This is a genomic window from Anaerofustis stercorihominis DSM 17244 (assembly GCF_000154825.1).
GTDB lineage: Bacteria > Bacillota > Clostridia > Eubacteriales > Anaerofustaceae > Anaerofustis > Anaerofustis stercorihominis.
This window is the reverse complement of record NZ_DS560015.1, coordinates 255,737-370,158: the sequence shown is the minus strand read 5'-3', so window position 1 is coordinate 370,158 and position 114,422 is coordinate 255,737. Positions and strand designations below refer to the sequence as shown.

Genomic DNA, 114,422 nt, shown 5'->3' with positions numbered 1-114,422 from the left:
CAATAATTTTACTTTCTTCGGGAACTATTTTTGCCGTTACTATTATTGGGCTGTTATTTTTATCTACCAATCCTGTATCAATAATAAAATTATTACTGTCATATCTTGCTCCCGAATTATCTATATACCTATACACATCTTTAGGATTATCCATACTGTCAATAACATCTATCAATCCCTTTTTACCTAATCCATGATAATGGTATCTTTGATTAACTGGAAAACCTATTTGTTTTGCTTGTTGCTTTGTCAAAATTGTTGTAAATATATGCTTCCTTCCCATATACATAGGATAATTGGGCATACCTGCTTCAACTAGAATTCTAGGTGTGAAATCTCTGGCTTTTATTAATGATTTTTTTTCTTTTGATAGATTGTTAATTATTGTTTCAATATCACTTTCAAAATTCCTGCTCACATGATACTTCACATGTTCCTCAATATCGGTATCCACTCCGTTTTTGACAACATTATCATATATCCTTTTATACATCTGTTCGGCTTTTATTATCCTGTTTTGAACTTTTCCCGCCGTTCTTGCTTCTCTGCTGCCTTTGTATTTAACAAATGTATTTTTAAGCATTTTAAAGAAGTCTCTTATCCTTGTAAATAAAGAAGTTTCTTCTCTCGCAAGCTTTATTACCATATCGTTTTCTTTATCCGTAAATAAATACTCGCTTACAAAGTCCGATAGCACTTCTTCCTTAGCGTCTTCCCTGCTGAAGCCTTCCACTTCTTTCATGTATAAGTCTATCCTGCTTTCAAGTGCTTCTCTCGCTTCGGTATTTGAATATATGCTCCTCAGTACAAATTTCTCAAGCCTTTCATATTCTCCCTTGCTTCCGTTTTTCAAATAGTGAGTAAGCTCATGTTTGAATATGGTGTTGATTTTTATCTTGCTTTCGGGGTCAAGATATATAACTCCGTTTTTATACATCCCCTCTATTACATTCCCCGTATCCTTAGCCTGTAAACGTCTGAACCTGACTTCTACACCGACCTTCTTTGAGATTTCGTTGATGCTGTCGATATAATCTATCGGCACTTTGTACTTCTCTGCGTTTTCCTCGTTAAACTCCTGCCCTTTTTCGCTGAACAGTTCTTCGTCATATCCCTTTTGCTGTCTGATTTCTTTGTTGTTTTCATCAAAAAACCTTTCAGCTTCGGTCGTGTCGTTTATTAAATTTTTATTCTTTTTGGTATCAAGTTCGCCGTTTTGTGATATAATATTATTAACAGGAGAAGCATTCTTCTTATTGCGGTTAGGGAATTGACCCCTTTCCCCTTTAGGTAAGTTTGTTTCTCCTTTTTTAGTTAGTTTAGTAAACTCTCCACTTTTAAGTCTATTTTCTATATAATTATTAAATCCGCTTACACCAAATGCTGTATTTACATTATTGGATTTTATATCTATACCAAGATATCTACCGTTTTTATTTATTGTCATTGCAATCATTATTGGTCTGTTTTTGCTATCTTTTTTATCAACAAAAAAAGCAAAATGATTTTCTCCATATTTTGTATATGTTCCGTCTTCTTTTTTTATCTTATGATATTGGTATACTTCGCTTGTTTTATTTAGATCGTCCAAACTTTCCAATAAGGTTTCTACAGTTATCCTATGCTCATTATGTCCAACTTCTTTTAATCCGCTATCTTCACAATTCTTAATTATGCTTTGAGGAATGAGCACAGGTAAATCATCAACATTATTATCTAAAAGTATATCAGGTGTATGCTTAAAGACCCTTAACATATCACTGCTTGGATATTTTTTATGAAGCACTTTTTTTACATTGTTTATAAAATTTTTAGATAAGTTCAAAAATTTATTATTAATATTATTATCTTCTAAATTTTGTTCTTCTTTTTCATAATTTTTATCCAGCTTTCTATTCAGATCCTCTATCTGTTTCTGCTGTGCTTTTATAACCTTCAAAAGCTCTTTATTATCCACGTCCCCCTGTTTTTCCAAGGTCTCTATGCTTTCTTCTGCAGTTAAGTTTTCCCTTTCCAAAACGGGTTTCGTTTCTCTTACTTCCTTTGATAAGTTTACTACGCTAAGCCCCTTGCTTCCCGCAGTGTTATCCGGTATAACTTCCGCGGTATATATGCTGTCGCCTACGGTTTTCTTTATCACCAAAGGAGTAACTCCGTAAGAAGGATTATCCCCTCTTTCTATACTGTCATAATCGTTTAATATATAATTCAGCTTCGCTATATCCGAGTTTTCTATCCCGTTGTCCGCATTCACTATTTCTTTAAGAAAGCTCGGTCTCATTGTAAATTCCGCATTCTGAGTGTCTATCCCCGTAAGGCTGTTTATATCTCTTCTTGTCTCTTCACTGCTCGGGGAAACTCTGTATGAAGCATTCTCCACCCTTCCGTTCATTACTTCCGAGATATAATTATTGAAATTTACATCCGCCGAGTTTTCGTACCGGATAAGCCTTTTTGTTGTCTCTTCTCTCGTATGCTCCGATACGTCTCTTTTTACGATGCTGTTCGTATCACTGCTTATACCTTCATTATTTATTTTCCCCTCTTTATAAGCCCTCACGTCCCTTATGGCCTGCCTGTATTCGGATATCTTGTTCTTTGCCTTTTCGGGTGCTGAAATATCCTTTATACTGTCTGTTTCGCTCATATACTCGCTTGCGTTTTCTTTCCCGAATATATTACTGAGCTCCGTCTTTGAATAAAGCTCCCTAAAAGTCCCTTCTTTTGCTCCGATACTCTCTTCTATCCCGCTTAATTTTATATTGTCCGCAAGCTCCTTGGCATTGGTTATGCCTTCTATGATATTTGAATTCCGTGACATGTTTACAAGGTTATTTACATTCGACTCTACGCTGTTTCTGGTCTTTATTACTCTCGTACTGCCTACAGTCCCGAATATACCCCCTACCACGGAACCCAGCAAAGCACTTTCCAAGGCTTCGGGAGAAAGTAAATCTATCTTTGCGTTCTTATCTCCGAGAGTAAACCTGTCGTTTAAAGGACTCAATACTCCCGCTTGTATCCATTCTTCCATCCCTTCATCTATAGTCCCTTTTATAAGCTCTCTTATGACCTTGTTTTCTGCAAGATTACTCGATACTTTACCGAGACCTTTAAGTATATGTTTGGAAAAACTTCCTCCTGCGTTACCTACAATGGGAAGACCGCCGAGAAATTTCTCAGTAAGGACTTCCGATAATGCGTCTCTCGTTGCATACTTATCCGCTGTGTCTACGTCCACACCGTTCCCGATCTGGTCTTTATAGCTGTTGCCGTAAGCGGAAGTAAACATAGTCCCGAGACCTATCGTTCCTCCTCCTGCCATACCCATGGCAATAGTCGGAACCATAGAACCTATGTTTTCCGCCGCAGCATAAGCGAAAGCCCCTACTTTGTTCTTGTTCTTCTCTAATTCTTCTTTACCCTTCTCAGTCAGATTTCCCTTTTCATCGGTATCGTATTTTATGACGTTACCGTTTTTATCTACAAACCCATTAAGATACTGATTATACAAATTAGATTCCATTACGCTTGCTCCGCTGTCAAGGATATTGTCGTTTCCTCCCATTTTGGAAGCCATTTGTGCCGTTCCTTCCATAGCTCTGTTAAATCCGCCCTTGACTGCTTTGAGAGCATAGTCGAGTACATTTGGATTGCTTTCCTGGAATTGCTTATAATCTTGTCCCGCTTTTTCAAATACCGCCGTAGAACGGTAATTTTCAAGATATTTTGCCGCTGCGTCTCTTCCTTGCGTCGCAAGCACTGCATAAGCCATGTTCTTTTCGTCTTCGCTCATAGCATTAAAAGCCTGAGACTGATTACCTCCGCTTTTAAGTATCGCCGTTACGGGATTTTTATCGTAGTATGCTCCCGCATTGCTTCCGTCGGTTTTTATCGCTTTACCTTTTGCCGCTATCTTTGCCAGTTCTTTGGAATATGCCTTGCTGTATTCCTTCTGCATCAATGCTTGTGCATCTTTTTCTTTTCCCGATCTATATAGGTTTAATACCTTTTCACTCGGCTCATAATTTACTTTTATGCCTGTTTTGTTTATCTGAGATTGTACCTCTTTTTGCTTCTCTTCACTGCTTTTGAATACAAGTGCGTCTGCTCTCGCTTCTCTTGCTTTTACTGCTTCTTTGGTATTTTTTATCCCCGCCTTGCTAACTTCGTTTATCGTTCCTTTTGTGTTTGCTGTCGCAGAATAATCATAAGGATTTAAAATATCTTTAGGTCTTTTATTTTCTTCTCTTATTTGTTTTACTGCCTTATTTATGGGAGCTTTTGGACCTTTATTTACATTGCTCGTTATCTTCTTGTTTTCTTCTATATTCGCTGTGTTGCCGGTGGTGTTTTCTTTTGTAAACTTCCCGTAAGGGTTCTTTACATTTTTCATCACCTTATCTATTGTTTCACTCTTTACAGTGTTATTTTCATTTTTATTTTTATCAACTTCTTCTTCATTCTTAACTACATTTACCCTGTAATTATTAGTAGTATTTTCTTTTGTGAATTTCCCGTAAGGATTTATATTTATATCCTTCGTATTTATATTACTATGTGTCGGATTTACTTTGTTTTTAAATTTATCCGTCACATGAGAAGTATATACTTTGTTTTTCTCTGCATTCCTCTTGTTGCTTCCCGTGGTCGCCGCTCTTGCCGCCGTGGACCCGCTGCTTACGCTTGACGGCGGAGAATAAGGGTTTATCCCCGTGTTTTTATATGCACTCTTTACCTTTTCTCCCGACTTGCTTTTATTACTATTTGCTTTAGCCTTTCCTTCTTTTGTAAGGCTCCTTTGATTTTGACTGAGATTGTTTGAACTTCCGTATCCCGCTTGATTTAATTTTTCAGACCACGATTTCTCTTTTCTCTTTCTAGCCATGATATCCACTCCCAAATAAAAAGAAGAGCATACGCTCTTCTTCGTTTATATATATTTTTTTATTTGCTCCAAACCTTCTGAATTATATCTGAATACATCTACTTCTTTACTGCTGTTTTTTCCCTTATCGTGATACCATTTACCAAACCTAGATGTCTTCAGTTTATGCTCGTTTGCTATCCTTCCTATTCTGTTAGCCGATATACCCAGCATATCTCCTAACTGCGTTGCTGTATAATATGTTTCCCGAACTTCAGGAAGCGGGATTACCGCAGAGCCTGCCAAAGCCTCGCTCGCATAGGAAGAACATATTTGCCTGTAATCCTCGGACTTAATATTCTGACCGATTTTAAGCCATATGGAAGCTTCCCTCGCCCTCGCATTCCTAAGCTTTGCCTCCGCAAGCATTTCCTTTATCGGTTCCGTTGTCTTATACTCTCCTGTCTTTCTTATGCTGGGCAGTACCTCGCTCGTTACCCAGCGTTTGAATTTCTTTGCTGACGGTAACTTACTAGAAAGAATAAGACTGTAAAGACCAGATTCGTTAATGAAGATTGTTTCTTGTGTTCTTCCCATGCTGTCAATGAGTCCCTGTTTCAGGGAGTCATATTCATCAATATGATTAGCAAGTGCATTAAGCGGTTTTGCATACCCCAATATCTCCGCTACATCTTTTCCCACAAAATAAGGCTCGTTATCTATCATTAAACTTCTTACTCTTCCAAACTCACTGTTTTCAAATATCTTTATTTCGTTCATATTAGCATTCCTTCCATAAATCCGTTGCATATTTAAAACCCATTACAAAGCCTAACATCTCAGCATTTGCAGCCAGGCTTCCCGCACATTCGTCAACATCACTAAAGCTTTTACTTTTCATTATCTTGTCAAATTCCGGATCTATATACTTTTCATATAATTTATGATAATCTTTCTTATCTAGTGACTTATAGTATAGTTCCATTATATTTTTATATTCTTTCATTAAAAAATACCTCCTAAATTTATTGATTGAGGTATCCGTATCTGATATAATATATTTATCAGTAGGGTAACCTCTGGTTCATAAGAGATTAGGTGCGGTCGCCAAACTACAGCCTTTTCTCTTATTTTTTTATATCGGCTTCCAACTTTTTTATCCCATTTCTTATTGCTTGCCCTTTATTAACGTTTTCCTGTTTACAATATTCATTTAAAATATCAGAACTTTTTTTATCTAACCTTACAGTCAAACGTTCTTTATCTTTAGGATTATCAGTTGGTCTACCTATTTTAGTAGACAATATACATTTACCTCCTTCCTTATGTCTGACTTAATTATATACTAAAGTCTGCCAAAAGTCAAGAGATATTCTAATATTTTTTACGCCCCTGCCGGCTTATTATTTTATTTCTTTTTTATTGCTTTTAGCTTTTCCGGTACTCTTCTTTGAAGAAGCTTTATTCCCCGAACCGCTTCTCTTAGAGCCCGAACTGCTTGATTTTCTCGAAGAACTGCCCGCAGAGGCGTTATCTTTTTTTGCCTGTTTCATATTGAAAGCTAATTCTTTTTTCGCTAAATCCAACTGCCCTTTGTTTATGGAATGATTGCTCACTCCTGAGGCAATATTTACCCTGTTACCAAGCAAATTGTTAAGGTTGTTGCTCCTTGTCGTCATTGTATTGTAAGCAAGCTCCGCCATCTGTGCATTTTTTGCATTCCTTGCCTGTGCTATCTGATTGTCATAATTCATCTTTGCTTCTTCAGCCGTGCTCCTTGCCTGTGACACTCTGTTTTGCATGGAGTTATAATTTGCAGTCTTACTGCTTTCGCTGTATCCGCTTCCCAGAAGTCCTCCGCTTGCCTGTGCTTCCGCCGAAGCCCCGTAAGGATTTATGCTTTTCAAATAATCCGCGTTTGCCGCTCTGCCTTCCAAGGTAGCTCCTTGATCCGCTTTCACTTTCTGCTGGTTAAATTCTTTTATGGTTTGTTCGGTAGACGCATTCATATTGTTCTTTGCCGAATTATAATACTTATCTACCGCTGCATTACTGCTTTTATATTGACTGTTAGCAAGTTTACTTAACCCGCTGTATGGATTTGCCATTTTCTCTCCTTTCTAAACTTTATTTATCCCGCTTGGTTTTATATATACGCTTTTTACCTTTATGATACTGCTTGTATCGGTCTTTATGTATATACTTTTTATTTTACTTATCGAACTCGTACCCGTCTTTATGTATATCTTAGGTATGACCTCCTGAGTCACTTCTCCCGTCTTGCTTAACGTATTGCTTTTGCCTACATACGTAGAACCGCTGTAAGTCTGCAAATAGCAAGTGAAAGTAACGCTTTTCCCTGTTCCTATAACTTTTTTTATGCTTTCCTTTTCACTTGAAGAAAACGATACGAGACTTCCGGATTTATACCCCTTTACCGTCTTTGTAAAACTCCCGCACTTTATTACCAGATTATCGGTAAATTTTGTATTATATTTAGTATATGAAGCTTTTATCCCGTTGTACTCTCCGCTTATTGATATACTGTTTAATTTAGAAATCCTTTTTATTTGTGTAATATTAAAACTTTTACCGGATATCGTCGCAGTCCCAAGCTTTACACCGCTGTAATGCTTCGCCGAAACTTTAAAACTCCCGCTTCCATCACTGTTATGCTTTACGGTAAAATCACCTTGCATTAATTTACACGGATTTTTATTTGTATCGAAAGAAGTGGAGGTATTCGTCTTTTTATTCCCATCTACTATTATAAACTTTGTATTACTGTTAAAATTCCAGTGTCTGTAGCTGTCTTTTCCTCTAAGCCATAACTCGCAGTGAATAACACTTTTGTTCGCTTCCTTATCCTGACTCTTTAATTCCCATTCAAGAGATATATATACATCACTGTTATTGCTGTATTTTCCCGTTATCCTTCCGCTTGCAGCCATAACTTTCTCCTAATATACGAATACAACGGAACCTACGGGAAGCTTGGAACCGTAATTCGTGCTCGCAGTAGTCGGAACGGTCTTTGAAAATACTATCTTCGGAGTCGTATTTACGCTTGAACCCGACTCCGAAGTAAATACTTTCAAAACAGATGTATTCACTGTATTCAAAGTATTATTCATATTCGTTATGCTTGTGTTTATGGAAGAAATACTGCTTGTATTGCTGTTCACGTCTTTTATGATCTCATCGTTCACTTTTGATACAAGGGAATTATTTATATATTCTTTTATATCCGCTCCCGCCTTGTCAAACGTCTTTCTAAGCTCCAATCCCGATATTTTGGGCGTATCACCGAGAGGCTCTATATTTATTACGTCTTCATTGAATTCTGTTATATTTTCTATAGCCATATGTATCACCTACCTTTTTATATAGCTTCCTTCAAATGCTTCGAAGGTCAATGAGAAAAATCCGAAAGGCTTATCTTCTTTCCCGTCTTCACTCTCTCCTTTTATCATCACCTGAAGCTCATTGAATTTCTTTTGTTTGCTTTTGACTACCTGATAATTATTATCCTGATTAAGTAAGAAACTGACATTACCGAAATTAAATCCTTGGAATGAAAACCCTTCGTTTCTGTAGCTTGATACCAAGCCGAATTCCTTGGTTTTGTTCGTCCTTACATATATGTTCGCACCGCTGTTTCCCATGACTTTGAATTTTGCTATACCGCCTCGTTTGGATGTCGTCTTCAAATGATTGATATTGCCGAAATTATCCGATTTGAGAGTTATATAATTTTTAAGTCCTTCACCGTTATCCTTATACATATCCTCATCAAACACACATACTTCTCCTCCCGAAGTACCAAAGAATAACCGATTATCGAATGATTTTAAATAAACACCGTTATTTATTTTATCTCCTTTGATTACCCTTAAATCGCTGAAATAATACCATTCATACTCATACCCGTTATTTGAGCTGTAAGTACACCTACTGTCGGCCAAATACATACTCCCGTCTATCAGCAAACATAAATATCCTTTATATATATCGACACTCGCTTTAAGAAGATTCTTCTCGCTTACCAGTCTCGGATTGATAAGCCTTGAACGAGAACAAACGAAATCCATTGAGTAAATATCGCTGTTTAGATCCGAATACTGAAGTCCGAACATACCTTCTTTTGAAAGAAAGCAAATATCATCTAAAAAGTTTATCCCGCACCCGAAAGTACCGCTGCTGCACTTACCCTGTTTTGAAGGATAAGTTTTTGTTATTTTGGTTTCCGTCTTTCCCGCAAAAGTCGTTACAGTCAAGTTTTGATTTGTCGGTATATGATAAAATAGATTGTTGCCTCCTTCTCTTCCGTCTTTGAACACCCAAAGGACACTTCCTCCGACTACAATTGAAGTAATAGCTTCATTATCAGTTCCGTCCTGATAATATCCAAGGTCGGATATATATTCGGGGTCATTAAGTTCGCTGTGAAATAGTCCGTTTTTATATGTACCATTACCGCTGAAAAAAGCCCTGTTATCAAATACGGTATTCATAGTACATTCGTTTATCCTGTCCTTATAACCTTCTATCTTTTTATAGAACATTATCACAACATTGTCCTGTCCTATAGTCGCAGGTTTAGACGGAGCATTATTAAAAGTCACAGTCCCGGTCTTTTTATTTACACTTACGACTTTATAATTACTTTCACTGTCTATATATTCATCATTTATCCATACTTTTATATAATCAATGCTGTCGGTAGTCAAATCGGTAGTATCCAATGAGTATTCTTTTGCGGTCCCGTCGCCCAAAAAAGAATTTTTTCTCCAAGGCGTAAGCAAATTTACATTTTGATATGTATCTCCGCCGCCGCCGGGTATCCTCGCTATGGTGGTCGTTGGGATATAAGGTATATCCAAACCGCTCTCTCTTACATCTTTATTTATACTTAGGACCTGTTCATCTATCCTCGCTATATTCGTTATATCGATAAGTTCTTTACCGTTATATTTATAATAAGTTACCCCGTCATTTAAATATAAGTTATCATTATACATGAAACTGCTTGACCTGACAGTTCCCATTCCTTCCGCTATAGGGACCAAACCCTCGGTTTGTAAATTGCTTGGGAATTCTTTCCATAGATAGAGCTTATTTCCCGCATGCAATAAGGCCTTACTGCTTCCCGAAGTAGTATAAACATGTATACCGTACACTTCTTTATCCGAGGTCTCGCCTTCTATTAAGTCCGATACATCCGCTACTAACCTGTACCCTTCTCTTGTAACTATACACTGACTGTCATCATTGTAATCCTTCCACATGTTGACCATATCCGGGGAACGGTTTTCCTTTACGTTCCTTGCTTCTCTTGAGAAGTCCACACCTCTTATTTCTCCGTAAGTCTTCGTTATGATGTTTGCCATTACAGACCTCCACCAAATCCCATAGGTCTTACTACTCCGATTATATCGCTCTTACTTATATCCAATGCTCCGATATACTGCTGTGCTTTTGTATCGAAAGCACTGTAATTCGCACTTACGTCGGTCTTTAATATATCTCCCGCAACCAAATAACATAACGCCATTACCGTGTCCTGACTCAAATCAAGCTCCGTATCATTTATATCCTTTTCGTCTATCTCGGTTAGATCCTCGGCATATATCCTGTATTCCGCTTCTATCACTCCGTAAAAGTCATTTCTTATATAAAGCCTCTTATTTAAATAATAATATTCTATCTCGTTCGTCTTTGAATCTATTACCCTGACACCAAGAAGCTTTGAACATGAACTACCGAGAGAATAAGGCGTATATTCCTTCTCATTCGAGGTATTGTCAGCTACGTTTATTACCTTTTTTCTTTTTAATCCTTCCTGATTTGCAAGGTATATATACTGCATATGTATAAGCGGAAGCAGTTTCTTGTTTATATCCTCATCATCGGAAGTATACATATTCGTCGTTGAATATTCTTCCACCAAGGCAAGTATATATTTTTTTATCTCTTTTATACTTTGTATACTCATTATTTTTTCTCCCATAAAAAGAAAAAGGGGCGTAAAGCCCCTTATATTTAAGGAAGTGCGATAGCACCTATTGACACTGTCCCGTCCGTGGTTATCTTAACTTTCCCTTTGTTCTCTTTTACATCCATATACATACCGCTTTCCAGTACCAGAGTATTAGTATCTCCGCTTTGCATATCAAATTCAAAAGTCGCTTCATCTGTTCCCTGCACTCCGTTTCCTCCGTGTACCGTAACTTTTGAAGCCGCCCCCGCACTCAATATTATAAGTATCTTTTGGTCCGCTTCTCTGTAGTCTATCAAAGCCCCGTTAGTTTCATCTATAGCCTGTAATTCGGGATATCCGCCCGCTTCGTTCCTCTTTATCTTTACACATTCAATATTTGTTGCTGCCATCTTTCTTCTCCTCCTTTTTTACGCTTCGTGAGCTTTTATTACTCCGAGCTCTTTCGGTCTTACAGTCTTTGTTCCGTATACCATAAGCCCTTTTACCGCTTCCGCAAATCTCTTTTCGGGTCTGTAAGGTTCCACTTTATCTATCTGTTTTGCCGCCGCAATAGCTCTGTCAGTTCTAAGCATTAAATAATCGTCTTTTCCGTCGTTATATAAGTTGTTGCTCATTTTTACATAAGCATTTTTGTACTGCCCCAAGATACCTTGTTTTATCAGTTTATCGTTTTGAGTTTTTAGTTCTATGATTTTATTTTCAAATACATCATAAGCCCATGGAGTAAGCTCGATGACCACTCTTTGTGTCAAAGGCACTCCGTTATTTCTGAGCCATACAAGCTTTTTATCTATCAAATTTTTAAGTTCGTCGGCAGTAGCGATTGCACTGGAATTTGTCTTGCTTCCCGCATTTACCGCTTCGCTTGCAATGCTATAGTCGTATATCTCAGCAAGTCCGGCTGTAGCTTCCGCTCTGAGAGAGCTCATAAGTCCTTTCTTTGTCTGTGCTTTATCGATATCGTCAATGGCAAAGTTGAAGTACTTGGCCTTATCGATATTCATGTAAATACTTGTATCAGGTGGATTTTCGGGACCGTCTATATCCGTCCCGTCATAATCTTTGATCGTCGGTCTAGTAACACCCAATATCTTTACTTTTCCGCCTTCTTTGACTTCTCCGTCGAAGTCATGACAACAGTCTTTATCAAGTACCGTCATCTTCTCTAAATCCCTTAAAATATTCTTACTCCATATAAGTGGTTTAAAATTGTTATAACTCATTTTTTCTTTTCCTCTCTTTCATTAAAAAAATACCCTCACAGGTATCTTATATTTTTATTTCCATTTTTCCATCGAACGATTTACTATATCGAGTAGTTCCGGATATTTATCGAAATCCTCATCCGTAAGCTCGTCCACTTCATCCGGTGTATAAAAATCTTTTATTCCCTTATTGTCTTTCTTATTGTCTTTTACGCTTCCCGCAGGTTTGTATCCTTTTTTCTCAGCCTCTTCTTCTCTGCCGAAAAATCTCTCATAATCGTTATATATATCCAAAATACTTATGTCGTTCCTGTATCTGCCGGCAAAATCCATGAAGTCTTTATCTCTTAGTATCTTAGGGTCCTTACCGCTTTTTGAAAGCTCTATCTCCGCTCCCTTTATGGCAAGTTCCCCTTCGAGCTTATTAAATACTATCTGTTCTCGGTAATTAAGGTCCCCTCTGTTCCTAAGCCTGTTATATTCTTCGAGGAGTTCATCGTTCCCCGCCTCTATTATATCCCTCGCTTCCGCTTCGGCAAGTATCTCCGCGTCTCTTTTGTTTTCTCTCGGCTTATAATCTGAAATCGACTGACCGTTTTCTTCATAAAAAGATTTCAGCTTTTCGTTTATCTCGCTTACGCTCATATCTCCCTCTATTCCGTACGCTTCTTTTATCGTATGCAACAAAGGTTCGTATTCCGCCAGCTTCTTTTCGTTTTTGCTTCTCTCTCTTGCTATCCTTCTGTCGATTATCCTCTGAAAATCATTTGAACTCTCATTCTCGTTGTTCTCGTTATCCTCTTCGCTGTCTTCTTCTTCCTCTTCAAAAATATCTTCGTCTTCAGAGTCTTCATCTTCCGTCTCTTCTTCAAAAACGTCTTCACTTTCCTCGTCTTCAGATATCTCTTCTTCCAAATCTTCGTTTAATTCTTCTTTATTAAATTCATCATCATAAAACATATTTACTTCTCCCTTTTTAAAGTCTTGTCTGACTGTTTATACCGTTCTAAGTTCGGTGACTGTCCCGCTTATCGTCCGTCGACACTCCCGTTTTACGCCCGTCGGCAATAAAAAAATACCTTATCGGTACTTTAATCTAATTATAAAATTCTCCCTCATTCTGCACTTGTCCCGTCATACCGTTACCCATAGCGTTCATGGCTTCTTCTTCCATCGGCACTGCGGCTAAATTACTGTCTATCTCCGCTTTCTTCTCTTCCGCTGCCATCTCTATCTGATTTATCTTCGCTTCCTCTTCTTTTCTCTTCTTTAAGATGTTTGTAAGTATATCCTTCGGCATTACAGAGTCGGAAGGTAAATTTTCGGCGTACTCTTCAAATGTTATCAGCTGATTTGTCATAAGGTTTTGAAGTGCCGTCTCTCTCGCGTATTTATCAAAAGGAGAGTTCGGTGATACATCTATCTTGATATTTACCTTGAGCTTTTCTATAAGCTCTTTCGGTATAACTTTTCTTATGTATACTTCCTTATCTTCGATATCCTTATCGTTTTCTTCTACACTTGATACCACTTCTCCGTGTCCTACCTTGCTTGATATCAGCTTACTGTCGAAATCCTCCCCTTCTCCCGCTTCTTCCGCTGAATAAGGATTGATATTTTCCATATTTATCTGAGGTCCCATATTTTCCTTAAGTCCCTGTACGGACTGTTTGGTTATTATGGCTTTCCCTTCATCGGGAGTATATACCTGCCACATCTCAAACATTATGCTCGCCACATCTTCAAGAAAATCCTTGAACCTTATAAGATAATCCGTCAGGTTCTGCTGGCTCGCCTGCTGTACCGCAAGTATCGCCTGTCCGCTTGCCTGTTCGGGGTTTACATCCCCCGTAACACTGTCTCCCGCTCCCGCTAAGTCCTTAGTGTTGTTTATAAGGTCGTTTTGCAGGCTTACACTGTCCGAACTCATGCTTGCGGGATTTAAATATCCCACGACTTTCCTTACATCGTCCACCGTCTGCCCTTTTGTAAATATAGCATTCCCAACCTTCGTTATGCTGTCAGGATTACTTATCCTGTCTCCGTCCACCACCAATTTGGGATATGCTCCCATCATCACCGCCAAAGACCTTCTCGTAGCCGTCTTGTTTATCTCTATCTGGTTCGGTATAAGGTTTAAGACTTCTCCCGTGCCTCTGGCACTTCCTTTCACCTCTTCCCATACAAAGTGAGCTATAGGGTATTTACTAAGCCCCAAATCCCTCTCATCCTCTATGACCGCATTCTCCGTCGACTTCTTGAACCATATGTGACCGTCTTTCTTAAAGAACTTGCTTACCACAAGGACCATGTTATTAAGCTCTTCTTTTGCATAATCCCCGGACTGTTCCTTTGTGTTGTTGTCTCCTCTTATATTATCTATATCGTCTTTATTTAGACTGTTAAGCCCAAACTCCATATTCTTCTTAGCTTCTCTCCTTACCGAAGAAACGCTTCGTCTCGTTGTTATAAGGATATAGTCCTGCTCGTTTATATCAGGGTTGTTTTCATTCTCATAATAAATGTTGGTCTTATTTATGACTTCCGGGTTTACTTCGTTCTCCGTCATATCATAATCGAGATATAATATACCCTCAGAGTTTATACACCCATCCTTTAATATCTCCCTCGCCTTCGCGTCTATCTTCTTGTTCTCCCATAAGATATTGATATATTCGTTCAGCTGCTCGCATAAATCCGTCATTTCTATCTGAAATCTCTCATCTTCAAAGTTGTTGGGAGAAAAGACTATGCTGTATCCGTTCCCGTTTATTACCCCTATCTTATACTTCACTATAGGTTTTATTATGTTATATGTGATAGGCGATATTACTCCGCTTTCCAGCCCCTGCCACTGGTTCCCGTTGAAAAACCTATATACCTTGTCCGTATCACTGTAAATATTCTTCCTGTTTAAAAAGTCTTTCCCCTTTTCATATAAGGTCCATTCGTCGGTCCTACTATACATCTCTTCCATTATCCTATCTTCCTTTGCCCTCTGTTTGTCCCGTCGTAGTTATCTATATTCATAAGTGCGGTGTTTATCAGATCCATCTCTTTCTTCTCTTCCTTACTCATCTTCACTCTCTTTCCTTTGTCTTCTACGATCCTGCTTACTTCCTTTTCCTCTCGTATCTCTCTTCCGTTCCTAAGCCCGAGATTGTAAGAAAAAAGCACCGTCAGAAGACTGACAGTGCCGTATATCAAAATACTAATTATTATTAAGTTTGCGTTCATTACTCCTCCTTATCCCGTTATCATGAGCTTAAAGGCTTCTCTTCCTCTGGGAGTTATAAGAGTTTGTACTCCGCTCCAGTCAGTTTTATTGTTGAAGCTTTCTTTTATCTCAAAATATCCTTTATTTCTGCTTTCATAAGGAAGTATCTTACCCTTTTTGTCTCTGTAAATATATTTTTTATTAATAAGAAAGTTTATAAGTACTTTTCTTTTTATCCCCAGTTCCTTAGCCGTTTCCGTAAAATTCGTCAATGTGTTTCGTTCCACCAGTTCGTCGAAATAATCTGCCTTAGGCTTCATTATTTGATTATCTACCGCCAGCTTACTGTTCAATGCTTTTGCTTCTTTAAGTTGATTAGCAAGCTGGATAAGGAAATCAGGGCTTAACAGAGCTTTCTCAAGCGTCTCATCGGTCATATATGCTCCGTGTTTTCTGATATTTGGTAATATTTCCGATGTTACCCATTTCCTAAACTTTTGTGCATTGGGTTTATCACTTCTTAATATAACAGAATATAAACCACTTTCATTTACAAAATTGGTACTTCCTGATTTACCGCCTAAATCTAACTTAGTCACTTCATCTACATCTAATCTATTGGCAACCATTGTTGTATTGGTAATTGATAGTGCCTCACATACATCTTTAAGACAAAAATATATATCATTATTTATTAATTCAACTCTTACTCTTCCAAATTCACTGTTTTCAAATATCTTTATTTCGTTCATCCTAGCACTCCTTAATCAGCTCCATTGCCGTTTTAAATCCCATTACAAATCCAACCATCTCCGAACTCGCCGATATGCTCCCCGCACATTCGTCAACATCGCTGAAGCTCTCGCTCTTCATTATTTTATCTATTTCAGGTTCCACATACTTTTTATATAATTCATAATGTTCCGGCTTATCCTGTGACTTATAATGTAACTGCATTATATTTTTATATTCTTCCATTAAAAAATACCTCCTAAATTTATTGATTGAGGTATCCGTATCTGATATAATATATTTATCAGTTGGGTAACCTCTGGTGCATAAGAGATTAGGTGCGGTCGGCAAACTACAGCCTTTTCTCTTATTTTTTTATATCGGTTTCCAACTTTTTTATCCCTGCACTTACAGCTTCACTTTTATTAACTTCATATTGTTCACAATATAAATCCAATATTTTTTTATCTTTTTCATTTAATCTAACACCAAGCTTATAAGGCTTCGGATTATTAGTTGGTCGCCCTATTTTTTTAGACAACTTTACACCTCCTAACTTTTGTCTAACATAAGTATATATTATTGTCTAACAAAAGTCAAGAGATATTTATACCTTTATAAAATATTTAAACCACCTTAACCTCACTCCCCAAATCACTTCTCCCCCTCTTCGGCTTCTCTGCCTCAAAGTTATAGTGTCTAGGTCTCTTCTCTTTCGGTATCGTCATTTCCTGCTGTTCTCTTATGTTGTATGCTATGGCAAGCCCCATTACCAAGTCGTCGTGGGCTCCCATTGCCGCTTCCGGTCTGCCTTTCTCATTCCTTACGAATGTAAGCATTTCTTCCAGCGTATCTTTATCCACTATCTTCTCTCCCTCTTCTCTGACTATTTTTATAAGGTTTGCTATTATTATGGGTCTCGTCAAAGAAGTAGTCACAAATCCGAAGGCTTTTACCATCTTCTTTGTGTATGTATCTTCTCTTTCTCTCACATACATTTTAGGATATTTAAGTCTTTCAAGCTCCTTATTGGGATATGTGGAGTAGTTCGCCTCTATCCCTACCAGTGCGTCGTTATAATATTTCCCCAGACAGTATACCTGCCTTGCATATAAGTCCTCATCAAATTTATTTTTCATTGTGCATACTTGCTGCCCCGTTACATTGTTTATTACATGAGCCGTGAAGTTGTCGCTCCCGTCTCCCGCAGTATCTCCTCCGATAACATAAGGATATCTCCCCTTCACATCTTCGTATATATTTATATATCCTCCCGCGTCCTCTATCCACCTTATATTCGTTATATCCTTCCCGTCATAGTCGTATAAGAAATATCCCCTCTTTACGGGTCTTATGTCCTTTGCAAGCTGATTGTTCACTACACCCACATCGAATACACTGTCTCCCAGAACTCCCCACATTCCCAGACAGTACACATTGTAATAATATATATCCGTGTCCTTGTAGCTCTCAAGCTCTCTCTTGTAATCCTCATCAATGAACCTGTTGTCTTTATAAGTGGTATGAAGATATGTAGCCTTGTCTTCGTTTATCAGCTTCAGCTTTATCCAGTGATTTATATCTATGGGGTTAAGGCTCATCACTATCTGCTTCTTGCTCTTTCCCCCTCTTAAACGTACATTCAGCTGCTTGTAGTCGTCCTCTTCTATCTCGCTGGCTTCCTCTATCCATACATCCGTAAGCTCTCCCGTTTCAAATGTCGTGGATTTGATCTTTTCCACGTCGTCAAGCCCTTTGAATATTATCTGATTTTTATTAAGCTTGCATGTTATGCTCATATCGCTTTTGTTAATCAGAAAATACTCTCCCAAGTTCCATTTATAAATGACCTGCTTGAACAGTGCAAAGGTAGAAGTCCTGTTGGTGTTCCCCGTCTTCCTTGCCACAAGTACGTTGCATAGATCACTGTTAAGTATCTTATACACATACCTCTGTACCACGAACACGCTCTTCCCGCTTCCCGCACCGCCGTAAAAAATAAGAAGCCTGTCTTCGTTATCGATATAAGGAAGATAGACCTCATTGAATACTTTCTTTGATATTTCAATATTTATTTCACTTTCATTAATCATCCGTAAGCGTCACCTTTATAGTTTTCTTGCTGCTGTCCAGCTCCACCTTCTCCGTAAACAGTCCATACCTCTTACCGATCAGCTCCGCTGCCTTCAGCTTTTCTTTCTCATCCGGGTTCTTCCTTATCTTCCTCGCACTGGACTCCCCAAGCCCCTCTCCTTCGATAACCACTATCTCCGACTCGCTCTCTCCTCTTACCACCGATGTCAGATACTCCATTATCTCCTCGGCTTCCGCTATCTTCTTTCCCCTTATCTCACTGAGCCTTTCGTCTATATAAGCCTTTATTTCAGGTTTTCTCAAGTTCTCACTCCCGATAGAGTACGCACTCTTCTTCGCATACCCCGCCTTGATAGCCGCCTCGGTGGCATTTAAGCATATTATATATTCATCACAAAAACGCTTCTGCTTCTGTGTCAATTTACCTTCCTTTCCCATTCTTACCCCCCTGTTTACTTAAAAAAACAGAGGGTTCGCCTCTGTTTTATATCTAAAAAGACAGAGTTTTAACTCTGCCTCTAATTCCCTAATAACATAATAACACATTTTTTCTTAAAAAATGTCCCAAGATTGTCCCAAAATTGTCCCAATTTTTAATTTGGATTAATTTTAGCACTCCATAATCAGCTCCATTGCAGTCTTAAATCCCATCACAAATCCCAACATCTCCGAATTTGCCGATATGCTCCCCGCATATTCGTCAACATCGCTGAAGCTCTCACTCTCCATTATTTTGCCAAGCTCAGGTTCCACATACTTTTCATACAACTCATAATAATCTTCTCTATCTTGTGACTTATAATATAATTCCATCATTATTCTATATTCTTCCATTAAAAAAACTCCTTTTCAAATTTTTTTGTATTTGACAGAAGTTTCAATCCATAGTAAAATATTTATAGATAGATACTTCTATCGGTTTTGATGTAAGCTTGTGGCTTTAGTCGGTGGCAGCTTACATCTTTTTTTATTTTATTTTTAATTTTTCCTTTAATAAAGATATTCCCTCTATAACTGCATTTACACGTTTAGTATTCATCGCATCAGCACATTTCTGAATATCCTCAATTTCTTTTTTTGACATTCTAAAACCGATTTTCTCACTTCTGGGATTATTTGTCGGTCTGCCTATTTTCTTTCTATCTATAATAAACACCTCTCAATCTTGCCTTTTCATAACATAAATGTTATCATATATATAGTATCGGACGGTGGCAAGTACCGCCCAATACTTAAACAGTGTTTGAAGCTTTGCTTATTTAAGTAAGGCTTCTATTTTTTTTATTGCTTCTTCTTTGCTGTCACTCGATTTGATTATCTCTATAATCATTTCAAGTACTGTTTTAAATTGTTCATTGGTCATTCCATTTTCCATAATATCCCTTTCTGGCTCTTGCCTCCGTACTCGTTAATGTTTTATTAACTGTAATTATATTATACATTATGGTCGACCATAAGTCAATAGTTATTTAAAATTTCTTTATATTGTCAAGCCTAAAATATAAAAAAGACAACTTTTTGTTGCCTTTATCCTCTACGACAAGAAAATATTTATAAAATACTGCTGACCTCTTCCCGTTACCTTAGGAGTCCTTGATATACTGATGTGTCCGTCACTATGAGTTATAGCTGTTTCCTTTATTTCAAATAAGTGTTTATCCATACTTCTTTGAGTAGGCATATTATAATTACTTCCCTTTCTTCTTATCAAATATCCGTTCTCCCTGAGCCACGAAAAAAGTCTATTCTGACCTATCTCAATTCCATTTTGTTTTAAAAGCTTAGCAAGCTCTCCAATTAATATTGACTGTTTGGAAGATGTGACTGCGTCCGCAAAAATCACTTTCGGTTTATCAGTTTCTAACTTATTTTGAAGTTTCTTCATCTGTCTGTCTGCCATTTTTAAAGCTCTTGCCATTACAAGCTCGGGAGTGTTAAACTGACTTTCGACTTCTATAAAGTACTGTCTAATTTGCTTTCCCTTTTCGCTTCTCTGAAGCATACAAATTTCTTTTGCCATTTCTATTGTAAGCTGGTGGTCTTGTTTATTCTGTCCTCCATGAATTTCCCTTTCCAAATTAGGAAAGCAAGTTAAATAATCTGCATTTTCGGTAAATCCATATTCACACATTCTTCTAAACCAAGTCGTATAATTACTGTTTACTTCCAACATCCTATGTAAATCTCTTCCAAGCACAGTCGGTCTGTCATTTTCATAATTTATTTTAATCAAATCATTCATTTATAATCCTTCCTATCTTTTCAATCAATCCTCTCTTTAGCCTATAATACCCGCTCTTACTTACCCCGCACCTCCTATACACCTCATAATCCCTCATCCCCTCAAAATACTTCCCCTCTACAATAAGTCTTTCAGTATCACCGAGTGTACTCATAGCCGTCTCTATCCGTTTACAAAATAAAGTGTCTTTCTCTATTTTTTTATTCAAGACTTCTTTTGATTGATAAAGCTCTATCGCTTCTTTCTCCGTAGTGTTGCTTATGTTTGAAGTTTCTACCTTTATCCCGTCGTAAACGACTGCCCCAAGCTCCGTCTTTCTAAGCTCCAGCTCTCTTATCTTCAGCCTGTTTATCTCTATCTGCTTCTTCCTTAAAGGATAATCGTACAACATCGCCTCTACATGTTTATACCCCGCCATATCTACCCTCTTTTATTTATCATGATCATTCTCGCTTCTCTAGTCTTTATGTACTCTTCTTCCATATCTTCATACATAGCCAGCTTCAAATATTTATCAAAGTGTTTCTCTCTTCCGCTGCACTTCGCATACGTCCCCTCCATACTCTTTAAATACAAATTCCCACCTACTGTCATCGTCAGCCTGTCCTTTTTCATCCTCTCCTCCTATAATATCAGCAAACACTGCTTAAGCTCATCTTCCTTTATGTTTACTCTTCTTTCGCTCACGCTTCTCGCTCTCTTTTCTTCGCTCCCTTCGCTTATGGTCATAGTTACCTCCATACAGTAAACACCTTTTTCAAATCCCCAAATGCTCACTTCCGTATATGTAGTCTTTGAATTTATGTTCGTCTCTTTCTTAAAGAATGAAAGTAAGTCTTTCCTGTTCGTTCCGGTTACTTTATATCCCTTTAACTCTGCATATTCTTTTAAACCTTGTTTTAAATCATTCATCAGTGCAAGCTAAGCTCCTTCCTCTTGTTTATCTTTTTAAGTAATTCCTTCGGTGCTTCTTTCCTCGTCATCTTTTTGTCACACTCCTCTACGTCGCACCCTCTTCTTTCTCCCGTAAGGACCATATAATCGCAGTACTTTTCTCCGCTTCCCAGCCTGCCTAAGAATACGCAACCTCTACAATTTCTCTTTTTATCCTTTTCGCTCTTTATAAGCCCCATACGAAGTGCCTTCATCCTTACAGTATCCGTGCTCTTGTTAAGCTTCTCGCCTATCTTGCTTGCTATATCTTTTCCCCATCTCTCTTTTAAATACTTCTCTTCCGCTTCAGTCCACTTTTTCATCCTTTATCCCTTCTGCCTTTGATATCTTCACTCCCCCGGATATATCATTAAACTCCCCGCATGAAAAGTCACCCTCTACATAACTTTTCTTCTCATGACAAAATAACCTCTTATCCGAAAACAGCATGCTTTCATTCTGATAAATACAGTTTTTACATATCTTTTCCATTTATCCCTACTCTCCCTCCGACATCATCTTTTCAATATCATCTTCACTGTAGCTTTCATATTCCAAATCGCTCTGCAAAGTCTCCTTACCGCTTTTACCGCTCTTGTTATTTCTCTCCCTCTCTTTTTCGTCCCTTGCCCATTTGAGTATGGTAAGGTAATGACTCTTATAACTCTTTCCCGTACTCCCGATATAATAGCTCAAATCTTCTATACGCTTTTCATAATCCGTATATTTCTTCTTGAGCTTTTCGTACTCTTCATCACTAAGAAGTACATTTCTAAATTCACCGTATATATGTTTACTTTTCTTTACTTTACTTTCCTTTACTTTACTTTGTGAAGAACTGCATACATTTTTGCCTTTTTTGTATACATTTTTTTCCTTTTTGCTTACATCTTGATAATTTGGGCTTACCTTAATAAGGAGGTACCTTGAATCGACTTCTACTGAAGTACGTCTCTTAACTATCTTGAAATACCTTTTTTGTATCCCTCTCGAAGTCAATATCCCGTACTTTTCATAAAGCTCTGCACTAAAAATACCCCGCCTTAGGCACTGTTCGATTATTTCAGACACGACAGAACCACCCGCCAAGCCTACACGCTTGGCAAACAGCTTTGCAACGTCCGAATCCCATTCACAATAATAACCGCCCGAACCGTATATCTTTTGGTATAGTTTAACTATTATCGCAAACCCTTTCAGTCCGAAATCTGCCTCGATAAAATCGAACTCATCATCAAGATGTACATCCAAAGGAAAATACTTTATCCCGTTGTCCATATGTACATCCTTTCACGAAACAATAACGGCACCTCAAATTGAAACACCGATACGACCCCGTATAAATTTAACGAAACGGTATCACCACCCCGAAGAACGGTAATACGACCCCGATTTTTTTTTGAGACTATACTGTAACCCCATTAAGAACGACAGCATAACCTCCCTTGTCCATATAAATATATAAAAAAATGAGGGGATTTATTTTTGAGTCCATAGGAGGATACTCCTCCTTTTTTTATTTTATAATCATGCCCCTCTCCATGTTTATACCTCTACTGTTTTTTATTAAATATCAAGTAAAGGAACTTTCTTTCTGATTTTTTCTATCTCTCTGTCCTTTACTTCTCTTTCTATCTTTAAAGCCTCTATATCATTGTGAAGCTCTATTACATGATCCATCAGCCTTTCCATATCAAAGGCAGTCATCTTGTAATAACTTCCCCTGTTAAGACTGTCTTTCATACCTTCGAATATGTAGCTCACCGCTCCTCTGTAGCTTCCCGTTACAAGAGTGTCATAACATTTGTACTTATCCATATTTACCGCCCTTTAAGACGCTCTGAGCTATGGATATCGTCTCTTTTCCTCTCTCGGCGAATATATATCCGTCCATCAGCAAATCCCTTTCAAATTGCTTTATATCATCATTGGAAAACTTTTCTATAAGGATACCGAACAGCCCTTTATAGTTGACCGTCGTGTCGCTTATTATATCTCCCTTATCTCTATCCATAACCGTAATCTTATAAAGCCTGTTTTCCTCAACTGCTTTATCCGCCAAGGACCTTATCTTATACTTTCCGAGTTCGGCGTTTTCCCTTTCAAGCTTGTCCGTGTATATAAATAACTCCCTTACGTCTACCCGATTAAGAGTTATCCCTTTATCGTTCCGGTAAGCCTTAAGAAATCTTTTGAATATGTAACTCAGCGGATGTGATGACTTTGTCAAATTCCTAAAATCCTGCATACGCTAACCACCTGCCTAAATAACTTCCCAGGGATATTATCACTATCCCTATAAATAACCCCATAAATAATCCGCATAACATGGGATGATCTTCGATATTGACAAATTCCTTAAAAAATGCTAGTATCTTAGTAGATATTTTGATTGAACTGCTTTTTTGCTTGCCGGCATAAGCGGTTCTTTTTTTATTTTCTCTCATTTTCATCCTTCCTTTCCCACATGCGGATATACAAGTTTTCCCTCAAGCCATGCTTCAAGTCTGCTTTCTGGGATAACAAATATATTCTTCTCATATTCATCTTCACACTTCACACAGCTCCCAAATGGCAGCACTCCCTGTATAATCCCCCTTCTTATTGCCCTGGTACTCTTATGTAACCTAACCGCAACTTCCTGTACCGTAAGCATTTTTACTTCTTCCATATCTTCTCCTTTCCTCTTTATATTCAGCCGATAACGGACGAGAGAAGCAGATTATAGACTAAGTTGAATAAATTTAGGGGATGTGTGCGTATTCCTTATTTATTCTTTGGGACTTCTCCCGCCCGGTACCGACTGAATACTTTTATTATTTTTTCTTCTTTATTTCTTTTTATGTAAAGCAAATATATTTTTATCTGCTTTTATTAAAACTTAAACTGTACGCAGGTGCTAAGCAGAAAACTTAATAAATCGGCTCTGTAAAATGGTACACTTGCTACAAAATTCATATATTACATATTTTTAAAAGGAAAAAATTATACTACCTGCGTACAGTTTAGGTCTTAATGTTTATTACTTAGACTTTTTTCTTTCCATACAATAAATATCTATTAGTTTTACTAAATCCGATAATGTCACTTCCCTGCTTCCGAAAGCCAAAGAATATTCCTTACCTTCCTTTTCCAGTTTGTTGATCCTGTCTTCCATTTCTTTAATTTTGTTTTATAAAACATACCCTCTACCTCTTTGCTTAATCATCTCCCTTGCTATGTTACAAATTCCGACATATAATAAATATACAGGTACTGCAATACCGAGTAACATAGAAAGGAGACTAAGATTTTATGCCTAAATCCGATAAAGAATTGGCTGTTGAACTTGCTATAGCCCAAATCAATAATGCTGCTATTACAAAACCCGAAGATTATAAATCAGGAGCATTACCATCGTCTACTATATGTGATATGATCGAACTTTTTTATACAAAACTTTCTTCTTTAGAAACCAATGCAGAATAAAGTTTAATCATTTTATCGGTAATCTTCAAAAGTTCTTCAAAAGAACAATCTTTTGACTTCTCTGCCAATAATTCAAGTTGTTGACAGAGAATTTCCTTAGATTTATCCATTTTTTCCTCCTTAGATTTTTTATCCAAAAATCCCCCAAGGTCTGAGAAGATATAATCCGAGAAGCAAATTGAATACTACCCAGATAAAATACATCCGGAAACTTTCCGGGTTTATTTTTTTATATATAAACAGACAAATAATAGCAGCAAAAAATACTATTATGTATACCAAAGTTCCTCCATCCATTCCCTCTACTCCATTTTTTTATAATTTTTCGCAAAAACCTCTCTTATGTTATATTTTCCGATATATAATGTATATACAGGCACCCCAATTGCCGAGTATAGAAAGGAGATTTTATTTTATGACAGACAATGAAAAACGTGCACATGATATGACAATGCTTTTATTACCAATATTCCAAAAAGATTTATTTGATAAAAGTAAATCAGATAACTATGATGCGGACTGCATAACTGAAGCATATGTACATATATTTAATGATTTTTATACCAGATTTAATAAAATTATTAAAAAATAATGAAAAGGCTCAAAAAGAGTCTTTTTTATAACCTTTCATCTTTCATGCTAATCATAATTTCCTTACTTGTAATTTCAAGTATCTTTACCGCTTCTCTTATAGTTAAATTATGCTTTTGCAACACTTCAAATAATTCAAATCTTATATCCAACAGATCTTTATCCAATCCGTAAAATAATCTATTACCTTTTTCTTCTTTTCTTAATTTCATTCCTCTACCCCACGTCTTTATTTATTTCATCTTCCGTCATAAATAAGTAATCAAATGAACATTTGAAAATTTTACATAATCTCTTTGCTTCATGGATATTAAATTTGCCTGTTTTTTTCTTGCTTTCATATGAAACACGAGATAAATTCAAATTCTTAGCTGTCATTTCATTAGTTAATTTATTTCTAGCTTGTTCTGCATCTAAATTTGGGAACATTATTTTACCTCTCTTTTTATTCGTTTTGTCAACTTTATATGTATAATATATCTTATTTGACGTTTTGTCAATATATTTATAAAATATTTTTGTCAAAATGTCAAGTTTTTATTGACTTTTTCAAAATGACAACTTATAATTACCATAAAAGGAGATATAATGAGTATTTTTAGTGATAATTTAAAAAAATTTAGAAAATTAAAAAATTTCAAACAAAAAGAAATAGCTGAAATGTTAGAGATAGATACCTCAACTTATTCAAATTATGAAAATGGGAAAAGAGAGCCCAATATATTAACAATAAAAAAAATAGCTAAAATATTAAATGTTTCAGGAGATGATTTATTGGGTATCAAATCAAAAGAAAAAAATAAACATTTTTTAAATAATAGAGAAATGTCACATATCAGTAAATATAGAAAACTAAATGAACCGCGTCAAAACAGAGTCGATAAAATAACGGATATGGAACTTGAAGAACAGGAAGAAGAAACGTTAAAATCATCTTCTTCTAAATTTTTAAAAGGATAAGAAAGTTACAAAAATCGACAATTTATATATAATTGATTTTAAAAATAAAGATAAATAGTGGGTAATTTTTTAATATTTTTTATTGAAAGACTTGATTTATACAGGTAATACCTGTATAATATAGTTATAGAAATAAGAAAGGAAAAAAGATATGGAAAAAGTAAAACCAAAGAAAAAAGAACCCACTCCATATGAAATAGCAAGTTTAGGTTTGCAGGGATTAGCACTCTTAATAGCAACCATAACCTTTTTCAAGAAGTAAGTTCATGAGGGGCACTGCCCCTCAATCAAATAATACCATATCTTTAAAAAAAATACTATGAAAAAATTAATAATTTTGCTTATGTTTTTAAACTTAATCATTTTTACAATATTAATAAAATCAAGCTTATCTGTAAGTCTTATTATAGCATTGCTTACAATCTTAAATATTTTTCTCGTAATAATTATAAGTAAAAATGAAAATAACCATAAATAATAAAAGAGGTATATAATGACAAATAAAAAATTTTCCGAAACATCAAAGGGAAAGGCAAATGAACGTTACGATAAAGCAAATACAATAAGAGTAAGTTTAAAATTAAATAAAAATACAGACGAAGATATAATAAATGAAATCAGTACAAATATGCCTAAATCAACACAAATAAAAAAACTTATAAGACTTGGAATTGAATACAAAAAAATTTTAGATAGTAGTAAGTAATAAATATAAGGAACTCTCGAGAAATCCTCGATAGTTTAAAAAATATAATTCGCTAAAAGTGACGTATATTTAAAACTTCAAAAAAAGTATTGACATTTAAGAATTCAGGGAATAATATATATGTATAAAGGCACACGTGTATTTGTGTTACCTTTATATATAAAGTTAATTAATCCCTGGCAGTACGCCTCTTAATCTATACCAAGAGTGCCGAACCTGGGGATTTTTATTGTGAAAGGATAAAATAATGAATAAAACAGCAATTTTAGTAGACGGAGGATTTTATAGAAAAAGAGCAATGTACCTTTGGGGAGATAAATCGCCTAGTGAAAGAGCCCTTGAATTGAGTAGTTATTGCAAAAGACATCTAAATGAAAAAATTGATGGTGTAAAGACTAAAAATGATTTATATAGAATTTTCTACTATGATTGTACACCTATATCTAAAAAGGTATATCATCCTTTACTAGACAGAACAGTTGACTTTTCTAAAACAGATACATATAATTGGACTGTTGACTTTTTAGAATCATTAAAAAAAGAAAGAAAATTTGCACTTAGGCTAGGCAGATTAGCTGAAGAGCAAGCTGAATATAAATTAAAAAAGGAACCCTTAAAAAAACTATTTAAAGGAAGTATAACTCTTCAAGATATAACAGAAAATGATTTTTTCATTGATATAAAACAAAAAGGCGTTGATATGAAAATTGGAGTAGATATTGCTTCTCTTGCTTATAAAAAACAAGTTTCACAAATAATTTTAATTTCCGGTGACAGCGACTTTGTCCCCGCTGCAAAGCTTGCAAGACGTGAAGGTATTGATTTTGTACTAGATCCATTACATTCAAGTATTAAATCAGATTTGTTTGAACATATAGACGGATTAAACACAAGAGAAAACAAACCTCCAAAAGGCGAAACAATTAAATTTAACCTAAAGAAAAAATAAATAAAAAAGCCCCTATCCTCTACCAAAGGATAAGAGCTTACAGAGTGCATTAATTATAATACACCCAACATCAATAGTATTATAGTTCAAAGCACTCTTATTTGTCAAATCAAAAAAACAAATAAAGGAGTGTTATTTTTATACCATGAAAAACCCAAACAAATTCGGGACTTGTTATAAATTGTCGGGAAAAAGGAGAAATCCCTATATAGCAAGAGCCTACACAGGAAAAAACGAATACGGAGAACCTATATATAAAACCATAGGTTACTTCAGAACCAAAACCGAAGGCAACAAAGCCTTAATGGAATATAATTATAATCCCTATGACATTGATAAATCCAAATTGTTATTTAAAGATGTATATGAGCTATGGTTAAAACAGTATAAAGAATATAATCCATCATCTAAAGCAACGGAAAATTATCATAAAGCATTTAAATTACTGTTCCCTATCCATAACGAAACCTTTTCCAAATTAAAGGGATACCATTATCAAAGTATCATAGATGATCTCGGCAAGAAATATACTTTTAATTATCTCAAATACGTGTATAGTCTTTTAAGACAGATATATAAATTTGCAGTGGTAAATGATATAAGTCTTGCTGATTATTCCAAGGGACTCAGAAAAACAGGGAAAAAGAAAAATGAACAGGATTATCTCACACAGATAGAAGTAGGAATGATTTATAAAAATTTAAATATTGTTGAAAATGCTGATGTTATACTGACTTTATGTTTAACCGGAATACGTCCAAGTGAATTATTTAATATTACAAAGTTTAGTGTAGATTTTAAAAATAAAATAATAAGCGGTATCGGGATAAAAACCGAAGCGGGATTTAATAAAAGGATCCCTATTTCCAAATTTTTGGAACCTATACTCATAAACAGATATAATAAAGCGGATACATACCTTTTTGCGAAGCCCAACGGGCTTAAAATGAATTATCAGTACTTTCTAAATCATATTTACAAGCCTTGCCTAAAAGAGCTTGATATCCCTTATAAATCTCCTAAAAGCACACGTCATTTTTTTGCTACATTTACCAATGAATTAAATCTTAATAAAAAAGCAAGAACAAGTATCTTAGGTCATACAAACGTTAATTTTACCGATGAAACTTATACCCACACCGAAGATAATTTCCTTAAAAAGGAATATAACAAAGTCGATACAATGCTTGGTGACCTGTTTAAATCTCAAACAAAAAACTAACAAAACCCTTTATTTAAAGCTATAAAACGGCTTGAATAAAGGGTTTTTGCTTTTTCCAAAAAGCAAACTTAGGTCTTCTTTTTTTGCCCATTTATACCTTGAATTTTATTTAAACTATAAATAGTTTGATTTATTATATAACTTAATTAATACATTAAAGGGGCGCGGAATCTGCCAAAGGCAGGCGTAGTGCCCCGCTTTTTCTGCTATAACCATTAATATTTTCTAAGCAAATTAAAAAATATATAGCTTTATTAATTTCCAATTAGGTAACCATTAAAATCAATAAATTATATAAATTAACTGATATAATAAATTAAACATATACGGAGGGTAATTATGAAAGAAAATTTACAAATCAAGGTTTTAAATAAAAAATTAAAAGAGAGTATCAATAGATTTATTCCTACTTTTATATTTACTATAATAATGTTTTTATGTACATTTGTAACAAATATAGGTTTATTTAAGTACGATATATCTGAATTTACAATGAGTTTAATAACGGGAATAATCGTATCTATACTTGTAAACATATTTTTTGAGTATAAAAAACAAGATAGCAACAAAACAAAAAATAACATTCTATCTATTGTAATTTCATCTTTTGTAACAATAGTATTTTGTATACTTCTTTTATATACGAAAGGTGGTTACAAAGATTTAGTTCATTTAGCTTATTACGGTATTATCATTGCAAGTTTACTCATTATGATATATACAATATATACTTCCGAAAATGAAAAAGCATTATTTATACATTTATTTGCTTCATTTATGCTTACTGGTATTATATCTATAATGATATACTTAGGTCTTTCTATATGCTATTCGGCTTTCGAACTTCTTATTTTTAATTTCAAATACCTAAATATGTTTATGATTATTGCTTCATTTTCTTTTTCAATAATATTTATAAATTTCTTTTTAACATTTATACCAAAGAGAGAAGCAGAAATAAAAACATCTAAAATATATACAAATATTATAAAAAAAGTAATGCTGCCTTTGTACACTATCCTTATAGGTGTATTATATCTTTATATTTTTAAAATCATATTTACAGGTACAATTCCCGTTGGAGAAATGAACCCATACGCGTCGCTTGCACTGCTCGGATATATATTTTTATATCTAAGTATTAATAATATAAATAATAAATTCATACTATACTTTAAAAAATATGGAAGTTTTGTACTGATTCCTATAATAATTACACAATTAATATTTATAGGTATAAGGATAAACGCCTATGGTCTTACCCCTTTAAGACTACTTTCATTGATCCTTATATTTATAGGAATTATATTTTTAATATGTATCATAACTAAAAAGAGTATAAAATATCCGTTTTTGATTGGAGGAATCATACTTTTAATATTTACAGTCTCTCCATTCAATTTATATAGTATATCTAACAAAACACAGGAATTAAGACTTATAAAAGTGCTTGAGAAAAATGATATGTATAAAGAAGGAGTAATAATAAAATCAAATGAATTAAGTGAAGAAGATAAAAATACTATTGAAAGCTGTCATAATTACTTGATTTCATCCTCGGGCGTAAAATCAAGATTGGTAAAATTTATATCCGATAAAAAAGATACGACTTATCTATATGGTTTTGAGTTTAAAGAAAATAATGATGAGTACTCGAATATAGTAGATAATGATAAAATCACTTATTCCTTTGACTATGATATAGACGATAAAGGTTTAAATATAGATGAATATAGTAAAATGTTCCGGATAAAAAGTGACGCCTTAGTTTATAGAGGTAAATATATCAAAAATAAAAACGGAGAAAATGTAAGTTTTGACTTTACTGATTATTTTAATGAATTATATGAAAACAACAAGGAAAATAACAATAAAACTATTAAAATGATATATGAAAAAGATAATGTCAAAGTAGTATTCACTTATTTGGATTTAAAGGTTAAAGATAAAAATATTATAAACTGTTCATACGAAGGCATATTATTTATAAAATAATAAAAGCAGGGAGTTTCCCTGCTTTTTTAGTTCAAAAGTTAAATACACAATTTAGTATTTTATTGATTTTAATTAAAAACACGGGGCACTACGCCTGCCTTCGGCAGATTCCGCGCCCCTAAATCAAATCATTCCAAGCTCCTTTAACCTTTTATCGTCAAGACGTTCATTATTTATAATATCATCTAAAAAATCATCTATCCTATCATTTGATTTGATATTCCTTATATAAATAATCGTCTTAGCAATATCATATAAAACAAGTCCCCTGCCACTTTCTCTGAATATGGTAAGGTCAATATTTATCAAATAATCCGCTATTTTTTCGATAAGCTCGGGATAATGATCTATCCATATGGGAATAGACTGAATACACTGCCTCGCGGTGGAATATTTTTCATCTTTACAACACTGAAGATATCTGTCTAAAACATATAAGAATTTATTATCGTCATACTTCTTTGAGTACTTTGCATTTTCCGCAATCAAGTATACGGCAATATGCTTATGATAGGAATTCTTGCTTGTAAGCATATCTTTAAAAGTATCAAAATAATCATATACATCTTCAAAGTCTCGGCTTTTGGCTCTAAGAAGTAAAAAGGAATTGTATCTTAAATTATTATTTTTTTCTTTCAAATTGGAAATCAAATATTTTATATCTTCTTTGCTTAATGTGACCGAAAGCTCCGGGATTTCTTTTTTATCAAAATTGTCTAAATTCATATCCACTCCATTAAAGTTCTATATCCAGCAGTACCGGACAGTGGTCGGAACCCATTACGTCAGAAAATATTTTCACGTCTTTGATTTTATCCTTTATCCTGTCGCTTACTATAAAGTAGTCTATCCTCCACCCCGCATTATTTTTTCTTGCGTTAAATCTGTATGACCACCATGTATACACCCCTTCGATATCGGGATATAAATATCTGTAGCTGTCTACAAACCCTCTTTTAAGAAGTGAAGTCATCTTATCTCTTTCTTCAATGGTAAACCCTGCATTCTTTTTATTTGTCTTTGGATTTTTAAGGTCTATTTCCCTGTGAGCCACATTTAAATCTCCGCACATTATAACAGGCTTCACTTTATCAAGTTCACATAGATAATCCGCAAAATAATCTTCCCACTCCATACGATAATCAAGACGCTTAAGTTCGTTTTGGGAATTGGGAGTGTACACATTTACCAAATAAAAATTTTCATATTCAGCGGTTATAACTCTTCCTTCCTTTGAAAACTTTTCTTCTTCCAATCCTGTTTTTACACTGATTGGTTTTATCTTTGAAAAAGTAGCTGTCCCTGAATAACCTTTCTTTTCGGCATAATCCCAGTATTCTTCGTATCCGGGAATATCCATTTCTATTTGACCTTTTTGCAGTTTCGTTTCCTGAACACTGAAAATATCACTGTCGACTTCGTTAAAAAAGTCCATAAATCCTTTATTTACACAAGCTCTAAGCCCGTTTACATTCCATGTCACAAGTTTCATATATTACTCCTCATCATAAGTATTTCATTAAATTAATAACGATTATTAATTATTATTACATGTTTTTAAAATACTTTCTAATAAGAAATAATTTTCTTTTTTGTTTTATTCCAATGATATTTTATCAAAAATTTCTATTTCTTCCATTTTTTGAATTTTATTATCAACTTCTTTATTTATAAAGAACCTTCCCTGCTTTCTACGCAGTGTTCACATAAATTCATTAAATACAGTTCATTTTCCGTTTTACTAAATTCTACCTTTAACCTTTTAGGATATTTATTTAAAAGTATATTATCGTTATTTTTTATTCAATCCTATTATATCTATAGGATAAAATTCCATTCCTTCATAAACTGTATGATTTAAAATACCATCCCCGGTTTTCTCATTATTTAATTTATTTTTATCCCACGAATATACCAAATTGCTTCCGTCCTTAAAGGTTATATAAGATAAAATATTCGTATCTCTTTTGCATTTATAACAATTATATTTACATGTTATGAAAACCTTTAACCAAAACAGGATAAAATACTACAAAAAATAAACCCCGCAAAACGCGAGGTCTATAAAATATATCATAATCTGATTTTTAATATAATAAAATCATACCATAAAAGTTTATACCCGATTCTCTCCAGTCTTTTCCGCCTTTTTCGTGAGGAAGAACTTTAAATCCCGTGCTGTCTCCCCATGCCTTTACTCCGTGCTCTTCATATCCATTATTGATAACGGTCTGAATAACGTCTATCCCGCTTCCGTCCATTTGCGGTATTACTTTGTCGGCATGTTTGCAATCCGGAAAAGAACATTCTTCTCCGTATTCATCTCTGCATATTTCACACTTCTTTGCTCCGTATCCGAGACATTTATAATATCCGTGTTTACCGAGCCAATCAAGCATTTTCCTTAGTACATGATTTACGTCATAAGGGTCGAGACACTGTATCAAAAGAGCTTTTTCGTAAGTATCGAGTAAGACCTGCATCTCCTTATACGTAGTTGCAATAGGAGGGCAGCACTGTCTTTTATTATAATTCTTACACCCGTATTTACACTTATTCAGCGTCCAAGGTGCCGTAACTACGCTTTTGGGATCTATCACCTTAGCGGTAGTCGCACCAAGCTCAACAGCTACTTTTGCAAAATCTTCCATTTTACTTTCCCCCAATTACCTACATTTCATCAGGTCTTTTCGTGTAACGTCTTATAATCAAATTATCTATAACCGAATTATTCCTGTTGGATAAAATAAATACTATTATCTCTGCTATTTCTTCAGGCTTGCAGGACATATTTTCAGCTAAATCTCCCCTTGCGATTTTAGCCATAGGAGTTTCAACAGCAGAAGGATATAAATTATGTACTCTTATATCATCATCGAAAAGTTCTATATTTAAAACTTCATTCAATGCTCTTTGTGCATACTTTGTGGAACAGTAAGCGCCCTGATGTATATGAGGATACATTCCCGAAGAAGACACTATGGAAATTATATCTGAACTGTCTGAGTCTTTCAATAACTCATAACATGCCTGAGTCATCGAAAGAGTCGTATATACATTAACTTCATAAAGCTTCATAAACTCTTCTTTGGTTACATCAAGTAAAGGCTTTCTGAGTGCCACGCCAACACTGTTTACCAAAATATCAAGTTTGCCGAAAGTATCCTTGCAGTGTGCTGCGATTTTCCTGCACGTATCCAAATCGCATAAATCACCGCTGTAATACTCTATGTTTTCTCCGATTTCTTTCTTTAAACTTTTTAATGCTTCTTCATTTATATCAGCCATTAAAACTTTAGCACCTTCACTAGCCAAAGCTTTTACGATTTCTCTGCCTATACCTCCGGTCGCTCCCGTTACTATAGCTACCTTATCTTGTAATTTACTACCCATGTTATTTTAATCTCCTAAGTTATGTATTTATTCAAGCCCCATTTTTCTTGCTACCATATCCGCCGCACAGCTTATAAGCTCAGCACAGGTGCTCCCGCCTGCTTTTCTCTGCTCACGAAGTTCATCACAGCGTGAATAATTATTTTCTTTTCTGAATTCTTCAACAAGTTCTTTTATTGTATCATAACTTACTTTTTTGCTTTCCTGATCGGTAGGAACTTTCCATCCGCCTAAAAATCCCGATACGATAGCCATTCCTGAAACAGCTCCGCATACTTCTCCCGCATAGCCTAAACCTCCGCCTAAGTTAGCCGATAGATTTGCAAGAGTATCTCTGTCAACGCCCAATTCTTCTTCGAAAGCCAATACAACAGACTGACAGCAGTTGTATTTTTCATCATGTAATTTTACTGCTTTTTCACCATATTTACCCATATTTTATCTCCTTTTATTTCGAATTTATGTAATAGATCGTTTAATAAAAAAACAATCATAACATAATTATGTTATCATTGTTTTATATATTTGTAAAGTATTTTCATGCTACACACTACAATAAACATTACTATGTTTAATCCAAATATCTTTTCGCTTCCGTAAAATCTTCTATGACCCCATAAACTTCATTTAAACTTTCAAAATAAGGTTTATCCTTTTCATCTGCAATCACTATTACTTTATCAAAACCGCCGTTATATGCCGCCTTTATCCCAGAAATCGCATCTTCAAACACTACTGCGTCTTTTGGATCAACACCTATATTTTTCGCCGCTTTCAAATAAATATCCGGTGCAGGTTTCCCCGGTAAAGTCCCGTTATCGAAAACGACTTTATCGTAATCGAACCACTTAGCCAAATCAAAATTATCAAAGTAAAAATCTATATTTTCTTTATTGGAAGCCGTAGCAATATTTATCTTAATTCCCTTTTCTTTCAAATAATCAAGAAAATCCGTAAGTCCTTTAACCAAGTGAAAATTTTCTTTATCTTCAAGACATAGTCCTCTGTAAACTCTTTCCTTTTCATCGGACATCTTCATTAGTGTTCTTTTATCCATTTTCTTATTCAAAAAATGTTCGATAATAAATGAACTGTTCCTTCCGTGTACACATTCTTTGAATTCCTTATCGCTTATTTTTCTGCCTATCAAATCACCGATATACTTTTCCCATGCCTTTTCATGCTTGTCGGAATCAAAAAAACATGGTCCCGTTGAAATCAAATATTACTGCTTTCATTTTCTCTCCCACTATTTATATTAATATTTATTAATAATTATATCATAAAAGTATATTATTGAGATACATAAAAACTGCAAGGAACTAATCCCTTACAGTTTAAAATCTTTCTTCTTATAAAGTCTTTTTAAGTAAAATATAAAAATCATTATATTTCAAAATGAAAAGTCCTTTTTAATAGTTTTGTTATTTCAACCAACAATAGTGGCAGCAATGAGAATACACCGACTATCTTCCATTCTTCAAATCTTAGCGTAGTAAGGCTGAAAAATTCTCTAAGCTGTGGTATACATATTGTAAGAGCAAGTATCATACCAGAAGCTACCATTGCCAAAAACAAGTATTTGTTGTGTCCGTTCTTTGTGGTAAAAGCAGACTGAGTGTTCGACCTTTGGTTGAGTGCATGAAATAACTGAGATATAGCAAGAACTAAGAAAGCCATCGTCATTCCAACCTCATGAGAATCGATATGTATTCCTATTTGATAAGCGGATATCGTAGCAATCATTATATATAAACCGTGAAGCAATACCCTCACAACCAGTCCTTTTTCAAATAATGAATTTGACTTTATAGGTTTATGCTTCATTATATTTCTTCCCGCAGGATCCACACCCAGAGCAAGTGCGGGAAGAGTATCCGTTGCCAGGTTTATCAAAAGCACATGAACGGCAAGTATGGGTGCGTCCCAATTTAAGACAGTCGCTATAAACAGAGTAAGTATTTCTGCGATATTACCCGCAAGAAGGAATTGAATAACCTTTTGTATGTTCCTATATACTCTTCTTCCCTCTTTTATTGCATATTCAATGGTAGTAAAATTATCGTCCATCAAAATCATATCGGCACTGTCCTTAGCTACGTCGGTACCGCTTTTACCCATTGCAACACCTATATCGGCAGCTTTTAAAGCAGGAGAGTCGTTTACGCCGTCCCCCGTCATTGCAGCCACTTCCCCTACTCTTTTTAGAGATTTTATTATCCTAAGCTTATCTTTTGGAGAAACTCTTGCAAAAACAGCCGCTGTACCTACAAGTTTATCAAGTTCGTCATCATTCATATTATCGAGCTCATCACCTGATATAACGGTGTTCCCGTCTTTATATATATGAAGCTTTTTAGCTATTGCCATAGCGGTTATCTTATGGTCTCCGGTTATCATTATAGTCCTTATGCCCGCTTTATGACAAGTCTCTACCGCGTCTATGACTTCTTCCCTCGGAGGGTCTATCATTCCCACTGCACCGAGAAATATCATATCAAATTCGATATCTTCATCATCTTCTTCGGGGATCTCATCTAAAATCCTCTTGGCAAAACCAAGGACTCTTAGAGCGTCTTCAGACATCTTACGGCAAAGATTAATTATATTAGCTTTGTCTTCTTCGGTTATGTCTCTTACGCCTTGTTCTGTTAATATCTTCGTACAAAGAGGTAACATTTCGTCTACAGCACCCTTTGTGAAAGATGTTATTTCTCCGTCCATTATATGAACGGTACTCATTCTCTTTCTATCTGAATCAAAGGGCTGTTCAAATTCTCTTTCATGTTCATCTTCATAGTCTTCGTGGTCTATACCAAAATCTTTTGCAAGATATATGAGGGCTCCTTCCGTTGGATCTCCCAAAATCTCTCCCTCATTATCCAGGTCAAGGCTTGCATTGTTACAAAGTGCGGCGGCTGAAATCAAATCTTTATATATGTGCTCATACTTTTCTCCCGCAGCTTTTACTTCTGTAGCTTCTCCCTTTTCAAAATCTCCGTTCATGGCTATATGAGTTACGGTCATTTGATTTTTTGTAAGCGTGCCTGTTTTATCGGAGCATATTACAGTCGCACTCCCGAGCGTCTCCACTGCGGGAAGCTTTCTGACAAGTGCATTTTTCTTTGCCATTCTTTGTACACCGAGAGCCATTACTATCGTTGCGGTAGCGGGAAGTCCTTCGGGAATGATTGAAATGGCAAGAGAAATGGCAGTCATAAGAAGAGGTATCAATGGCTTTTGATACATATATCCTAAAATAAACATAAGTACACAAACTACTATACCTACTACGCTGAGTATTTTGCCTACAGAATTCAGCTTCCTCTTTAGAGGTGTATCAAAGTCATCTTCTTTTTCCAGCATTCCCGCAATACTGCCGACTTCTGTATCCATACCCGTAGCGGTCACCACCCCTATACCGTTTCCGTAAGTTACTATGGAAGAAGTATACGCCATATTCGTCCTGTCCCCGAGAGGTATATCTCTTTCAAACACGTCCTCCCAATCTTTTTCGGAGGGAACGGACTCTCCTGTAAGAGAGGCTTCTTCTATCTTTAGGTTTGCGGATTCAATAAGCCTCATATCTGCGGGGACTATACAGCCGTCTTCCAATATCACCACATCGCCTATAACAAGTTCCCTTGCCTTAACGATGCTTTCTTCACCTTCTCTAAGCGCCCTTGCGGTAGGTGCGGACATACTTTTCAATGCCTCCATTGCATCTACGGCTTTTTTCTCCTGAACTATACCTATTACAGCGTCAATTATTACAATCACCATTATCACGATGGCTTCCGTCCATTCGTTCAAAATAACGGACAGCAGCGCAGCCGCTATCAATATAAGGACCATTACATCTGATAATTGTTCCTTAAGCATTTCAAAAATAGATTTTTTAGGTGCTTTCTTCAGTTCATTTGCACCATATTTATTTAATCTATCCAAGGCTTCTTTATCGCTTAACCCTTCAGTTGTAGTATTCAAACTTTTCAGCATATCTTCTACACCAAGGGAGTGATAAAAAACCTTATTTTCATTATTATTACTCATTTTTTGTCTCCTTCATAATGTTGTTTTAATGTATTAAAAAAAGCATAACCAAAACATCCCTACTCCTGTAGTGATTGGCTATACCAACAAAATGAATTAAATCTCACTAAAAAATGAGCATTATATAATTTTATATACCTTTTCAGGTCGTGCAGGTCATCCACCTTTTTATCACCTCTTTCATCCTTATGATTTAATCATATATTATTTTATGTATATGTATCTTTAATGTGATTTATATGAAATTAATATGATATTTATTGCTTTTATTTAAATAAACAAGCCTTTAAGGGCTGTCCGCCCTTAAGAACCCGACCATTTTTGTCCAAAGCAACAAAAATGGATTAAATGCTTCCACTCAATTGCCGTGGAGGCTCTTACGCGGTCGGATTTTGAGAAAGAGCTGCCCGCACTTTCTCCAAACGACCGCTACCCCGACCCCACGTTAAATAAAAATTTCTTTTTCTAAATTTTTGCCTTTATAATAAAAAGATACAATAAAAAAAACTCTAAGAAGAATTGTCTCTTGATATATTATTTGATTTCCTATTCAAGATCATTAAATTCAGATGATGTGAAAAATTCTGCCAAGGTTATATTTAGACCATCACAAATTATTTTTAGAGTAATTATTTTAGGATTTCTGCTTCTATCATATAAAATGCCTTTTAATGTAGAAGGAGCTAAACCACTGTAATTTGCCAATTTATTTATACTAATACTCTCTTCCTCACACAACTGCAAAATCCTTATTTTAATTGCTTCTACCGTATCCATTATAAGAACTCCATATAAAATAGAATATCGCATAAAATTCTATTAGTAAAAAATAAATCTTACTTTATCCTACTTTTATATTGATTTACTGTCCGACATAGACTATAATTATATTGTGTCAGACAAAGGAGGTGTATATATGTCTCCACGAACTGGAAGACCTAAGAACGAAAATTCCATGAATGAAAGAATCACTGTGAGACTTGATAAAGAAACCAGTGAAATCCTAAAAAAATATTGCGAAAAGAACAATATTGAAAGGTCTGAAGCAATTAGACAGGGAATTAGAAAATTAGGTTAAATTAAAAGGAGCCTGCACCCTACTAAAAACACAAGCTCCTTACACTTACCATACCGAAGTATGATAAAAATATTCTATCATACTTCCTATGGTTTTTCAACAACACAAAATAAAACATAGGAGGATTTAAATGAATAATAAAAAGAAAGAAAGCATAACATTAGAACTGACCAAAGAAGAATATTCTAAACTAAATGAATACTGCAAAATAAAAAATGTAGACTACTCAAAAGTAATAAGCGATATAGTAAATGATTATCATAAAGCATTGGCGGAAGAAAAATGAAAAATCGGATATTGGAAGAAATATATGAAAAATATATAAACAGTGATATCAATCAAAGCAGAGACGGATTTGAAGAAATCAATAATGAAAGATTTATTATCATCAAAAAGATAAACGATATCGTAGGAGATGAAGTATTCCGAAAAATAGAGCAGGATATCGGAGATTATGCTTACTTTGCTGAAAAGGAATGTTTTATCAGAGGATATAAGGAAGCGGTAAATAACCTCAGACAAATAATTGAAAGTATATTCTTATTTGTTTCCATATCAGACGAAAATAAATTTAAGAACTATAAGAGGAAAAAAAAGAACCTTATGTAAGGTTCTTTTATTATTTGGTTAAATTATTATAAGATATTATTCTAACAAGTGATATAAAATTGTCGAATATTAATAAAAAGCTCCTTAATAGGAGCTTTTTACATTTTTAAATGAAACGACGCAATGTGAAACCATAGTGACTTTTAGATCCCTTCTGCCGAAGGTTAAGCACCGCGCAGTAAAATAAGTTATACGTCCTATCTCTTTTGAATTAGCACATTTTTTCAACGAAAGTTTTATCTATTATTAAAACTAATAAATCTTTTAGGTGATTTACGATTGACCCACTTCAGTAAGTTTAATATCCCTTTTGGCGAAGCTCTTAGCCACCGCGGCGAGCGGAGATTTTGACTGCTTACCCATTTGAAAAATGGGCTGGATTTTTAATCTAGATGTGCCTTGGCACATTAAGCAACACGATTTCGAAGTTATGCTGTGCAACGGATTTGCGTCAGCAAGATTTGCGAGTTTCCCTAAGTTATTTTTATCTTCGAAAAAATATTGGTCGAGTTATTAAGGGCTGAAAGACCTTATAACCTTTATTTATTAGCACTCACATAAATAGGATAAATATCCTCTTCCGTTAAAGGAATAAGTTTACCAACTTTAGTCCCTTTTACATAGAAACATCTGTTTGTAAGTTCTCTAAGACCGTCTTCATCCTGTATACCTATTCCAAGCTCGCTGAAACATGTAGGCATATTTATTGATTTAAAGAATTCCACTGTAGCTTCGATACCTTTGTCGGCTAATTCTTCATCTGTACCTTCCGTTATCCCCCATACATTTCTAGCGTATCTCGCAAATCTTTCAATGTCTTTATGTTTTACATAATTTGCCCAATGAGGCCACATTGCAGAAAGAGAAGCACCGTGAGCAACATCGAATTTCGCACTCAATGAATGACCCAGTCTATGAGTTGCAAAGTCCATAGGTGCACCAAGACCGGTTAGACCGTTATGAGAAAGAGAACCTGCCCACATTATTTCGCTCATTGCATGGTAGTCTTCTTTATTTTTACAAGCAACTCTTCCGTTTTTTATGACTATTCTAAGCAAACTTTCCGCTATTTCATCTGTTAAATCATTCTGACAATCGGTCAAATCCGTAAAGTATCTGTCCATTGTGTGCATCATGATATCAACTACACCGCAGCCTACCTGATAATCAGGAAGAGTATAAGTAAGTTCGGGATCCATTATCGCAAATTTAGGTCTGTTGAAATCCGTTGAAAGACCTCTCTTCATTCCCGTTTCTTCGTTGGTAAGTACTGCAGAATTACTCATTTCGCTTCCCGCAGCCGAAATAGTAAGTATAACTCCTACGGGAAGAGATTTTTCGACTTTAGCTTTTCCTTCCCAGAAATCCCAAATATCCGTATCGGGATTTGCTACGCCGTGAGCGATACCTTTTGCAGTGTCGATAACGCTGCCTCCGCCAACCGCAAGGATAAAATCCGCACCGAATTCTTTTGCTTCCTTAACTCCTTCTCTTGCAAGAGATAATCTCGGATTAGGCTTTACACCGCCAATCATCTTATATTCGATATTTTCATCTTTCAAAGACTTTTCGACTTTATCCAAAAGCCCGCTTTTCTTAGCACTCTTACCGCCGTAAACGATATATGCTTTTTTTGCTCCGTCTTTCTTCATTTCTTTTCCTACTTTATTTTCCGTACCCTTACCGAAAATTACTTTCGTAGGTGTGTAATAATCAAATTTTTGCATAATCTACCTCCATTGATTTAAAGATTATTATATTTAATTTTATTGTAAACTAATTTTTCCAAGGTCTTTTCTCTTCGGTATAACCTTTTTCTATCCAGTATTCGACGTCGGCTTTATTGAGCCCGCCTCTTTTTTGAGCAAGGCGTATCCCGTAAAAATAAATCCTCGTTTTTAAATTTACTCTTGCCTTACCCTCATGCTTTTTAAGCTTCCTCGCCAAAGTATCCGTCTTCTTTTCTATTTTAGCTCTGACCTTTTCACTTACTTCACTCCATTTGACCGAGTATACTGCTACAGCGAAAAGGTAAGTCTTCGGTATACCCCAAAAATCAAGACTGTCCTTTATATCCTTGCAGGCTTTCTTCATTCCTCCGCCTGCCGCAGTGGAAATACAAACCGCCTGCTTTTTGAACATGACAGCTTCGGGTCTGTGAACAAGCCATCTATAACCGAAATGGTCGAGAAATGCTTTCATGGAACCTGACGAATAAAATACATACGTGGGGGTCGTGAATATTAAAACGTCGCTATCATGAATTATCTTATCAATGGGATGAACCAATTCATAATGAGGACACAGTGTTTCACTTTTCATGAAGCAAGCAGTACACCCCGTACAAAATTCAGGCATGTCTCTTGGAAGGAATACCTCTTTTATATTCTCTTCATCGGTAAGTTTCAAAGCTAAAATCTTACCTATATTATAAGTCGAGCCTTTATGGTTCTGTCCGTTTATTAATGCTACTTTCAATTGTTACCTCTTTCAATGAAATATTCTTTTAAGGCAATACCTAACTATTCTTTATACAAAACTTAGTCTATTACAAACCCTGCCATTTTTGTCAATAAAAAAACAAAAAAATAGGTTTATTAAATTATGTATGACAAAATTTAGATTTATAACACAAGCTATAAATAACAAATTTATCTTAATAAAAATTTGCTTATGTGTATAATAACCACTCGCAAAAGACCATAAATGGCGTTCGCCATACAGTAAACCAAGAAGTCATATTGACCTCTGCTCCGTGATATTGTGACTATTTTAAGATTTCAAAAAAACCTTACCAAGTTTAATTTATTGAGCTTAGACATGTTTTAGCATATTTAATAAAATAAATTCGTAGTTATACCGTGCAACAAATTCCCCTAAGATAATTTGTAAATTTTCTTATCGGTTAAAATATCTAAAATCCTTTTAGCGTTTTCGGTCTGGCAAAAAGAGATACATGCTTTCACGATGTCGCATTGAAGACTCTTAACGTTTCTCAATTTTCGGAAAAATGTTACCCGCATTCTTTAGAAAAGAAGCTACCATAAAAAAGTTTTAAATTTTATTAAAGGCAATAACTTTTTCAGGTAAATAGCGATTGATATTTTTCAGTAAGTTAAAGATCTCTTTTGGCGAAGCCTAAGCACCACGCAGTGGAAGCATTTTATCCAGTATGTTTTGCTTCGGAAAAATACTGGCGGGTCGTAGGGTGGAACCCTACAAGGGTATAAGGCTTCCTTAAAGTCTTTTCCCCACAACACTATACCATTCCCCCATATTATTAACTTCAAGTATTTCAAAATTATTTTCTTTGTAGCTTTCCACTACAGTATCAACGGTTTCTTCGATTATCCCGCTTGAGATAAAGATACCTCCTTTTTTAAGTATCCTGTTCGTATCGGGAGTAAGCCTTTTTATTATATGAGCGAATATATTCGCAACTATTATGTCCGCTTTGATATCTACCTTTTCCGCAAGGTCTCCGATAAACACATCAAATTTATCTTCAACATGGTTTATCTTGGATAGATAAGAAGAAGTCTCAATACACATAGGGTCTATATCAACTCCTGTTACATGTGAGCTACCGAGTTTTACCGCGGCAATGGAAAGTATACCGCTTCCGCAGCCGACGTCGATAACGTCTTCTCCCCCTTTTATATACTTTTCAAGCCCCATTAGACATAGTCTTGTAGTCTCGTGAGTTCCCGTACCGAAGCTTGCCCCCGGGTCTATTTCCAGTATTATCCTGTCTTCATTATTATCATAATCTTCCCATGTAGGCTTGACCACAAGCTTTTCACCTACTTTTGAAGGCTTGAAATATTTCTTCCAGTTATTTGCCCAGTCTTCCTCTTTTATATCGTTAAAACCCAAATCAAGGCTTCCGAGAATATCTTCACTGTCTGCCGCCTTAAGTATATTCAATTTATCTTTTAATTTAGTTATTACTTCATTTTGATTTTCATCTTCCAATATATAAACTTTGACGTTTGTCGGAGTATCCTTTTTCTTCATTAAGTCCTCGTCAACCAAATCCCAAGTCTCTCTGTTATCTGTCAGGAAGTTTTCAAAATCGGCTTTATCTTCGATTAGGAAACTGTCAATTCCGATTTCCGTCAAAGCATTCGTTAGTATATCTATGCCTTCGCTCTTTGTATAAATACTTATTTCGTTGTAATTCATTTGCTCTCCTAAAATTTATTTGTTTAAACTTATATTCCACATTGATTTAAATTGCTAATATAAAATTATAAATACATCTAAATATTTCATTTACAATCATTTCTGATATTATCTTTATTTTCACAAGAAATTTGTAAGAAATTTCATTTCAAATAATTTATTCTCATTTGTTCTTTTGGTAAATCTTTCGTTATTAATTATATATCCAAACAATGATAACTTCAAGAAGAATAATTTTCTCTGTTATATTAAAATTTAATTAATGTTTTGAAAATTTTACGAATATATAGTATAGTATTTATAGATAAAAAGAAGATACGGAGGGAATCATGGCCTTTAAGATAATTACAGACTCAGCAAGTGATGTGCCAAAAAATATAATAGACGAATTTGATCTTCATGTTATACCAACTCCCGTTGTTATAGACGAAAAAGATTATTTCGATGGAGAGACGATTTTTCCAAAGGATTTTTATTCAACACTTGAAGATAAAACAAAAGATATAAAAACATATCATATCAATACTGAAATGTTTAAAAGCAATTTTGAACCATATGCAAAAAGCGGAGACGAAGTACTTTATATGTGCTTCTCAACAGGAGTTGCGGGGACGTTCAACGCAGCTAACCTTGCAAAGGACGAGCTTTTAGAAACATATCCTGATTTTGATATAACGATAATAGATACAAAGTGTGCTTCACTTGGATTTGGTATCCCTGTTTACAAGTTGCTTAAAATGCAGAGAAACGGAGCAGACAAGGAAACGATAATAAGAGCCGCCAAGCACTTCACAGAACACATGGAACATATCGTAACTGTGGAAACATTGGAATATTTATACAAAGGCGGGAGACTTTCCAGATTATCATTCGTAGTGGGCGGAAGCTTAAATATAAAACCTATGATAGATATAGATGAAAACGGAGCATTAAAGGCTTTCGCTAAGGTAAGAGGCAGAAAAAAAGCTATAAATAAAATCATAGAACTTGTGGGTGAAAGAGGAAAAGACCTTGAAGACCAAATAATAGGTGTCGTTCACGGAGACAGAGAAGAAGAAGCAATAGAACTTGCGGAAATTTTAAAAGAAAAATATAAGGTTAAAGAAGTCATAATAAGTTATGTTGGCTGTGCTATAGGAGCACATACGGGTCCGGGTGTTATCGCAGCAGTATTTGAAAACGAAAGCGACGGAGAATTTAAAAAGTATTTGAACTAAATATTTAAACAAAAAAGCTATCAGAAATGATAGCTTTTATATTATTTTTTTAAACCCTCAAAATCAAAAAATTCAATGACAGACATACCAAAGCCTTCGCATATTTTTTTGATTGTGAATATCCTTGGATTACTGCATCGCCCATTTACTATATTATCTATTGTCGATACAGCTACGTTGGACAATTTGGCTAATTTATTTATCGATAAATCTCTTTCACTGCAAAGTTCTATGATCCTGTTCCCGATAACTTCTGATATTGCCGTGATATTTTCCTCAAAGATTACCTAAATAAAATTTATTTCTTTTTTCTATAGTATCTTTTAATACTTTACAAACAGCAGTTTCATGATTTAAATTTTTTGCTTTACAGTATTCATTTAATTTTTTAAGATGTTCTTCATCTATAATTACATCAATATAATCTAAGTTATTCATAAAGATACCTCCGTTTATTTTCTTGCCAAACAGAGGTATGCAGTGTATAATATTTACATACTCCGTTTGGGGTCGGTAGTCCACAAATACCTTTTGCCGGGTCGTGGGCTACCTTTTTTATTTGTTCAATTCTGCATACTTTTCATCTATCCCATTTCTTAGAAATTCGGAACGATTAACATTTTCTTTTTCACAACAAAAGTCTAATCTTGCTAATGTTTCTTTATCAATTCTAATTCTAAGCATAATATTTTTAGGATTTTCTGAAGGTTTTCTGCCTAATCTAGCCATTATGTAATTCTCCACCTCGCTTTCATGTCGCTACTAATAGTATATATTGTAGCGACTAAATTGTCAAGGTAGTATTAAGTAGTATGTGTATAAATAATAAAAAAGCTCCTATAAGGAGCTTTTTAAATTTACGATCTTCATAGCTATTCTTATTTTCCTAACTTCCATAAATAATTATCGTGTAAATTTTAAATTTTCCCCTTTTGCAAATTGATCATGTTATCAAATGTGTTACCACATCTAAGTTTTATAACATAAAATTTAGTAAGCGTTCTAGTCTTACGAGAGACAAAAAAGGACTGGAGTTTAAGGGGCAACGCTCCTTATAGAACTCCTAAATAATTAAGCACATCTTCACCGTCGATTTCGGCTTTTACATTTGAATTAGCTTTTTCTATAATCCCGTTTTCATCTATAACATAAGTCGTTCTGACAACTCCCAAAGTAGGACTGTTTTCATCCAAAACGTCATACGCTTTTAATACTTTTTCAGATGGGTCAGAAAGCAGGATAAAAGGCAAGTCATATTTATTTATAAAGTCTGCATGAGATGTCTCATCATCTCTGCTTATACCTATGACCGCGATATCATTACTTACGAATGTATTGAAATTATCTCTGAAATTGCACGCCTGTTTTGTACATCCCGGAGTATCATCTTTCGGATAAAAATAAACTACTACCTTTTTCCCTTTAAAATCCGATAAGCTCACTTCTTTCCCGTCTTTATCTTTAAGCGTAAAGTCAGGTGCTTTTGTTTTTACTTCTAACATATTTTCCTCCTATATTTTAAGGAATATATATTTGTCCTTACCGGACCTTTCGGAAGAATATTTGTATCCTTCGTACGTAAAATCTTTAAGCTCTTTACTTGATTTTATCTTATTCTTAACTATATACCTGCTCATTTCACCTCTTAAAGTCTTTGCTTCGGTGGGCAAAGTTCTAATTTTACCTTTGTGATTACATTTAAAATCTACGGTTATAAACCTGTCTTTATCTTTAAGATAAGGACTTACCACCTTTGAATACTCTCCCGAGGCAAGGTTTATCACTTCTTCTTTATCTTTAAAAAGTTCTTTATATATATTGTTAGACCAGTATTTATATAAGTTTTTCCCGTTAATATCAAGTTTACACTGCATTTCAAGTCTGTAAGGACATATTCCGTCATATGGTTTTAGTATTCCATAAAGACCGCTTACTATTCTTAAAGTTTCATTTGCAAACTCGGCTTCCTCATCACAGAAATCTTCAGCCTTGATATGAGTATACTGCAGCCCGTTATATGAAAGTATGGCAGGTATCTCATGCTTAAAATCGAAGAAATCATTATAATAAATGAAAGCTTCCATGGCTATCTTTGGATTTACTTTCATGATATGCTCTATCTCCATAGGGTCGAGCTTTCTTATCTTCTTCGCAAGGACCGCTGCTTTTTTATAAAACACGGGCTCGGTTATTTTTTTATTTTCATCATATACGATTTTCATCTTTTTTGCAGGTGAAATTATTACTTTCATAAATACCTCTCTTTTCCTTTTTTAAGAAACAAACAACCTAGGGGCTCTGCCCCTAAAACCCCGGCACTTTTTTAAAGATAAAAAAGTACCAAAAAATCTCCGCTCGAGCCGCGGAGGCTTAAAGCGACTGGATTTTCTGCAAAATGCTGCCCGCATTTTGTGAAACAGTCGCTTTCCCATCCCGACAAATAAAAATTTTATCTTTAATTAAAGCTAATAAATTGTTTAGATGATTTGCGGATGAAAGCGTTAAATAAGTTTAATAACTCTTCCACAAAGGCTTAAGCACCGTGCCTAACGAGGTTCTTTTGTCCATATTGTAACTATTAGTAAATTTTAGATGTGTGAAACACATTTAATAACATGATTTCGAAGTTATGCTGTGCAGTAAATTTGCTTTAGCAAGATTTGCGAACTGGACAAGAAAAACATGATCGAGTTGTAAAAGGCTGACAGCCCTTATAATAATACAGCAAATACATTTGCAAGCACTACGGTTATAATCCCCGAAACGGCGACGGAAAGTCCGCTCATTGCTCCCTCTACTTCTCCAAGTTCCAATGCTTTTGCAGTCCCGACTGCATGAGAAGCAGTTCCGAAAGCAAGTCCAACAGAAACAGGCTCCGTGATTTTGAACATCTTACATACATATTCCCCTATAAGATTTCCGAATATCCCGGTAATGATTATTATCGCAACCGTTAAAGACGGTATACCCCCCAATTCACTGCTTAATGACATACCTATTGCTGTGGTTATGGATTTGGGAAGAAGCGTTATATACTGTTCATGTGTCAGCATAAACATATATGAAAAGGCAAGAATGCTTCCCAGACTGGATAGTACCCCTGCGGTTATTCCTAGTATTACCGCTTTTAGATTATGTTTTAATATCTCAAACTCTTCATAGAGCGGTATCGCAAGACATATGGTAGCGGGAGTCAGTAAAAAGCTTATATACTTTGCCCCTTCATAGTATGTCTTATATTCAACTTTACATAATGTTATTATTACTCCCACGAAGATGATCCCTATAAGTATGGGATTTAATATGCTTAAGTTAAGCTTTTTCCTTAAATAATCCCCTATAAAATATCCGAGAATAGTTATGAGTATTCCGAAATAAAGAGAATTTGTCAGAAATACCATTAAATATCCTCCTTATCTCTTCTTATGATTTTCTGCGATACCAGACCGGTAACGACCATTACGATTATAGTAGTCACTATTGTTATTACTGTCGCAGGGAAAATGAAATCGGTCATAGCAGAATATATTGTTATTATTTCGACTCCTATAGGTACAAACATGATAGGCATGGTATCCAGCAAAAAGCCCCCTACATCTTTAATATATTTAAGTTTCAGTACCCCGCTTTTAAGTAAAACGAGCATTATAACAAGTCCGTAAATACTTGCGGGAATTGTCAGCGGAATCATATAATTTAATAGTTCGCTTATAAACGTTATTAATGCTATTATTAAAAATTGATATAAATATTTCATATTTTGTCCTGTATTGTTTGTTTTTAAATTTTTTTTAATATATAAATAAAATTAATTAAATCTATATATTATTGTCTCCGTAAAAATTATCATATATATCCTGGGCAAGCATATCTTTATTCCTGTTTTCAATTACATATTTTGTAAAGTAAGGGTTGTCCGTCACTATACCGTCAAGCCCGGTCTTTAATAAATTTCTTATATTTTCTTCTCTATTTACCGTCCACGCGTATATTTTCTTTTTATTGAAATGTGCGTCGGAAACGATTATATTATTTATAAAAGTAGCTTCCACGGACAGTTCATCCGCATATTTAAGTTCCCTTACATCTCCGTAAAAAAGTGTGGTTATATAACATGTCCTTATATCCTTATCTATTTCTTTGGATTTTTTAAGTATGTTATAATTCATGGATGATAATATACACTGATTTTCCATTTTATATTTCTTGATAAGCTCAATCGTCTTCTTTTCAAGATCTTTTTCATGCCCCGTGCTTTTAAGTTCTATCATCAAGTCGATCTTTCCTTTTGCGGCTTTCAGCATTTCTTCCAGTGTCGGGTATTTTTCATTACTTAAATCAGAAGAAAAGTAACTTCCCGCGTCATAAGTCTTGACTTCCTTTAAATTTACTTCCCAAACTTTTTTGTCCACACCCGAAATCCTTTTAAAATCGGTATCGTGCATAACTATAAGATTTTTATCCTTGGTCTGCTGAACATCTATCTCGGCACAGTCCGCCTCTGCTTTAATAGCTTCTTTAAGGGCTGACACCGTATTCTCAGGTCCGAAAGAACTTCCCGCTCTGTGAGCTACGATTTGAACGTTATTTATATTCCCGTTTAAATAAAAAGTATCGGAATACACTAAAAGTATCATTATTATAACTATATATTTAACTACAGTTTTTAAAGTACTCTTACAGTCAAATCTTCTCTTATTTTTTAGTATATAATTATCATCTTCCATGACATCATACCCGTAGTATAATACCGACAAAAAGGCAATATTGAATATCAATATAAATATGGATAATAAGACGCTGAAAAAATTATTAAATGAAGTCACGCAAAGCCAATAATAGTTTTCTATATCCGTACCCGTATAGAATAATTTTATTTTTAATATGATGAATAAATAAGCTATTATAACAATAAAGAGTGTCAGTAATAATTGAAATATCATAAACATGATAAAATAAGATACGCTTTTTATAAACTTACCCTTTAATATCTTACTGCTTTTTTTGCAGGCACTTTTAAAATCCGTCTTATTTATCACTATTTCAAATATAGAGAATATATATTTGAAGAGTACTATATAAATAAGAATAAGAATAATAATATATACTATGCTGAGAATTACATTTTCTTTTATAAAGTCCAGTATGAATTCCGGAATACGAACCGAATTCAAATACCCGGAAGTAAGATAAATATTGTTTAAAGGAAACAGAAGTACCATAAAGGCTATAAACATATTCCTGGGCTTAAATATCATAAACGACCTTTTAAAGGCTTCTGTAAAAATCCTTATGAAACTTAGTTTTATCCTATTTTTGGCACTCTCAAAATAAATGATTATCCCAAATATCTCCAGTAAAGTTAAATATACAAATATAAATACAAGAATAATACATATAACTGCCGACAACGGATTTTTAATCATCAAAATCACATTGTCGGGAGTCAAATGAGTTATCCCCGATATCTTTACAGCGTACTTAAATAAATCTTCACAGAAAAGTACCGCAAAAAGGATAAAAGACTTATATATTATCTCAAATAAAATCAAATCGGCAATATTATATTTAATTAATTTAAAACACCGTTTTAATATATCCTTAAAGCCTTTAAAGAACTTCTTCATATTGTCTCTTTACCTTAATTTCCCGACTGAGAACATTTTATTGCATCTATTGCCGCTACGATAAACAGCACATTAAGCTCGTCTTCGTCGTTAAAAACTTTGATTGTATATGTATCCGTAAAACTTATTATCTTCTTTGAAATCTCGGCTATGGTATTTCTTTCATCATAAATGCTGTAATCCCATTCCCAAATATTTCCTTTGACTTTCCAGCCTTTAAATTCTATATTGAATTTCGGTCTTAAAAAGGTAAGTTCCTTTTTGATATGACCAATACATTCATCATTTACTATTATCTTAAAGCTCGGAAGGAGCTTTAAGAGTTCTTCCTTTAAAATTGCTACCTCTTCATCATGTTTATTATATACTTTAAAACAGTGTCCCAAAGAAATACTTCCTTTTATTCTATATATCACATCTCCGTTTTTATCGTAAACATCATAACTATCCAAAAATGACATTATTTTTTCTTTGATTATCAGTTCTTTCATTTTTCCCTCCTATAATTATATATATACTATATACTAAAAAAGACTATTTAACAAAAGTTTTATAGTCTTTTTACATTAATTTTATATTAATTTTCCACGGTTTTACTTCCTATATCCTTGACAAAATTGATCATAAAAGGCAGACACACAAAGAATGTACATAAATCCGCAACAGTCTGCGTCATCTCCACCCCTACAACGCCGAAGATATTTGGAAGTATCAGTATCAAAGGAATAAAGAATATCCCCTGTCTGAGAGAGGAAAGTATAGTCGCGGTAAAAGATTTCCCGATAGACTGAAAGGTCATATTTGCGATTACTCCAAGAGGTACGATAGGTATTATCGCACACTGAAATCTAAAAGCCTCTGTTCCTATTTTTATGACTTTCATATCATCGGCTATAAAAGCTTTTATTAACTGCGGAGCAAATATAAATGCAAAAACGGCAAAGACAGTCATGACTATCATACCCGTTTTCAAAGTAAAAGTGAATGCTTGTTTTACCCTGTCATATCTCTTAGCTCCGTAATTAAATCCGAGAACAGGCTGATATCCCTGACCGAAACCTATCATAATAGAGAATATGAACATGAATATCTTTCCGACGATAGACATTGCCGCAACAGCCGCATCACCGTATCCTGCCGCCGCAACGTTCAGCATTACCGTAGCTATACTGGCAAGCCCCTGTCTCGCTAGAGACGGAAGTCCCGTCTTTATTATCATTGAACAGGTTTCAAACTCTCTGGTAAAGTTTCTTATATGAAGCTTTACTTCGCTTCTCTTTGATAAAAAGTGCGAAAGGAGAATAAAGAAGCTTATAAGCTGAGATAGTATGGTCGCAATAGCGGCTCCCGATATACCAAGGTCGAAAGTAAATATAAATATGGGGTCTAAAATAATATTTAAAATCCCTCCGGTACCTATTCCTATCATTGCGAGGTCTGCTTTTCCTTCGGCTCTTAAAATATTATTCATTACGAAAGAAGCCATCATTATAGGTGCCCCGAATAAGATATATCCCGCATAACCCTTTGCATATGGCAAAATAGTATCAGTTGAACCGAGCACTTTCATCAGAGGGTCTATGAATATAAGACCGAAGACTGCTAATAAGATACCCGCAAGTACAGCGAGGAAAAATCCCGTTGAACCGACTTCGTTTGCCTTTTCATCCCTCTTCGCACCGAGAAGTCTTGATATAAGGCTTCCCGAACCCATTCCGAGAGTGAACCCTATCGCCTGGATTATCGCCATAAGAGAAAATACTATCCCCACGGCACCCGAAGCACTTGTCCCAAGCTTTGAAACGAAGTAAGTATCCGCCATATTGTACACCGAAGTTACCAGCATACTTACTATGGTAGGTACGGCAAGAGAAGTGATGAGCTTTGATATCTTCGTTTCCGTCATCTTTATATATTGTTTGTCTTCATTATTATCATCCTTATTGTCTAATTCATTTTCCAATTCGTTTTCCAACCGTTACGCCCCCTAAAGAAAAAAACATATTTATTTAAAAACCTAAATAAAACATATAAAATGCAATCAAAAGCATTGATATACCCAGGAATATTTTGATAAAAAGCTGTAATTTTCCATACTTTTCGTTATTGGTTATCTTATTTGCAAGTCCCAAACTGGTTCCTACCATAACGGTGAGTATACCGTGGCCTATCGAATAACAAACAAGAAGCAATATTCCCCATAATATATTTCCGCTTCCCGCAACTATCCCAAGTATCACGACAAGTACGGGAGTGGAACAGGGAGAAGAAAATACTCCCGCAAGTATACCCGAAAGAAGTGCTCCGCCGTATCCTCTCTTTTCATTCTTTGAAACCAGATAAGTGGAAGGGATAAAATTGAAAAGCTCAAAAGTCTGAAGAGCCATAAGCACCATTATTACACCAAGAACTATATAAAACCACTGTCCGCTGAGTGTCATTACTTTCCCGAGCATTGAAGCAAGAGTACCGAGGACGGTAAAAGTAAGTGCTGTACCCACCGCAAAGGTCACAGAGAGCTTAAAGAGTTTCTTCGTATCCTCTTTCCCGTTCATGCCCACATATCCGACTATCAAAGGAATTGATGAAAGCGAACACGGAGTAAAGGAAACGAGTATCCCCGCAAAGAATGCAACTATGGGAGCGAGGTATATATTTGATGTAATAATACTTGAAATACTTTCTAAAATATTATTTATCATACTATTTTATTCCCATATCCTTGAATATTTTAAGGAATTCATCTTCAGTAAGCAGTCCTTCTCTGGCAGTATAGATATGTTTGTTATCCGCCTTTGAAGAATATTCTATCATTTGAATATCTATATCCTTACTAGGTTTATAAGGATTGCCTTTTTCATCAAAAAAGAATAAAGTCGGTGTTACCTTTACGGGAAAATCTTCTATCCCCTTAACATCTGCGTCAACGCTTATTGATTTTATGATAACTTTACCTTTGTATTCTTCTTTTAATTTATGAAGAGTGGGCTCCATCTCTCTGCAGGGAGGACACGTAGCACTGGAAAAATCAAGGACTATGGGAAGCTTTTCTTTTTTTAGTTCATTTAAATCAAAAGTTGCCGAACTTGTATCCGAACCGCTGTTTCCCAAAGCATTATCATTATTATTTTTAACTATATAAATCCCTATGACCGATATAACTATCAAAACGGGAATTACTATCCTAAGTATTTTCTTATTCATTATTTTACCTCCGATGTATAATTTTATTTTATAATTCTAACATAAAAAAATAAAACTCGTTATAGTTTAACGAGTTTTATTTTTATTCGTAACTGAATATTAGCCAAGAAAATATAAATTATTTTCAAATGTATTATATCATATTAAATACTGACTTACAAGGGTAAGTACATCCTTTATAAGGGACTCCGTCCCTTAAACCCTGCGAATATTTTTCCGAAGCAAAAAACAACTTAAAGAAACTCGCAAATATTGCTAACGCAAATCTGCTCGTGTTGTTTAATGTGCCAAGGCACATCTGGATTAAAAATCCAGCCCATTTTTCAAATGGGTAAACAGTCAAATGCTTCCACTCAAGCCGTGGTGGCTATTAACGCTTCTCGATTTCCTAAGAAACGCTGCCCCGCGTTTCTTGGAAGAGAAGCTATCCCAACCCTTTACATTAAAAGTTTTTTCTAATTTTAGAGTAAATAACTCTTTTAGGTAATTGGAATATGATAAACCACAATAAGTTTAATATCTCTTCCACGAAGGCTAAGGTACCGCACCCGGCGGGGTCGTTAAATCCAATTTTTAGACAAGTAAAAATTGGCGGGTCGTAGGGCAGAGCCCTACAGAGCGGTTAAAGGGCAAAGCCCTTAACCAAGGTTATACATATGATTAAGCGGACCCGAACCTTTTCCGAGATCCAATCCGTCTTTAAGCGCTCCGGTTATATATTCCTTTGCGTTTTTAATACTTTCTTCTTTCGAATATCCCGCAGCTAAGTTGCATGCAATTGCTGAAGACAAAGTACATCCCGTTCCGTGAGTGTTCTTTGTATCTACCCTCTTACCCTTGAACCAGTGGATATTACCATTATCGTAAAGCAGATCATTTGCGTTATCATCATAGTGACCGCCTTTAATGAGTATGGCTCCGTCTATATTTTCAGATATTATTTCTGCCGCTTTTATCATGTCTTCTTCGCTTTTTATATCAATTCCCGATAATACTTCCGCTTCGGGGATATTTGGAGTTATAACGCTTCCGAGAGGAAGAAGTTCTTTTATCAAAGTTTCCATTGCGTCTTCACTGATAAGCCTGCTTCCGCTCGTCGCTACCATTACGGGGTCAACTACTATATTATCAGCCTTATATTCAATCAGTTTTTCGGCAATGGCTTTTATTATCTCAATATTGGAAACCATACCTATTTTTACTGCGTCGGGTCTTATATCCGTAAAAATACAGTCGATTTGATTTTTAACAAAGTCCGCATCTGCGTCCATGACTCCGTAAACCCCGGTTGTATTCTGTGCTGTAAGTGCGGTTATGGCACTCATTGCATACATCTTGTGAGCGGTTATCGTTTTTATATCAGCTTGGATACCCGCGCCTCCGCTGGAATCAGAACCAGCTATCGTAAGTACTTTCTTCATATTACTTATCTCCTTTTACCATTTCCTTTGAAAGTTTAAGAAGTTCCTTGGTATCATTTACTATATCAGAGCTTGCAAATATAGCAGATACGACCGCAACCCCATCTACATTCGTTCCTTTAAGCTTTAAAATATTATCCTTACTTATACCCCCTATTGCTACTACGGGGATACTGACGTTATCGCATATCTCCTTTAAGGTATCGAAAGAAACTTCATCTGCGTCCAGCTTTGTTGAAGTCGAGAACACAGCCCCTACACCGAGGTAATCGGCTCCCTTTTCTTCCGCAAGCTTTGCTTCCTTTAAATTAGAAGCGGAGACTCCCAGTATTTTATCCTTACCTATCTTCTTTCTTACATCTCCCGCTTCCATATCGCTTTGTCCCACGTGTACTCCGTCTGCGTCGGATTTAACTGCTATATCCACGTTATCGTTTATCACAAATGGAACGTCGTATTCCTTTGCAAGTTCTTTTATCTTTAACGCTTCCTTTAAAAATGTTTCTTCATCAAGTTCCTTTTCTCTCAGCTGTAAAAATGTGATACCGCCTTTTAAGGCTTTTTTGACTTGAGAATATAAATCCTCACTTTCCGTCCAAGCTCTGTCGGTAACCGCATATAAAAGCATATCTTCACTATTTACTTTCATACTTTGCTCCTCTTTCAAGTTCTTCACTTGTTAAGTTAAATATCGTATCTATCAAATAATTTCTGAATGTGGAATTACCTGCTCCTGTTTCAATCATCTTCTTATAAGCGATTTCTCCCGCATATCCCATTAAGCATACGCTTGCAAGACAGGCTTCAAGCATATTATCATTGTTAGCTGTTATGTAAGCGGCAGTCATTGCGGAAAGCATACATCCGGTTCCCGTAATATTTGACATCATTGCATGACCGTTTTTTACTATATAAGCTTTTTTACTGTCGGCTATTATATCTGTTTCTCCTGTAACGATGATTACCGCTCCCGTTTTAGCCGAGAATTCTTTTACAAACTTAACTGCGTCATCTATATTTTCATCTGTCACTTTATCCGCTATATCCGCGTCAACACCTTTTGTGGTACCGCTTCCCACAGCAAGGGTCTTTATTTCCGATATATTGCCTTTTATAACGCTGAAATTGATTTCTTTAAGCAAATCATTTGCAGTAGAAGTCCTAAGAGTCGAAGCTCCCGCTCCTACGGGGTCGAGTATAACAGGATGAGAAAGTTCGTTTGCTTTCTTTCCCGCAAGTATCATTGAAGGTATAGTATTCTTATTGAGCGTACCGATATTTATATTCAGTCCGCCGCAAATAGTTGTAATTTCTTCCGCTTCATTGCTATCGTCCGCCATTATGGGAGACCCGCCGCATGCAAGAAGTATATTCGCACAGTCGTTTACCGTAACATAGTTTGTTATGTTATGAATAAGAGGAGTTTTCTTTCTTACGTTTTCCATCATTTCTTTTAACATTCTTTTTTACCTCCGAACATTTTATTTACTATAATACATAAAATCATTACTATTATCATTACGGGAAGAGTATTGCCGATAGGAGTATCTATCCTCATGAATACTCTGTAGGTTATAAATCCTATAAGCCAAAGTATTATATTTGTTTTATTTACACTTAGTGCACTGTAATCTTTCTTTAAAAAGAAATAGTCCGCTATTTGAACCGCAATCATAGGAGCAAAGACAGAGCCTATCAGATAAAGGAAATTCTCAAACTCTTCTATGGGAGTAAATATCGCAAGTAGAGTACCTATTATACAAACTATTATTGCAACCTTTTTTTCACTCAGTTTCTTACTTATACTTACACTGCTCACTCCTGCGGAATATGCGTCGAGGAATGTAGTAGTCACTGTAGAGAGTATTATTATGATTACCCCTAAGATACCAAGCCCCGCCTGAAGCATTATTACCGCTATGTCACTGCTTTTTGTAAACAAAGCCGCTCCCATTCCAATAACGTACATCCAAGAACTTGATATAAAATAAACACCTACACTTGCGAATGCGGATTTACCCGGTTCTTTTGCTTCTTTTATATAGTCGGATATCAAAGGTAGCCACGAAAGAGGCATTGCAACGCTGAGTTCCACAGCAGAACCGAAACTTAGTCCTCCTGCGGAAGGATTTACTATATTACCTTTAAATATAACAGTGCTCAATACAATGGTAAGCAGGAATAATCCGCCCATAGCAACCGTATTCACTTTTCCCAGATTGGTTATTCCTATAACCACCCATAAAATTATAAGTGCGCCTATAACTATGCACCAAAGAGACTCCAAAGGAGAACCGAGGAATGAATTCGATATAATACTTACCGCTTTTGCTCCTCCGATAATCATTACTGCTGTCCAGCCCACAAGCTGAAGTACATTAAGAGTTGAAAAAAGAAGTGAACCCTTTTCTCCGAAAGACATCTTTACCGTCTCCATAGCACTCCTTTCGGTTCTTCCCCCGATAATTCCCGCAAAATACATAAGTGCACATCCTATCAAATGTCCCAGCAGTATTGCAAAGAGTCCCTTTGTAAATCCGAGGGGTGCTATCAAAGTCCCCGTCATTATTTCCGCAATGGAAACTCCCGCACCGAACCAAATAAGAGAATTGTCAAATACGCTTGTCTTCTTATTTTCCATAAACTTTTCCTTTCCATATAAGCAGAAAAAAAACGAGAAACCAATTCGGATTCCCGTTTAATAATCATCATTAAATGCTTCCTACGTTGGCATTATCCACATCAGGTTAAGGGTCGAAAATTAATTTTTCCTCTCAGCAAAAAGCTCCCCTGCTTATATATTAAATTTGTAATTTTATGCTAGCATAATTGTAGGATTATGTCAATATCTAAAGGGCACATCCCTTTTACCCTTAAAATAATCTTATCAGGACTTCGTCCCAATACCTCGGGAAGTTTCCCAAACCTCTTTTGCGGGGTTTTACCCCGCACCCCAGCACTTTTTAAAAGATTAAAAAGTACCAAAAAAATCTCCGCTCAAGCCGCGGAGGCTTATAGCGACTGGATTTTCTGCAAAATGCTTCCCGCATTTTGCGAAACAGTCGCTACCCTACCCCTCTTATAAATAAAGGTTTTATCTTAAGTTTAAGAAAAAAACTTTATTTATAAGGGTAAAAAAGTAATTTATTATATAGCAGATTTTTCATAAAAATAGGTTGGGATAGCGATCGTTTAAAAAATCTAGGATAGAGATTAAATAAAAAAACTCGCAAATATTGCTAAAGCAAATCCGCTCGTGTAATTCATCAAGCTAAAGCTTGAATAAATTTAACATTTATTAAATTTATCTGTTCTGACGAACAGCGAATAGTCAAATTCGACCGCGTTATAAGCCATCACGGCGTTTGAGTGAAAGATTTTTATCCAATATTTTTATCTTTGGAAAAATATTGGCGGATTGTAGGGCAGAGCCCTGCATAAGGTTTAAGGGGAAGAACCCCTTATTGAAGTGTTTCGTACATTTTGATACTAAAATTTATTCTTCGGTAGAATGTATCTTATCTTTGATTTCCTGCATTTTCATATCGGTATAGGAAATTAGAGTAGCACACTCCTTGAGTTCGTTGATTATCGTATCTGCGTCTACAACGTCTTTTTTATATTTTAACTGATGTTCCAAAGTTGCCCAAAAGTCCATGGCAATAGTCCTTATTTGGATTTCGACTCTCAGAAACTGCTTTTTATCCGAAAAGAATACAGGAATCTCCACTATCATATGATAGCTTCTGTATCCATTTGGCTTAGGTGTCTTGATATAATCCTTTACGGCTATGACATTTATATCGTCCTGCTTTGCAATCATTTTTGCCAGAGCATATATATCGTCAAGGAAAGAACAAACTATCCTTATTCCGGCAATATCGTTTAAATTGTCCATAGCTGACTGAACACTTACTTCAAGCCCCAGATTTTCAAGCTTTGCGGCAATGCTTTCCGGCTTTTTGAGCCTTGACTTTATAAACTCAATCGGACTGTTCGCTCTTTTTACGGCAAGCTCTTCATTCAAAACTTCAAGTTTTGTCTTTACTTCCTTTATGGCACAGCTGTATTTCATCATAGCTTCCTTGTATTCTTCGCTATCTTCCATGAAATATTTCTTTGCGTCACTGGGCAGGTTTACCGTACTGACAAACGTTCTGTTCAAATCTTTTTCCATATTCATATATCAAAATTACCCTCTACTGTTGTTTAAAATATTATTTTATTTCCATTCATATCCGCAGCTTAAGCAGATATAATCAGGTCTTGTTTTATCGTCGGGAGAACAGCCTCCGTAAAACTCTTCTTTTCCTCCGAAAGCTTCACAGGCTTCAAAATACATCATCCCGTACATCATTTCTTCAACATTTTTAATATTACATTTAGGACATACTTTATCTTTCATAGTCTCACCATGTCTTATATTTTATCATATAAATACACTTAATTACATAAATTTAATATTTTCTTAATAAAATTTAATAAAAAACCAATGTACAAATGTACATCGGTTTTAACTTTACTTAACGGGATAACAGCACTCCGTCACTTGTTCTTCCACACTCTTTACTTCTTCCGGACCTTTATGATATATGGAGAACATAGGTCCTATAAATTCCAAGTCGTTTTTCTTTGCATATTCCACCGCCTCGATATTTATATCTCCTATTTGCTCATAGCTTCCATTAAAGATTATACTTAATACATTCATCTTCGGCATATCTTTTACTTTTATTTCCCCTACTTCCTTTACACTGTCTTTTATGCTTACGCCTACTTCTACGTCTACGTTTGTATCTTTGTATTCTTTATCGTGATAAATTGCCATATTGAACTGAGGATCCACCGCATTTGGATAGTTACTGTAAAGACCTTTCATCAGTCTTCCCCATAACATCCCTTCATCAGCGAAAGTCGGTATGATATCTCTTATATATGCTATTTTATATGCGGGTATGATTTTTCTTTCGATATTGTATTTCATAATATTTTCACTCCTACTAAGCCTAAGAATGTTTTTATCGATTAAAGCAAGCTGTTCTTTGACCTTGTTTAATTCTTCTTCCTTGTCATTCTTATACTTTATTAAATAATTTTTTATTTCTTCCTTAGTAGTGTTTTTATCTAAAATTATCTTGATATCGCTTAAACTAAACCCCATTTTCTGAAGCAGTATTATATTGCTTACCTTTATAAGCTGACTCTCGTCATAATACCTGTATCCGCTTTCTTCGTCCACATATGTGGGTTTTAATAAATCAAGCTTATCAAAATGTCTCAGCATTCTCACACTTACTAAAGACAACTTTGAGAAACGTCCTATTTTTATCATGATAAACCTCCGTTTTTTGAGCTCAAATACATTCTATATCCTGACATAGTGTAAGAGTCAATACTTTATTTTTCTTTTTGAGGAAATAAATAATTAAGTAAGACTCTATTACTTATAAGTTATCCTAGTTTTCATTCTATGATAAGCAGCAGGACAAAATACTATAAATGTTATATTAAATAAAAAACCTCCCTATCGATATAGAGAGGTTTTATTTTTATTTATACTTTTATAAAAGTATAAGATATATCAGGAATATAACCAGTAATACCCATGTTATAGGATTGATTTCTTTTGCTTTTCCGCTGAATACTTTAGAAACTACATAGAATACAAAACCTACTGCGATACCGTTTGAGATAGAGTAAGTAAGTACCATTGTAATAACCGTAGTGAATGCAGCAACCGCAACGGAAATATCATCCCATTCTATTTCCTTAAGCTGCTGAGCCATTAAAACACCAACAATGATTAGAGGTGCACTTGTAACAGGTGATAAGAATAATTCTCCTACTTGGATAGAGTTAACTACTGTAAGAAGCGGCATAAATAAAATAGATAAGAAGAATAATACCCCTGTAGTACAAGCAGTAAGACCTGTCCTTCCGCCCGCAGCAACACCTGAACCTGATTCAACGAATGATGTAACGGTTGATGTACCGCATACGGCACCGACACATGTACCTACTGAATCGGCAACAAGTGCTTTTTCAATATTTTCCATTTCTCCGTTATCATTAACCAAACCAATTTTGTTACCTACAGCAACCAAAGTTCCCGCTGTATCGAAAAAGTCGATAAATAGGAATGTAAAGATTACCATGATAAATGATGGTTTTGAGAATAATGAAGATATACCTTCAAAACAAGCACCGAATGTAGGCATAGAAAAATCAAATGATACGATACCCGTTGGAAGTGCAGGCATTCCGCTCACACCAAACATTCCGGCAACAACACCTACAACAGCAGTGATTATCATTCCGTAGAATACTGCCGCATTTACTTTTTTACATAGAAGTGCAACTGTCACTATAAGTCCAAAGCATGCAAGGATAACCGTAGGGTTTGTGAGATTCCCCATAGCTACATATGTAGATGGGTCAGCAACTACGATACCCGCATTTTTAAGACCGATAAATGCGATAAAGAAACCGATACCCGCTCCGATAGCAAGTTTCATGTTTTTTGGAATTGAATTGATTATTGCCTTTCTTACTCCGGTTACGGAAATAATAAGGAAAATAACCCCTGAAATCAATACTGCCGCCAAAGCTTCCTGCCAAGTGTATTTGAAAGTCATGCAAACAGTATAAGTAAAGAATGCGTTAACTCCCATACCAGGAGCTAAACCAACCGGATAATTCGCAAGAAGTCCCATGATTATACTTGCAACACCCGATGCAATGGCAGTTGCCAAGAAAACCGATTGGAAATTCATTCCGGTTGATGCAAGCATTCCCGGATTTACACCTAAAATGTAAGCCATTGTAAGGAATGTAGTAACACCGGCAATGATTTCAGTCTTAACATTGCTGCCTTTGCTTTTCAATTTAAAAAGTTTTTCGAACATTCTGTTCCTCCCTATAAATAATAATAAATCAGACTTCATTATATCATTTTTATGTCATCACGACAATACAATTTTTTCACATAAATTACAAAATACTGCATTTTCTTTTATAAATAAACTACATAGGGGCACTGCCCCTTGCACCCCTTAAAAACCCGACGAAGTTTTTTCCAAAGAAAAAATAAACTTATGGAAACTCTCAAATCTTGCTGACGCAAATCCGCTCGTGTTGTTTAATATGCCAAGGCACATCTGGATTTTAATAAAATCCAGCCCATTTATTAATGGGTAAACAGTCAAATTCTTCCACTGCGTGGTGCTAAAGCCTTCAGCAAAAAGAATATTAAACTTACTGATGTAACTCACCCGCATATTACCTAAAAGAGTTATAACCTTTAATAAAATATAAAACTTTCAATGTAAAGGGGGTGGGGTTAGCGACTGTTCCCAGAAAATCGGGTAGATTTTCTGAGGAAATCCAGTCGCTATAAGCCACCGCGGCTTGAGCGGAGATTTTTTGGCACTTTTTAATCTTTTAAAAAGTGCCGGGGTTTTAGGGACAGCGCCCCTTATAAGGGTTTAAGGGCAAAGCCCTTGATGTAGCTAGCAGGACAAAGTCCTGCAAAAAAGTGGCAAGACTTCGTCTTGCACAAAAAAAGTCCCAGTAATTTTACTGGGACTTTTTTTAATTTAATGGGTATTCCCCCAATTTTATAATTCTTCCAAAGCCAAAAGATAACCTTCAAGCCCTTTTCCGATGATCCTCTTTGTAGCGACATAAGACACATAAGAATGTTTCCTAAACTCTTCCCTCTCGCTTATATCACTTATATGAACTTCAATGATTTTTCCTTTGAACATTTTCAGTGCATCAAGGATACCAACAGAAGTATGCGTATAAGCCGCGGGATTGATGATTATATCATCCGCTTCATCGAGAGACTGCTGTATCTTCGTTATGATACTTCCCTCACTGTTGGACTGATACATCTCCACTTCATAATCAAGTTCATTTGCTTTTTTGTTGATAATATCACACAGATAGGCATAATCTTCTTTTCCGTAAAGATCCTTTTCTCTTCTGCCCAGCATATTGATATTCGGTCCGTTTATAACAAGAACTTTTTTTGACATTTTATTATTGTTCCTTCTTAGCTTCTTTTGCTTCGTTTTCTTCGATATCGCCGTCTATTACGGTTTCTTTTAAAGAAGATAACAAACCTGCCATATTTTGGATTTCGGAAGGAATGATAATTTTTGTAGATTTACCCTTTGAAACTTCAGAGAATGTTTCAAGAGATTTAAGTGCGATATATTCCTGTCCCGCCTTTGCTTCGTTTATCATCCTGATACCTTCGGCATTGGCTTCCTGCATTTTGATTACAGCTTCAGCATTACCTTCGGCTTCTTTTATCTTACTTTGTTTTGATGCTTCGGCTCTAAGGATAGCCGCTTCCTTTTCACCTTCGGCGATGAGTATGGCACTCTTCTTTTCACCTTCGGCTCTAAGGATACTTTCTCTTCTTTCTCTTTCAGCCTTCATCTGTTTTTCCATTGCATCCTGGATTTCTCTAGGAGGAAGGATATTCTTAAGTTCTACTCTGTTTACTTTTATTCCCCATGGGTCTGTAGCTTCATCAAGAATAACTCTAAGCTTTGTATTTACTACATCCCTGCTTGTCAAAGTTTCATCAAGCTCCATATCCCCTATGATATTTCTAAGTGTAGTTGCAGTAAGTACTTCGATAGCCTGTATTGGTCTTTCAACCCCGTAAGTATAAAGTTTAGGGTCTGTTATTTGAAAATACACTACAGTATCAATCTGCATAGTTACGTTATCTTTCGTTATAACCGGCTGAGGCGGGAAGTCGATAACCTGCTCTTTTAAAGATACTTTCTTTGCAACGACTTCAATGAAAGGTATCTTGATGTGAAGTCCCGTTTCCCATGTTGTCCTGTAGGAACCGAGCCTTTCTATTACGTAAGCATATGACTGTGCAACGATTTTAACGTTTAATACAAGCACTGCCATAATAAATACTATAAGAATAATGAATAATAAAATTGCGAACATTTTCTAACCTCTTTCTTTTTCTTTTTTTTGTACGATGACATGTACGCCTTCGATTTTTATGATCTTTACTTCTTCGCCTTCGGGAATTATTTCGTCGATTTCATTAAGAGCCGACCATACCTGTCCCTTGACTTTAACCTGCCCTACAGCTTCCTTATTATTTATCTCCTTTATAACTACCGCATACATCCCTATCAAACTATCCGCATTCAAAGGTACGATTTCACTTTTAACATATTTGTGATACAGCGGATAAGTTATACATAAGAATATTATGGATGTTATAAAAAATACTATTACCTGTATCACGATATTAACATCCAAAAAGCTTAGTATAAGAGATATCAAAGAGCCTCCGGCAAACCAAATGGATACAAGCTGAGTGGTCAAAACTTCTATTACAACAAATAAAACCAGAAGTATCAGCCAAATAAGTATCATGTTTTCACTTGTAAAATTCATTTTGCTTTTCTCCTTTTATGTATTATATCATACATAAAAAATTTACATTATATTTCTAATGAAAATTTAATATTATTTTACCCCAAAATATTTGTTTATTCCTTTAACAAGACAAGTAGTATATTTATCTCTGAATTTGGAATTCTTAAGTTTATTAAGTTCCGATTTATTGGATACAAATCCCGCTTCAAGCATAAAAGAAGGAGCGTTTGTTTCCGAAGTAACTATAAAATCATTTTCAACCAAACCGCCTTCGAAAGGTCGGAGTATCTTAGATGTTTTTATCTCTTTACTTACATAAGATGCGGCTTTTTTCGTGTTAACGGCACTTGCACAGGGAGATTTATCTATAATGTTATATCTAAGTCCCGTTGACGGACTGATTTTCTTTGTCTTCTTACCAAACTTAAAATATATTGTAGGACTTCCCGATTTTGAGTATTTTATTTTGCTTACTTTATAATACTTCCTGCCGCTTCCATATTTCTTTGAATAGATTTTTACGTATAATCCTTTATTATCAAGGTACTTTTTATATGTGGAATAATACACTGCATATCCCTTTGCTTTCTTTGATGTACTCGAATTATGATGAATACTGACGAATAAGTCCGGATTTTTTTTATTGGCGTATTTTGAAAGCTCCCTTAAATTTTTAAATGATAATTTTTTATATGGTTTTCTTGTATATATGACATTATACCCTTCTTTTTTAAGCTTCTTCGCCAAAGCCGAAACAAACTTATCGTTAAGACTAACTTCCCATGTTTTTTTTATCTATCCCCTTTGCTCCATAGTCTCTTCCATATTTTCCTCTGTGTCCCGAATCCAGCATGACGGTTACATAAGACTTTGATACCGCTTTTAAAGATTTCTCGCTATATGTACTATATATATTCTTATCTTTTACTTTTACATATGAAACTACTTTATAATAATAAACTTTATTACCGGTAAGTTTTCTGTGAACAAAAGAATTTCCCGTCTTACTCACCGATGTGAGATAATTATATTCTCCGCTTTTGCTCGTCTTAAAATAAATTTTATATCCGTGTACATCGCTTATTTTATTCCACGATATCTTTATGGATTTGCTTAAGTAATTTTTCAGTTTTACCGTAGGATACTTCGGAACCACTTGAATCGTTACTTTTGTACTTAGCTTTTCGTCCTTGGTTTTTATATCAATAACAGTCTGCCCGTAATTTAACCCTTTTATGACACCCTTTGAACTTACGCTTACGACCTTTGTGTTCTCGCTCTTAAATATAAGCTCGCTTTTTTCTGATCCGTCAGGTAAGAACCTGACATTTAAAGTATAAGACTGACCCTTTGATATCTTTTTATTTTTAAAATCGAGAGAGATAGCTTCGGCTTCCGTTTCTTCTTTTATATCCTTGGTTTTCTTACTTCTTTTTTCTTTTTTTGCTTCTTTATCATTTTCTTATTTTTCGTCAGATTTATCTTTACCTATTTCGTCATTAACTGTTTTATCATTTGTTTGTTTATTTTTATCATCTTTTTCTTTGGTATCATTATCGTTTTCACTTAATTCTTTCGTAATATCGGAGTATTCTTCCTTTATATTATCCGCATTTATGACATTCAAACTTCCGTAAAAATTTGTAAAAATGAAACTAAACACCAAACAAAATACAACAAAACTTTTTAAATACTTTTTCATAACTTCCCTCTTTATAAAAAAATACACCGCTGTATATTGTCAGCGGTGTCAATATTAAAATTATTCTAAATTTGCATGGTTTTTGTACATTTCGGCTCCGTCGGTATCAAGGTCTTCCATGATATCGAGTATTACGGAATCACATACAAGAAGTAACCCCTGTTCAAATAATGTACCCATAGGCTGTATTGAACTTCCGCTGTCGGACTTATCTTTTGTCTGTGCCCCTACCGTAATTACAACGTCTGCAAGTTCCGCTATCCCGTCTTTATCGTTAGAAGATATCAAAGCGATTTTTGCTCCCATTTCTTTGGCTTTTTTAGCCATTGCCACAAGTCCTGAAGTCTTACCGGAACCTGAACCGAGTACAAGCAAATCACCTTCAAGGATTGCCGGAGTAGTAGTTTCTCCTACCACATATGTCTTATATCCCATATGCATAAGTCTCATTGCGAAACCTCTCATCATAAATCCGCTTCTGCCCATTCCAGATGTAAAGATCCTGTTGGCACCTTCCAAAACTTCTTCGAATTTTTCTATTTGTTCATCGCTTACTTTATCCATTAATTCTACTAATTCATTTGCTACTTCTCTTCTTTTATTCATCTGTTCTTCCTAATTCCTTCCATGTTTTTTCCATTCTTTTTCCTACGTTGGAATATTTATCACTTATAAACATTTCCTGCATCATTTCAGCGTCCAGCGCTTCACAGTAAAATTTACATTTGCATAAGAAGAAGTAATATACATTATATTTACTTCCCGACATGACTTCGAAATTCGCCATGCCTTTAGAGATTATTATATCAGCTCTATCCAAAACGTCAATACATTCTTTTGAGCATTTTGGCAGATATGTACCTACTATATCATTACCGTTTGGTACTATATCCGCATAATCGGCTATACCGCTTTCATAAGCTTCTTTAGCTGTTGTATCGCTTGAAATGGGATAAGATGCGGGCACAACCGTTATATGCTTATCGGGATAAACCGTCTTAAGCTTTTTACATAAGAGAGAATCCAAAACAACTTCTCCCACATTATCCAGAAGTATAACGACTTCTTTTGCGTTTTCTAGTTCTTCTATAAATTTCGAATATAATTCTTCGTCGAATTTGATATTCTTTACTCCGTTTATGACTTCTTTAAGTTCCTCCAAAGTAAGGTCCGGTCTTGTAGCAAAGTCTATTACATTCCCGGCTATCGCAAACTTAATGGCATCGTTTATTATATCGTCGCTTTCATCAAGCATTTTTTCGATATCGTCTTTCATAGACAGTATGCACTGCTGATACATTTCTTTTTCTTTCTTATGTATATCATCGCTTTTTACATACTTTCTCGCAATCCTTTCCCAGGTAGATTCAAGTTCCTGATAAGGAGCTTTGACTATCGCTTCTTCCACTTCTTCTAAAAAGTTCGCTATTTTATCTTTATCGATATTGTCATTTGCAAACTTGGTATATCTTTTTCTGTTACATTCAAGACACGCTTCACTAGCAGGCATAATTTCCTCCGTTATAATAATTATTCTTATTATATTTTACTACAAAACAAAATAAAATCCTAGTGGTAAATCGCAAAAAGAGCAAGGGAAAATATCTCCCTCACTCTTTTTATTACTCTTCGCTATCCAAGAAATCAACCATCTGAGAAAACTCATCCGTTACTTCTTTTTTATCATTGGATATAAGGACTTCATCTATTTCATTATCTTTGAAGTCTTGAGTCATATCGCCTTTTGTTTCCTGCTCACGGTTTTCTTCTTCCGTTTTATCGACAGATACTTCTTTATCTTCTAAATCATTCTCCGTATAAGTACCTTCCGAACTTTGTGTTTCAATCCCGCTCTCAATATTGTCAAGGACAGTATCAGTCTTTTTGCTATCACTCTCTTCGTCTATTTCGCTGATTATACTATCGATGTCCTCTTCGCTTAAAGTCTCTTCCGTTTCTTGTGACAATTCATCTTCAATGCTGTTGTCTTCATTATCAGTCAAGTCTTCATTATTTAATGTTTCTTCACTTTTTAAGACTTCGTCGTAAATACCTTCAAAACCGTCCTCATCAGAAGTTTCTTCCGCATTATTAATGTCTTCTGAAATCTCTTCATTATCGGTATTTACATCTTCTTCCGAATATTTATTATCTGAAGCTTCTTCCTCGGATTTAACAGTATCAGTATTTTCAAATACTTCTGCTTTATCATCTTCAGTATCATTAAATGTTTCACTGTTTATTTCTTCATCCTTTGATATGCTTTCATCAACCACTTCATCGGAAACGACTTCATCCGCATCACTCTCATCTGATACAGACACATCATCTATATCATTATCGGATTTATTTAAATCAGCGTCATCATTTCCCGATAATTTATCCTTGGAGTCTTCTTCTAAAACATCATCGGAACTATTAATATCTTCATCTGTGTTATCTGTATTTACCAAACTATTCTCTGCTGTACCTTCGGCTTTAGCCGTTTCGACTTCATCTTCAACGATATTAACCTTATTTTCAGTTTCATCGGTCATATATTCGTTGTTCATGGTGTCGAGTTCGGTATCGTTTAATATATCTTCAAACAACTCATCACCGATTTCTGAATTATCGACTATATCAGCTTGGTCGATATTCACTTCATCCATAGGGATATCCCCATCTGCTTCATCTTCAAAGCTGTAATCAAGGTCTGACACACTGTCGTCATCGATCTCTTTACCGAAGTCAGCCGTATTTATTAAGTCTTCGGGACTTTGATACTCTTCTCTGAAACTCAAATCAAGATTATCATTTTTGTTACCGATATCTTCTTCGCTTATATCTTCGAATACAAAACCCTCGCCGTCATCATCATAAATATTATCATTTTTTACGGATAGCTTATCGCCTTTTTCCCGTCTTCCCGCAAGTTCAAATCCGATTTCTTCTTTCAGTTTATCATCTTCTTCTCTTAATTCGTAGAAGCCTTCGCTCTTACTTACCGGAGTCATCGCCGCAAGCCCGTCACCAACTTCTGCGGATTTACTTTCTTCAAAATTGTTTTCTTTTTCTTCGATTTCTTCCGCAGTGTCTTTTTCTTCTTTTACTTCATTTTCTTTTGATTTTCTGTCTTCATCAGCCTTGATTTTCTTATCAAGGTCTTCCTCTATTTCTTTATAGTCTATTATATTTTTATTTTCCGTTTCCGGAGTTTCTATTTGGTCTTTACCGTCACTGCGAGGTTTTATTTTTATATCTTTAAGACTAGGGTATAGCTTCATTATCTGTTCAACGGTAAATACACTTTCCCCGTCGACTTCGTCGCTTTCGTCCGCTTCCTCTAGGACTATTTCATCATAATATTCGTAGTCTTCATCCTGACTGATAGGCTCTATACCTAAAGCTCTTCTTCTCTTGAGTTCTTTTTCCCTTCTCTTTCTTTCCCTGCGTTCTTCCGCTCTTCTTTCCGCTTTTAAATATAAGCTCATCAAAAGGACATACAAAAGTATACATAGGATACCTATTAGAATAAACGGAGTATAATCAAAATCTTCTAGGTTAACAGTCGAAATCGCCTTATCTATAAAATCATAATCCGTGATATTGGCTTGTTTTAAAGAGTTATCGGTAAATACAAAGTAGTATACTCTGCCCCCGTCTATTGTAAATAATATTAACCCATGACCCGTAGCAGCTTTATTATCCGCACCTGTTATCTTTGTATTATAAAATATCTTAAAAGAATTCCTTCTGTCCATTTTGAAGCTTTCTATGCTTGTCAGCGTCGGAGAAGGTGCGAATTTTTTTATGAGTTTTACCGCATTCTTCTGCATGTAAGCTTCGGACGCATATGTATTTTCAAAGACGTCGCTTTTAAGAGTTAATTTTTCAAGATCTCTCTCGTTATAATTCTCCTGCTCTTTATTTGTAAGAAGCGTAGATACATCTTCAACATTTATTTCAAGTCTTATCTGTTCGCTGTATGGTATCAAAACCGAAGACTGATTGGTCTCCATTATTACGTTCTTTTTATCTTTAGGAATTTTTAGACTATATGAATATTTTCCGTTAAAATATTCTTCATAAGAATTAAACCCAAAAACCGTAGTACTAAGGGTAGTCAAGGCTATTAAAAATATCATTATAAAAGCTAAAATTCTTTTCTTTTTCATATAATTCCTACCTTAAATTCATTCATTTTTATAATACCATAAATTACATAAAAATAAAAGATTTTAGGTTTTTCTTAATAAAAAACAAAGATGTAAGGGACTCCGTCCCTTAGGAACCCTGCCCTTTTTTGTCCGAAGAAACAAAAAAGGGGTAAAAGTTCTTTCACTCATTCGCCGTGAAGGCTCTTTAACGCGGTCGAATTTTGGGAAATTGTTACCCACAATTTCTCCAAACGACCGCTACCCCTATCCCTATAAAACAAAATTCTTACTATTTTTATTTCTCTTAGTTTTCATAACATTTAATAATATCTATATCTATTAATTTATGCTAAATAAAAAACACTTTAATTAAGTGTTTTATTTTTTACTGTTTATTCAAATCCTTAACCAATGATAAAATATTTTCAATTTGTTCATCACTTAAATTTTTTAAATATCCTATTATTTCATTGATTTTTTCAACAATGAAAAGAGGCTTTTTCCTTACTTTTATTTTAGTTAAATATATATAAAATCAATATTTTTTAAGAAGCCTTTTATAAATAATTATCCCTATCACATATAAGAAAATTAAAAGCCCCCCGAGATACAACACTATCAATTTACCCTCTTTTATTATTTCAAGACTGGAAAGGACTGAAAAGACCATCATTGAAAGTGCTATTGCGACAAGAGCGATGACATAAGCATAACGTCCGCTTTTATCTCTAATCTTTTCCTTTAATTCATCGTGCATATCTATTCTTTCATTTTCAAGCATTTCAGCGTATCTTTCCTTGTTCTTCGGACGTGTCCAGTATATATATTTATAAATGATTGCAAACCCCATTCCGGCCATAGCTCCGGTAAGCCCCCAAAGGACACCGCTTAATTTGTTTTCGTTATTTGATATGGCAATTATTAAAAATACACTTCCGAGAACAGCATATAATATTCCGAGCATAAGATTATTCTTTTTCATGTTTATCATCTTTCCTTTCATGTATAAAAACTTCTTCTATCCTTTTATCAAAGAAATCCGCAATTTCAAAAGCCAATTCGAGAGAAGGATTATACTTCCCATTTTCTATGGAACTTATAGTCTGCCTCGACACACTGAGCTGTTTTGCAAAATTCTCCTGATTTAATCCAATCTTCTTCCTTAATTCTTCTACTTTGTTTTCCAAATACAACATCTCCTTTTTGACAAGGTTCCTTTACATTATTATATGCCTTAATATAAGTTTTGTCAATGTTCCTTTACATAATTATTTGAAAATTTTATATATTCAAGTATTATGTTATAATTTAAATATATTACATATAAAAAAGAGGAAATAATCATGAAAAAGAAATTCTTACTCGGTGTATTTACACTACTATCGGCTTTATTATGCTTAGAAAACGTTTATGCAAATTCCTCATGGGGCTGGGTTGATAAAAGACCATTTGATCTATTGCCTTTGGTTATTATTATTACCTTAACTATAGAAGTCCTTATGACAATAAACTGTCTTGACGAAAAGAAATGGATAATAGTGATTACAGTAATTACTTTGGCAAATTTGGTTTCTTTTGCGGCACCATACATTTACATTCAAGGATTTGGTGCTGAAGTAGGTTACACATTTAAGGAATGTCTTGATAACATTCCAACATATAATGTCTGCTTTATATATTTACTAATGACTGTAATAATAGAACTGCCTATCGTTTATGGGATACTTAAAAGTTATACCCAAAATAAAACTAAATTATTTAAAAGAATAATACTTGCAAATACTATAACAACCGTACTCGTCTTCATAATAGAAAGGATATTTTGCAGCGGTTCATATTAAAAAAGAGTGGTTACCCACTCTTTTTCTATTTAAGAAAGTCTGTTATGATTTTTGACGCTTCTTTGGCATTTGATATGACAGCGGGATGTTTTCCTTTTTTAAAAATATGGATATCCCCCGCTCCGATTTCTCCAACGATTTCTTCATATTCTGAGATAAAATCATTTTTTATCATTTCATCTCCAATGCTGACTGTAAGAAGAAGCGGAACGGATCATTCCTTTATAGGTCTATAAAATAAAGGAACATCTTCCGCAGACATTTTTATAAGCACCTCTGTGTCAGAGTCCACTGCATTTTCCCAATCTTTACCATGACACCATTTATAAAAGCATTTAGTAAAAATACTTTTCTTTGCATTTCTTCTTTCTTCTATCAAATCTTCTTTAAAAGTATCGCCTAGTTTTCTTCCGTCAAAGCTGTCTGCAACTACTTTATTTATTAGCTTAGGACAGTAAAGCGCCGCATTTATTGCCGCCCATGCACCTCCGCTGGTTCCCATAAGACTTACTTTATCGTACCCCAGATGCTTTATAAGTTTAGTAACTTGCTTCCCCTGATCTATCCATAAATCAGTATCGAACTTTTCTACCCTATCCGATTTACCACAGCCTAAAAAATCTATAAGAATGACCTTAAAATTATTTTTATACAGAGATAAGATAGGCTTAAACATCTTTGAAGATACCCCATTACCGTGAAGGAACATTACCGGTTTCCCATTACCTATTTCGCAGTAATATACATTCTTGTTTTTATATTTAAAATATGACATATATGCCCCCAATTCATTTTTTTATTTAAATAAATGATTAGCAAGGCAATAAAAAATAAAGCCTCGCTTACTATTCAGTCCAGATACCCATCACTTTTCTCCTTTTATTATTTATTATATCAGTATTATATCATATTCCTTTATAAATCATGGGAGTATATATTATCCCATTTGACATTTGTTCCTTATCGGTATCGGTAAAACCAAGCTTATGGTATACTTCCACAGCATATGGTGAAGAATTTACCGTAATATCATGACTAACAATACTTCTTATATAATCAAATAACTTTCTTCCTATACCTGTTCTATGATATTTGTCATCAACAAAAAATAGAGATATATGACTTTCTCTAATAGCAATTACACCTATAATTTCTTCATCCTTAAAACAAGCGTATATATTTAACTTGGATATTTCTTCACTGCTGTTTAAAAAGCTTTTAAATTCCTCTATTCCCTCATTTGGATAAGAAGGTGCTTCGTATTTCAAGAATACTTTCCATACCAAACCAAGAGCCGAGGAAATCTCCTCTTCTTTTATTTCCCTTATCTTCATAAATATCTTCCTTTATATCTTTTTATTTAAATATAACATAAAGAACAGTTTAATAATATAATTAAAATCCTTAATAATATTGATTTTAGAAATTATAAAAAAGGTGTTGACAAATTATAGAAATAATGGTATCTTATCTTTGTTAGCAATAGCTAACACTCATAATGAATATATATGTATTACATATATTTTGTTAGCAAGGACTAACATAATATTTATCTCTTTTTATATTTAATAGAATGAAAGGTACTGCATACTGTGCACACCCTAAAATAGCCATAACTTCCAAATATTTGTTTTATGCGGTACCATTACCATTCTATCAGAAATGCGAGGTGTATGATTTTGTTTGAGAAATATTTAATTGAGCATTGTTCCCCCACTCTCGGCGGTCTAAAGACTGCAAATTTGTTCAACTATCCATATGATGACGAGACAGCACTCAAAGCCGACGTAAAGAAATGGAACAGAGAATTAAACAAGAAAGGAATAATCCTTGAAATAATCAAACAAAACACTGACACTGCTCTTATATATGTTTACAGAGTAAAGAAACTCAGAGAAGATATAAATAATGAAAATGCAAAAAAATTTTTATATAAGTACGGATATGAAGATTTTAATACATATTACATGATAAAAAGATTAAAAACAAGACTTAGGGAAAGCGAAGAATTTCCCCATGAAATAGGAATGTTTTTAGGATATCCCCTTGAGGATGTCAAAGGATTTATAGAAAATGCCGGACAAAACAGTAAGTGCTCGGGATGCTGGAAAGTGTACTGCAACGAATGTGAAGCGGTTAAGATATTCAATAAATTTAACAAATGCAAAAAAATATATTCTAAGCTTTTTTTAAGCGGCAGTACGATATCAAAGCTTACCGTAAGCATTCAAAATAAAAAATAAACTTTAAGAGGTGAAATATGAAAAAAATAGCAGTTGTATACTGGAGCGGAACAGGTAACACCGAAGCAATGGCTGATATGGTCAAAGCAGGTCTCGAAGAAGCGGGAAGTCAGGCAGATATTTTCATGTCTGCGGATTTCAGCGGTGATATGGTTGAAAACTACGACGGGATCGCCTTCGGATGTCCTTCTATGGGAAGCGAACAGCTGGAAGAAAGTGAATTTGAACCGATGTTCATGGATGTTGAAAGCAAGTTAAGCGGAAAAAATATAGCTTTATTCGGTTCTTACGGCTGGGGCGACGGAGAATGGATGAGAAATTGGGAAGATATGTGTAAAGAAGACGGTGCAAACCTTACATCAGAAAGCGTGATTTGCTGCGGAGCTCCCGATGACAGCATCAATGATGATTTAAAGAATTTGGGTAAATCTCTTGCATAAATAATAATTATTTTGTTTAAGAAGCATAGAAATATGCTTCTTTTTTTATTCCACCAAGCGTAGAGTTCAAAAACATTTATATATGATATAATATCATTCGAGGTAATAAAATGGATAGAGAAAAAAGAAAACAGATGATATATGAGTATAAAAACAGAACTCCCGAAATGGGTATTTTATCATATGAATGTATTAAAACAAATGAAGTATTCCTAGTAACGGCAAATGATATAAAGGCAAAATTAAACAGCAACAAAGTAAAGCTGAACAGCGGTTCATATCCAAATAAATATTTACAGGAATTATGGAATGAATACGGAGCCGATAACTTTGAAATTAAAATATATAAAAGACTTGAGATAAAATCAGAAGAAGATAAAGAAAAAGCATTAAAAAAACTTGATGAGCTTTTGGAAGAATGTTTATCATCAAATGCTAAAGCTAAAAGGATGAAAAAGAAAAGGAATTAAAGAATGAATAATATAAAAATAGGAAACTTGATAAAAACTTTAAGAATAAAAAAGGATATGACTCAAAAAGAGATAGGAGATATGCTAAACGTAAGCGACAAGACAATATCAAAATGGGAAACGGGAAACGGACTTCCGGATATAAGCATTTTAAGCTCTTTGTCCGAAGTACTTGACACTCAAATAGATTATTTACTTACGGGAGAAATAAGTACAAACGATAATAAAGGAGGAAATATGAAAAACACCAAGTTTTATGTCTGCGATAAATGTGACAATATAATAATAAGCACAAATGAAATAAATGCTTCATGCTGTTCTTCCCCGCTGAAAGAACTTAATGTAAGCGATAGTTTGGATAAAGAACTTATCAAAGTAGATTTTATCGATAATGAATTCTATGTTCATATGGACCATGCAATGACCAAAGAAAACTATATATCATTCATTGCATATGTGACCTATGACAAAGTATATCTAAATAAACTATATCCTGAAGGCAATGCAGAAGCAAGGTTCAGATACTCCGGTCGTGGGATATTTTACGCATACTCAAAAACGGAGGGACTATATATGAAGAAGTACTGAAAATTATATACTTTCAGTACTTCTTTTTTTAATTATATAATTTATCATATTTTCTATTTTATCAGGTATTTTATCAATTCTCAATATTTTAAATATTATGATTCTTAAATTATCGATTATAAGTCCGGTTATTAAAATCAAAAATCCACATGCAATGAGTGAAAAAGGTATAACGCTTGTTCGAAAATTACCAATAAAAACAAATCCATTTTTTATTATTTTATTCCAAACCAAAGGCTGAACATGTAATAAATAAACGCCAAAAGAAGCTGGGGCAAAATATTTTATTAAATTGATCTTTATCCTGTCATTGATAATTAAATTTAAAATAAAGTCAAAATATAATAATGTGGAGGATAGAGAGAATAACAAAGTTATACAAAAGGAATATAAGAAATTAGTAAGCATATATTCATTATTTTTTATATTTAAAAGTATTATTTAAACCAATATATTCGATAATCAAAAAATAACGATTAACTGCACAACACACATAAATATTAATAATATAATTTAAGTCTTTGATGCTTTTGATAGAAAATCTTTTATAAGTCTTCTCCTGTTATAGGTATCTAAATAAAAAAGACAACTTTTTTGTTGTCTTTTTTTAATATTTCTTATACTATTCTATTTCTTGTTTATAATAATCTACCATTCTATTTATATCTAAATCACCTTCACCTTTATTATTTACTTTATAATAATCATAGTTACTATATACCTTATTTTTGTTACCGTAATGTACTATTAATGTTTTTCCTTCTTTCTGGATTTTTACCGGATGAAGTTCTCCAAAGTCATAATAATAATCTTCTCTATTACCAAATTTTATTTTATATTCTTTATACACTTTAGAAAAGATACTATTATCACTCTTAATCTGCTTCAATCCTACCAAGAGTTCTTTTCTATATTTTTTTTCTGAATAAATATAATAAAAAAGTGTTACAAAGTTTAACATTAGAAGAAAGCAGCTCAAAACAAGTATTGATAAAATTTTATTATCCATATTAACCCCTTTATAAATTATTAGTAACTTCTTATATTACTAAAATTATAATATTTACCATTACAATGCCATGCAACAAAGTATTTAATATTTTTATTTGTTACTATCTTATTATCATGTACTATAATTCTATTTGTAGAACTTTTTAATCTAGAATCCCTTTGTTTTTGTGTTTTATAAGAATTTTTACTACCTATTGTTCCTACACTTTCACTAAACTGCTGTCCACTTATATGCTTATCTATCCAATTATCATCATGTACATTTCTTAAATCTTTTTCTCCCATTTTATAAAACTTATTATCCGTCCATGAATAAAATCTATTAGTCCATGATCTTACTCTTTTATTTTCATAAGATGAATTTGTCCATACAAGCGGTGAATATCCTTTAGCTTTTCTTCTTTTGTTTACTTCGTTTAATACTATAGACATCTTCCAACCGTTAACGTAGTAATACTTACCGCCGTTTACATATACCGGAACTGTCTTCTTGATTTTTTTGCCTTTAACTTTCGCACGAGTAGTTACGGTTATATTACACATACCATAACCCTTAGCTGTTACTGTTCCTTTTGAATTTACTGTAGCAACTTTCTTATTTGAAGATTTGTAATATACTTTGTTATCCGTAGGCGATGAAGGATTCAATTTAACGCTTATCTTCTTCTTAGAACCGATAAGTCCTTTTTTGAAATTAGAGAAGTTAGTAAATTCAACGTAAGCTGAAGCTGACATTTTCTTTAATTTCACTGTCTTGACCGTTACTTTACATCTCTTCTTGATCTTCTTATTATCTTTTGCATATGCGTAGATATAACATTTTCCGTATCTTTTAGCTTTTACTTTACCGCTTGATGATACTGTAGCTATTTTCTTATTTGAACTTTTCCATTTAATACCTGTATTGCTAGCCCTGTAAGAAGAGTTTTTACCTTTTACACTGGCTTTTAATTTATAGGTCCTACCCTTTTTGGATATTGTAACTTTGCTTTTACTTATCTTTAGACTCTTAACTCTATTCTTAAATGTAGTAACTTTACATCTTGAGTATTTACCGCTTCCGTCTGCTGCCTTTGCATATATATAACAACTTCCGTATCTTCCTGTAGTTTTTACATAACCGCCGGATGTAACTGTGGCGATCTTACTGTTTGATGTAAACCATTTTATACTTTTGTTTTCCGCATAAGAAGGAGAAACGGTTGCTTTTAGCTGTACGTTCTTTTTATAAGAAGTATTAAAACTTGTTCTGTTTAATTTTATACTTGTAACTTTACTTTCTTTTACGGTTACATTACAGCTTGCTGTTTGTCCGTTAGAGTTTGTCGCTGTTATAACCGCACTGCCTACTTTTTTTTGCTGTTACTTTACCTTTAGAATCAACGCTTGCAACTGTCGGATCGTCACTAGACCATGTTACAGTAGTATTGCTTGCGTTCCAAGGCTCGATATTTTCTTTTAATTGGTAAGTCTTTGTTCTTTCTAATGTGATATCGCTTTGTTTTAATGCTATTCCGGTTGTTGGGATATTATCTTCTGCAATAATTTTTATAGTATCTTTAATATTATAATTTTCATCACTTATTGTTTCTACTGTAGTACCTTTTTCATTTCCGATATAAAGATACATCTTACTTCCTATATCTATTGACCTATATTCTTCTCCATCACCTATAAAAGCAATTTTATAATTATCGCCGGAACTTATCATACAGGATCCGGTGCCTTCATATGAATAAATGAGTTCTATTTTTATATTTGGTTTTCCAACTTTGATTGTTTTAACACCGTCTATGATTTCTATATCGTGTTCTTCTCCGTCATATTTGACTTTTTCTATATTTATGGAAGAAACAGCTCTTGCACTTTTGCTTAAAGTTTTCTTAGTTTTAGGTATAGATGATTCTTTACTAGTTTTATTTTCATCTTTATCGGAAGATTCTTTTACTTCCTTTTTTGTTTCTTCTTTTACGGTAGACTTCTCTTCGTTAGATTTAACTTCTTCTTTCTCTCCCCTATCGGAAGAAACTTCTTCTTTTTCTTCTTCGATAACTATTTCTTTATCATCTTCCATACTTTGAGTATTGATGTCATTAAATGTTTTATTTTCAGAAGCAAAAACATTTATCGGAACCGATGTTAAAATCATCAATACTGCCAATAACATTGTTATTATTTTTGTTAGCTTTTTCATTTTCCTTCCCCTTTTTGTTAGTAAAAACATATTAAGTTATTATCCATTATTAAAAATTAAATATTATGTTAAATTTATATTATAAAAACAGATATAAATATTAGTCTCACTTCTCTTTCTTCTCCTCATGACAACTCCCCCTGCTCGGACAGTCATCACAACCGCAGCTGCACTTCCCCCTGTTTTTTATAACTTTTATTAATGCAAATAAAAACAAAATTAAAATTATTCCAAGTATTATATAAGAACTTAAATTCATATCTCTCTCCCACCATGTTTTTTATAATTTTATCATAAAAACATGATATTGATACATTATTAAAACAAATATATATACATTATTTAATATTTATATTGACAAAATAAAATTTATGTTATAATGGATGTAATTATTTTTATGGAGTATATATTATATGAAGACAAAGGAATCACAAGAAAACTATTTAGAAACAATACTTATTTTACAAAAGAGAAAGGGCAATGTTAGGTCTATAGATATAGCAAACGAACTTGATTTTTCCAGACCCAGTGTATCGAGAGCCATAAAACTGATCAAAGAAAAGGGATATATAACAGTTGATGAAAGCGGACTTATAAAACTTACCGAAGAAGGTAAAGAGGTTGCCGGTGCGGTTTACGAAAAGCATGTCACTCTTGGGAAATTTTTAATAACTTTGGGCGTAGAAGAAAAAATTGCAATGGAAGATGCATGCAGAATGGAACATGTGATAAGTACTGACAGTTTTGAAAAAATCAAAGCACATGCCAAGAAATGTATGGAAAAATAAGCAGAGAAATAATTTCTCTGTTTTTTTATTTTTTTTGACAAAAGTTTAATTGAAAGTGAAGAAATATTATGTTAAAATGAATTGGACTTTAAAAGACAAATATACATTTGTGAAGTTTATTAGGAGGTAAATATGATTTATACAACAGAAGTAGAAAACATGTGCGTAGTTAAAAAAGGCGCAAATCATGGCCCTGCACCTATTCCTGAAGAAGGAAAATGGGTACAGTCAAAAGAAATCAAAGATATCAGCGGTCTTACACACGGTGTTGGTTGGTGTGCACCTCAACAAGGAGCTTGTAAACTGACTTTAAACATTAAAGACGGTATAATCGAAGAAGCTTTGGTTGAAACTCTTGGATGTTCGGGAATGACACATTCAGCTGCTATGGCAAGCGAAATCTTAATCGGTAAAACTTTACTTGAAGCTTTAAACACAGACCTTGTCTGTGATGCTATCAACACAGCTATGAGAGAATTATTCTTGCAAATAGTTTACGGCAGATCTCAATCAGCATTCTCTGAAGGCGGTCTTGCAATCGGAGCAGGTCTTGAAGACTTAGGTAAAGGACACAGAAGTCAAACAGGTACTTGCTATGCAACAACTAAAAAAGGACCTAGATACTTAGAATTATCTGAAGGTTACATAACAGAAATCGGTTTGGATAAAAACGATGAAATCATCGGTTACAAATATGTAAACCTAGGTGTTATGATGCAAAACATTAAAAAAGGTGTCGACGCTATGGAAGCTATCGAAAAAGCCAGCGGTAAATATGGCAGATTCGATGAAGCGGTAAAAACTATCGACCCAAGAAACGAGTAGGAGGGAGGAAATAAAATGGCATTATTTGAAAGTTACGAAAGAAGAATTAAACAAATTGAAGAAGCTTTAAATAAAGACGGTATCAAGTCACTTGAAGAAGCAAAACAAATCTGTGATGATAAAGGTATCGACGTTGCAGCTATAGTAAAAGGAATCCAACCTATTTGTTTTGAAAACGCATGTTGGGCTTATATAGTAGGTGCTGCACTTGCTATTAAAAGAGGAGCTACTACAGCTGTAGAAGCTGCAAAAGTTATAGGTGAAGGACTACAAGCATTTTGTATCCCGGGTTCGGTTGCAGATGACAGAAAAGTAGGTTTAGGTCACGGTAACCTTGCAAGTATGTTACTTTCAGAAGAAACAGAATGTTTCGCATTCCTTGCAGGTCACGAATCATTCGCTGCTGCAGAAGGCGCCATCGGTATCGCCAACTCAGCTAACAAAGTTAGAAACAAAGACTTAAGAGTAATTTTAAATGGTCTTGGTAAAGACGCTGCTCAAATTATCTCAAGAATCAATGGCTTCACATATGTACAAACAAAATTTGATTACTATACAGGAGAATTAAACATCGTAAACGAAACAGCTTACTCTGACGGCCCTAGAGCTAAAGTAAGATGTTACGGTGCCGATGATGTTAGAGAAGGCGTTGCCATCATGCATAAAGAAGGAGTTGACGTATCTATCACAGGTAACTCAACAAATCCAACAAGATTCCAACATCCTGTTGCAGGTACATACAAGAAAGAATGCGTACAAGAAGGTAAAAAATACTTCTCGGTAGCAAGCGGTGGTGGTACAGGAAGAACACTTCATCCTGACAACATGGCTGCAGGTCCTGCTTCTTACGGTATGACAGATACAATGGGAAGAATGCATTCAGACGCTCAATTCGCCGGTTCTTCATCAGTTCCTGCTCACGTAGAAATGATGGGACTTATCGGTATGGGTAACAACCCTATGGTTGGTGCTACAGTTTCGGTTTCTGTTGCAATCGAAGAAGCTCATAAATAATTAGTAAATAAAAAAGACACCATAAGGTGTCTTTTTTACACTTTAAGATTTAATAAAAAAATTATGTGTATATTACTTATTATTTTCTATAAACGGAATTAATAATTCAGCAACATTACTTATTGGCATTGTTTGAAGAATAACTTTTCCAGGTCCTTTAACTACAGTATTGAATAAACCTTCTCCGCCAAGTAAAATATTTTTTGCTCCTTTTACCATTTGTACATCCATTGAGCAAGTTTCTTCCATAGCTGCAAGATATCCAGTACTTACAATAAGCTCTTCACCAGGTGCTAAATCATATTCTACACTACCTCCGTCAATTTCTATAAATGCAGTTCCTTGTCCGCTAAGTTTTTGCATTATCAATCCTTCTCCGCCGAATAACCCTTTACCGAGCTTTTTCTGAAAATACATAGAAAGCTCAACACTTTCTTCAGCCGCAAGAAAAGCACTTTTTTGAACAATCATATTCTTTCCAGGAGCGATTTCAAAAGGAATAATTGCACCAGGGAAACTAGAAGAAAATGCAATTTTCCCTTCTGTATTTTGTGCTGTATACTTGTTTTGGAACATAGATTCTCCGGAAGCTAACCTACCAAGCATTTTTTTCATACCTCCACCTGTGGTTGTTTCCATTCTGATATTAGGTGACATCCAACTCATACTTCCGCTTTCGGTAATCATTGTCTCACCTGGAGCAAGATTACATACTACAGTGGGTAAACTACCGCCTAAAATTTCATAATCTTTCATTTTTTTCTCCTTTTTTTTATCATATAACAAAATAAAAATTATGTCAATTAAAATTATTAATATATAAAAAAACACCGTTAAGTTAATTATCGTTATATGATATGACAACAATTAAAAATATTCTTCCGAGAAGTATAATAATACTGGCAAATATTATAACAACAATACTCATATTTATAATATAGAGGATATTTTGCAGCAGTTCATATTAAAAAAGAATGGTTACCCACTCTTTTTCTATCCCTATGATAAAATCCTTTTTTATCATTTCATCTCCAATGCTGACTGTAAGAAGAAGCGGAACGGATCATTCCTTTATAGGTCTATAAAATAAAGGAACATCTTCCGCAGACATTTTTATAAGCACCTCTGTGTCAGAGTCCACTGCATTTTCCCAATCTTTACCATGACACCATTTATAAAAGCATTTAGTAAAAATACTTTTCTTTGCATTTCTTCTTTCTTCTATCAAATCTTCTTTAAAAGTATCGCCTAGTTTTCTTCCGTCAAAGCTGTCTGCAACTACTTTATTTATTAGCTTAGGACAGTAAAGCGCCGCATTTATTGCCGCCCATGCACCTCCGCTGGTTCCCATAAGACTTACTTTATCGTACCCCAGATGCTTTATAAGTTTAGTAACTTGCTTCCCCTGATCTATCCATAAATCAGTATCGAACTTTTCTACCCTATCCGATTTACCACAGCCTAAAAAATCTATAAGAATGACCTTAAAATTATTTTTATACAGAGATAAGATAGGCTTAAACATCTTTGAAGATACAGGAGCTTCTTAAATTTCCAAATGACACAACGATGTAAACTATTTTGTTTTTTATATTCCTCAAATACTTGATTTCAGTAACTAAGTAAAAAATTTCAGAAATAAATTAATACAACATCCCTGCCCAAAAGGGCGGAGCAGCGACTGTTACGCAAAATGCGGGCAGCATTTTGCAGAAAATCCGGTCGCGTTATAAGGCACCGCGCCCAGCGGAAGCATTTAACTCAAAGTTTTTTTGCTTCGGAAAAAACTTTGCGGGGTTTTAGGGGCAGAGCCCCTATTTTCTTTTTTTAACAGGATGACGAATAACCGTCTTCAAATTATTTATATTCTTGACTTTTCTCGGGTCGGAAAGATATATTTCATGATGAAGCCTTTCATCATTTATATCGGTTTCGTACCCCTCTTTTTCTATGAACTCATTCATCTTTGCTATCGAAGCTGGTTCATCATCATAGGATCCCATATGCATTATCTGGACGCATAACCCCTCTTCAATGGTTTTAAACCGAGTATTTGATAAATCAACCTCAGGTTTCTTTTTTGAAAACTTTTCAAGTGCATATTCGTATACATCTCTCGTTACAAACTCGGGCTGTCTTATCATGGAATACCACTGAAACTTGTCCTTATCAGTTATGTTTATACCGTCAAAACCTCCTTCATCAAGCCACCAAAGCCCTTCCAAAGGAGGAACCACATATTCAAAATATCCCTCTATCCTATCCATGGGGTCTTTACTCATTTTGCTCATTTTTATGGTAAACGAAAGCCCGTAGAGTATTTCCATGGCATTCTTATATTCTATCGATGTATTGGGATTTCCCTTTCCTTTTACCATTATAAAATTCATCTTTGGAACATCTATGATAGACGGTTTCTTTTTAGGCATATATAAATCTTTATATTCTTTTTTGTAATCAAATTTTTCCATTTTTTACACTTCCTTTAATTCGTTATTCTTATTATAAACCCTGGCATAGTGTCAGAGTCAAGAGTTTTCTTTATAAGAAACAACATTCAAGAGGCAAAGCTGTTATAAGAACACCAGTACAAAAGTATTGATAAAAGGGCTTTATTTTGTTATAATAAATACAACGAACAAAAGTTCTAATAATATATACAAGGACAATATTATGACAATAAAAGAAATAACATGTAAAAGCGCGATAAACAGGATATCAAATTCAAGACTCCCCTATCATCTTGATTTAAATGTATACAGAGGCTGTACTCACGGATGTAAATACTGCTATGCAATATATTCCAACAGATACTTACAGTCGGATAATTTTTTCGGAGATGTTTTTGTTAAAACAAATATAGTCGAAGTCCTTGAAAAGGAACTCAGAAGAAAGAGAAATAAAGATGTCATAAACTTGGGAAGCGTCACCGATTCTTATCAGCCCATAGAAGAAAAGTATAAAATAATGCCCGAGATACTAAAGCTGATGATAAAATACGAACAGCCTGTCATTATCTCCACAAAATCGGATTTGATACTGAGGGATATCGAACTCATAGATGAACTTTCAAGGCTGACTTATGTAAATATCGCTTCAACAATAACCGTAATGGATGAAGACAGGAGAAGGATAATAGAACCCGGCAGCGTAAGCTCAAAAAGAAGAGTGAATATGCTCAGAGAAATGAAGAAAACCAAAGCCAGCCGAGCTATCCATACCATGCCCATAATGCCGTATATAACCGATGACAGAGATAATCTGGAGGAAATTTTTGCCTATGGAAAAGACATTGACATAAATTATATACTTACCGGTCCCCTTAATTTAAAAGGAGATACAAAAAAAGTATTTATGGATTTCGTAAAGGATTATTTCCACGATGAATATGAAAATGTCAAGAACGTATACGGCAAAGGTGCTTACGTATCAAAAGAATATAAAGAAGAAATGTATAAAAAAATAAATGATGTAAGAAGAAAGTATGAAGTCAGCGGGAATTACATGAAAGGTATAAGAGATTTTAAAAAGAGTATTGAAGTTGAACAACTTTCATTATTTTAAATTTTAACTGATATTCAATACCAGTTAAATTAAATCGAACAAAAAATAAGGACTTGGAAGATACCAAATCCTTATTTTATATAAGCGTAAACGAGGCTATCTAAAATTTCGCCATTTTTATATATGCTTTTTTCTTTCCTGCCTTCAAATTTAAACCCGGCTTTTTCAAGAACTCCCTTTGAACCCGGGTTATTTGAAAAAATCTCTGCATGTATCCTCACTATATCGAACCTATCAAAAGCTTCTTTTATGATTATATTTACAGCTTCGCTCATAATACCTTTGCCCCAGTAATCTTCACCCAGCCAGTAGCCTATTTCTGCACTTTTTTTGTACACATCATCCATGACAAAAACGCCTATACTGCCCACTGCTTCACCGTTTATAACTATAGCTCTTGTTATATTGTTATTCCCCTCGTTTAAAATGCAGTCCTTAACGTACCACTCTGCATCTTCATAAGTATAAGGATATGGGAAAACATCCCTCAATTTACTTGCGATTTTTTCATTATTTGCATGTTTGGCCACATCTTTTATATACTTTTCGTCCCAGTTTTTTAATTCAAATTTCATCTCTATCACCTCCCTTTCTCTTTAGATTTCTTATAAAAATAATCAAAAAACAAAATAAATCTTATTATCATTCAACTTCTTACAATCAAGTAAAATGCAAAATATGAACCATAATTAAAAATTAAAATAGTATAAGGATAATAAATATAAAAAACAAGTCATAAATCATCGTTACATACATTATATAACCGTCGAGCTTAACTAAATTATATATGTTTAGTTTTAGTACCATTTTTACTTTTATTGTTGAATTTCATAACCCCTTTATAAAAAAGTTCATTAAATCCCAATTTAAAATAAGAAAAACCAGAGGATTAAAATCAATTTTATTTTCTTATTATATAACGTAAATTAATTATAAAAGAATTATCACTACTTAATATAAAATCATTAAAAACATTTATGTAATTTTTATATTTTATCATTAAACCCCATACTACATATAACGTTATATCTTTTTACTTATAATAATTTAAAACTTTATAATATCAAAATTATAATTATATATATTTATTACTGCGTAACATCGACCCATTTTAAGGCATTGGAGTATTTAAAAAGTTCGTCACATGTCAGTTCTATGGCACTGTTCGCACTTCCGCATGCAGGGAAAACGGTATCGAACCTTTTCATCGAAACATCAAGATATGTTTTTACTCCCTGAGGATTTGCAAAAGGACATACACCGCCTATCTTGTGATTTGTGAACTCTTCAACTTCATCCGCACTTAACATTTTCGCCTTTTGATTAAATTCTGCCTTGAATTTTTTGTTATCTATTCTTGCATCTCCCGCTGTGACTACCAATATACAGTTGTTGTCTTCTGCTTTATCCTTAAATGACAGAGTCTTTGCGATCCTCGCTCCTTCGGTGTTCAATGCCTTTGCCGCAAGCTCCACTGTTGCACTGGATACATCGAACTCCAGCACTTTATCTTTTATATTAAATTTATCAAAATATTCTTTTACCAAATCTATAGCCATATATATAACCTCTGAAAATAATTTTTGTTCTATTATAGCACATTACCCCGGGAAAATCCCCATAACAAAATAAAAAAAGCCGTAAGGCTTTTATGTAAGGTTAAAATATTCCTCTTATAAATAAAAACAAAGAGGCAGTACCCCTTTGTTTTTTAATTAATATAATTATACCTATCCTTCTGTTTTACTATACAAATTATGGATATTATAAGTGCAAGCACTTCCGCTATGGGAATTGCAAGCCACAATCCGTCCACACCTATGATAAGCGGCAGAAGGATTATAGCTCCCGCAATGAAAACAAAAGTCCTCATAAATGATATAAGTGCGGATATTTTTCCGTTCGACAGTGCGGTAAACATAGATGAAGCAAAAATATTAAAACCCGAGAACAGGAACGTTACCGAGAATAATAAATATGCTCTTATTGCAAGTCCATACGTATCACTGCTTTTTGGAATGAAAATCGAAACCACATCCTGTGCAAATACAAGGGACATAACAAATATTGTCACCGTAGATACCATTATTATCTTGATACTGTTCTTAAATATCCTTTGCAGCTGAAGTTTATTTTCACTCCCGAAGTTATAACTTATAATAGGAGCAACCCCGCTGGAGAAACCCATATACATGGAGTTGAACAAAAACTGTGCATAAAGTAAAAGGGATATAGCCGCAACTCCTTGTTCTCCGAGCATCCTCATAAGAGTAACGTTGAACATCCAGTTCGTTATACACATGGAAACATGTCCCACCATTTCGGAAGCTCCGTTTGTCATGCACTTTGTAAGTACCTTTAAGTTCTTATCGATTTTCCCGAAATGAAGTCCTTTTTTATTAAATATGAAGAATATAAGTCCCGCAGCAGACGGTATCATATATCCTATAGTAGTCCCCAAAGCAGCTCCGGAAATCCCCATATCCATAGGCACCATAAAAATATAGTCCAAAAATATATTGGTTATTCCCGCAATTATCGTAAAAGCAAGTCCCAATGCAGGCTTACCCGCAGTTACGAACAGACTGCTGAACACGAGCTGAAACATAAGCAAAGGGATAAAGGTCAGACATATTTTTAGATAGTCATAGCAATATTTAAACAATACATCGCTGGCTCCTAAAAAGTATATTATTTTATCCAGGAATAAAAGAGAAATCACCGACATCACTGCACTTATAATAAACACGGTAAGGACTATCAAAGATAGATCTCCGTTTGCTTCATCGTCTTTTTTCTCCCCGATCTTCCTTCCTATTATCGCACTTCCTCCCGTACCAAACATAATTGCTGCCCCAAAAAACAAATTCATGAGAGGCTCAATTATATTTATTGCGCTAAGTCCGTTTATTCCCACAATCCTTGATACGAATACTCCGTCTACGATAGTATAAAGAGCCATAAATAGCATCATAATAATCGTAGGCAAACTGAATTTTATAAGGGAACTCAAGTTAAATTCTTTTGAAATACTATTATTCATAATTTCCTCCTCTCATTTATTTAACTGACGTTACTGATTATAAACCTTAAAGTTACTTGAATGTCAATAGGTTTTTATATATAATTTTAATAAAGGAGATAATTATGGAAGATAAATTTAATATAGGAACTATTTCAAAAACTTTGGGAATTCCGAAATCAACAATAAGATACTGGGAAAGCGAAGGACTTATAAGTCTTGACAGAAATTATAACAATGAATACAGAGAGTTCTCAGTCTCGTCTATATTTGAAATTCTTGATATCTTATTTTACAGAAAGCTTAATATCCCAATAAAAGAATTAAAGGAAATAAACTTTAAAAGTACCGAAGATATAGAACAGATACTCATAAATAATAAAAAAATAATCAATGAACAAATCAAAAATTTAAAAAAGACTAGGAATTTAATCGATGAAAGACTGGAACAAACGAAAACTTTCTACTATTTAAAGGAAAATCCTTATGAAATCGTAAATGAAATAAACAATATCGGAACGGTAATAGAATTTGAAATGTCAAACAGAGAGATTTTAAATAAGTACTCTTCGGCGCCGGGACATTTTGTTTACTTCATCGACAGAGAAAAAAATATATATAAATACGGATTTATCACGGATAATGTAACAGAAAAAGACAATGTACTATGGAAAAACGAAAAAGGGAAATATAAATATGCAAGATTCATATTAAAACAGGATTACTACAGCTTAAATACAGATGTGTTCAAACACGTGAAAGAACTTAGTAAAAGAGGATACCAAGTTGGAAAACTCATTGCAAGGTATCTGCTGACCGATTATGATAATGGGAAATATGATTACTATGAAGCTTTTATTGAAATATGGGATATTTAGGGTTCTGCCCTACTACCTTTTATAAAGAACTATTTAATTCCCCTACTTTATCTCATAATCATAATCATTCTCTTCACAAATCTCAAGGATTTTCTCCAGGAGCTCTGCGCTGCACCCTTTTCCGATTATAACTTTTTTAAGTCTTAAATCAACTTTATCGTAAGGGACGTTCAATCCGAGATAACCGCTTCTCATTTTTATATCGGGATACAGTTTTCCGTCCGTTATATCCTTATCAGAATAGAATGAATATAACATCCTTATCTCATTCTCCTTAGTGGAATTCAAATATCCGTTCATTGGATTTTTCACGACGAAGGGAAGAACAGCCATTGGGATATTCGTTATTATCCCCTCATCCAAAGCTTTGAAAGAATTGATTATCAAATTTGTAAATGGGATTTTATTCTTTTCGATATAATCTATAGGATAAAGCATATCAAGGTCAAGGGACTGAAACACTATACACAGACCGTTTCCGTCATTTGCATAAATATCCCACATATAATCGTTATATTTATACGAAAAACAGCACACGTCATACATCTCTTTCATTGAACCGTTTAAATATTCTATCTCTTCCCTGCTAAGATTTGTATTCTTTTGTGTCTTTCTGATATTGTATTCTATCTTATATTCCGTAGGATCGTTTAAATATCTGTAATAACTAAACCACAAAGTACCGTTTTTAAGGGATTCCAGTTTTAAAAGATTTTCTTCTTCGTTATCATTAAATTGAATAAATTTATAAATATTACTATCATTAAGTAAATATTTTAAATATCTTATTTTATATTCCGTTGCCGACTTTACCGATTTATTGAAATAATCTTTATAAAACATATTTTTATCCTTATATAAATAATCTAACTTTTATTTTTTCTAAAAATCAAGATAATTATCCATTGAGTTATTAGGTATTTTAAATATATACATTATTCATACTTTTTTATTTTAGTACTTTATATTTTTAAACATTCTTTTCCTTTTCTCTACTCTTTATCTTTATACGGCATTATTTTTTCAATAAATTTTATATTTATCATTTTTGCCTATAATTAATAAGTAATAAAAAATAAATAGCGGTAAATATAATTTTTCAATATTTTATAAGAAATTTAACTGTTTTAAATATTACAAAATATTTTTCATGAAAGAAAAAAACATCTTTAAAAGAAAGATGTTTTTTGTTTCTATGTTTTTATATATCATTTTATGGCTTCATTACTACTTTTAAAGCTTCACCCTTTTTAATTAAAGACACACCTTTTTCCATATCTTTCAATGGAATTATATGTGTCACTATATTACCCCTGAGCATTTTGTTGCATACTATATCGAATGCTTTGGAAAATACGGAAAATCCGTATCCGAAAGCACCTTTTATGGTAAGTTCTCTGTAATGAATTAAATTTGCGTCCAGCTTGGTCCATGGATTATCTTTATTCAGTCCGCCGAACAGTACAAGAGTACCTCTTTTTTTGAGCATCCTAAGTCCTTGATAATGAGCATCCGCAGAAGGAGCCGCAACTATTACATGATCTGCCCCAATTCCGCCAGTCAGTTCCATGACTTTTTCTATCGGATCGTACTTGGAAGAATCTATAAAATCCGTACCGCTGAACTGTTTGCACATCTCAAGACGGGAAGCTTTCAAATCAACCATGATTATTTTCTTTGCTCCCTTTAATCTGGATATTTCGGAGTGAAGACATCCAATTGGACCGGTCCCGATTATAACTACTGTATCACCTATGTTCACTCCCGCATTTTCCTGTGCATTGAGTACAGAAGAAAGAAGTTCAACGGTAACTATCTCTTCACTTTTTATATTTTTTGGAACTTTTAGTATAAGCCCTCTGTCTATACCTTCTTTCGGAACAGCCATATATTCCGCCATTCCGCCATAAATAGTATGTCCATATGTCAGCCTGTTTTCACAAAGTGACTGAAGCCCGCTTTGACAATAAGTACATTTCCCGCATGGTATACCCGGATGCATCATGATACGCTCTCCAACTTCGTATCCATCTACACCTTCAGATACTTCTATTATCCTTCCCACATTTTCGTGCCCAAGTACGGCGGGATACTCTACATTATGGTGTCCGAACGCATAAGTCCTGACATCACTGCCGCAAAGCCCCACGGCTTCTATTTTTAAAAGAAGACCTCTTTTAGGACACTTCGGCGTTTCTACATCTTCATAATCAACCTTACATTTTCCTTTTAGTACAAGTGCTTTCATATTATTCACTCCTTTATTCAAGTCTTGTCCATAATCTGATGTTCTTTTCTTTGTTTGCATACCTCATAAGTTCATCAGTAACCATCTGAGAAGCCCATTTTTTTACATCGGAAGATATGCCTCCCATATGAGGAGTTATGAGTACATTATCCATTTTAAGGAGAGGATGATTTTTCGGAGCGGGTTCATCCCACATGACATCAATAGCAGCAAATGCTATCTTCTTGTTTTCAAGAGCTTCTATAAGTGCCTTCTGGTCTACAACGGCGGCTCTTGCGGTATTGATAAAGTATGCGTCTATTCTCATTAAATCAAACCACTCATCATTGATCATTGACCTAGTGTCTTCGGTAACATTAAGATGTACACTTACAAAATCGCACTCAGGAAGCATTTCTCTATAATCTTCGGCTTTTTTTACATCTAATTTAGAGAATATTTCATCACTTTGATATGGATCGTAAGCTATTACGTTCATCCCCATACCCTTGCAAATAAGAGCTACATTCTGTCCTATCGCACCGAGCCCCACAAGACCTATTGTTCTATCATAAACATCAATGCTCCAAGGATAAGATGACCTTGGATTTTCTCTGTCTTTAAAACGCCATATGACGTCTTTTCTTTCGGGAACATCATAAATATCTTTTTCATCCGCAAGAAATCTGCCATCCATCAAACCGTGATATGAAAAACCTATCCTTTTGCATATAGCAAGCAGCATCCCGACAGTATACTCTGCAACGGTGTGTGCATTTCTTCCCGGAGCATGAATAATCGGTATATTATTATCCTTTGCCGCTTTCCAGTCTATATTGTTCGGCGTCGCTCTCGCACACCCAAGCAGTTTCAAACCGTTTTTTGATAGAACATCGATACATTCTTTTGGCATGGGGTCTGTATATATAAGGACGACTTCATTATCAATACATTCACTTATTATATCTTCCTTAGTCGGAAGATAGTCGCTTCCCGTCCATGGTAAAATTTTCACATCATATTTTTCTTTTATTTTCTTCATGTCATCGGGTAATAACTCAGCACTAAGTGCAAGTTTTATTTTATCGCTCATTTTATTCTCCTTTTATTCCTTATGTAAAAGTACACTGACTCTATATTTTCCGGGTGTGGAAGCCTCCTTAAAAGCTTCATTTATATCATCCAGATAATATGTATTTTTCTCTATAAGTTTACTGACATCTATTTTTTTTGTATTTAATAGATCTGCCGCATTCAAAAAGTCTTTCAAATCTGCCAAATAGGTTCCTATAACTTCTATTCTCCTGTAATGAATGTCGTTTGCGGTGATACCTATTTCGGGAGACGGATAACTTGCCGCAAATAAAAGCATTTTCCCATCCATTTTTTTCAGCATTTTTGACGCTTCTATATTTGCGTTTGTATTTCCGACAGCTATGATTACGATATCCGCACCTTTATTTGAAGTAAATTCCATTACTTTGTCTACTGCATTTTCCTTAGACGGATTTATCGTTGAAAATCCTAATTTTTTTGCTGTATCCAGTTTATTTTCCATCATTTCGCTTATGATAACTTGTGCTCCGTAAGCTCTTGCAACAAAAGCATTAAGCATGCCCATAGTCCCTGCTCCTATGACTACGACTTTTTCAAAAGGTTTGAGCCTTAACTTTTTAATTCCCTTTACAACAGTAGCCACAGGTTCCAGGAATGCCGCTTCACCTGGTGTCAGCTCCTTATTCATTTTTATTACACTCGTTACCGGGCGAATAAAATAGTCGGCAAAGCCCATCCTGCCTTTGTAAATACCATGGTCGTCATATGTGGCTCTAATACGGCACTCGCTTTCTCTTCCGCTTCGGCAGAATTCACATGAACCGCAGTAATTATTTGCAAGTGCAACAAAATCTCCGATTTCCAAATCAGATACATTTAAGCCCTTTTTTATTACAACACCGCTTCCCTCATGTCCTCCGCTTATGGGATAACCGTTATGCTCACGCAGCCCCAGCCACTGGGTATAATCGGCAGTACATATATTACATGCCAATTGTTTTATCAAAACTTCATTATCCTTTAAATCCTTAAGAGGCATCTCATGAACCTCGGCACATCCTTTTTTCGTAAGACATCCAAATCTTATATTTTTAATTTCTTCCATATTTATATCTCCAACACTTCAATCATGCTTTACCTTTACCGCCGAACAACTCTATGTAATGTGACAATAGATCTCTGTAACCATTTAACCCCATATCCAGGCAAGTATTGGTAAAAACAGTCCTGTTACCTTTATAAGTAACGTTAAAATCTTTATCTATAATTTCTCCTGCTTCTTTGATATATTTTGAGCAGGAAGATATATATGCACCGGATAAATCAGTAGATAAATTAACTTTTTGAATTCCGCATTGGACCGCTTTTTTTAATTTATCATCACCCGTTCCGGAACCTCCGTGAAGGACAAGAGGTACGTTCACAATATTACTCAAGTCATTAAGCAGATCAAAATCGAGATTAGGAACACCTTTATATACTCCGTGCGAAGTCCCTACCGCTACAGCAAGAGCATCCACTTCGGTTTTTTTCACATAATCAAAAGCTTCATCGGTCCTTGTAAGTCCGCTGTCTCTGGTTTCATCGTATTCAAAGCCTTTGCCGACATGTCCGAGCTCTGCTTCAACGCTTACACCTACGGCGTGAGCGGCTTTTACGACTTCTTTTACATATCTCACGTTTTCTTCAAATTCAAGCGTGGATTTATCTATCATAACGGAAGTAAAACCGCACCTTATAGCTCTCATAGCCACATCAAAATCCGAACCGTGATCAAGATTTAATGATACCGAAACATTTTCATATTTATCTTTATAATAATTTACTAGAAGTGCGATTTCTTCCATGGGAACATAGGAAGTTGCGGAAATTATAATCGGTGCATTTAAATTATTTGCAGCTTCGAAACATGCTTTTACACTTCTGTCACTGAATACATTGGCAGACGCTACGGCATATTTCTCTTTTTTAGCTTTATTTAAGAGTTTATCCATACTTACTAACATAAACTATCATCTCTTTTCTATGATTATTTTAAACTGTCCAAATATTTTTTTCTTCCGGGGCATTTTTCCATACCGCTGCTCCACATACATTTATTACAATTAAAGCAATTTGCAATTTTTTTATTTTCTTTGATTTTGTTTACAAATTCAGGGTCACATAAAAGCCCTCTTCCCACTGCCGCAAAATCGCCGTAGCCTTCAAAAATCACTGTATTTGCATCTTCTGCATTTCTAATTCCTCCCACGGCTATTACTTTACAGCTTAAATAAGGTTTTATTTGTGAACTTGCCCAAATCCTGATATTCAAAGGAAAATCATTCGGAGCTTTAGGCATAATGCTTTCACTCATATACCCGCTGGAACCGAACCCCGTAGAAATATGAATTATATCGGAACCGCAGGTATCAAACATTTTTGCAATTTTTATTCCTTCATCTATTGTAGGTTCGTCAAAACCCATTCTTACTGAAATAATAAAATCATTACCACATTCTTTTCTTATTTCTTTTAAAATTTCTAAAGGAAGTTTCATCCTTTTATCTAAGGACCCTCCATATTCATCATTTCTTTTGTTCGATAACGGAGAAATAAAATCACTCAGCAAATATGAATGAGCACAATGTATTTCAACGCCATCATACTTTGCTCTTTTTGCTCTGAGTGCCGCTTTTACAAATTTATCTTTTATCTCTTTTATTTGAGGAACCGTCATCTCTTTTGCCTTAAAGGCTTTATTTATTATAGTCCCTTCAAAATCGGAAGGAGCTATATTCGCCTCCGTTATACCTTTTATCCCTGCATGACTGAGCTGTGCCAGTACAGTACAGTTCTCATTATGTATTTCACTTACCAGTTTTTTATGACCTTTAATAAGTTCATCGTCCCAGAGTCCCAGCTCACCTTTTGTCAATCTGCAGTTAAGTTTTTCATCCACACAAATTGCTTCTATTATAATTAAGCCAACGCCTCCTTTTGCTCTTAACGTATAATGTTCTATTATCTTATCGTTAACTTCTCCGTCTTTTACTTCATAGTTAAAACTCACCATTGCAGGCATGACTATTCTGTTTTTTATTTTATGTCCATTTATTTCAATGGGAGAAAATATATTTAAACTCATTATTATCACTTACTTTCTTTAAAAACATCCATAAACAGCCTTTGGATTATTTATAAATATTTGTTTTATATCTTCTTCACTCAATTCACATTCTTTCATAAATCTCGGGATAAACTTTTTGATGATATATTCAAGCCCCGGACCACCCCCGTAAGCTTTGTAGTACGTATATCTTCCGAAATCCGCACTTATGAATATCCAATCTAATTTATCCATATCCAAAAGGTCTTTAAGTATCCTTATATTTTCCTCAAGGGGATATCTGTAAAGCCTTGCAAGATTATCAACAGACATATAACATCCTCTTTTTGCGATTTGTTTATAATCAAAGGTATCGGGGTTTCTGTCTACATGTCCCAAAACCACTTTTGATAAATCCGCTCCGCTTTCCTCTAATATATCCAGTATTTCCATTCCCATAATACCCCCGTGATGAATCCATATGGGAGCATTTGTTTTTCTTTGAGCATAGGCAGCGGCTTTTAAACACTTCTCTTCATTTTCATGTATATACAGAGGTGACACCGCACATTTGATTTGTCCTGCTTTTATATTGCTGCTATCCATACCGAAAAGGATATCTTTTATAAATACATCGGCTAATTCCGCTATAGAAATACCCTTTATATTATCCGGATTATGGTCATGCAAATAGTATCCTGTGGTTGCTATAAGATTTACCCCAGATTTTTTACTTGCTTTACGCATTATCTCGGGATTCCTGCCATAATCAATAGCAGTGCCTTCAACTAAAGTTACGCCTCCCGCATTCTTAAAATTTATTAGTTCTTTTATACTTAAATCTATATCCGTAATAGCAAGTGTAGGATCCATTTCTGATGTATAAGGTCTTGAATATATATGTTCATGGGTATATGTCATGCCGATTTTATCCGACGAAATATCTCCGAGTACCGTTCTTATTTTATTCATTTTTTTCCTCTCAAAGTTTTGACAAATATGCAAAGCATATTTGTCAATATAAAATAACATATTATTTTTTACTTAGAATATAAACGTCACTATCTTATGTAATATATATCCTACCCATTCAAAACCTATACAGTATCCGCCGATAGTAGTTCCTTTGACGAATTCGAAGCCGACATTTGAAGCCATCTGAGTAAACAGCGGAGCAAGGTCGGTAACCATATAAAGTGCAAGTGAGAATGAAATTATCGATATAAGTATAGTTCTGAAGGCATTATGTCTGGAACCGTATACGATACCTATTACCCAATAAGGAAGTGAAGGTAAGTCGGTAAACGGTAAGAATTTATTTCCGGGAAGTACAACTGCTAGGAAAAGAACGATAGGAATACCGATTAGTCCCATTGTTATAACTTCTTTATCTCCCATCAACATACAATAATCCATTGCCAAATTGAATTTTCTTCCAGGGAATTTACTTGTCATAAATTCTCTCGCAGCATCTGTTAGAGGTGCTAGCCCTTCCATCATTATGGAAACCATTCTAGGAAGCAGGTACATTGCCGCTGCCATATTTATACCAACGCTGAGAATATTTTCCCACGCATATCCGGCTACCGCTGATAACAATCCGCCTAGGATAAAACCGAGGATTGCAGGTTCAGCAAAGAAAGATATACTTGAAGGAAGCTGATTAAGGTTAAAATTGATTTTATTTATTCCGGGTATCCTGTCTATTACCCAGTTACACGCTCTAGAGAAGAGTAACTGGATAGGAAAACTCTGGGTCGTAAAACTAAGACCTCTCCACTGCTCTCCTCCGAAATCAACAACGACATCTTCCTGTCTTTCCGCAAGGATCGTGTTTATCATCATAAATGCAGTAGCTACGATGATACCTATAACCATACTTCCTGTTGCGAAATAAGACATAGTACCGATTAAAATATGATGCCAATAATTGAATATATCAACATTTAATGTATGAGTCCAATTTAAAATCAAGAAAATAGCGTTTATTGCAAGGAATGTCAATATACATGCAACTACGAACGTACCGTTTCCAAAGGATATAGCCGAACCTGCCGGCCAGCCGACATCTGTAATATTAAGAGTCAGATTGAATTTTTTCTGAAGCCCTTCGACTATACCTCCCAAATTATTACTTATTAATCCGATTGCCAAATTGATACCTGTAAATCCGATACCAACGGTAAGACCTGCTCTTACGGCATTTTTGATCTTCATTCTGAATACTAGACCGAGAATTAAAATTACCAATGGCATGATTACAGCCGCACCTAAACCTAAGATTGTATTTACAACATTTAACATTTTTTATTTTCTCCTTTCTTTAAATTATTGTGATTTTAAATATTCAGCTATTTCGTTAAGCATTTCCTGTCTGCCTACTCCCGTAAGAAGAGGGATACCGTTCATTACTTTGATTTCCCCCAAATTATGTACGGTTTCCAGAGAAGCCGTAGCAACTACTATTGACGGATGCATTGATTCAACAAGACCATCGATTTCCCCCAAAGAGCAGGTCCTTACATTTACGCTTACTCCCATTTCTTTTAAGCTTGAAGTCAATGACGCAGCAATATGCGACGATGTAGCGACCCCGCTTCCGCATGCAGACAAAATAGTATAAGTTTTTTCTGACATTTTGTTTTCCTCCTTTCAGAAATTTTATTTATATATAATGTTGAAAACATTTATGTCCGTTATAAATCGTTTGCAAAATATATTTAGATACCGCTCCTTATTTTTTATTGTTTGACAGTGAAGAATTGATTTGATACATACCGGGTTCAGGAGTACATATCTATCTGACACTTATTCTTTTAATCCTCCACTGTCTGTTAAATAGGAGGGTTATGCAAGCATAGTTTAGTTAACTATGTCGAATAGCAAATTATTATCTTTTAAACTCTATATTTCCCTTAGTATCGATATAAAGTGTTCATAATCTTTTGAAAGTATCAGCCTTGTTACCCTTTCGGGATTATTGGCAAGTTCCACCGTTATATTAAACAGATGTCTTATATACTTTAAATCTTCTTTTCTTATCGACATAAGGAAAATCACCTGCACGAATACGTTTCCCCATTTTATCGGATGCTCCAAAATACCGACACTTATTATCGTTTGATTTGAACATGACTCAAGGGGATGAGGCATTGCCAGCAAATTACCGAAAGTGGTAAAAGATATTTTTTCTCTTTCCAATGTCTTATCCAAAAAGTCGGATTTAACATAGCCTTCTCTTTCCAATGCTTCCGTCATTTTAGTTATTGCCTCTTCATAGTCATCGGCTTTTAAATTTTTAAAAAAGAATTTTTTATCGAAGTATGAATCAAGTCCATAAGGAAGCGGATTTGATAAAGTTTTATTTTTTATACTTGCAACCATGGAATTTATAGCCGTTATATCGTTGGAATCAAGCATAGGTGATATTTTAACTACGGGAAGATGACAGTCATCAAACATATATTTTGAAGCCGTCGTTATTATCCCCGAAGGATTATCCTTCATTATTTCATCCAGACTATATGCCGAGTAAGGCCCGACCAAATTAAATTTATCGGAAAACTTTGATTTGATCCTCGCCATAAGCAAGGTGCTCGTTCCGTGATTTGTATTGCTTACAAGTGCAATACAGATACTGTTGTGGCTCATATTGCTTTCCATTCTTTCTATTGCCGCTCCGAGATAAGCGGTTATATAGCCGAGTTCGTCTTCGTTGAGTTTCACATCGAACATATCGTAAAAGCATTCATAAAGATAAAGAGACATTTCAAAGACAAATGAGTACTCCGTTTTAAGCAGTCCCAAAATCGGATTGCTCGACGATTGGAGCTCGCTTTTTTGCTTTATCATATATTTTATATGCGAACAAAGTCCTACTCTAAGTTCTTCGTCATTTGATAAATCAAGCCCGAAATTATCTTTTATGTCATTTAATAAAGAATCCACTATGGCCATAAAATGATTTTTATCAGAACCGTTATTTATTTCTTTATCTTTTTTATTTTCGGTCACTACTCTCATAAGAGAAAGCTGAATTATCAAGTCTAATATTTCTGCGTCGTTTAAATGAAGACCAAGCTTATCTTTCATATTATCTGCTATCTTAAAAGCAAGTTTGCTTTTAGGATCATTGATAGAATAAGTTTCGCTCTTTTGCATTATCAGTGAATGTCCGGTGCTTATTCTGTTGTGTTTTATTGCCAAATATACGACAAGATGAATGATATCTTCATCGGTCATTATGGAACCGAACTCTTTCAGCGAAGTCATAATACATCCCATTATGGTTTCAAGGATATGTTTATCGAAATAGTTATAGTAATTGCTTATCATTAAGTAACTGGGATCCATTCTGTCGAGTATAAGTTCCTTTAACAGAAACCTTCTGGATTCTTCGTGACCTTTAGTCCAAATAAAGCCTTGTTTTCTTTGAATGACAAAAGGATCTTTACGATTTTCCAATACTCCCCTTATTTTTTGGATAGTACTTTCCAAGGTAGGCATACTGATGGCAAGTTCATCTGCAAGTTCCCAAAGCTTTTTTGGATTTGACTCGTCTACCTGCATCAGCCTTATACTGAGATACCTCAATCTTTCTTCGGGAGTTATGGGAAGATTTTTTTTATTAAACAAAAGTTTATTCAATAATTCCGAGTCGGAAGATTTTAATCTGTAACCGTTTTGCCTGGATGATTCAATTATGTTTGAACTTCCCTCCATCGCACTGTTTATGGCTGCAATATCGCTCCTGACTGTTCTGTCCGTTATCCCCATTTCTTTAGCTATTCTAGAACCTTTTATCCACCCGTCTTCGGACAAAAGCATTTTCAATATGTTCTTTTGTCTCAAAGGAATATTTAAAACTTCTTTTTCTTTCATTTTGAAGATTTCCTTCCTAAACCTATTTACGCATATATCAATACGAAAAACAATCCGAGGGTTTTCCTAATATTTAGGAATATACACGCATGCAATATTATCATTCCCTGGATATTCGAATTTAAATATCCTATTAATATTATAAGAAGTATAACTACTCAAAAAAAAGTTTATATTTCCTAACGGTTAGGAAGTAATGACAAGATAAAAGGATATGTAATACTACCGAATAAACTTAAAAATATTTTCAAAACCTTGATTTATAAAGTAAAAACGTTATTTGATTAATTTAATACACATTATTTTTTTACAACCCATTAATTATATTAACCATATCAAATCTCAGCTATGAGATATTAAAAAATATATCTGTTACAACGGACGTTTCCTAATGATTAGGAAATGATCATTAAAAAATCCCTATTTATTTAATAATTTTTTATTTATAACACATCATTAACTTGACATAAAAAAAGAAACGGCAAAGCCGTTTCCGATCATAATTCTCTTTCTATTTCAAAATCATCCCATGGGATATCCACCATAGCTTTATTTGTTATTATATCGTCAACGTGAAGGAGCAAAGGAAAATCTTTTCTATCTATTTTATTTTTCCCGATCAGCTCTTTCACTGCCGTAGCGGCTCGTCCTGCTATTACCACCGATTCCAAAGTTACACCTTTAAGCGTATCCAAAGCCTCATCTATGTTAAAGCCTTTTCCAAGCAATACTCCTATTTTCCTTGTCCTGCCTCCGAATATCGTTACATATAAATCTCCTGCACCGAACACGATATTCTCTTCATTCCCTCCGAGTATTTTTATAAGCTTCATCATCTCCCTTACGCTCTGTCCGAACAAAGCCGCCTGAGAGTTGTAATGAATAACTCCTTTACCTTCTTTTTTTTCACTTATTCCGACTGCAAGCGTAACAGCAAGAGCATAGATGTTTTTAAGTGCAACAGCACTCTCCACGCCTCTTACGTCCTGTGAAATACTTATGTGATAATAATCCGTTTCCAGCATTCGTTTAAGTATTCTTAAAACATTTATATCATCTCCGCAGAAACATACATGTGTATTATCTTTATCCGCAAGCTCATAACTCGTGCATGCACCTCCTATCGCATTCAAACTTTTGTATGGATTTGTATATTTTCTGTAGTACTCCGGATATGTAAGCATATTCCCGTCACCTAAATCGATCATCCCCTTAGTAACGGAAAGAACGGGTATAGAGTTCGGTATTTTAGAAAGGACTTCCTTTAAAAACCAGTCTACACCGAAACTGCTGACTCCTCCTATAATCAAATCGCTTCCTTTTATCGCCTCTTCCATTTCATTGTCGCTATAAAATTTAATCCCATCGGGAAGATATCTCTTTAATGTTATATGATAATTCGTGAGTTTTGCCTGTTCGATTATATCTTTATCTAGAGGAGTCCCCACTATCCTTATATCGTGACTGTTATCACTTGCGGGAAAAGAAAGTGCACTTCCCATCATTCCCGCTCCGATTATTGTTATAACGCTCATTTTATTCTCCTTAATATAATTCTTTATAAATTTTAAGAACTCTTTCTTCATCCAGTTCTACAAAATTATTTTTCATGAGTCTTTCTTGATTTTCCATAACTGATTTAGCAAAGATAACAAGCTCATATTCTGATACACCATACTCTGATAATTTTTTCTTTGTTAATATACATTCCAGCAATTCTTCCAATCCGATAAAAGCATCTTCTTCGTCACATGAAAGGATTTTACTAATAAAGGTTCTTAAAACCTTTATTTCTCCGTCTGTCTTTAATTCCATATAATTATTCATCACACCCATAAAAACAGCATAGTTAGATTCACCATGAGGAATATGATATTTTGCACCCAAAGGATAACTCAAAGCATGTACGGCGGCACACCCCGCATTGGAAAATGCTATGCCTGCAAGAAGACTTGCGAGAGAAAAATCTCCCAAAAGTTCGCTCCTGTACTCTTCGCCTTTATCTCTTATTAAAATATACCCCTTTAAAATCATCTCCACAGCTTTATAACTGAAAATCCTCGTGATTTCATTCCCGTTCGGAGATAGAGTCGATTCGACAGCGTGTATCAAAGCATCTATGGAGCTAGATGCAAATACTTTAAAAGGAAGCCCCTGTAAAAGCTCCGGTATCAAAACTGCAGCGTTGGCAAACATTTCATCGGAAGATAACCCTTTTTTCGTACCTTTATTAATAAGTTCCAAAATGGCTATATTGGTAATTTCACTGCCGGTACCGCATGTTGTGGGAACTAAAACAAGCTCTTTATCTTTTATAGGTTCAAATTTGCCATCATATAAGTCTTCGACGGGAGTTATTCTTTTCAGGCTGAAAAGCTTTGCTATATCCAAGACCGAACCTCCTCCCACCGCTATTACTCTTTTGGGAGTTCCTACTATATCTTCATATATCTTTTCAACTTTTTCATCACTGGGTTCCCCCTCACCGTACATCTCATAGAATTTAATCTGACACTCTAAATTTAACTCCTTTAAATGAAACTCAAACACAGGTTTTGTTGTCAGTATAAAATCTTCTTTCCCGAGATCAAAATCCTTTATAAACTCTCTTACGGTATCGAATTTATAAACACTTGGTCTTACCATAAACTCTTTCATATTTTTTATTCCTTCCTTTATTTATTATTTTGTTTCAATAATTCTACATCCAAACCGATATAAGCGGATTATGTAAGATTTCCGACAAATATAAATAATAGGAAAAGTTTTCATATTATTTTTTATTTAGTGTTTAAAATACATTTGGGAGATAAAAATAATATAATGCCTTTATTTAAAAGGATTTTAATTAAATCTTTGAGTATTTTTTATAAAAACATAAGTTCAGAACATATAAAAAATCATTAGGAAAATTTTTCCTAAAAGCCTTCATTAGGAAATCATAGACATTTATAACGGCAAAAGAATATTTAAAAATCAATTTATTTATGCTATAATTCAAAATCATACCACTTCTTTATTTTTAATGAATATCATAATGGAATATTCAATACTGAAATTGTTTTTGTTCACGCCAAACAAAAGCAAAACTAACAAATGAGGTAAGCAAAATGAGTAAAGAGAAAACAAAACTAATGAATATAGAGGATTTACTGTATGAAGACTTGGTATTATTCGATGTAGAAGCGGAAAACAGCGATGAACTTCTTACAAATCTATCTGATGTTTTAACAAAGAAAAAATTTGTAAAGAACAGTTTCAAAAATGCAATAATAAACAGAGAAAAAGTATTTCCTACGGGACTTCCCTCTCCGGGTGTAAAAGTGGCAATACCGCATACCGATGCAGAACACGTACTGAATTCATGTATAACCATAGCAAAGCTGAAAAAGCCTATTAAATTTATTGAAATGGGTACATCATCAAATATACTGGATATAGAACTTGTATTCATGCTTGCGGTAAATGCTCCCAAAGACCAGCTTACCGTTCTTCAAAATATAATGAATACTCTAAGTAATAAAAAGCTGTTATTGGAACTTAAAAAAGCGGATACATCTAAAAAAGTGATCGATATAATAAAAAATAACAACTAAAATAAAAAAGAGATAAGCTATTTGTGAGGCTCACTTAGGGATTTGATGAAATAACTATTTTTAAGTGAAGCCTTCAAACGGAATTCAAAACAAAATGACCACACTAGAGTAAATCAATACTCTGGTGTGGTCATTTTTGTTATCTCGAGTACCGAAATGGTAGATGAGATTCATTATGGATTTTTTTGCTGAACAGATAGAATAAAGTCTGCCATAGCCACCGAAACATTAACAAATAATCTTGCATGATGTTCATAAATAGTTATTCTCTTTGCACCTACACCATGTGCGTCACTATCTTTATTTCTCATTTCAGCTATTGCAGAAACAATGCTATTTAATCCAGAGAGTAATGTGTTTATTCTCCTGTCCGTATTAGCATCATTGTGCATATTGTAAAGAGTTTTTACTTGCTTGTACAACTTTCCAATATCTCCACTATCGGAGGGAACTTCATTCTTCTTTTCTATAACATAACAGAAAGTTTCTTCTAAAAGAGTTCTCGATTTTGTGATTGCACTATCAAAATCATTTTGTTCAATATCTCTCATTGCTCTTGATGAAATACTTTTAATATACTCTCTGTCAATAGTCTTTATTTTGGGTGCAGCTATTTCAACTTTGCTTCCTATTGGACGAACAACAAAAGTATTTCCTATAATTTTAAGTTCATTTCCACCAAAGAAAAGTAGTCCATTAATTTGCTCAATAATTTTGTCCACAATAGTTTTATGAGCTTTTTTAATTTCATCTGCCGCGTGTCCATTAAGTATCTTTGAGAATTGATTTAGCGAAAACATATGAGCCAATAAACTGGAACACTTGTTGTCTTTTATGCAGTGTTCTAATAAGTTGTCCAAATATTGCCATCTACTTAAAGCGCCGCCATTCCATGAATATGTTACAGGAAGGCCGAACAATGTAGACAAAGCACATAAATCAGCTCCTGACAAATATGGCATCGCAATTTTTATTGTTGTATAATCTTCAAATTCATAATCTCCATATTTAGTATCTCCATCAAGGATGGCGATTATTTCTTTATTTCTTAATAAAGAAAATGTATCATTGTCCACTAGTTTTCACCTCTCATAACCTCACTGATAATCTGTGCCATTTGTTTATTTCCTAATTGGTCTCTGAAATGGACTGTATAGCCATCTGCAGTAAGCATATTAAAGAATACTTTTGCACATTCTATTTTTGCTTTTTCAGTACCTCTCAAATCTGTTTTGTTTTCAACATCTTTTGTTTCAACAATAATATTCAATTCTTTATGTCCGTTTTTATGCTTTACCACATACATAAAGTCTGGGCTATACATTCCGCCGGTAATTGTAGGAATAGCAATGCTTGCTCTAGGAATTTTTCCGTAGACAATAACTTCATCTATATCAGCAGTAATATTGTCTTTTTCCAATGGCGAATCATATGCGTAGGAATCGTATAAATACTTGTCACTAGGGGTTCCGGGAACAATTTTTGTGCCTATCCTTCCTTGCGATATTTCGCTCCTTACAGTTCCGTCTGCATAAGTAAGTGCTGTTGCACCTAACGGAGCCTTACTGCGTTCATATCTAAATCTTCCTTGCAAATTATCATTCTTCCATGCAGAAAATTCTGCACAGAAACCTGCTACCGTATTCTCATTGATATGTGCAGTAAACTCAGTTCCATGCTTTTGTGCATATTTAGTCAATGCTGTGTGTAATACTTTAATTGGTAAATTTGTAGCAGATGATATTCTTTTTAGAAAAACATTGTATGGAATTGTTTTCTGAATTACATACTGTACCCCTGTTTCTCTTATAACATTCATCTCGGCTCCATTGCTTTCAACCACATCTCGGTCACTGCGCATAACCAAATCCGTAAAAACTCCCGGCTTTTCAAAGAGTTTCAACACAACATCATCTAAATTATCATTTAAATCATTATCATAAAACAACAAATATCTGTGATTGATAGTTTCCCAAAGTTCCTTTATTTCGTTATAAACAGCTTTGCGGATTTTCACAGGTTTTGGTTTATCTTTATTTCTATCTTTAACTTTTCCAGCAGATAAGCCTTTAGCAAAATCAGGATATTCTGCAAAGAACAAATCTCTTGTTTCTGGTTTGATATTAAGATGTCTGTCAATGTAACGCTTATCATAAAGTTCATCAAATAAATCATCACTTGATTTGCCGATTTTCTTTGCTACTGCATTCAATTTTTCTTCAGAAATAATTGCTGTTTGTGGAAGTTCTCCATTTATTTGATCCACAAGTTTTTGAGCAAAGTCTGCCTCTGTAAAATCAACAATATAATTCAGTGTGAACTCTTCATTAGATATTCTATTTCCGTTTTCATCAACAGGAAGACGTAATCCTCGTCCTACTTCCTGAAGCTTACTGTTTTCACTTCCACTTGAACGAAGTTTTGCAATAGTAAACACATTAGGATTATCCCAGCCTTCTTTTAAAGTCCATTTAGAAAAGAGAAAACGTAGTGTATTCAGTGTTCCATCTTCATTCTTAAAAGACAAAAGCTGTGTTTTACCATGTAAAATGGTATCAACTTCTTTTGCTATGTCTTCATCTGAATCACTATTATCTTGAGAGAAATACCCCGCATGACAAGCACTTAAATCTGAAAGGCTTGCTTCAAGATAGTCTCTATATTCTTTATCGTGCTCATTTAAAGATGATATGGTTTTTTCTATTTGTTCTTTCAACAATTCTTCAAACATTGTTAGAAGATATGGCTTCTTGCCGTCATCACTACTTCGATATGATGTGATGTCATCAATGAAAAACAATGCTAAGGTTTTAATCTTATAGTTGCGATTACAGAAATTTTCTTTTTCTGTTTCAAAATGACGCTGCAGAGCCAGTCTCAGCATCTGTTCCTGATATGAGGTCATGTAAATATCAACATCAAGTTCCTCTCCGGAAGTCTTAATAATTCCGTTGGAGAATTCAACCGATGTTTTATCAATTACAGAAATAGTTATTCCCTCAAAAGCATCACTAATAATTGATAAAGAATCTCCTTTTTTCAGTGTAAAGTTTCTTGCTGCTTCATCTTTCTTTTTATACTGAAAATGAACTGCTTCTTTGCTATCAATAGATGTTATTTTTACTTTTTCTTCTTTCTTTGAAACAGGCTCAAAATGTTCCTTTGCTACACCCTTGATTAAACCCTGATTAAAAGATGCACAAGCATTTAAATCATAAAGAAGATTTTGGTAATCCTTAATTGTAATTTTATTTTTCCCTCTTCCTGTAGTTGTTTCCGGAAAAGTTGCACCAAAACGGATAATCGATTGAGGCTTAATCTCATCGAGAATAACTTTAAAAGCTTTTTGATCACGTGAAAAGCGATGTGGTTCATCAATAATCACAATTGGCTTAGTAGATGCAATGGCATTGAATGGTCTATAAAAGCCTTCCACTCCATAGTCATAATCATCACGAGTTAACATTTTACCATTTGTCAATAATTGCATATTAACAAGCAATACATATATTTTCTTTGTATTTTGGCAAGAACCTTTTACAAATTCACTTACTACACTAGGAAAATAAGAACGACCTTTTTTCTTGTTTTTCGGTGATTCCAGTACCAATGTTTCAATTTCAGTTCCGTATCCACAGCCATCGGTGAAATGGCGTCTTGCATATGGTTCGTTTAAGAATTGCTCTGTACCGGCTTTAATTGCCAGAGAGGGTACAGCAATGATAAATTTATTAAAGCCGTATCTTTTATGCAGTTCAAACATCGTCTTTGTATAGACATATGTTTTACCCGTTCCTGTTTCCATCTTTATATCCAGATTGAGATACTCACTGTCTGAAACAGGAACATTTGAATGATATTCCGGCGGTAACTCAGATTGCAATCTTTTTATATTTGTTGCAATGTGAGTATCAGCCAATGAAAAAGTGGGATTTGTATAAAATTGTGTTGGTGCTGAAATATAGGCACCGCTAAATACATCAACAATAGCATCAATTGCTTTTTGCTGATGTGGTAATTGTTGTTGGAGGATTAGTTCCATGTTATGCCTCCTTAATAGCGTACATCAAAGTTTATACGAAGGTTCTTTTCCGTATCTTTGAGTCTTGCTAAATTCATTTTAAGGTCTTCTGTCATAGTCCAAACAAAGCTATATCCGAACAACACTACATTTCCCGGATTAAAGTTACCGTCCGTTTCATATTTATCTACAATGGCAGCAATAGCGTCTTTTGTAATATCAGCATCAATGAGATATAGGTGTTTATCAATGAAATATCCCGTATATCCCTCAAAATCTATTTTTTGTACATCTGCATTAAACCCGTATCCGTCATGAACAAGCCATGTTGTCAAAACAGTATTTGTTCCAAAGTCTGTAAGGATATCATTTGTTAAGAACATACCTTGATCTTCTGGAACAAAATTTTCCAACTTATCAAGAGTAGTTGTATTTGGCTCTTCAAGGGTATAGTGCTTAAAGCCAAGAGAATCTTTTGCATCTGGGTATGTTTCTTTAATTTTAGATGTTGCCCTATGAATTCTTTCTAATCCAACTTGATCAAGTGTATGCTTTCGATTTACACTATCTAAAAAATCAAGAACTTTCTGCGTTTTTGCTTTTTCAGTCTTTGAATCATTGGAAATTTTTTTATCTAAATCTTCTGGCAACTGAACAGCAATCATGGTTCTGGTATCATTGCTTTCAGCGTTCAATGATAATAATGCTTCAAAAGAAGATGCAGAACCAGAAAAGAAATCTAAACATATATCTCCATCATTTGAACCTATATGGAATACTTTCTTTATTAAATAAGTTGGTTTTGGAAAATCAAACGCATCTCCCATTTCATAGGCGGTTAGTTCTTTTGAACCTTGTTCTGTTATAACATTTGTTTCTTCCCAAATATCATCGTCTTCTCCCGATAAATCTCCTACCAAATCATCTTCATACCATATGGTTTTAGCTTTAAATGTTCCTTTTCTATATTTCTCATAACATCCATATTCACCAGTGTTCTTTTTCTTTGCCACTAATTCACTTTCCATAGATGAGGATGAATTATTAAAACGGTTAAATTTATCTTTCCCCCAACGCCAACAACTTTCTTCACCTTCACTGTTTAACGGTAAAATTTCAATGCTGAATTCTTCGCTTTTTTCTAGTGAAACAGGACAATATCCACATTCATCAATTGAATTTGGATTTGTATATATTGGATAGTAAAGATTTGGTCTATTAAATTTTCCAAATTTAGGGTTTCTGTTTCTCAATTCTCTTTCTTCAAATTCTCCAATATTGTCTTGTTTATCAAATGCTCCTTGCCCTTTACTTAACTCATTAAGTTCGGTTGAAACATTCTTTGTATAAACAAAAAGATATTCGTGAGTTTTAGCAAGTTGCTTATATGTTTGCCCCCTCTTATTTGCTTGAACGATAATATTTGCAACAAAGTTTTCTTCTCCAAAAACATCATCACATATCAGTTTTAGATTACTTTGTTCATTATCATCAATAGATATAAAAATAACGCCATCATCTGTGAGCAAATCCCTCGCCAACAATAAACGAGAATACATAAACATAAGCCATGCAGAGTGGGAAGCTGAACCGCTCTTTGTTAAATCAAGAATTCTTTGCGCTTGTTCCTCGTCAATGCTTAACTTTGTTGATAACTCTTCAGCCGAAAAGTTAAAATTATCATTATAAACAAATCCATCAGAGCCTGTATTATATGGAGGATCTATATAAATACATTTAACCTGATGTGCATAGCTTTTAAGCAAGTGCTTTAACCCATCAAGGTTATCTCCTGAAATATAAATATTCTGGCTATCTTTGTTTTCTGGTTTGTTGTTATGTTCTTCGTCTGGCACAATAACAGTAGTAGTATCAATAGATGCTAACAAGCGAGCATAATTCTTTCCAAGGAATCTTAATTCGTAACCTTCATTACTAACCATTAACTTGTCACTTAAATATTCTTTGAATCTTTCAAGATCAAAACTGCCGTCTGCGTTAAAACAGGCAGGAAAATTCTCCTTCAATACTTCTATTTGTTTAGTGTTTGGAAGTATTTCTTCATTTGAATTCAAAATATCTTTAATCATTTTTCTTTAACCTCCACAGTGTAGTTAAGCCATGCCTCTTCAACAGTTGAATAATCTATATCATGATTAAGGCAAAATTCTTTAATACTTTTCATCGCATTGATATTAGGTTTTGCTTTTCCACATTCCCATCTATTTACAGTTGAGAATGCAACTTTTACTTCTTTAGCAAAATCATTTTGTGTTAATAGACTTCGTTGTCTAATTCGCTTTATCTCTTCCGGTAACTCCATATCGCATCTCCTAGTCTTTGTAATCTCAAAAATATAGCGTTATTATACCACATAATTATGAATTTTTCTAGTGCCTACCCTCCGGTCTATATGACTTGGGGGATTTTTATTTTATTTTTCAAAATCGTCAGATTATATGCTCTCTAGTGGCTATAAGGTAGAGGGCAATTTCGTAGGATGTTTCACTTTCATATAAAAGTTTTGAAAAAACGTCCTTTTAGCCATCTTCCCGTGGCTACCAGTTAGAGAGGAAATTAAAAAAGTTTTTCTGAGAAGTTAAAAAGCAGGCATTTTCTTTTACCTGTTACTTAGAGGGATATGAACTCAATCCAGAATTGGATTCGTGAAAGCTTTTTCTTTGAGGGGTAAAAAACAAGCATTTTCCTTTGCCTGTAACTTATAAGGAAAAAATTTTAAGAATTGGTACTTAAACGTATCGGTTTTGTCCTTTCGCTATTGAAGACGAAATAAAGGAGGAAATTCATATGGTAAAAACTGAAAATATACCACCATATCTAAAAGCAAATGCCAAATGGTGCAACTGGAGATACGAGAATAGAGATTCTGGAATGACAAAAGTTCCATACAATCCAATGACTAACGCTCACGCATCAGTGAAAATCCCAAGCACTTTTACTGACTTTGATTCAGCAATTAATGCACTGAATATTTATGACGGTATTGGAATCCGTGTGGATGGTAAGTTGATTGCTATTGACCTAGACCATTGTATTGAAGATGGCAAGCTCAGTTCTCTTGCGGAAGATATCACATCTCATTTCGGAAATACATACATAGAGATAAGTCCGAGCGGAACAGGTCTGCGCATAATTCTATTTGTTGCTGACGGTTATGTCTATGACAAAGATACCTACCATATCAAGAAAGGTGATATCGAGGTTTATGTTGCAGGTGCTACAAATCGTTTTGTCACTATCACAGGTGATGTATATCTCAAAAATGAAATAGCAGAAAATACAGATGGTTTACAGTGGCTGATTGATACATATATGAAAAGAAAAGTACCGACAGTTAACGATTTGAATTTTGAAAACAGGCCATCATTTTTATCCGATGAAAGTGTCATTGCTAAAGCAACGGTATCAAAGCAAAGGAACAAATTTCAAAATCTGTGGAATGGAGATATTTCCGATTATCCGTCACAGAGTGAAGCAGACTTAGGACTTGTATCTATACTCTCATTCTATTGCAACGGAAATAAAGAACAGATAGACAGACTGTTTCGTGAGTCTGCCTTATTTCGTAGCAAGTGGGATGAAATGCACGGAAGCAAAACTTATGGAGAAATAACGATAGATAAAGCATTGTCAGGTATGAAGAACTTCTATTCTCCGATAGTTCCTGCTCCTGCAAGTGAAGATTTTGATGATGAAATGAATAGGCTTATTGCTTTAAATCCCGAAGATATTACAAAGTATCCTTGGACGGATATCGGTGCAGGAATGCTCTTTGCAGATTTTTATGAAAACTGTCTTCGCTATGTGCCTGAGCGAAAATCGTGGTTTTATTACGAGAATGGTATATGGAAACAGGATGTCGGCGGACTTAAAGCTATGAAGTTATGTATGAATCTTGCAAATCTTCTGCATATGTATGCTTTGAAAATTACAGACGAGCATAAACGAAAAAGCTATATGGACTATTCCAAACGATGGCAGTCACATGGGTGCAGAATCAATATTCTAAAAGATGCATAGGTGTATCATCCCATTTCCGTATCAGAATTTGATTCCGATCCATATATCTTCAACTGTAAAAACGGAACACTTCGTGTGGATACCTTTGAATGTCTGGAGCATAAAAGCAGTGATAAATTAACGAAAATTTCCAATGTCATATATGATCCAAATGCCAAAAGCCATAGATGGGATAAGTTTATCTCAGAGATCATGTTCGGTGATAAGGAAAAAGCAAAATTTCTACAGAAACTGCTTGGTTACGGACTTACAGGAGATACAAGACATGAGTGTATGACCATTCTCTATGGTGCAAGCACTCGTAATGGCAAAGGAACTCTCTGTGAAAGTGTATTAAAGGTACTTGGCTCTTATGGTTGTACGGCAAGACCCGAAACACTTGCTCAAAAGAATAATGCAAACAGTTCTCAGCCAACCGAAGATATTGCCCGTCTCGCAGGAGTGCGATTTGTAAATATCTCGGAACCCGGTAAAGGACTTGTCCTTAATGCAGCACAGGTAAAAAGCATGACCGGTAATGATACCATCAATGCTCGTTTTCTTCATGAGAACAGTTTTGATTTTCAGCCATTGTTCAAGCTTTACATCAATACCAATTATCTGCCTGCAGTCAATGATATGACCATTTTTACAAGTGGTCGAGTCATCATTGTTCCTTTTGAAAGGCATTTTGATGAGTCGGAACAGGACAAGTCGTTAAAACAGGAGTTTTCAAGACCAGAAGTACAGAGTGCTATTTTGAATTGGCTGCTTGAAGGATATGCACTTCTACGAAAAGAAGGGCTTGTACTTCCACATTCTGTAAAAGATGCAACTGCAAGATATCAGCATGACAGCGATAAGATGGTTCTCTTTATGGAAGACTGCATGGAGCAAGGGGACTTTGAAGAAAGGACTTCTTCTGTATACAGATGCTATAAGGATTGGTGTGCCGAGAACGGTCACTATGCCGAAAGCATGAAGAACTTTAAACAAAGTCTTGAAGCTGTGGCGAACGTAGTCAGAAAAAGACCGAAAGGTGGCGGAGAGAAAACCACAATGGTCATAGGTTACAGATTGCTTTCGGATTTTCTTGAATAATAACATGGGGCATTGTGGCAAGTATATATAGTTGATTTAAAATTCTACTCTCTATAGAGAAAATATATATTTATCTGCCCCATTGCCCCAACTGTGAAGGAGGTGATGCGTATGTGCTAGATAACCTAAGAACATCAACGATTAAGGCAATAGCCTGGAAAGGAGTAGACACATGAGCAAATACAGATTTGATACATCTATCTTCGACCGATATGTACATGACATGAAACATATCAACAAATACCAACCTGTGGTTATGCTTGCAAATAGTAAAGGAAAAGCATTTCTTGTACAGTGTAGCGTTAAAGCAGACCACGCTTG

The 114,422-nt window shown here is 34.6% G+C and carries 134 protein-coding genes, 2 pseudogenes and 1 riboswitch (2 of these 137 running past the window's edge); of the genes and pseudogenes, 25 read left to right on the top strand and 111 right to left on the bottom strand.

The window, feature by feature from the left end; all coding sequences use genetic code 11:
* The 32 genes from ANASTE_RS01775 to ANASTE_RS12285 all read right to left on the bottom strand — a co-directional run.
* A protein-coding gene (locus ANASTE_RS01775; protein WP_007049177.1) for an LPD38 domain-containing protein crosses the window boundary here: on the bottom strand, window positions 1-4,888 show its 5' portion. It extends 3,446 nt beyond the left edge of the window; only the first 4,888 of its 8,334 coding nucleotides appear in the window; its start codon is at window positions 4,886-4,888; its stop codon lies beyond the left edge, outside the window.
* Between the two features lie 45 nt (window positions 4,889-4,933).
* Entirely contained in the window at window positions 4,934-5,647 is a 714-nt protein-coding gene (locus ANASTE_RS01770; RefSeq protein ID WP_007049176.1) for a BRO-N domain-containing protein, read from the bottom strand.
* A gap of 1 nt (window position 5,648) precedes the next feature.
* Entirely contained in the window at window positions 5,649-5,873 is a 225-nt protein-coding gene (locus ANASTE_RS01765; protein WP_007049175.1) for a hypothetical protein, read from the bottom strand.
* A gap of 121 nt (window positions 5,874-5,994) precedes the next feature.
* Entirely contained in the window at window positions 5,995-6,171 is a 177-nt protein-coding gene (locus ANASTE_RS11860) for a ribbon-helix-helix domain-containing protein (RefSeq protein WP_007049174.1), read from the bottom strand.
* A gap of 99 nt (window positions 6,172-6,270) precedes the next feature.
* Window positions 6,271-6,975, bottom strand: a complete 705-nt coding sequence (locus tag ANASTE_RS01760; protein ID WP_007049173.1) for a hypothetical protein — start codon at window positions 6,973-6,975, stop codon at window positions 6,271-6,273.
* 12 nt (window positions 6,976-6,987) lie between these two features.
* Entirely contained in the window at window positions 6,988-7,818 is an 831-nt protein-coding gene (locus ANASTE_RS01755; protein WP_007049172.1) for a hypothetical protein, read from the bottom strand.
* A 9-nt stretch (window positions 7,819-7,827) separates the two neighbouring features.
* Window positions 7,828-8,232, bottom strand: a complete 405-nt coding sequence (locus ANASTE_RS01750; protein WP_039944600.1) for a hypothetical protein — start codon at window positions 8,230-8,232, stop codon at window positions 7,828-7,830.
* 9 nt (window positions 8,233-8,241) lie between these two features.
* Complete coding sequence (locus tag ANASTE_RS01745) at window positions 8,242-10,257, bottom strand: hypothetical protein (RefSeq protein ID WP_007049170.1); 2,016 nt, start codon at window positions 10,255-10,257, stop codon at window positions 8,242-8,244.
* Window positions 10,257-10,862, bottom strand: a complete 606-nt coding sequence (locus tag ANASTE_RS01740) for a hypothetical protein (RefSeq protein ID WP_039944598.1) — start codon at window positions 10,860-10,862, stop codon at window positions 10,257-10,259. The genes ANASTE_RS01745 and ANASTE_RS01740 overlap by 1 nt, the downstream gene beginning before the upstream one ends.
* A 47-nt stretch (window positions 10,863-10,909) precedes the next feature.
* On the bottom strand, window positions 10,910-11,257 hold the full coding sequence (locus tag ANASTE_RS01735) for a hypothetical protein (protein WP_007049168.1): 348 nt from the start codon (window positions 11,255-11,257) through the stop codon (window positions 10,910-10,912).
* Between the two features lie 18 nt (window positions 11,258-11,275).
* Entirely contained in the window at window positions 11,276-12,091 is an 816-nt protein-coding gene (locus tag ANASTE_RS01730; RefSeq protein WP_007049167.1) for a hypothetical protein, read from the bottom strand.
* Window positions 12,092-12,145: 54 nt separating this feature from the next.
* Entirely contained in the window at window positions 12,146-13,033 is an 888-nt protein-coding gene (locus tag ANASTE_RS11190; protein ID WP_007049166.1) for a hypothetical protein, read from the bottom strand.
* 136 nt (window positions 13,034-13,169) lie between these two features.
* Window positions 13,170-15,050 (bottom strand): portal protein, encoded by a 1,881-nt coding sequence (locus ANASTE_RS01720; protein ID WP_007049165.1) that lies wholly within the window; start codon window positions 15,048-15,050, stop codon window positions 13,170-13,172.
* Window positions 15,050-15,310: a hypothetical protein gene (locus ANASTE_RS01715; protein ID WP_007049164.1), complete on the bottom strand. Its 261-nt coding sequence runs from the start codon at window positions 15,308-15,310 to the stop codon at window positions 15,050-15,052. The genes ANASTE_RS01720 and ANASTE_RS01715 overlap by 1 nt, the downstream gene beginning before the upstream one ends.
* 9 nt (window positions 15,311-15,319) lie before the next feature.
* Window positions 15,320-16,042, bottom strand: coding sequence for a phage repressor protein/antirepressor Ant (locus tag ANASTE_RS01710; RefSeq protein WP_007049163.1), 723 nt, complete (start codon window positions 16,040-16,042; stop codon window positions 15,320-15,322).
* A gap of 1 nt (window position 16,043) precedes the next feature.
* Window positions 16,044-16,268 (bottom strand): hypothetical protein, encoded by a 225-nt coding sequence (locus tag ANASTE_RS01705; RefSeq protein ID WP_007049162.1) that lies wholly within the window; start codon window positions 16,266-16,268, stop codon window positions 16,044-16,046.
* Between the two features lie 121 nt (window positions 16,269-16,389).
* Entirely contained in the window at window positions 16,390-16,563 is a 174-nt protein-coding gene (locus tag ANASTE_RS12025) for a hypothetical protein (RefSeq protein WP_007049161.1), read from the bottom strand.
* A gap of 85 nt (window positions 16,564-16,648) precedes the next feature.
* The gene (locus tag ANASTE_RS11185; protein ID WP_007049160.1) at window positions 16,649-18,115 is read right to left on the bottom strand and encodes a PBSX family phage terminase large subunit; all 1,467 of its coding nucleotides are present in this window, start codon (window positions 18,113-18,115) and stop codon (window positions 16,649-16,651) included.
* On the bottom strand, window positions 18,108-18,554 hold the full coding sequence (locus tag ANASTE_RS01695; RefSeq protein ID WP_007049159.1) for a terminase small subunit: 447 nt from the start codon (window positions 18,552-18,554) through the stop codon (window positions 18,108-18,110). Before ANASTE_RS01695 ends, ANASTE_RS11185 begins: the two co-directional genes overlap by 8 nt.
* A 171-nt stretch (window positions 18,555-18,725) precedes the next feature.
* Entirely contained in the window at window positions 18,726-18,950 is a 225-nt protein-coding gene (locus tag ANASTE_RS01690) for a hypothetical protein (protein ID WP_007049158.1), read from the bottom strand.
* A 700-nt stretch (window positions 18,951-19,650) separates the two neighbouring features.
* Window positions 19,651-20,358: a phage antirepressor KilAC domain-containing protein gene (locus ANASTE_RS01680; RefSeq protein WP_007049155.1), complete on the bottom strand. Its 708-nt coding sequence runs from the start codon at window positions 20,356-20,358 to the stop codon at window positions 19,651-19,653.
* Window positions 20,351-20,776, bottom strand: coding sequence for a hypothetical protein (locus tag ANASTE_RS01675; protein ID WP_007049154.1), 426 nt, complete (start codon window positions 20,774-20,776; stop codon window positions 20,351-20,353). The genes ANASTE_RS01680 and ANASTE_RS01675 overlap by 8 nt, the downstream gene beginning before the upstream one ends.
* 2 nt (window positions 20,777-20,778) lie before the next feature.
* The gene (locus ANASTE_RS01670) at window positions 20,779-20,973 is read right to left on the bottom strand and encodes a hypothetical protein (protein ID WP_007049153.1); all 195 of its coding nucleotides are present in this window, start codon (window positions 20,971-20,973) and stop codon (window positions 20,779-20,781) included.
* A 9-nt stretch (window positions 20,974-20,982) separates the two neighbouring features.
* On the bottom strand, window positions 20,983-21,270 hold the full coding sequence (locus ANASTE_RS01665; RefSeq protein WP_007049152.1) for a hypothetical protein: 288 nt from the start codon (window positions 21,268-21,270) through the stop codon (window positions 20,983-20,985).
* Entirely contained in the window at window positions 21,270-21,614 is a 345-nt protein-coding gene (locus tag ANASTE_RS01660; protein WP_007049151.1) for a hypothetical protein, read from the bottom strand. Before ANASTE_RS01660 ends, ANASTE_RS01665 begins: the two co-directional genes overlap by 1 nt.
* The gene (locus ANASTE_RS01655; protein WP_007049150.1) at window positions 21,598-21,783 is read right to left on the bottom strand and encodes a hypothetical protein; all 186 of its coding nucleotides are present in this window, start codon (window positions 21,781-21,783) and stop codon (window positions 21,598-21,600) included. The genes ANASTE_RS01660 and ANASTE_RS01655 overlap by 17 nt, the downstream gene beginning before the upstream one ends.
* A gap of 6 nt (window positions 21,784-21,789) precedes the next feature.
* Complete coding sequence (locus ANASTE_RS11180) at window positions 21,790-22,569, bottom strand: DUF4373 domain-containing protein (RefSeq protein WP_007049149.1); 780 nt, start codon at window positions 22,567-22,569, stop codon at window positions 21,790-21,792.
* A gap of 288 nt (window positions 22,570-22,857) precedes the next feature.
* Window positions 22,858-23,109: a hypothetical protein gene (locus ANASTE_RS01645; RefSeq protein ID WP_007049148.1), complete on the bottom strand. Its 252-nt coding sequence runs from the start codon at window positions 23,107-23,109 to the stop codon at window positions 22,858-22,860.
* A complete protein-coding gene (locus tag ANASTE_RS01640; protein ID WP_007049147.1) occupies window positions 23,102-23,539 on the bottom strand; it encodes a hypothetical protein in 438 nt (145 codons plus the stop codon). The genes ANASTE_RS01645 and ANASTE_RS01640 overlap by 8 nt, the downstream gene beginning before the upstream one ends.
* Window positions 23,526-23,738 carry a hypothetical protein gene (locus ANASTE_RS01635; protein WP_039944595.1) on the bottom strand — a complete coding sequence of 71 codons (213 nt, stop codon included), beginning with the start codon at window positions 23,736-23,738 and terminating at the stop codon, window positions 23,526-23,528. The genes ANASTE_RS01640 and ANASTE_RS01635 overlap by 14 nt, the downstream gene beginning before the upstream one ends.
* A 2-nt stretch (window positions 23,739-23,740) precedes the next feature.
* Entirely contained in the window at window positions 23,741-23,962 is a 222-nt protein-coding gene (locus ANASTE_RS01630) for a MerR family transcriptional regulator (protein ID WP_007049145.1), read from the bottom strand.
* 351 nt (window positions 23,963-24,313) lie between these two features.
* Window positions 24,314-24,448: a hypothetical protein gene (locus ANASTE_RS12285; protein ID WP_007049143.1), complete on the bottom strand. Its 135-nt coding sequence runs from the start codon at window positions 24,446-24,448 to the stop codon at window positions 24,314-24,316.
* 137 nt (window positions 24,449-24,585) lie between these two features.
* Here ANASTE_RS12285 and ANASTE_RS12020 point away from each other — a divergent pair, with 137 nt between their 5' ends.
* A complete protein-coding gene (locus ANASTE_RS12020) occupies window positions 24,586-24,759 on the top strand; it encodes a hypothetical protein (RefSeq protein ID WP_007049142.1) in 174 nt (57 codons plus the stop codon).
* Here the strand turns inward: ANASTE_RS12020 and ANASTE_RS11855 are convergent.
* Complete coding sequence (locus ANASTE_RS11855) at window positions 24,720-24,869, bottom strand: hypothetical protein (protein WP_156777664.1); 150 nt, start codon at window positions 24,867-24,869, stop codon at window positions 24,720-24,722. The two genes, ANASTE_RS12020 and ANASTE_RS11855, sit on opposite strands and share 40 nt — an antisense overlap.
* Window positions 24,870-24,888: 19 nt before the next feature.
* Window positions 24,889-25,056, bottom strand: coding sequence for a hypothetical protein (locus ANASTE_RS11850; RefSeq protein WP_007049141.1), 168 nt, complete (start codon window positions 25,054-25,056; stop codon window positions 24,889-24,891).
* Between the two features lie 118 nt (window positions 25,057-25,174).
* Between ANASTE_RS11850 and ANASTE_RS11845 the strand changes: the two genes are divergently transcribed.
* Window positions 25,175-25,351, top strand: a complete 177-nt coding sequence (locus ANASTE_RS11845; RefSeq protein ID WP_156777663.1) for a hypothetical protein — start codon at window positions 25,175-25,177, stop codon at window positions 25,349-25,351.
* A gap of 25 nt (window positions 25,352-25,376) precedes the next feature.
* Here the strand turns inward: ANASTE_RS11845 and ANASTE_RS01625 are convergent, their stop codons facing one another.
* Both ANASTE_RS01625 and ANASTE_RS01620 read right to left on the bottom strand, forming a co-directional pair.
* Entirely contained in the window at window positions 25,377-25,562 is a 186-nt protein-coding gene (locus ANASTE_RS01625) for a hypothetical protein (protein ID WP_007049139.1), read from the bottom strand.
* A 4-nt stretch (window positions 25,563-25,566) separates the two neighbouring features.
* Window positions 25,567-25,779 carry a hypothetical protein gene (locus ANASTE_RS01620; RefSeq protein ID WP_039944593.1) on the bottom strand — a complete coding sequence of 71 codons (213 nt, stop codon included), beginning with the start codon at window positions 25,777-25,779 and terminating at the stop codon, window positions 25,567-25,569.
* Window positions 25,780-25,938: 159 nt separating this feature from the next.
* Here ANASTE_RS01620 and ANASTE_RS01615 point away from each other — a divergent pair, with 159 nt between their 5' ends.
* From ANASTE_RS01615 to ANASTE_RS01595, 5 genes are all read left to right on the top strand, one after another.
* Window positions 25,939-26,310 carry a helix-turn-helix domain-containing protein gene (locus ANASTE_RS01615; RefSeq protein ID WP_007049137.1) on the top strand — a complete coding sequence of 124 codons (372 nt, stop codon included), beginning with the start codon at window positions 25,939-25,941 and terminating at the stop codon, window positions 26,308-26,310.
* Between the two features lie 493 nt (window positions 26,311-26,803).
* Complete coding sequence (locus ANASTE_RS01610) at window positions 26,804-27,016, top strand: hypothetical protein (protein ID WP_007049136.1); 213 nt, start codon at window positions 26,804-26,806, stop codon at window positions 27,014-27,016.
* A gap of 247 nt (window positions 27,017-27,263) precedes the next feature.
* Window positions 27,264-27,965 (top strand): NYN domain-containing protein, encoded by a 702-nt coding sequence (locus tag ANASTE_RS01605; RefSeq protein ID WP_007049135.1) that lies wholly within the window; start codon window positions 27,264-27,266, stop codon window positions 27,963-27,965.
* A 145-nt stretch (window positions 27,966-28,110) separates the two neighbouring features.
* Window positions 28,111-29,187, top strand: coding sequence for a tyrosine-type recombinase/integrase (locus ANASTE_RS01600; RefSeq protein WP_007049134.1), 1,077 nt, complete (start codon window positions 28,111-28,113; stop codon window positions 29,185-29,187).
* Between the two features lie 339 nt (window positions 29,188-29,526).
* The gene (locus tag ANASTE_RS01595; protein ID WP_007049133.1) at window positions 29,527-31,182 is read left to right on the top strand and encodes a DUF4153 domain-containing protein; all 1,656 of its coding nucleotides are present in this window, start codon (window positions 29,527-29,529) and stop codon (window positions 31,180-31,182) included.
* Window positions 31,183-31,305: 123 nt separating this feature from the next.
* Here the strand turns inward: ANASTE_RS01595 and ANASTE_RS01590 are convergent, their stop codons facing one another.
* The 9 genes from ANASTE_RS01590 to ANASTE_RS01555 form a co-directional block, all read right to left on the bottom strand.
* The gene (locus tag ANASTE_RS01590) at window positions 31,306-31,908 is read right to left on the bottom strand and encodes a hypothetical protein (RefSeq protein WP_007049132.1); all 603 of its coding nucleotides are present in this window, start codon (window positions 31,906-31,908) and stop codon (window positions 31,306-31,308) included.
* A gap of 10 nt (window positions 31,909-31,918) precedes the next feature.
* Complete coding sequence (locus ANASTE_RS01585) at window positions 31,919-32,674, bottom strand: exodeoxyribonuclease III (protein ID WP_007049131.1); 756 nt, start codon at window positions 32,672-32,674, stop codon at window positions 31,919-31,921.
* A 300-nt stretch (window positions 32,675-32,974) separates the two neighbouring features.
* Window positions 32,975-33,100: a hypothetical protein gene (locus ANASTE_RS12280; protein WP_007049129.1), complete on the bottom strand. Its 126-nt coding sequence runs from the start codon at window positions 33,098-33,100 to the stop codon at window positions 32,975-32,977.
* Window positions 33,101-33,269: 169 nt separating this feature from the next.
* A complete protein-coding gene (locus tag ANASTE_RS01580; RefSeq protein ID WP_007049128.1) occupies window positions 33,270-33,833 on the bottom strand; it encodes a DUF2284 domain-containing protein in 564 nt (187 codons plus the stop codon).
* Between the two features lie 19 nt (window positions 33,834-33,852).
* Window positions 33,853-34,575 (bottom strand): SDR family oxidoreductase, encoded by a 723-nt coding sequence (locus ANASTE_RS01575; RefSeq protein ID WP_007049127.1) that lies wholly within the window; start codon window positions 34,573-34,575, stop codon window positions 33,853-33,855.
* A 27-nt stretch (window positions 34,576-34,602) separates the two neighbouring features.
* On the bottom strand, window positions 34,603-35,010 hold the full coding sequence (locus ANASTE_RS01570; RefSeq protein WP_007049126.1) for a C-GCAxxG-C-C family protein: 408 nt from the start codon (window positions 35,008-35,010) through the stop codon (window positions 34,603-34,605).
* Between the two features lie 136 nt (window positions 35,011-35,146).
* Window positions 35,147-35,797: an HAD family hydrolase gene (locus ANASTE_RS01565; RefSeq protein WP_007049125.1), complete on the bottom strand. Its 651-nt coding sequence runs from the start codon at window positions 35,795-35,797 to the stop codon at window positions 35,147-35,149.
* 164 nt (window positions 35,798-35,961) lie between these two features.
* Window positions 35,962-38,628, bottom strand: coding sequence for a calcium-translocating P-type ATPase, PMCA-type (locus tag ANASTE_RS01560; protein WP_007049124.1), 2,667 nt, complete (start codon window positions 38,626-38,628; stop codon window positions 35,962-35,964).
* A 546-nt stretch (window positions 38,629-39,174) separates the two neighbouring features.
* Window positions 39,175-39,405 carry a helix-turn-helix domain-containing protein gene (locus tag ANASTE_RS01555; protein WP_039944590.1) on the bottom strand — a complete coding sequence of 77 codons (231 nt, stop codon included), beginning with the start codon at window positions 39,403-39,405 and terminating at the stop codon, window positions 39,175-39,177.
* 139 nt (window positions 39,406-39,544) lie between these two features.
* Here ANASTE_RS01555 and ANASTE_RS11660 point away from each other — a divergent pair, with 139 nt between their 5' ends.
* From ANASTE_RS11660 to ANASTE_RS01550, 3 genes are all read left to right on the top strand, one after another.
* Window positions 39,545-39,706, top strand: coding sequence for a ribbon-helix-helix protein, CopG family (locus ANASTE_RS11660; protein WP_148344998.1), 162 nt, complete (start codon window positions 39,545-39,547; stop codon window positions 39,704-39,706).
* Between the two features lie 130 nt (window positions 39,707-39,836).
* Window positions 39,837-39,992, top strand: coding sequence for a hypothetical protein (locus ANASTE_RS11840; protein WP_007049121.1), 156 nt, complete (start codon window positions 39,837-39,839; stop codon window positions 39,990-39,992).
* A complete protein-coding gene (locus ANASTE_RS01550) occupies window positions 39,989-40,315 on the top strand; it encodes a hypothetical protein (RefSeq protein WP_007049120.1) in 327 nt (108 codons plus the stop codon). The genes ANASTE_RS11840 and ANASTE_RS01550 overlap by 4 nt, the downstream gene beginning before the upstream one ends.
* 539 nt (window positions 40,316-40,854) lie before the next feature.
* Here ANASTE_RS01550 and ANASTE_RS01545 read toward each other — a convergent pair.
* From ANASTE_RS01545 to prmA, 3 genes are all read right to left on the bottom strand, one after another.
* Window positions 40,855-42,042: an iron-containing alcohol dehydrogenase gene (locus ANASTE_RS01545; protein ID WP_007049118.1), complete on the bottom strand. Its 1,188-nt coding sequence runs from the start codon at window positions 42,040-42,042 to the stop codon at window positions 40,855-40,857.
* A 49-nt stretch (window positions 42,043-42,091) separates the two neighbouring features.
* A complete protein-coding gene (locus tag ANASTE_RS01540) occupies window positions 42,092-42,793 on the bottom strand; it encodes a flavodoxin family protein (RefSeq protein ID WP_007049117.1) in 702 nt (233 codons plus the stop codon).
* A 759-nt stretch (window positions 42,794-43,552) separates the two neighbouring features.
* Window positions 43,553-44,500 (bottom strand): 50S ribosomal protein L11 methyltransferase, encoded by a 948-nt coding sequence (gene prmA / locus ANASTE_RS01535; protein WP_007049116.1) that lies wholly within the window; start codon window positions 44,498-44,500, stop codon window positions 43,553-43,555.
* 329 nt (window positions 44,501-44,829) lie between these two features.
* Here prmA and ANASTE_RS01530 point away from each other — a divergent pair, with 329 nt between their 5' ends.
* Window positions 44,830-45,717, top strand: a complete 888-nt coding sequence (locus ANASTE_RS01530) for a DegV family protein (protein WP_007049115.1) — start codon at window positions 44,830-44,832, stop codon at window positions 45,715-45,717.
* Window positions 45,718-45,758: 41 nt separating this feature from the next.
* On the opposite strand, the gene ANASTE_RS11655 is transcribed toward ANASTE_RS01530, so the two are convergent.
* From ANASTE_RS11655 to ANASTE_RS01385, 32 genes and pseudogenes are all read right to left on the bottom strand, one after another.
* A complete protein-coding gene (locus ANASTE_RS11655) occupies window positions 45,759-45,950 on the bottom strand; it encodes a helix-turn-helix domain-containing protein (RefSeq protein ID WP_256146286.1) in 192 nt (63 codons plus the stop codon).
* Between the two features lie 43 nt (window positions 45,951-45,993).
* Entirely contained in the window at window positions 45,994-46,155 is a 162-nt protein-coding gene (locus tag ANASTE_RS11835) for a hypothetical protein (RefSeq protein ID WP_156777662.1), read from the bottom strand.
* Window positions 46,156-46,272: 117 nt separating this feature from the next.
* Window positions 46,273-46,446: a ribbon-helix-helix protein, CopG family gene (locus ANASTE_RS01525; protein ID WP_007049112.1), complete on the bottom strand. Its 174-nt coding sequence runs from the start codon at window positions 46,444-46,446 to the stop codon at window positions 46,273-46,275.
* Window positions 46,447-46,769: 323 nt separating this feature from the next.
* Window positions 46,770-47,219, bottom strand: coding sequence for a peroxiredoxin (locus ANASTE_RS01520; RefSeq protein ID WP_007049111.1), 450 nt, complete (start codon window positions 47,217-47,219; stop codon window positions 46,770-46,772).
* Between the two features lie 9 nt (window positions 47,220-47,228).
* Window positions 47,229-47,969: a peroxide stress protein YaaA gene (gene yaaA / locus ANASTE_RS01515; protein ID WP_007049110.1), complete on the bottom strand. Its 741-nt coding sequence runs from the start codon at window positions 47,967-47,969 to the stop codon at window positions 47,229-47,231.
* 459 nt (window positions 47,970-48,428) lie between these two features.
* Window positions 48,429-49,118, bottom strand: a complete 690-nt coding sequence (locus ANASTE_RS01510; protein ID WP_007049109.1) for an LrgB family protein — start codon at window positions 49,116-49,118, stop codon at window positions 48,429-48,431.
* The gene (locus ANASTE_RS01505) at window positions 49,118-49,474 is read right to left on the bottom strand and encodes a CidA/LrgA family protein (RefSeq protein WP_007049108.1); all 357 of its coding nucleotides are present in this window, start codon (window positions 49,472-49,474) and stop codon (window positions 49,118-49,120) included. Before ANASTE_RS01505 ends, ANASTE_RS01510 begins: the two co-directional genes overlap by 1 nt.
* A gap of 61 nt (window positions 49,475-49,535) precedes the next feature.
* Window positions 49,536-51,344: a glycerophosphodiester phosphodiesterase family protein gene (locus tag ANASTE_RS01500; RefSeq protein WP_007049107.1), complete on the bottom strand. Its 1,809-nt coding sequence runs from the start codon at window positions 51,342-51,344 to the stop codon at window positions 49,536-49,538.
* A gap of 14 nt (window positions 51,345-51,358) precedes the next feature.
* Entirely contained in the window at window positions 51,359-51,835 is a 477-nt protein-coding gene (locus ANASTE_RS01495) for an LURP-one-related/scramblase family protein (RefSeq protein WP_007049106.1), read from the bottom strand.
* Window positions 51,836-51,921: 86 nt separating this feature from the next.
* Window positions 51,922-53,319 (bottom strand): MATE family efflux transporter, encoded by a 1,398-nt coding sequence (locus ANASTE_RS01490; protein WP_007049105.1) that lies wholly within the window; start codon window positions 53,317-53,319, stop codon window positions 51,922-51,924.
* Between the two features lie 34 nt (window positions 53,320-53,353).
* Entirely contained in the window at window positions 53,354-54,046 is a 693-nt protein-coding gene (locus ANASTE_RS01485; RefSeq protein ID WP_007049104.1) for a cytochrome c biogenesis protein CcdA, read from the bottom strand.
* Window position 54,047: 1 nt separating this feature from the next.
* Window positions 54,048-54,548 (bottom strand): thioredoxin family protein, encoded by a 501-nt coding sequence (locus tag ANASTE_RS01480; protein WP_007049103.1) that lies wholly within the window; start codon window positions 54,546-54,548, stop codon window positions 54,048-54,050.
* Between the two features lie 638 nt (window positions 54,549-55,186).
* A complete protein-coding gene (gene thiD / locus ANASTE_RS01475) occupies window positions 55,187-55,969 on the bottom strand; it encodes a bifunctional hydroxymethylpyrimidine kinase/phosphomethylpyrimidine kinase (RefSeq protein WP_007049101.1) in 783 nt (260 codons plus the stop codon).
* Window position 55,970: 1 nt separating this feature from the next.
* Window positions 55,971-56,618, bottom strand: coding sequence for a thiamine phosphate synthase (gene thiE, locus ANASTE_RS01470; RefSeq protein ID WP_007049100.1), 648 nt, complete (start codon window positions 56,616-56,618; stop codon window positions 55,971-55,973).
* The gene (gene thiM, locus ANASTE_RS01465; protein ID WP_007049099.1) at window positions 56,605-57,429 is read right to left on the bottom strand and encodes a hydroxyethylthiazole kinase; all 825 of its coding nucleotides are present in this window, start codon (window positions 57,427-57,429) and stop codon (window positions 56,605-56,607) included. The genes thiE and thiM overlap by 14 nt, the downstream gene beginning before the upstream one ends.
* Window positions 57,423-58,610, bottom strand: coding sequence for a putative hydroxymethylpyrimidine transporter CytX (gene cytX / locus ANASTE_RS01460; RefSeq protein WP_007049098.1), 1,188 nt, complete (start codon window positions 58,608-58,610; stop codon window positions 57,423-57,425). Before cytX ends, thiM begins: the two co-directional genes overlap by 7 nt.
* Before the next feature lie 61 nt (window positions 58,611-58,671).
* Window positions 58,672-58,771, bottom strand: a riboswitch (TPP riboswitch).
* A 694-nt stretch (window positions 58,772-59,465) separates the two neighbouring features.
* Window positions 59,466-60,146 carry a GTP pyrophosphokinase gene (locus ANASTE_RS01455; RefSeq protein WP_242648088.1) on the bottom strand — a complete coding sequence of 227 codons (681 nt, stop codon included), beginning with the start codon at window positions 60,144-60,146 and terminating at the stop codon, window positions 59,466-59,468.
* A gap of 45 nt (window positions 60,147-60,191) precedes the next feature.
* Complete coding sequence (locus tag ANASTE_RS01450; RefSeq protein ID WP_007049095.1) at window positions 60,192-60,374, bottom strand: hypothetical protein; 183 nt, start codon at window positions 60,372-60,374, stop codon at window positions 60,192-60,194.
* Between the two features lie 114 nt (window positions 60,375-60,488).
* Window positions 60,489-61,301, bottom strand: a complete 813-nt coding sequence (locus ANASTE_RS01445; RefSeq protein WP_007049094.1) for a MerR family transcriptional regulator — start codon at window positions 61,299-61,301, stop codon at window positions 60,489-60,491.
* Between the two features lie 229 nt (window positions 61,302-61,530).
* Entirely contained in the window at window positions 61,531-62,874 is a 1,344-nt protein-coding gene (locus ANASTE_RS01440; protein ID WP_039944585.1) for an NCS2 family permease, read from the bottom strand.
* 711 nt (window positions 62,875-63,585) lie between these two features.
* Window positions 63,586-64,008, bottom strand: a complete 423-nt coding sequence (locus ANASTE_RS01435) for a type II 3-dehydroquinate dehydratase (RefSeq protein ID WP_007049092.1) — start codon at window positions 64,006-64,008, stop codon at window positions 63,586-63,588.
* Window positions 64,009-64,012: 4 nt separating this feature from the next.
* The gene (locus tag ANASTE_RS01430) at window positions 64,013-64,948 is read right to left on the bottom strand and encodes an SPFH domain-containing protein (RefSeq protein ID WP_007049091.1); all 936 of its coding nucleotides are present in this window, start codon (window positions 64,946-64,948) and stop codon (window positions 64,013-64,015) included.
* Between the two features lie 3 nt (window positions 64,949-64,951).
* Complete coding sequence (locus ANASTE_RS01425) at window positions 64,952-65,410, bottom strand: NfeD family protein (protein ID WP_007049090.1); 459 nt, start codon at window positions 65,408-65,410, stop codon at window positions 64,952-64,954.
* 72 nt (window positions 65,411-65,482) lie between these two features.
* The gene (locus ANASTE_RS01420; protein ID WP_007049089.1) at window positions 65,483-66,139 is read right to left on the bottom strand and encodes an N-acetylmuramoyl-L-alanine amidase family protein; all 657 of its coding nucleotides are present in this window, start codon (window positions 66,137-66,139) and stop codon (window positions 65,483-65,485) included.
* A 25-nt stretch (window positions 66,140-66,164) separates the two neighbouring features.
* Window positions 66,165-66,548, bottom strand: a complete 384-nt coding sequence (locus tag ANASTE_RS12165; protein ID WP_007049088.1) for a hypothetical protein — start codon at window positions 66,546-66,548, stop codon at window positions 66,165-66,167.
* 24 nt (window positions 66,549-66,572) lie between these two features.
* Window positions 66,573-66,776, bottom strand: a pseudogene (locus ANASTE_RS12380) (Ig-like domain-containing protein); the annotation flags it as partial.
* 78 nt (window positions 66,777-66,854) lie between these two features.
* Window positions 66,855-67,094 carry a hypothetical protein gene (locus ANASTE_RS01410; protein ID WP_007049087.1) on the bottom strand — a complete coding sequence of 80 codons (240 nt, stop codon included), beginning with the start codon at window positions 67,092-67,094 and terminating at the stop codon, window positions 66,855-66,857.
* Window positions 67,095-67,154: 60 nt separating this feature from the next.
* Entirely contained in the window at window positions 67,155-67,700 is a 546-nt protein-coding gene (hxlB, locus tag ANASTE_RS01405) for a 6-phospho-3-hexuloisomerase (RefSeq protein ID WP_007049086.1), read from the bottom strand.
* Window positions 67,693-68,604 (bottom strand): damage-control phosphatase ARMT1 family protein, encoded by a 912-nt coding sequence (locus ANASTE_RS01400; RefSeq protein ID WP_007049085.1) that lies wholly within the window; start codon window positions 68,602-68,604, stop codon window positions 67,693-67,695. The genes hxlB and ANASTE_RS01400 overlap by 8 nt, the downstream gene beginning before the upstream one ends.
* Window positions 68,605-68,716: 112 nt before the next feature.
* Entirely contained in the window at window positions 68,717-71,251 is a 2,535-nt protein-coding gene (locus ANASTE_RS01395) for a midas domain-containing protein (RefSeq protein ID WP_007049084.1), read from the bottom strand.
* 517 nt (window positions 71,252-71,768) lie between these two features.
* Window positions 71,769-72,215 (bottom strand): hypothetical protein, encoded by a 447-nt coding sequence (locus ANASTE_RS01390; protein ID WP_007049083.1) that lies wholly within the window; start codon window positions 72,213-72,215, stop codon window positions 71,769-71,771.
* Window positions 72,202-72,420: a helix-turn-helix transcriptional regulator gene (locus ANASTE_RS01385; RefSeq protein WP_039944583.1), complete on the bottom strand. Its 219-nt coding sequence runs from the start codon at window positions 72,418-72,420 to the stop codon at window positions 72,202-72,204. The genes ANASTE_RS01390 and ANASTE_RS01385 overlap by 14 nt, the downstream gene beginning before the upstream one ends.
* Before the next feature lie 156 nt (window positions 72,421-72,576).
* Here ANASTE_RS01385 and ANASTE_RS01380 point away from each other — a divergent pair, with 156 nt between their 5' ends.
* On the top strand, window positions 72,577-73,074 hold the full coding sequence (locus ANASTE_RS01380; RefSeq protein ID WP_007049081.1) for a hypothetical protein: 498 nt from the start codon (window positions 72,577-72,579) through the stop codon (window positions 73,072-73,074).
* 25 nt (window positions 73,075-73,099) lie between these two features.
* On the opposite strand, the gene ANASTE_RS12330 is transcribed toward ANASTE_RS01380, so the two are convergent.
* From ANASTE_RS12330 to ANASTE_RS01370, 3 genes are all read right to left on the bottom strand, one after another.
* Complete coding sequence (locus ANASTE_RS12330; protein WP_007049080.1) at window positions 73,100-73,249, bottom strand: hypothetical protein; 150 nt, start codon at window positions 73,247-73,249, stop codon at window positions 73,100-73,102.
* A 39-nt stretch (window positions 73,250-73,288) separates the two neighbouring features.
* Complete coding sequence (locus tag ANASTE_RS01375) at window positions 73,289-73,849, bottom strand: alpha/beta fold hydrolase (protein WP_007049079.1); 561 nt, start codon at window positions 73,847-73,849, stop codon at window positions 73,289-73,291.
* A 130-nt stretch (window positions 73,850-73,979) separates the two neighbouring features.
* Window positions 73,980-74,408, bottom strand: a complete 429-nt coding sequence (locus tag ANASTE_RS01370; protein WP_007049078.1) for a GNAT family N-acetyltransferase — start codon at window positions 74,406-74,408, stop codon at window positions 73,980-73,982.
* A gap of 339 nt (window positions 74,409-74,747) precedes the next feature.
* Here ANASTE_RS01370 and ANASTE_RS01365 point away from each other — a divergent pair, with 339 nt between their 5' ends.
* From ANASTE_RS01365 to ANASTE_RS01350, 4 genes are all read left to right on the top strand, one after another.
* Entirely contained in the window at window positions 74,748-75,317 is a 570-nt protein-coding gene (locus tag ANASTE_RS01365; protein WP_007049077.1) for a DUF3793 family protein, read from the top strand.
* Between the two features lie 17 nt (window positions 75,318-75,334).
* Window positions 75,335-75,757: a flavodoxin gene (locus ANASTE_RS01360; protein WP_007049076.1), complete on the top strand. Its 423-nt coding sequence runs from the start codon at window positions 75,335-75,337 to the stop codon at window positions 75,755-75,757.
* Window positions 75,758-75,867: 110 nt separating this feature from the next.
* Window positions 75,868-76,227, top strand: a complete 360-nt coding sequence (locus ANASTE_RS12405) for a GIY-YIG nuclease family protein (protein ID WP_007049075.1) — start codon at window positions 75,868-75,870, stop codon at window positions 76,225-76,227.
* A gap of 3 nt (window positions 76,228-76,230) precedes the next feature.
* Entirely contained in the window at window positions 76,231-76,815 is a 585-nt protein-coding gene (locus ANASTE_RS01350; protein ID WP_007049074.1) for a helix-turn-helix domain-containing protein, read from the top strand.
* 3 nt (window positions 76,816-76,818) lie between these two features.
* Here ANASTE_RS01350 and ANASTE_RS12015 read toward each other — a convergent pair whose 3' ends face one another.
* From ANASTE_RS12015 to ANASTE_RS11640, 6 genes and pseudogenes are all read right to left on the bottom strand, one after another.
* Complete coding sequence (locus tag ANASTE_RS12015; protein ID WP_007049073.1) at window positions 76,819-77,223, bottom strand: hypothetical protein; 405 nt, start codon at window positions 77,221-77,223, stop codon at window positions 76,819-76,821.
* A 214-nt stretch (window positions 77,224-77,437) separates the two neighbouring features.
* Entirely contained in the window at window positions 77,438-77,824 is a 387-nt protein-coding gene (locus tag ANASTE_RS01345) for a hypothetical protein (protein WP_007049072.1), read from the bottom strand.
* Between the two features lie 20 nt (window positions 77,825-77,844).
* Complete coding sequence (locus ANASTE_RS11175; protein WP_007049071.1) at window positions 77,845-78,576, bottom strand: Ig-like domain-containing protein; 732 nt, start codon at window positions 78,574-78,576, stop codon at window positions 77,845-77,847.
* A 39-nt stretch (window positions 78,577-78,615) separates the two neighbouring features.
* Window positions 78,616-79,089, bottom strand: a pseudogene (locus tag ANASTE_RS12370) (Ig-like domain-containing protein); the annotation flags it as partial.
* Between the two features lie 52 nt (window positions 79,090-79,141).
* On the bottom strand, window positions 79,142-80,020 hold the full coding sequence (locus ANASTE_RS11170; protein ID WP_052294575.1) for an Ig-like domain-containing protein: 879 nt from the start codon (window positions 80,018-80,020) through the stop codon (window positions 79,142-79,144).
* 106 nt (window positions 80,021-80,126) lie between these two features.
* Window positions 80,127-80,279: a FeoB-associated Cys-rich membrane protein gene (locus ANASTE_RS11640; protein WP_007049069.1), complete on the bottom strand. Its 153-nt coding sequence runs from the start codon at window positions 80,277-80,279 to the stop codon at window positions 80,127-80,129.
* A 154-nt stretch (window positions 80,280-80,433) separates the two neighbouring features.
* Here ANASTE_RS11640 and ANASTE_RS01330 point away from each other — a divergent pair, with 154 nt between their 5' ends.
* The 3 genes from ANASTE_RS01330 to ANASTE_RS01320 all read left to right on the top strand — a co-directional run bounded on the left by ANASTE_RS01330 (window position 80,434) and on the right by ANASTE_RS01320 (window position 82,647).
* Window positions 80,434-80,808 carry a metal-dependent transcriptional regulator gene (locus ANASTE_RS01330; protein ID WP_007049068.1) on the top strand — a complete coding sequence of 125 codons (375 nt, stop codon included), beginning with the start codon at window positions 80,434-80,436 and terminating at the stop codon, window positions 80,806-80,808.
* Window positions 80,809-80,940: 132 nt separating this feature from the next.
* Complete coding sequence (locus ANASTE_RS01325; protein WP_007049067.1) at window positions 80,941-81,633, top strand: iron-sulfur cluster assembly scaffold protein; 693 nt, start codon at window positions 80,941-80,943, stop codon at window positions 81,631-81,633.
* A 15-nt stretch (window positions 81,634-81,648) separates the two neighbouring features.
* On the top strand, window positions 81,649-82,647 hold the full coding sequence (locus ANASTE_RS01320) for a GGGtGRT protein (protein ID WP_007049066.1): 999 nt from the start codon (window positions 81,649-81,651) through the stop codon (window positions 82,645-82,647).
* 72 nt (window positions 82,648-82,719) lie between these two features.
* On the opposite strand, the gene ANASTE_RS01315 is transcribed toward ANASTE_RS01320, so the two are convergent.
* From ANASTE_RS01315 to ANASTE_RS01305, 3 genes are all read right to left on the bottom strand, one after another.
* On the bottom strand, window positions 82,720-83,403 hold the full coding sequence (locus ANASTE_RS01315; protein ID WP_039944582.1) for a TIGR00266 family protein: 684 nt from the start codon (window positions 83,401-83,403) through the stop codon (window positions 82,720-82,722).
* A 307-nt stretch (window positions 83,404-83,710) separates the two neighbouring features.
* Window positions 83,711-84,172 carry an alpha/beta fold hydrolase gene (locus tag ANASTE_RS01310; protein WP_007049064.1) on the bottom strand — a complete coding sequence of 154 codons (462 nt, stop codon included), beginning with the start codon at window positions 84,170-84,172 and terminating at the stop codon, window positions 83,711-83,713.
* A 289-nt stretch (window positions 84,173-84,461) separates the two neighbouring features.
* A complete protein-coding gene (locus ANASTE_RS01305) occupies window positions 84,462-85,118 on the bottom strand; it encodes a GyrI-like domain-containing protein (RefSeq protein ID WP_007049063.1) in 657 nt (218 codons plus the stop codon).
* Between the two features lie 202 nt (window positions 85,119-85,320).
* On the opposite strand from ANASTE_RS01305, the gene ANASTE_RS01300 reads away from it, so the two are divergent.
* Complete coding sequence (locus ANASTE_RS01300; protein ID WP_007049062.1) at window positions 85,321-86,211, top strand: SPL family radical SAM protein; 891 nt, start codon at window positions 85,321-85,323, stop codon at window positions 86,209-86,211.
* A 71-nt stretch (window positions 86,212-86,282) separates the two neighbouring features.
* On the opposite strand, the gene ANASTE_RS01295 is transcribed toward ANASTE_RS01300, so the two are convergent.
* The 3 genes from ANASTE_RS01295 to ANASTE_RS01285 all read right to left on the bottom strand — a co-directional run bounded on the left by ANASTE_RS01295 (window position 86,283) and on the right by ANASTE_RS01285 (window position 89,254).
* Complete coding sequence (locus tag ANASTE_RS01295) at window positions 86,283-86,786, bottom strand: GNAT family N-acetyltransferase (RefSeq protein WP_007049061.1); 504 nt, start codon at window positions 86,784-86,786, stop codon at window positions 86,283-86,285.
* A 513-nt stretch (window positions 86,787-87,299) separates the two neighbouring features.
* On the bottom strand, window positions 87,300-87,770 hold the full coding sequence (locus ANASTE_RS01290) for a YbaK/EbsC family protein (RefSeq protein WP_007049059.1): 471 nt from the start codon (window positions 87,768-87,770) through the stop codon (window positions 87,300-87,302).
* Between the two features lie 152 nt (window positions 87,771-87,922).
* The gene (locus ANASTE_RS01285) at window positions 87,923-89,254 is read right to left on the bottom strand and encodes an MATE family efflux transporter (protein ID WP_007049058.1); all 1,332 of its coding nucleotides are present in this window, start codon (window positions 89,252-89,254) and stop codon (window positions 87,923-87,925) included.
* 104 nt (window positions 89,255-89,358) lie between these two features.
* On the opposite strand from ANASTE_RS01285, the gene ANASTE_RS01280 reads away from it, so the two are divergent.
* Window positions 89,359-90,111 carry a MerR family transcriptional regulator gene (locus ANASTE_RS01280; protein WP_007049057.1) on the top strand — a complete coding sequence of 251 codons (753 nt, stop codon included), beginning with the start codon at window positions 89,359-89,361 and terminating at the stop codon, window positions 90,109-90,111.
* Window positions 90,112-90,153: 42 nt separating this feature from the next.
* Here the strand turns inward: ANASTE_RS01280 and ANASTE_RS01275 are convergent, their stop codons facing one another.
* The 12 genes from ANASTE_RS01275 to ANASTE_RS01220 form a co-directional block, all read right to left on the bottom strand.
* A complete protein-coding gene (locus tag ANASTE_RS01275; protein WP_007049056.1) occupies window positions 90,154-90,954 on the bottom strand; it encodes a hypothetical protein in 801 nt (266 codons plus the stop codon).
* Window positions 90,955-91,324: 370 nt separating this feature from the next.
* Entirely contained in the window at window positions 91,325-92,359 is a 1,035-nt protein-coding gene (locus ANASTE_RS01270) for an alcohol dehydrogenase catalytic domain-containing protein (protein WP_039944581.1), read from the bottom strand.
* 13 nt (window positions 92,360-92,372) lie between these two features.
* Complete coding sequence (locus ANASTE_RS01265; protein WP_007049054.1) at window positions 92,373-93,431, bottom strand: 2-hydroxyacid dehydrogenase; 1,059 nt, start codon at window positions 93,429-93,431, stop codon at window positions 92,373-92,375.
* Window positions 93,432-93,443: 12 nt separating this feature from the next.
* On the bottom strand, window positions 93,444-94,499 hold the full coding sequence (locus tag ANASTE_RS01260; protein ID WP_007049053.1) for a zinc-dependent alcohol dehydrogenase: 1,056 nt from the start codon (window positions 94,497-94,499) through the stop codon (window positions 93,444-93,446).
* 22 nt (window positions 94,500-94,521) lie between these two features.
* Window positions 94,522-95,400: a class II fructose-bisphosphate aldolase gene (locus tag ANASTE_RS01255; RefSeq protein WP_007049052.1), complete on the bottom strand. Its 879-nt coding sequence runs from the start codon at window positions 95,398-95,400 to the stop codon at window positions 94,522-94,524.
* A gap of 23 nt (window positions 95,401-95,423) precedes the next feature.
* Window positions 95,424-96,521: an NADH:flavin oxidoreductase gene (locus tag ANASTE_RS01250; protein WP_007049051.1), complete on the bottom strand. Its 1,098-nt coding sequence runs from the start codon at window positions 96,519-96,521 to the stop codon at window positions 95,424-95,426.
* Window positions 96,522-96,539: 18 nt separating this feature from the next.
* Window positions 96,540-97,454: a phosphotriesterase family protein gene (locus tag ANASTE_RS01245; RefSeq protein ID WP_039944580.1), complete on the bottom strand. Its 915-nt coding sequence runs from the start codon at window positions 97,452-97,454 to the stop codon at window positions 96,540-96,542.
* A gap of 72 nt (window positions 97,455-97,526) precedes the next feature.
* Window positions 97,527-98,786 carry a PTS transporter subunit IIC gene (locus tag ANASTE_RS01240; protein ID WP_007049049.1) on the bottom strand — a complete coding sequence of 420 codons (1,260 nt, stop codon included), beginning with the start codon at window positions 98,784-98,786 and terminating at the stop codon, window positions 97,527-97,529.
* A 24-nt stretch (window positions 98,787-98,810) separates the two neighbouring features.
* On the bottom strand, window positions 98,811-99,119 hold the full coding sequence (locus ANASTE_RS01235) for a PTS sugar transporter subunit IIB (RefSeq protein ID WP_007049048.1): 309 nt from the start codon (window positions 99,117-99,119) through the stop codon (window positions 98,811-98,813).
* A gap of 267 nt (window positions 99,120-99,386) precedes the next feature.
* Window positions 99,387-101,363 (bottom strand): BglG family transcription antiterminator, encoded by a 1,977-nt coding sequence (locus tag ANASTE_RS01230; protein ID WP_007049047.1) that lies wholly within the window; start codon window positions 101,361-101,363, stop codon window positions 99,387-99,389.
* Between the two features lie 497 nt (window positions 101,364-101,860).
* A complete protein-coding gene (locus ANASTE_RS01225; protein ID WP_039944732.1) occupies window positions 101,861-102,898 on the bottom strand; it encodes a glycerol-3-phosphate dehydrogenase in 1,038 nt (345 codons plus the stop codon).
* Between the two features lie 10 nt (window positions 102,899-102,908).
* Window positions 102,909-104,021, bottom strand: coding sequence for a 4-hydroxybutyrate dehydrogenase (locus ANASTE_RS01220; RefSeq protein WP_007049045.1), 1,113 nt, complete (start codon window positions 104,019-104,021; stop codon window positions 102,909-102,911).
* Between the two features lie 452 nt (window positions 104,022-104,473).
* Here ANASTE_RS01220 and ANASTE_RS01215 point away from each other — a divergent pair, with 452 nt between their 5' ends.
* Window positions 104,474-104,959: a PTS sugar transporter subunit IIA gene (locus tag ANASTE_RS01215; RefSeq protein ID WP_007049043.1), complete on the top strand. Its 486-nt coding sequence runs from the start codon at window positions 104,474-104,476 to the stop codon at window positions 104,957-104,959.
* A 173-nt stretch (window positions 104,960-105,132) separates the two neighbouring features.
* Here the strand turns inward: ANASTE_RS01215 and ANASTE_RS01210 are convergent, their stop codons facing one another.
* From ANASTE_RS01210 to ANASTE_RS01195, 4 genes are read right to left on the bottom strand one after another with little or no spacing between them, the layout of a single operon-like run.
* Complete coding sequence (locus tag ANASTE_RS01210; protein WP_007049042.1) at window positions 105,133-106,035, bottom strand: abortive infection family protein; 903 nt, start codon at window positions 106,033-106,035, stop codon at window positions 105,133-105,135.
* Window positions 106,035-109,001 (bottom strand): type III restriction-modification system endonuclease, encoded by a 2,967-nt coding sequence (locus tag ANASTE_RS01205; RefSeq protein WP_007049041.1) that lies wholly within the window; start codon window positions 108,999-109,001, stop codon window positions 106,035-106,037. Before ANASTE_RS01205 ends, ANASTE_RS01210 begins: the two co-directional genes overlap by 1 nt.
* An 11-nt stretch (window positions 109,002-109,012) precedes the next feature.
* Entirely contained in the window at window positions 109,013-111,070 is a 2,058-nt protein-coding gene (locus ANASTE_RS01200; RefSeq protein WP_007049040.1) for a site-specific DNA-methyltransferase, read from the bottom strand.
* On the bottom strand, window positions 111,067-111,303 hold the full coding sequence (locus ANASTE_RS01195) for a helix-turn-helix domain-containing protein (RefSeq protein WP_007049039.1): 237 nt from the start codon (window positions 111,301-111,303) through the stop codon (window positions 111,067-111,069). Before ANASTE_RS01195 ends, ANASTE_RS01200 begins: the two co-directional genes overlap by 4 nt.
* Before the next feature lie 569 nt (window positions 111,304-111,872).
* On the opposite strand from ANASTE_RS01195, the gene ANASTE_RS12160 reads away from it, so the two are divergent.
* The 3 genes from ANASTE_RS12160 to ANASTE_RS01185 all read left to right on the top strand — a co-directional run.
* Window positions 111,873-113,021: a phage NrS-1 polymerase family protein gene (locus ANASTE_RS12160; RefSeq protein ID WP_242648086.1), complete on the top strand. Its 1,149-nt coding sequence runs from the start codon at window positions 111,873-111,875 to the stop codon at window positions 113,019-113,021.
* Complete coding sequence (locus tag ANASTE_RS12155; protein ID WP_007049037.1) at window positions 113,022-114,101, top strand: DNA primase family protein; 1,080 nt, start codon at window positions 113,022-113,024, stop codon at window positions 114,099-114,101.
* Window positions 114,102-114,273: 172 nt separating this feature from the next.
* Window positions 114,274-114,422, top strand: the 5' end (the start) of a protein-coding gene (locus tag ANASTE_RS01185; RefSeq protein WP_039944579.1) for a hypothetical protein. The gene runs 166 nt beyond the window's last position; only the first 149 of its 315 coding nucleotides appear in the window; its start codon is at window positions 114,274-114,276; its stop codon lies beyond the right edge, outside the window.

Bases quoted from the DNA above. Each gene is read 5' to 3' on its own strand.
- ANASTE_RS11835 (WP_156777662.1), bottom strand. From the start codon at position 46,155: ATGAATAACTTAGATTATATTGATGTAATTATAGATGAAGAACATCTT.
- ANASTE_RS11640 (WP_007049069.1), bottom strand. From the start codon at position 80,279: ATGAATTTAAGTTCTTATATAATACTTGGAATAATTTTAATTTTGTTT.
- ANASTE_RS01640 (WP_007049147.1), bottom strand. From the start codon at position 23,539: ATGCAGGATTTTAGGAATTTGACAAAGTCATCACATCCGCTGAGTTAC.
- ANASTE_RS11660 (WP_148344998.1), top strand. From the start codon at position 39,545: ATGTCTCCACGAACTGGAAGACCTAAGAACGAAAATTCCATGAATGAA.
- ANASTE_RS01600 (WP_007049134.1), top strand. From the start codon at position 28,111: ATGAAAAACCCAAACAAATTCGGGACTTGTTATAAATTGTCGGGAAAA.
- thiE (WP_007049100.1), bottom strand. From the start codon at position 56,618: ATGAAAGTAAATAGTGAAGATATGCTTTTATATGCGGTTACCGACAGA.
- ANASTE_RS01575 (WP_007049127.1), bottom strand. From the start codon at position 34,575: ATGGGTAGTAAATTACAAGATAAGGTAGCTATAGTAACGGGAGCGACC.
- ANASTE_RS01480 (WP_007049103.1), bottom strand. From the start codon at position 54,548: ATGAATAAGAAAATACTTAGGATAGTAATTCCCGTTTTGATAGTTATA.
- ANASTE_RS01660 (WP_007049151.1), bottom strand. From the start codon at position 21,614: ATGAAAAAGTGGACTGAAGCGGAAGAGAAGTATTTAAAAGAGAGATGG.
- ANASTE_RS01445 (WP_007049094.1), bottom strand. From the start codon at position 61,301: ATGATAAAAATAGGACGTTTCTCAAAGTTGTCTTTAGTAAGTGTGAGA.
- ANASTE_RS01310 (WP_007049064.1), bottom strand. From the start codon at position 84,172: ATGTTTAAGCCTATCTTATCTCTGTATAAAAATAATTTTAAGGTCATT.
- thiD (WP_007049101.1), bottom strand. From the start codon at position 55,969: ATGAAGAAAGTACTTACGATAGCTGGTTCTGATTCCAGCGGAGGCGCG.
- ANASTE_RS12015 (WP_007049073.1), bottom strand. From the start codon at position 77,223: ATGCTTACTAATTTCTTATATTCCTTTTGTATAACTTTGTTATTCTCT.
- ANASTE_RS01455 (WP_242648088.1), bottom strand. From the start codon at position 60,146: ATGGAAAAAGATTTGAACAGAACGTTTGTCAGTACGGTAAACCTGCCC.
- ANASTE_RS01450 (WP_007049095.1), bottom strand. From the start codon at position 60,374: ATGAAAGATAAAGTATGTCCTAAATGTAATATTAAAAATGTTGAAGAA.
- ANASTE_RS01615 (WP_007049137.1), top strand. From the start codon at position 25,939: ATGAGTATTTTTAGTGATAATTTAAAAAAATTTAGAAAATTAAAAAAT.
- ANASTE_RS01680 (WP_007049155.1), bottom strand. From the start codon at position 20,358: ATGAATGATTTGATTAAAATAAATTATGAAAATGACAGACCGACTGTG.
- ANASTE_RS01510 (WP_007049109.1), bottom strand. From the start codon at position 49,118: ATGGTATTTCTGACAAATTCTCTTTATTTCGGAATACTCATAACTATT.
- ANASTE_RS11180 (WP_007049149.1), bottom strand. From the start codon at position 22,569: ATGGACAACGGGATAAAGTATTTTCCTTTGGATGTACATCTTGATGAT.
- ANASTE_RS01430 (WP_007049091.1), bottom strand. From the start codon at position 64,948: ATGTTCGCAATTTTATTATTCATTATTCTTATAGTATTTATTATGGCA.
- ANASTE_RS01605 (WP_007049135.1), top strand. From the start codon at position 27,264: ATGAATAAAACAGCAATTTTAGTAGACGGAGGATTTTATAGAAAAAGA.
- ANASTE_RS01360 (WP_007049076.1), top strand. From the start codon at position 75,335: ATGAAAAAAATAGCAGTTGTATACTGGAGCGGAACAGGTAACACCGAA.
- ANASTE_RS01675 (WP_007049154.1), bottom strand. From the start codon at position 20,776: ATGGCGGGGTATAAACATGTAGAGGCGATGTTGTACGATTATCCTTTA.
- ANASTE_RS01370 (WP_007049078.1), bottom strand. From the start codon at position 74,408: ATGAAGATAAGGGAAATAAAAGAAGAGGAGATTTCCTCGGCTCTTGGT.
- ANASTE_RS01595 (WP_007049133.1), top strand. From the start codon at position 29,527: ATGAAAGAAAATTTACAAATCAAGGTTTTAAATAAAAAATTAAAAGAG.
- ANASTE_RS01320 (WP_007049066.1), top strand. From the start codon at position 81,649: ATGGCATTATTTGAAAGTTACGAAAGAAGAATTAAACAAATTGAAGAA.
- ANASTE_RS12405 (WP_007049075.1), top strand. From the start codon at position 75,868: ATGGATAGAGAAAAAAGAAAACAGATGATATATGAGTATAAAAACAGA.
- ANASTE_RS12020 (WP_007049142.1), top strand. From the start codon at position 24,586: ATGCCTAAATCCGATAAAGAATTGGCTGTTGAACTTGCTATAGCCCAA.
- ANASTE_RS01555 (WP_039944590.1), bottom strand. From the start codon at position 39,405: ATGGATACGGTAGAAGCAATTAAAATAAGGATTTTGCAGTTGTGTGAG.
- ANASTE_RS01550 (WP_007049120.1), top strand. From the start codon at position 39,989: ATGAAAAATCGGATATTGGAAGAAATATATGAAAAATATATAAACAGT.
- ANASTE_RS01280 (WP_007049057.1), top strand. From the start codon at position 89,359: ATGGAAGATAAATTTAATATAGGAACTATTTCAAAAACTTTGGGAATT.
- ANASTE_RS11185 (WP_007049160.1), bottom strand. From the start codon at position 18,115: ATGATTAATGAAAGTGAAATAAATATTGAAATATCAAAGAAAGTATTC.
- ANASTE_RS01695 (WP_007049159.1), bottom strand. From the start codon at position 18,554: ATGGGAAAGGAAGGTAAATTGACACAGAAGCAGAAGCGTTTTTGTGAT.
- ANASTE_RS01300 (WP_007049062.1), top strand. From the start codon at position 85,321: ATGACAATAAAAGAAATAACATGTAAAAGCGCGATAAACAGGATATCA.
- ANASTE_RS01255 (WP_007049052.1), bottom strand. From the start codon at position 95,400: ATGTTAGTAAGTATGGATAAACTCTTAAATAAAGCTAAAAAAGAGAAA.
- ANASTE_RS01205 (WP_007049041.1), bottom strand. From the start codon at position 109,001: ATGGAACTAATCCTCCAACAACAATTACCACATCAGCAAAAAGCAATT.
- ANASTE_RS01325 (WP_007049067.1), top strand. From the start codon at position 80,941: ATGATTTATACAACAGAAGTAGAAAACATGTGCGTAGTTAAAAAAGGC.
- ANASTE_RS01345 (WP_007049072.1), bottom strand. From the start codon at position 77,824: ATGGATAATAAAATTTTATCAATACTTGTTTTGAGCTGCTTTCTTCTA.
- ANASTE_RS01530 (WP_007049115.1), top strand. From the start codon at position 44,830: ATGGCCTTTAAGATAATTACAGACTCAGCAAGTGATGTGCCAAAAAAT.
- ANASTE_RS01440 (WP_039944585.1), bottom strand. From the start codon at position 62,874: ATGTTCGAAAAACTTTTTAAATTGAAAAGCAAAGGCAGCAATGTTAAG.
- ANASTE_RS01755 (WP_007049172.1), bottom strand. From the start codon at position 7,818: ATGGCTGCAAGCGGAAGGATAACGGGAAAATACAGCAATAACAGTGAT.
- ANASTE_RS01705 (WP_007049162.1), bottom strand. From the start codon at position 16,268: ATGGAAGAATATAAAAATATAATGCAGTTACATTATAAGTCACAGGAT.
- ANASTE_RS01495 (WP_007049106.1), bottom strand. From the start codon at position 51,835: ATGAAAGAACTGATAATCAAAGAAAAAATAATGTCATTTTTGGATAGT.
- ANASTE_RS11170 (WP_052294575.1), bottom strand. From the start codon at position 80,020: ATGAAAAAGCTAACAAAAATAATAACAATGTTATTGGCAGTATTGATG.
- ANASTE_RS01690 (WP_007049158.1), bottom strand. From the start codon at position 18,950: ATGGAAGAATATAGAATAATGATGGAATTATATTATAAGTCACAAGAT.
- hxlB (WP_007049086.1), bottom strand. From the start codon at position 67,700: ATGAATAAAAGAAGAGAAGTAGCAAATGAATTAGTAGAATTAATGGAT.
- ANASTE_RS01525 (WP_007049112.1), bottom strand. From the start codon at position 46,446: ATGGCTAGATTAGGCAGAAAACCTTCAGAAAATCCTAAAAATATTATG.
- ANASTE_RS01485 (WP_007049104.1), bottom strand. From the start codon at position 54,046: ATGATAAATAATATTTTAGAAAGTATTTCAAGTATTATTACATCAAAT.
- ANASTE_RS01225 (WP_039944732.1), bottom strand. From the start codon at position 102,898: ATGAGCGTTATAACAATAATCGGAGCGGGAATGATGGGAAGTGCACTT.
- cytX (WP_007049098.1), bottom strand. From the start codon at position 58,610: ATGGAAAATAAGAAGACAAGCGTATTTGACAATTCTCTTATTTGGTTC.
- ANASTE_RS01220 (WP_007049045.1), bottom strand. From the start codon at position 104,021: ATGAAAGAGTTTATGGTAAGACCAAGTGTTTATAAATTCGATACCGTA.
- ANASTE_RS01260 (WP_007049053.1), bottom strand. From the start codon at position 94,499: ATGGAAGAAATTAAAAATATAAGATTTGGATGTCTTACGAAAAAAGGA.
- ANASTE_RS01735 (WP_007049168.1), bottom strand. From the start codon at position 11,257: ATGGCAGCAACAAATATTGAATGTGTAAAGATAAAGAGGAACGAAGCG.
- ANASTE_RS01610 (WP_007049136.1), top strand. From the start codon at position 26,804: ATGACAAATAAAAAATTTTCCGAAACATCAAAGGGAAAGGCAAATGAA.
- ANASTE_RS01195 (WP_007049039.1), bottom strand. From the start codon at position 111,303: ATGGAGTTACCGGAAGAGATAAAGCGAATTAGACAACGAAGTCTATTA.
- ANASTE_RS01265 (WP_007049054.1), bottom strand. From the start codon at position 93,431: ATGAGCGATAAAATAAAACTTGCACTTAGTGCTGAGTTATTACCCGAT.
- ANASTE_RS12330 (WP_007049080.1), bottom strand. From the start codon at position 73,249: ATGATAAAAAATGATTTTATCTCAGAATATGAAGAAATCGTTGGAGAA.
- ANASTE_RS01585 (WP_007049131.1), bottom strand. From the start codon at position 32,674: ATGAAACTTGTGACATGGAATGTAAACGGGCTTAGAGCTTGTGTAAAT.
- ANASTE_RS01750 (WP_039944600.1), bottom strand. From the start codon at position 8,232: ATGGCTATAGAAAATATAACAGAATTCAATGAAGACGTAATAAATATA.
- ANASTE_RS01770 (WP_007049176.1), bottom strand. From the start codon at position 5,647: ATGAACGAAATAAAGATATTTGAAAACAGTGAGTTTGGAAGAGTAAGA.
- ANASTE_RS01230 (WP_007049047.1), bottom strand. From the start codon at position 101,363: ATGAAAGAAAAAGAAGTTTTAAATATTCCTTTGAGACAAAAGAACATA.
- ANASTE_RS11845 (WP_156777663.1), top strand. From the start codon at position 25,175: ATGACAGACAATGAAAAACGTGCACATGATATGACAATGCTTTTATTA.
- ANASTE_RS01240 (WP_007049049.1), bottom strand. From the start codon at position 98,786: ATGTTAAATGTTGTAAATACAATCTTAGGTTTAGGTGCGGCTGTAATC.
- ANASTE_RS11850 (WP_007049141.1), bottom strand. From the start codon at position 25,056: ATGGATGGAGGAACTTTGGTATACATAATAGTATTTTTTGCTGCTATT.
- ANASTE_RS01670 (WP_007049153.1), bottom strand. From the start codon at position 20,973: ATGAAAAAGGACAGGCTGACGATGACAGTAGGTGGGAATTTGTATTTA.
- ANASTE_RS01410 (WP_007049087.1), bottom strand. From the start codon at position 67,094: ATGAAAAAGTATTTAAAAAGTTTTGTTGTATTTTGTTTGGTGTTTAGT.
- ANASTE_RS01270 (WP_039944581.1), bottom strand. From the start codon at position 92,359: ATGAAAGCACTTGTACTAAAAGGAAAATGTAAGGTTGATTATGAAGAT.
- ANASTE_RS01350 (WP_007049074.1), top strand. From the start codon at position 76,231: ATGAATAATATAAAAATAGGAAACTTGATAAAAACTTTAAGAATAAAA.
- ANASTE_RS01730 (WP_007049167.1), bottom strand. From the start codon at position 12,091: ATGAGTTATAACAATTTTAAACCACTTATATGGAGTAAGAATATTTTA.
- ANASTE_RS01545 (WP_007049118.1), bottom strand. From the start codon at position 42,042: ATGCAAAAATTTGATTATTACACACCTACGAAAGTAATTTTCGGTAAG.
- ANASTE_RS01580 (WP_007049128.1), bottom strand. From the start codon at position 33,833: ATGGAAGATTTTGCAAAAGTAGCTGTTGAGCTTGGTGCGACTACCGCT.
- ANASTE_RS01315 (WP_039944582.1), bottom strand. From the start codon at position 83,403: ATGAAAGATTATGAAATTTTAGGCGGTAGTTTACCCACTGTAGTATGT.
- ANASTE_RS01745 (WP_007049170.1), bottom strand. From the start codon at position 10,257: ATGGCAAACATCATAACGAAGACTTACGGAGAAATAAGAGGTGTGGAC.
- ANASTE_RS01635 (WP_039944595.1), bottom strand. From the start codon at position 23,738: ATGAGAGAAAATAAAAAAAGAACCGCTTATGCCGGCAAGCAAAAAAGC.
- ANASTE_RS01645 (WP_007049148.1), bottom strand. From the start codon at position 23,109: ATGGATAAGTACAAATGTTATGACACTCTTGTAACGGGAAGCTACAGA.
- ANASTE_RS01245 (WP_039944580.1), bottom strand. From the start codon at position 97,454: ATGAATAAAATAAGAACGGTACTCGGAGATATTTCGTCGGATAAAATC.
- ANASTE_RS01400 (WP_007049085.1), bottom strand. From the start codon at position 68,604: ATGCCTGCTAGTGAAGCGTGTCTTGAATGTAACAGAAAAAGATATACC.
- thiM (WP_007049099.1), bottom strand. From the start codon at position 57,429: ATGTTAAAAGAAATGATGGAAAACGTAAGAAAGAAAACTCCTCTTATT.
- ANASTE_RS01290 (WP_007049059.1), bottom strand. From the start codon at position 87,770: ATGGCTATAGATTTGGTAAAAGAATATTTTGATAAATTTAATATAAAA.
- ANASTE_RS12160 (WP_242648086.1), top strand. From the start codon at position 111,873: ATGACAAAAGTTCCATACAATCCAATGACTAACGCTCACGCATCAGTG.
- ANASTE_RS11190 (WP_007049166.1), bottom strand. From the start codon at position 13,033: ATGTTTTATGATGATGAATTTAATAAAGAAGAATTAAACGAAGATTTG.
- ANASTE_RS01500 (WP_007049107.1), bottom strand. From the start codon at position 51,344: ATGAAGAAGTTCTTTAAAGGCTTTAAGGATATATTAAAACGGTGTTTT.
- ANASTE_RS01285 (WP_007049058.1), bottom strand. From the start codon at position 89,254: ATGAATAATAGTATTTCAAAAGAATTTAACTTGAGTTCCCTTATAAAA.
- ANASTE_RS01250 (WP_007049051.1), bottom strand. From the start codon at position 96,521: ATGAGTTTAAATATATTTTCTCCCATTGAAATAAATGGACATAAAATA.
- ANASTE_RS01590 (WP_007049132.1), bottom strand. From the start codon at position 31,908: ATGAATTTAGACAATTTTGATAAAAAAGAAATCCCGGAGCTTTCGGTC.
- ANASTE_RS01215 (WP_007049043.1), top strand. From the start codon at position 104,474: ATGAGTAAAGAGAAAACAAAACTAATGAATATAGAGGATTTACTGTAT.
- ANASTE_RS01380 (WP_007049081.1), top strand. From the start codon at position 72,577: ATGAAAAAGAAATTCTTACTCGGTGTATTTACACTACTATCGGCTTTA.
- ANASTE_RS01295 (WP_007049061.1), bottom strand. From the start codon at position 86,786: ATGAAATTTGAATTAAAAAACTGGGACGAAAAGTATATAAAAGATGTG.
- ANASTE_RS01425 (WP_007049090.1), bottom strand. From the start codon at position 65,410: ATGAATTTTACAAGTGAAAACATGATACTTATTTGGCTGATACTTCTG.
- ANASTE_RS01710 (WP_007049163.1), bottom strand. From the start codon at position 16,042: ATGAACGAAATAAAGATATTTGAAAACAGTGAATTTGGAAGAGTAAGA.
- ANASTE_RS01505 (WP_007049108.1), bottom strand. From the start codon at position 49,474: ATGAAATATTTATATCAATTTTTAATAATAGCATTAATAACGTTTATA.
- ANASTE_RS01655 (WP_007049150.1), bottom strand. From the start codon at position 21,783: ATGGAAAAGATATGTAAAAACTGTATTTATCAGAATGAAAGCATGCTG.
- ANASTE_RS01330 (WP_007049068.1), top strand. From the start codon at position 80,434: ATGAAGACAAAGGAATCACAAGAAAACTATTTAGAAACAATACTTATT.
- ANASTE_RS01715 (WP_007049164.1), bottom strand. From the start codon at position 15,310: ATGAACGCAAACTTAATAATAATTAGTATTTTGATATACGGCACTGTC.
- ANASTE_RS01720 (WP_007049165.1), bottom strand. From the start codon at position 15,050: ATGGAAGAGATGTATAGTAGGACCGACGAATGGACCTTATATGAAAAG.
- ANASTE_RS01395 (WP_007049084.1), bottom strand. From the start codon at position 71,251: ATGAAAAAGAAAAGAATTTTAGCTTTTATAATGATATTTTTAATAGCC.
- prmA (WP_007049116.1), bottom strand. From the start codon at position 44,500: ATGAATTACAACGAAATAAGTATTTATACAAAGAGCGAAGGCATAGAT.
- ANASTE_RS01305 (WP_007049063.1), bottom strand. From the start codon at position 85,118: ATGGAAAAATTTGATTACAAAAAAGAATATAAAGATTTATATATGCCT.
- ANASTE_RS01390 (WP_007049083.1), bottom strand. From the start codon at position 72,215: ATGAAAAAGAATAATCTTATGCTCGGAATATTATATGCTGTTCTCGGA.
- ANASTE_RS12285 (WP_007049143.1), bottom strand. From the start codon at position 24,448: ATGGAAGACAGGATCAACAAACTGGAAAAGGAAGGTAAGGAATATTCT.
- ANASTE_RS01520 (WP_007049111.1), bottom strand. From the start codon at position 47,219: ATGTTAGAAGTAAAAACAAAAGCACCTGACTTTACGCTTAAAGATAAA.
- ANASTE_RS01630 (WP_007049145.1), bottom strand. From the start codon at position 23,962: ATGGAAGAAGTAAAAATGCTTACGGTACAGGAAGTTGCGGTTAGGTTA.
- ANASTE_RS01740 (WP_039944598.1), bottom strand. From the start codon at position 10,862: ATGAGTATACAAAGTATAAAAGAGATAAAAAAATATATACTTGCCTTG.
- ANASTE_RS01570 (WP_007049126.1), bottom strand. From the start codon at position 35,010: ATGGGTAAATATGGTGAAAAAGCAGTAAAATTACATGATGAAAAATAC.
- ANASTE_RS01200 (WP_007049040.1), bottom strand. From the start codon at position 111,070: ATGATTAAAGATATTTTGAATTCAAATGAAGAAATACTTCCAAACACT.
- ANASTE_RS11840 (WP_007049121.1), top strand. From the start codon at position 39,837: ATGAATAATAAAAAGAAAGAAAGCATAACATTAGAACTGACCAAAGAA.
- ANASTE_RS11855 (WP_156777664.1), bottom strand. From the start codon at position 24,869: ATGGATAAATCTAAGGAAATTCTCTGTCAACAACTTGAATTATTGGCA.
- ANASTE_RS01435 (WP_007049092.1), bottom strand. From the start codon at position 64,008: ATGTCAAAAAAAGTTCTTGTTATAAACGGACCGAATATCAATATGCTG.
- ANASTE_RS01375 (WP_007049079.1), bottom strand. From the start codon at position 73,849: ATGTCATATTTTAAATATAAAAACAAGAATGTATATTACTGCGAAATA.
- ANASTE_RS01625 (WP_007049139.1), bottom strand. From the start codon at position 25,562: ATGAAATTAAGAAAAGAAGAAAAAGGTAATAGATTATTTTACGGATTG.
- ANASTE_RS01765 (WP_007049175.1), bottom strand. From the start codon at position 5,873: ATGAAAGAATATAAAAATATAATGGAACTATACTATAAGTCACTAGAT.
- ANASTE_RS01760 (WP_007049173.1), bottom strand. From the start codon at position 6,975: ATGGCAAATCCATACAGCGGGTTAAGTAAACTTGCTAACAGTCAATAT.
- ANASTE_RS01620 (WP_039944593.1), bottom strand. From the start codon at position 25,779: ATGTTCCCAAATTTAGATGCAGAACAAGCTAGAAATAAATTAACTAAT.
- ANASTE_RS01235 (WP_007049048.1), bottom strand. From the start codon at position 99,119: ATGTCAGAAAAAACTTATACTATTTTGTCTGCATGCGGAAGCGGGGTC.
- ANASTE_RS01665 (WP_007049152.1), bottom strand. From the start codon at position 21,270: ATGAATGATTTAAAACAAGGTTTAAAAGAATATGCAGAGTTAAAGGGA.
- yaaA (WP_007049110.1), bottom strand. From the start codon at position 47,969: ATGAAAGTAATAATTTCACCTGCAAAAAAGATGAAAATCGTATATGAT.
- ANASTE_RS01365 (WP_007049077.1), top strand. From the start codon at position 74,748: ATGATTTTGTTTGAGAAATATTTAATTGAGCATTGTTCCCCCACTCTC.
- ANASTE_RS01560 (WP_007049124.1), bottom strand. From the start codon at position 38,628: ATGAGTAATAATAATGAAAATAAGGTTTTTTATCACTCCCTTGGTGTA.
- ANASTE_RS01275 (WP_007049056.1), bottom strand. From the start codon at position 90,954: ATGTTTTATAAAGATTATTTCAATAAATCGGTAAAGTCGGCAACGGAA.